The organism is Actinosynnema sp. NPDC050436, assembly GCF_040655415.1.
In the GTDB taxonomy this organism is placed as follows: domain Bacteria; phylum Actinomycetota; class Actinomycetes; order Mycobacteriales; family Pseudonocardiaceae; genus Actinosynnema.
Genome location: NZ_JBFAJV010000009.1, coordinates 1 through 113,523 on the forward strand (window position 1 = coordinate 1; position 113,523 = coordinate 113,523).

The 113,523-nt window shown below is 73.9% G+C and carries 101 protein-coding genes and 1 riboswitch (1 of these 102 only partly in view); of the genes, 51 read left to right on the forward strand and 50 right to left on the reverse strand.

All coding sequences use genetic code 11. The features are described from left to right. Positions 1–498: 498 nt before the first annotated feature. The 3 genes from AB0I60_RS21595 to AB0I60_RS21605 all read right to left on the reverse strand — a co-directional run bounded on the left by AB0I60_RS21595 (position 499) and on the right by AB0I60_RS21605 (position 2,741). Entirely contained in the window at positions 499–1,131 is a 633-nt protein-coding gene (locus AB0I60_RS21595) for a hypothetical protein (protein ID WP_360732334.1), read from the reverse strand. 434 nt (positions 1,132–1,565) lie between these two features. Next, a complete protein-coding gene (locus AB0I60_RS21600) occupies positions 1,566–1,988 on the reverse strand; it encodes a hypothetical protein (RefSeq protein WP_360732337.1) in 423 nt (140 codons plus the stop codon). Positions 1,989–2,183: 195 nt separating this feature from the next. Further along, positions 2,184–2,741 carry a hypothetical protein gene (locus tag AB0I60_RS21605; RefSeq protein ID WP_360732339.1) on the reverse strand — a complete coding sequence of 186 codons (558 nt, stop codon included), beginning with the start codon at positions 2,739–2,741 and terminating at the stop codon, positions 2,184–2,186. A 273-nt stretch (positions 2,742–3,014) separates the two neighbouring features. On the opposite strand from AB0I60_RS21605, the gene AB0I60_RS21610 reads away from it, so the two are divergent. The 3 genes from AB0I60_RS21610 (at position 3,015) to AB0I60_RS21620 (ending at position 7,329) form a co-directional block, all read left to right on the forward strand. Next, positions 3,015–4,223: an ATP-binding protein gene (locus AB0I60_RS21610; protein WP_360732340.1), complete on the forward strand. Its 1,209-nt coding sequence runs from the start codon at positions 3,015–3,017 to the stop codon at positions 4,221–4,223. Beyond that, on the forward strand, positions 4,187–6,916 hold the full coding sequence (locus AB0I60_RS21615) for a WD40 repeat domain-containing protein (RefSeq protein WP_360732847.1): 2,730 nt from the start codon (positions 4,187–4,189) through the stop codon (positions 6,914–6,916). Before AB0I60_RS21610 ends, AB0I60_RS21615 begins: the two co-directional genes overlap by 37 nt. 182 nt (positions 6,917–7,098) lie before the next feature. Beyond that, positions 7,099–7,329 (forward strand): hypothetical protein, encoded by a 231-nt coding sequence (locus AB0I60_RS21620; RefSeq protein WP_360732342.1) that lies wholly within the window; start codon positions 7,099–7,101, stop codon positions 7,327–7,329. Between the two features lie 22 nt (positions 7,330–7,351). On the opposite strand, the gene AB0I60_RS21625 is transcribed toward AB0I60_RS21620, so the two are convergent. From AB0I60_RS21625 to AB0I60_RS21635, 3 genes are all read right to left on the reverse strand, one after another. Further along, positions 7,352–7,501: a hypothetical protein gene (locus AB0I60_RS21625; protein WP_360732344.1), complete on the reverse strand. Its 150-nt coding sequence runs from the start codon at positions 7,499–7,501 to the stop codon at positions 7,352–7,354. Positions 7,502–7,793: 292 nt separating this feature from the next. Continuing rightward, positions 7,794–8,600 (reverse strand): hypothetical protein, encoded by an 807-nt coding sequence (locus tag AB0I60_RS21630; protein WP_360732346.1) that lies wholly within the window; start codon positions 8,598–8,600, stop codon positions 7,794–7,796. A gap of 326 nt (positions 8,601–8,926) precedes the next feature. Further along, positions 8,927–10,066, reverse strand: a complete 1,140-nt coding sequence (locus AB0I60_RS21635; protein WP_360732348.1) for a WD40 repeat domain-containing protein — start codon at positions 10,064–10,066, stop codon at positions 8,927–8,929. Positions 10,067–10,756: 690 nt separating this feature from the next. On the opposite strand from AB0I60_RS21635, the gene AB0I60_RS21640 reads away from it, so the two are divergent. Next, positions 10,757–11,335: a hypothetical protein gene (locus tag AB0I60_RS21640; protein WP_360732350.1), complete on the forward strand. Its 579-nt coding sequence runs from the start codon at positions 10,757–10,759 to the stop codon at positions 11,333–11,335. A gap of 552 nt (positions 11,336–11,887) precedes the next feature. On the opposite strand, the gene AB0I60_RS21645 is transcribed toward AB0I60_RS21640, so the two are convergent. The 5 genes from AB0I60_RS21645 to AB0I60_RS21665 form a co-directional block, all read right to left on the reverse strand. Further along, positions 11,888–12,445, reverse strand: coding sequence for a hypothetical protein (locus AB0I60_RS21645; RefSeq protein WP_360732352.1), 558 nt, complete (start codon positions 12,443–12,445; stop codon positions 11,888–11,890). An 809-nt stretch (positions 12,446–13,254) separates the two neighbouring features. Continuing rightward, a complete protein-coding gene (locus tag AB0I60_RS21650; protein ID WP_360732353.1) occupies positions 13,255–17,640 on the reverse strand; it encodes a hypothetical protein in 4,386 nt (1,461 codons plus the stop codon). Positions 17,641–17,647: 7 nt separating this feature from the next. Beyond that, positions 17,648–18,037 carry a hypothetical protein gene (locus AB0I60_RS21655; RefSeq protein WP_360732355.1) on the reverse strand — a complete coding sequence of 130 codons (390 nt, stop codon included), beginning with the start codon at positions 18,035–18,037 and terminating at the stop codon, positions 17,648–17,650. 415 nt (positions 18,038–18,452) lie between these two features. Continuing rightward, complete coding sequence (locus AB0I60_RS21660) at positions 18,453–19,091, reverse strand: hypothetical protein (protein ID WP_360732356.1); 639 nt, start codon at positions 19,089–19,091, stop codon at positions 18,453–18,455. 24 nt (positions 19,092–19,115) lie between these two features. Beyond that, positions 19,116–19,667: a hypothetical protein gene (locus tag AB0I60_RS21665; protein WP_360732357.1), complete on the reverse strand. Its 552-nt coding sequence runs from the start codon at positions 19,665–19,667 to the stop codon at positions 19,116–19,118. A gap of 139 nt (positions 19,668–19,806) precedes the next feature. On the opposite strand from AB0I60_RS21665, the gene AB0I60_RS21670 reads away from it, so the two are divergent. Together AB0I60_RS21670 and AB0I60_RS21675 are read left to right on the forward strand one after the other, a co-directional pair. Next, positions 19,807–21,036 (forward strand): hypothetical protein, encoded by a 1,230-nt coding sequence (locus tag AB0I60_RS21670; RefSeq protein ID WP_360732359.1) that lies wholly within the window; start codon positions 19,807–19,809, stop codon positions 21,034–21,036. Continuing rightward, positions 21,033–22,115 (forward strand): transporter substrate-binding domain-containing protein, encoded by a 1,083-nt coding sequence (locus tag AB0I60_RS21675; protein WP_360732361.1) that lies wholly within the window; start codon positions 21,033–21,035, stop codon positions 22,113–22,115. Before AB0I60_RS21670 ends, AB0I60_RS21675 begins: the two co-directional genes overlap by 4 nt. Positions 22,116–22,572: 457 nt before the next feature. Here the strand turns inward: AB0I60_RS21675 and AB0I60_RS21680 are convergent, their stop codons facing one another. Further along, the gene (locus tag AB0I60_RS21680) at positions 22,573–23,502 is read right to left on the reverse strand and encodes a LysR family transcriptional regulator (protein ID WP_360732363.1); all 930 of its coding nucleotides are present in this window, start codon (positions 23,500–23,502) and stop codon (positions 22,573–22,575) included. A 144-nt stretch (positions 23,503–23,646) separates the two neighbouring features. On the opposite strand from AB0I60_RS21680, the gene AB0I60_RS21685 reads away from it, so the two are divergent. The 4 genes from AB0I60_RS21685 (at position 23,647) to AB0I60_RS21700 (ending at position 26,975) form a co-directional block, all read left to right on the forward strand. Next, the gene (locus AB0I60_RS21685) at positions 23,647–25,065 is read left to right on the forward strand and encodes an MFS transporter (RefSeq protein WP_360732849.1); all 1,419 of its coding nucleotides are present in this window, start codon (positions 23,647–23,649) and stop codon (positions 25,063–25,065) included. A gap of 82 nt (positions 25,066–25,147) precedes the next feature. Then, positions 25,148–25,381 carry a hypothetical protein gene (locus AB0I60_RS21690; RefSeq protein WP_360732365.1) on the forward strand — a complete coding sequence of 78 codons (234 nt, stop codon included), beginning with the start codon at positions 25,148–25,150 and terminating at the stop codon, positions 25,379–25,381. Between the two features lie 75 nt (positions 25,382–25,456). Then, positions 25,457–26,437 (forward strand): pirin family protein, encoded by a 981-nt coding sequence (locus AB0I60_RS21695; RefSeq protein WP_360732367.1) that lies wholly within the window; start codon positions 25,457–25,459, stop codon positions 26,435–26,437. A gap of 40 nt (positions 26,438–26,477) precedes the next feature. Continuing rightward, complete coding sequence (locus AB0I60_RS21700; RefSeq protein WP_360732369.1) at positions 26,478–26,975, forward strand: hypothetical protein; 498 nt, start codon at positions 26,478–26,480, stop codon at positions 26,973–26,975. 20 nt (positions 26,976–26,995) lie between these two features. Here AB0I60_RS21700 and AB0I60_RS21705 read toward each other — a convergent pair whose 3' ends face one another. Further along, on the reverse strand, positions 26,996–28,579 hold the full coding sequence (locus tag AB0I60_RS21705; RefSeq protein WP_360732371.1) for a sulfatase-like hydrolase/transferase: 1,584 nt from the start codon (positions 28,577–28,579) through the stop codon (positions 26,996–26,998). A gap of 131 nt (positions 28,580–28,710) precedes the next feature. Between AB0I60_RS21705 and AB0I60_RS21710 the strand changes: the two genes are divergently transcribed. Further along, positions 28,711–29,391 (forward strand): dihydrofolate reductase family protein, encoded by a 681-nt coding sequence (locus tag AB0I60_RS21710; protein ID WP_360732372.1) that lies wholly within the window; start codon positions 28,711–28,713, stop codon positions 29,389–29,391. On the opposite strand, the gene AB0I60_RS21715 is transcribed toward AB0I60_RS21710, so the two are convergent. Next, positions 29,364–29,762 carry a DoxX family protein gene (locus AB0I60_RS21715; RefSeq protein WP_360732373.1) on the reverse strand — a complete coding sequence of 133 codons (399 nt, stop codon included), beginning with the start codon at positions 29,760–29,762 and terminating at the stop codon, positions 29,364–29,366. The two genes, AB0I60_RS21710 and AB0I60_RS21715, sit on opposite strands and share 28 nt — an antisense overlap. Continuing rightward, positions 29,755–30,504 carry a CDP-alcohol phosphatidyltransferase family protein gene (locus AB0I60_RS21720; protein WP_360732374.1) on the reverse strand — a complete coding sequence of 250 codons (750 nt, stop codon included), beginning with the start codon at positions 30,502–30,504 and terminating at the stop codon, positions 29,755–29,757. Before AB0I60_RS21720 ends, AB0I60_RS21715 begins: the two co-directional genes overlap by 8 nt. A 36-nt stretch (positions 30,505–30,540) precedes the next feature. On the opposite strand from AB0I60_RS21720, the gene AB0I60_RS21725 reads away from it, so the two are divergent. Both AB0I60_RS21725 and AB0I60_RS21730 read left to right on the forward strand, forming a co-directional pair. Beyond that, a complete protein-coding gene (locus AB0I60_RS21725) occupies positions 30,541–31,515 on the forward strand; it encodes a zinc-binding alcohol dehydrogenase (RefSeq protein ID WP_360732375.1) in 975 nt (324 codons plus the stop codon). After that, complete coding sequence (locus AB0I60_RS21730; protein ID WP_360732376.1) at positions 31,505–32,194, forward strand: creatininase family protein; 690 nt, start codon at positions 31,505–31,507, stop codon at positions 32,192–32,194. The genes AB0I60_RS21725 and AB0I60_RS21730 overlap by 11 nt, the downstream gene beginning before the upstream one ends. On the opposite strand, the gene AB0I60_RS21735 is transcribed toward AB0I60_RS21730, so the two are convergent. The 4 genes from AB0I60_RS21735 to AB0I60_RS21750 are packed head-to-tail and all read right to left on the reverse strand — an operon-like array spanning position 32,123 to position 35,227. Continuing rightward, positions 32,123–33,061 carry a lysylphosphatidylglycerol synthase transmembrane domain-containing protein gene (locus AB0I60_RS21735; RefSeq protein WP_360732377.1) on the reverse strand — a complete coding sequence of 313 codons (939 nt, stop codon included), beginning with the start codon at positions 33,059–33,061 and terminating at the stop codon, positions 32,123–32,125. The two genes, AB0I60_RS21730 and AB0I60_RS21735, sit on opposite strands and share 72 nt — an antisense overlap. Further along, a complete protein-coding gene (locus tag AB0I60_RS21740; protein WP_360732378.1) occupies positions 33,058–33,837 on the reverse strand; it encodes a class I SAM-dependent methyltransferase in 780 nt (259 codons plus the stop codon). Before AB0I60_RS21740 ends, AB0I60_RS21735 begins: the two co-directional genes overlap by 4 nt. Continuing rightward, positions 33,834–34,832: a glycosyltransferase family 4 protein gene (locus AB0I60_RS21745; protein WP_360732379.1), complete on the reverse strand. Its 999-nt coding sequence runs from the start codon at positions 34,830–34,832 to the stop codon at positions 33,834–33,836. Before AB0I60_RS21745 ends, AB0I60_RS21740 begins: the two co-directional genes overlap by 4 nt. Then, positions 34,829–35,227, reverse strand: coding sequence for a 6-carboxytetrahydropterin synthase (locus AB0I60_RS21750; RefSeq protein ID WP_360732851.1), 399 nt, complete (start codon positions 35,225–35,227; stop codon positions 34,829–34,831). Before AB0I60_RS21750 ends, AB0I60_RS21745 begins: the two co-directional genes overlap by 4 nt. Before the next feature lie 90 nt (positions 35,228–35,317). Here AB0I60_RS21750 and AB0I60_RS21755 point away from each other — a divergent pair, with 90 nt between their 5' ends. The 3 genes from AB0I60_RS21755 (at position 35,318) to AB0I60_RS21765 (ending at position 38,526) form a co-directional block, all read left to right on the forward strand. Next, positions 35,318–35,935 (forward strand): GTP cyclohydrolase II, encoded by a 618-nt coding sequence (locus tag AB0I60_RS21755; protein WP_360732380.1) that lies wholly within the window; start codon positions 35,318–35,320, stop codon positions 35,933–35,935. A 391-nt stretch (positions 35,936–36,326) separates the two neighbouring features. Continuing rightward, positions 36,327–37,520 carry a S1 family peptidase gene (locus AB0I60_RS21760; RefSeq protein ID WP_360732382.1) on the forward strand — a complete coding sequence of 398 codons (1,194 nt, stop codon included), beginning with the start codon at positions 36,327–36,329 and terminating at the stop codon, positions 37,518–37,520. Positions 37,521–37,599: 79 nt separating this feature from the next. Beyond that, positions 37,600–38,526 (forward strand): helix-turn-helix transcriptional regulator, encoded by a 927-nt coding sequence (locus tag AB0I60_RS21765; protein ID WP_360732384.1) that lies wholly within the window; start codon positions 37,600–37,602, stop codon positions 38,524–38,526. Between the two features lie 7 nt (positions 38,527–38,533). Here the strand turns inward: AB0I60_RS21765 and AB0I60_RS21770 are convergent, their stop codons facing one another. The 3 genes from AB0I60_RS21770 to atpB all read right to left on the reverse strand — a co-directional run bounded on the left by AB0I60_RS21770 (position 38,534) and on the right by atpB (position 39,951). Next, positions 38,534–38,911, reverse strand: coding sequence for a hypothetical protein (locus AB0I60_RS21770; protein ID WP_360732853.1), 378 nt, complete (start codon positions 38,909–38,911; stop codon positions 38,534–38,536). A gap of 44 nt (positions 38,912–38,955) precedes the next feature. Then, positions 38,956–39,114 (reverse strand): hypothetical protein, encoded by a 159-nt coding sequence (locus AB0I60_RS21775; RefSeq protein ID WP_360732385.1) that lies wholly within the window; start codon positions 39,112–39,114, stop codon positions 38,956–38,958. A gap of 69 nt (positions 39,115–39,183) precedes the next feature. Continuing rightward, positions 39,184–39,951 (reverse strand): F0F1 ATP synthase subunit A, encoded by a 768-nt coding sequence (gene atpB, locus AB0I60_RS21780; RefSeq protein WP_360732387.1) that lies wholly within the window; start codon positions 39,949–39,951, stop codon positions 39,184–39,186. A 164-nt stretch (positions 39,952–40,115) separates the two neighbouring features. Here atpB and AB0I60_RS21785 point away from each other — a divergent pair, with 164 nt between their 5' ends. Together AB0I60_RS21785 and AB0I60_RS21790 are read left to right on the forward strand one after the other, a co-directional pair. After that, positions 40,116–41,585, forward strand: a complete 1,470-nt coding sequence (locus tag AB0I60_RS21785) for a phenylacetate--CoA ligase family protein (protein ID WP_360732388.1) — start codon at positions 40,116–40,118, stop codon at positions 41,583–41,585. A gap of 25 nt (positions 41,586–41,610) precedes the next feature. Further along, a complete protein-coding gene (locus AB0I60_RS21790; RefSeq protein ID WP_360732390.1) occupies positions 41,611–42,159 on the forward strand; it encodes a GNAT family N-acetyltransferase in 549 nt (182 codons plus the stop codon). On the opposite strand, the gene AB0I60_RS21795 is transcribed toward AB0I60_RS21790, so the two are convergent. After that, positions 42,122–43,198, reverse strand: coding sequence for a peptidyl-alpha-hydroxyglycine alpha-amidating lyase family protein (locus tag AB0I60_RS21795; RefSeq protein ID WP_360732391.1), 1,077 nt, complete (start codon positions 43,196–43,198; stop codon positions 42,122–42,124). The genes AB0I60_RS21790 and AB0I60_RS21795 overlap by 38 nt on opposite strands. Positions 43,199–43,443: 245 nt before the next feature. On the opposite strand from AB0I60_RS21795, the gene AB0I60_RS21800 reads away from it, so the two are divergent. The 5 genes from AB0I60_RS21800 to AB0I60_RS21820 all read left to right on the forward strand — a co-directional run bounded on the left by AB0I60_RS21800 (position 43,444) and on the right by AB0I60_RS21820 (position 50,559). Further along, positions 43,444–44,193, forward strand: a complete 750-nt coding sequence (locus AB0I60_RS21800) for an AfsR/SARP family transcriptional regulator (protein ID WP_360732393.1) — start codon at positions 43,444–43,446, stop codon at positions 44,191–44,193. Positions 44,194–44,276: 83 nt separating this feature from the next. Beyond that, positions 44,277–44,468, forward strand: coding sequence for a DUF6229 family protein (locus AB0I60_RS21805; protein WP_360732395.1), 192 nt, complete (start codon positions 44,277–44,279; stop codon positions 44,466–44,468). A gap of 7 nt (positions 44,469–44,475) precedes the next feature. Next, positions 44,476–47,376, forward strand: a complete 2,901-nt coding sequence (locus AB0I60_RS21810) for a type 2 lanthipeptide synthetase LanM family protein (RefSeq protein WP_360732397.1) — start codon at positions 44,476–44,478, stop codon at positions 47,374–47,376. Further along, positions 47,373–49,238: an ABC transporter ATP-binding protein gene (locus tag AB0I60_RS21815; protein WP_360732399.1), complete on the forward strand. Its 1,866-nt coding sequence runs from the start codon at positions 47,373–47,375 to the stop codon at positions 49,236–49,238. The genes AB0I60_RS21810 and AB0I60_RS21815 overlap by 4 nt, the downstream gene beginning before the upstream one ends. Beyond that, on the forward strand, positions 49,231–50,559 hold the full coding sequence (locus tag AB0I60_RS21820; protein WP_360732400.1) for an FAD-binding oxidoreductase: 1,329 nt from the start codon (positions 49,231–49,233) through the stop codon (positions 50,557–50,559). The genes AB0I60_RS21815 and AB0I60_RS21820 overlap by 8 nt, the downstream gene beginning before the upstream one ends. Before the next feature lie 102 nt (positions 50,560–50,661). On the opposite strand, the gene AB0I60_RS21825 is transcribed toward AB0I60_RS21820, so the two are convergent. The 3 genes from AB0I60_RS21825 to AB0I60_RS21835 form a co-directional block, all read right to left on the reverse strand. Continuing rightward, entirely contained in the window at positions 50,662–51,525 is an 864-nt protein-coding gene (locus tag AB0I60_RS21825; RefSeq protein WP_360732402.1) for a geranyl diphosphate 2-C-methyltransferase, read from the reverse strand. A gap of 260 nt (positions 51,526–51,785) precedes the next feature. Next, the gene (locus AB0I60_RS21830; protein WP_360732404.1) at positions 51,786–54,203 is read right to left on the reverse strand and encodes an NACHT domain-containing protein; all 2,418 of its coding nucleotides are present in this window, start codon (positions 54,201–54,203) and stop codon (positions 51,786–51,788) included. A gap of 14 nt (positions 54,204–54,217) precedes the next feature. After that, the gene (locus tag AB0I60_RS21835) at positions 54,218–55,087 is read right to left on the reverse strand and encodes a class I SAM-dependent methyltransferase (protein WP_360732406.1); all 870 of its coding nucleotides are present in this window, start codon (positions 55,085–55,087) and stop codon (positions 54,218–54,220) included. A gap of 9 nt (positions 55,088–55,096) precedes the next feature. Here AB0I60_RS21835 and AB0I60_RS21840 point away from each other — a divergent pair, with 9 nt between their 5' ends. Further along, positions 55,097–55,267, forward strand: coding sequence for a hypothetical protein (locus AB0I60_RS21840; RefSeq protein WP_360732408.1), 171 nt, complete (start codon positions 55,097–55,099; stop codon positions 55,265–55,267). A 119-nt stretch (positions 55,268–55,386) separates the two neighbouring features. Here the strand turns inward: AB0I60_RS21840 and AB0I60_RS21845 are convergent, their stop codons facing one another. Further along, on the reverse strand, positions 55,387–55,842 hold the full coding sequence (locus tag AB0I60_RS21845; RefSeq protein WP_360732410.1) for an Hsp20/alpha crystallin family protein: 456 nt from the start codon (positions 55,840–55,842) through the stop codon (positions 55,387–55,389). A 94-nt stretch (positions 55,843–55,936) separates the two neighbouring features. Beyond that, positions 55,937–57,163 (reverse strand): MFS transporter, encoded by a 1,227-nt coding sequence (locus AB0I60_RS21850; protein WP_360732412.1) that lies wholly within the window; start codon positions 57,161–57,163, stop codon positions 55,937–55,939. 236 nt (positions 57,164–57,399) lie between these two features. Here AB0I60_RS21850 and AB0I60_RS21855 point away from each other — a divergent pair, with 236 nt between their 5' ends. After that, positions 57,400–58,761: a cytochrome P450 gene (locus tag AB0I60_RS21855; protein ID WP_360732414.1), complete on the forward strand. Its 1,362-nt coding sequence runs from the start codon at positions 57,400–57,402 to the stop codon at positions 58,759–58,761. 20 nt (positions 58,762–58,781) lie between these two features. Next, on the forward strand, positions 58,782–60,233 hold the full coding sequence (locus AB0I60_RS21860) for a hypothetical protein (protein ID WP_360732415.1): 1,452 nt from the start codon (positions 58,782–58,784) through the stop codon (positions 60,231–60,233). A gap of 44 nt (positions 60,234–60,277) precedes the next feature. On the opposite strand, the gene sigJ is transcribed toward AB0I60_RS21860, so the two are convergent. Then, positions 60,278–61,153, reverse strand: coding sequence for an RNA polymerase sigma factor SigJ (gene sigJ, locus AB0I60_RS21865; RefSeq protein WP_360732416.1), 876 nt, complete (start codon positions 61,151–61,153; stop codon positions 60,278–60,280). A 76-nt stretch (positions 61,154–61,229) separates the two neighbouring features. Next, the gene (locus AB0I60_RS21870; protein ID WP_360732418.1) at positions 61,230–63,137 is read right to left on the reverse strand and encodes a Crp/Fnr family transcriptional regulator; all 1,908 of its coding nucleotides are present in this window, start codon (positions 63,135–63,137) and stop codon (positions 61,230–61,232) included. Positions 63,138–63,659: 522 nt separating this feature from the next. Here AB0I60_RS21870 and AB0I60_RS21875 point away from each other — a divergent pair. After that, complete coding sequence (locus AB0I60_RS21875) at positions 63,660–66,737, forward strand: BTAD domain-containing putative transcriptional regulator (RefSeq protein ID WP_360732420.1); 3,078 nt, start codon at positions 63,660–63,662, stop codon at positions 66,735–66,737. 48 nt (positions 66,738–66,785) lie between these two features. Here AB0I60_RS21875 and AB0I60_RS21880 read toward each other — a convergent pair whose 3' ends face one another. Both AB0I60_RS21880 and AB0I60_RS21885 read right to left on the reverse strand, forming a co-directional pair. Beyond that, entirely contained in the window at positions 66,786–67,595 is an 810-nt protein-coding gene (locus AB0I60_RS21880) for an ABC transporter permease (RefSeq protein ID WP_360732422.1), read from the reverse strand. Next, the gene (locus tag AB0I60_RS21885; protein WP_360732424.1) at positions 67,592–68,545 is read right to left on the reverse strand and encodes an ATP-binding cassette domain-containing protein; all 954 of its coding nucleotides are present in this window, start codon (positions 68,543–68,545) and stop codon (positions 67,592–67,594) included. The genes AB0I60_RS21880 and AB0I60_RS21885 overlap by 4 nt, the downstream gene beginning before the upstream one ends. A 405-nt stretch (positions 68,546–68,950) precedes the next feature. On the opposite strand from AB0I60_RS21885, the gene AB0I60_RS21890 reads away from it, so the two are divergent. From AB0I60_RS21890 to AB0I60_RS21905, 4 genes are all read left to right on the forward strand, one after another. Then, positions 68,951–69,718 (forward strand): VOC family protein, encoded by a 768-nt coding sequence (locus tag AB0I60_RS21890; RefSeq protein ID WP_360732426.1) that lies wholly within the window; start codon positions 68,951–68,953, stop codon positions 69,716–69,718. Positions 69,719–70,029: 311 nt separating this feature from the next. Further along, positions 70,030–71,094: an acyl-CoA reductase gene (locus AB0I60_RS21895; RefSeq protein WP_360732427.1), complete on the forward strand. Its 1,065-nt coding sequence runs from the start codon at positions 70,030–70,032 to the stop codon at positions 71,092–71,094. 3 nt (positions 71,095–71,097) lie between these two features. Further along, positions 71,098–72,492, forward strand: a complete 1,395-nt coding sequence (locus AB0I60_RS21900) for an acyl-CoA reductase (protein ID WP_360732429.1) — start codon at positions 71,098–71,100, stop codon at positions 72,490–72,492. Between the two features lie 99 nt (positions 72,493–72,591). After that, positions 72,592–74,175: a methyltransferase gene (locus tag AB0I60_RS21905; RefSeq protein ID WP_360732431.1), complete on the forward strand. Its 1,584-nt coding sequence runs from the start codon at positions 72,592–72,594 to the stop codon at positions 74,173–74,175. Between the two features lie 115 nt (positions 74,176–74,290). Here AB0I60_RS21905 and AB0I60_RS21910 read toward each other — a convergent pair whose 3' ends face one another. Further along, positions 74,291–74,458: a hypothetical protein gene (locus AB0I60_RS21910; RefSeq protein ID WP_360732433.1), complete on the reverse strand. Its 168-nt coding sequence runs from the start codon at positions 74,456–74,458 to the stop codon at positions 74,291–74,293. 597 nt (positions 74,459–75,055) lie between these two features. After that, a complete protein-coding gene (locus AB0I60_RS21915) occupies positions 75,056–75,226 on the reverse strand; it encodes a hypothetical protein (protein ID WP_360732434.1) in 171 nt (56 codons plus the stop codon). A 179-nt stretch (positions 75,227–75,405) separates the two neighbouring features. Between AB0I60_RS21915 and AB0I60_RS21920 the strand changes: the two genes are divergently transcribed. The 6 genes from AB0I60_RS21920 (at position 75,406) to AB0I60_RS21945 (ending at position 80,674) form a co-directional block, all read left to right on the forward strand. Beyond that, on the forward strand, positions 75,406–76,572 hold the full coding sequence (locus tag AB0I60_RS21920; protein ID WP_360732436.1) for a sugar efflux transporter: 1,167 nt from the start codon (positions 75,406–75,408) through the stop codon (positions 76,570–76,572). A 310-nt stretch (positions 76,573–76,882) separates the two neighbouring features. After that, positions 76,883–77,119, forward strand: a complete 237-nt coding sequence (locus AB0I60_RS21925; RefSeq protein ID WP_360732438.1) for a hypothetical protein — start codon at positions 76,883–76,885, stop codon at positions 77,117–77,119. 66 nt (positions 77,120–77,185) lie between these two features. Next, complete coding sequence (locus AB0I60_RS21930) at positions 77,186–77,950, forward strand: M24 family metallopeptidase (protein WP_360732439.1); 765 nt, start codon at positions 77,186–77,188, stop codon at positions 77,948–77,950. An 86-nt stretch (positions 77,951–78,036) separates the two neighbouring features. Beyond that, on the forward strand, positions 78,037–79,086 hold the full coding sequence (locus AB0I60_RS21935) for an MFS transporter (RefSeq protein WP_360732440.1): 1,050 nt from the start codon (positions 78,037–78,039) through the stop codon (positions 79,084–79,086). A 127-nt stretch (positions 79,087–79,213) separates the two neighbouring features. After that, positions 79,214–79,909: a hypothetical protein gene (locus AB0I60_RS21940; RefSeq protein ID WP_360732442.1), complete on the forward strand. Its 696-nt coding sequence runs from the start codon at positions 79,214–79,216 to the stop codon at positions 79,907–79,909. Between the two features lie 111 nt (positions 79,910–80,020). Beyond that, positions 80,021–80,674: a maleylpyruvate isomerase N-terminal domain-containing protein gene (locus AB0I60_RS21945; RefSeq protein ID WP_360732443.1), complete on the forward strand. Its 654-nt coding sequence runs from the start codon at positions 80,021–80,023 to the stop codon at positions 80,672–80,674. 37 nt (positions 80,675–80,711) lie between these two features. On the opposite strand, the gene AB0I60_RS21950 is transcribed toward AB0I60_RS21945, so the two are convergent. Genes AB0I60_RS21950 through AB0I60_RS21970 form a run of 5 tightly spaced genes read right to left on the reverse strand, consistent with a single transcriptional unit; the run spans position 80,712 to position 86,254 of the window. After that, on the reverse strand, positions 80,712–81,500 hold the full coding sequence (locus AB0I60_RS21950) for an ECF transporter S component (protein ID WP_360732445.1): 789 nt from the start codon (positions 81,498–81,500) through the stop codon (positions 80,712–80,714). Then, positions 81,497–83,110: an ATP-binding cassette domain-containing protein gene (locus AB0I60_RS21955; protein WP_360732447.1), complete on the reverse strand. Its 1,614-nt coding sequence runs from the start codon at positions 83,108–83,110 to the stop codon at positions 81,497–81,499. The genes AB0I60_RS21950 and AB0I60_RS21955 overlap by 4 nt, the downstream gene beginning before the upstream one ends. Beyond that, on the reverse strand, positions 83,107–84,171 hold the full coding sequence (locus AB0I60_RS21960) for a CbiQ family ECF transporter T component (RefSeq protein WP_360732449.1): 1,065 nt from the start codon (positions 84,169–84,171) through the stop codon (positions 83,107–83,109). The genes AB0I60_RS21955 and AB0I60_RS21960 overlap by 4 nt, the downstream gene beginning before the upstream one ends. Before the next feature lie 8 nt (positions 84,172–84,179). Next, positions 84,180–84,980, reverse strand: a complete 801-nt coding sequence (locus tag AB0I60_RS21965; RefSeq protein ID WP_360732451.1) for a hypothetical protein — start codon at positions 84,978–84,980, stop codon at positions 84,180–84,182. Then, positions 84,977–86,254, reverse strand: a complete 1,278-nt coding sequence (locus AB0I60_RS21970; RefSeq protein ID WP_360732453.1) for a peptidase — start codon at positions 86,252–86,254, stop codon at positions 84,977–84,979. The genes AB0I60_RS21965 and AB0I60_RS21970 overlap by 4 nt, the downstream gene beginning before the upstream one ends. A gap of 111 nt (positions 86,255–86,365) precedes the next feature. Further along, a riboswitch (cobalamin riboswitch) is annotated at positions 86,366–86,434 on the reverse strand. Between the two features lie 128 nt (positions 86,435–86,562). Between AB0I60_RS21970 and AB0I60_RS21975 the strand changes: the two genes are divergently transcribed. Beyond that, positions 86,563–87,825, forward strand: coding sequence for a cytochrome P450 (locus AB0I60_RS21975; RefSeq protein ID WP_360732455.1), 1,263 nt, complete (start codon positions 86,563–86,565; stop codon positions 87,823–87,825). Between the two features lie 46 nt (positions 87,826–87,871). On the opposite strand, the gene AB0I60_RS21980 is transcribed toward AB0I60_RS21975, so the two are convergent. Further along, positions 87,872–88,786: an ABC transporter substrate-binding protein gene (locus AB0I60_RS21980; RefSeq protein ID WP_360732456.1), complete on the reverse strand. Its 915-nt coding sequence runs from the start codon at positions 88,784–88,786 to the stop codon at positions 87,872–87,874. Between the two features lie 94 nt (positions 88,787–88,880). Here AB0I60_RS21980 and AB0I60_RS21985 point away from each other — a divergent pair, with 94 nt between their 5' ends. The 3 genes from AB0I60_RS21985 (at position 88,881) to AB0I60_RS21995 (ending at position 91,997) form a co-directional block, all read left to right on the forward strand. Then, a complete protein-coding gene (locus AB0I60_RS21985; protein WP_360732854.1) occupies positions 88,881–89,807 on the forward strand; it encodes a DMT family transporter in 927 nt (308 codons plus the stop codon). A 111-nt stretch (positions 89,808–89,918) separates the two neighbouring features. After that, positions 89,919–91,097, forward strand: coding sequence for a S8 family peptidase (locus tag AB0I60_RS21990; protein WP_360732457.1), 1,179 nt, complete (start codon positions 89,919–89,921; stop codon positions 91,095–91,097). Positions 91,098–91,823: 726 nt separating this feature from the next. Beyond that, complete coding sequence (locus AB0I60_RS21995; protein ID WP_360732459.1) at positions 91,824–91,997, forward strand: PEP-utilizing enzyme; 174 nt, start codon at positions 91,824–91,826, stop codon at positions 91,995–91,997. Between the two features lie 21 nt (positions 91,998–92,018). Here the strand turns inward: AB0I60_RS21995 and AB0I60_RS22000 are convergent, their stop codons facing one another. Next, the gene (locus AB0I60_RS22000) at positions 92,019–93,191 is read right to left on the reverse strand and encodes a 4-hydroxybenzoate 3-monooxygenase (protein ID WP_360732461.1); all 1,173 of its coding nucleotides are present in this window, start codon (positions 93,189–93,191) and stop codon (positions 92,019–92,021) included. A 238-nt stretch (positions 93,192–93,429) separates the two neighbouring features. On the opposite strand from AB0I60_RS22000, the gene AB0I60_RS22005 reads away from it, so the two are divergent. Beyond that, complete coding sequence (locus tag AB0I60_RS22005) at positions 93,430–94,242, forward strand: hypothetical protein (RefSeq protein ID WP_360732462.1); 813 nt, start codon at positions 93,430–93,432, stop codon at positions 94,240–94,242. 47 nt (positions 94,243–94,289) lie between these two features. On the opposite strand, the gene AB0I60_RS22010 is transcribed toward AB0I60_RS22005, so the two are convergent. Both AB0I60_RS22010 and AB0I60_RS22015 read right to left on the reverse strand, forming a co-directional pair. Further along, positions 94,290–95,117 carry a siderophore-interacting protein gene (locus AB0I60_RS22010; RefSeq protein ID WP_360732464.1) on the reverse strand — a complete coding sequence of 276 codons (828 nt, stop codon included), beginning with the start codon at positions 95,115–95,117 and terminating at the stop codon, positions 94,290–94,292. A 24-nt stretch (positions 95,118–95,141) separates the two neighbouring features. Continuing rightward, positions 95,142–97,406, reverse strand: coding sequence for an excinuclease ABC subunit UvrA (locus AB0I60_RS22015; protein ID WP_360732465.1), 2,265 nt, complete (start codon positions 97,404–97,406; stop codon positions 95,142–95,144). Between the two features lie 71 nt (positions 97,407–97,477). On the opposite strand from AB0I60_RS22015, the gene AB0I60_RS22020 reads away from it, so the two are divergent. Beyond that, entirely contained in the window at positions 97,478–98,266 is a 789-nt protein-coding gene (locus tag AB0I60_RS22020) for a TetR/AcrR family transcriptional regulator (RefSeq protein WP_360732468.1), read from the forward strand. Positions 98,267–98,277: 11 nt separating this feature from the next. Further along, positions 98,278–99,090 (forward strand): putative protein N(5)-glutamine methyltransferase, encoded by an 813-nt coding sequence (locus tag AB0I60_RS22025; protein WP_360732470.1) that lies wholly within the window; start codon positions 98,278–98,280, stop codon positions 99,088–99,090. A gap of 21 nt (positions 99,091–99,111) precedes the next feature. Here AB0I60_RS22025 and AB0I60_RS22030 read toward each other — a convergent pair whose 3' ends face one another. Together AB0I60_RS22030 and AB0I60_RS22035 are read right to left on the reverse strand one after the other, a co-directional pair. After that, on the reverse strand, positions 99,112–100,035 hold the full coding sequence (locus AB0I60_RS22030) for a DinB family protein (protein ID WP_360732472.1): 924 nt from the start codon (positions 100,033–100,035) through the stop codon (positions 99,112–99,114). After that, the gene (locus AB0I60_RS22035; RefSeq protein WP_360732474.1) at positions 100,032–101,186 is read right to left on the reverse strand and encodes a winged helix DNA-binding domain-containing protein; all 1,155 of its coding nucleotides are present in this window, start codon (positions 101,184–101,186) and stop codon (positions 100,032–100,034) included. Before AB0I60_RS22035 ends, AB0I60_RS22030 begins: the two co-directional genes overlap by 4 nt. 62 nt (positions 101,187–101,248) lie before the next feature. Between AB0I60_RS22035 and AB0I60_RS22040 the strand changes: the two genes are divergently transcribed. Next, on the forward strand, positions 101,249–101,830 hold the full coding sequence (locus AB0I60_RS22040) for a PadR family transcriptional regulator (RefSeq protein WP_360732476.1): 582 nt from the start codon (positions 101,249–101,251) through the stop codon (positions 101,828–101,830). On the opposite strand, the gene AB0I60_RS22045 is transcribed toward AB0I60_RS22040, so the two are convergent. After that, entirely contained in the window at positions 101,817–102,122 is a 306-nt protein-coding gene (locus AB0I60_RS22045; protein WP_360732477.1) for a hypothetical protein, read from the reverse strand. The two genes, AB0I60_RS22040 and AB0I60_RS22045, sit on opposite strands and share 14 nt — an antisense overlap. On the opposite strand from AB0I60_RS22045, the gene AB0I60_RS22050 reads away from it, so the two are divergent. Further along, positions 102,108–104,531, forward strand: a complete 2,424-nt coding sequence (locus AB0I60_RS22050; protein WP_360732479.1) for a DEAD/DEAH box helicase — start codon at positions 102,108–102,110, stop codon at positions 104,529–104,531. The two genes, AB0I60_RS22045 and AB0I60_RS22050, sit on opposite strands and share 15 nt — an antisense overlap. Then, the gene (locus tag AB0I60_RS22055) at positions 104,528–105,625 is read left to right on the forward strand and encodes an SWIM zinc finger family protein (protein WP_360732481.1); all 1,098 of its coding nucleotides are present in this window, start codon (positions 104,528–104,530) and stop codon (positions 105,623–105,625) included. The genes AB0I60_RS22050 and AB0I60_RS22055 overlap by 4 nt, the downstream gene beginning before the upstream one ends. A 51-nt stretch (positions 105,626–105,676) precedes the next feature. On the opposite strand, the gene AB0I60_RS22060 is transcribed toward AB0I60_RS22055, so the two are convergent. Continuing rightward, a complete protein-coding gene (locus AB0I60_RS22060) occupies positions 105,677–105,889 on the reverse strand; it encodes a DUF5703 family protein (protein ID WP_360732483.1) in 213 nt (70 codons plus the stop codon). Further along, on the reverse strand, positions 105,886–106,878 hold the full coding sequence (locus AB0I60_RS22065; protein ID WP_360732485.1) for a hypothetical protein: 993 nt from the start codon (positions 106,876–106,878) through the stop codon (positions 105,886–105,888). Before AB0I60_RS22065 ends, AB0I60_RS22060 begins: the two co-directional genes overlap by 4 nt. 178 nt (positions 106,879–107,056) lie before the next feature. On the opposite strand from AB0I60_RS22065, the gene AB0I60_RS22070 reads away from it, so the two are divergent. Further along, complete coding sequence (locus AB0I60_RS22070; RefSeq protein WP_360732487.1) at positions 107,057–108,142, forward strand: hypothetical protein; 1,086 nt, start codon at positions 107,057–107,059, stop codon at positions 108,140–108,142. 163 nt (positions 108,143–108,305) lie between these two features. Here the strand turns inward: AB0I60_RS22070 and AB0I60_RS22075 are convergent, their stop codons facing one another. Beyond that, positions 108,306–109,271 carry an aldo/keto reductase gene (locus tag AB0I60_RS22075; protein WP_360732489.1) on the reverse strand — a complete coding sequence of 322 codons (966 nt, stop codon included), beginning with the start codon at positions 109,269–109,271 and terminating at the stop codon, positions 108,306–108,308. A gap of 215 nt (positions 109,272–109,486) precedes the next feature. On the opposite strand from AB0I60_RS22075, the gene AB0I60_RS22080 reads away from it, so the two are divergent. The 3 genes from AB0I60_RS22080 to AB0I60_RS22090 are packed head-to-tail and all read left to right on the forward strand — an operon-like array spanning position 109,487 to position 112,065. Beyond that, entirely contained in the window at positions 109,487–110,536 is a 1,050-nt protein-coding gene (locus AB0I60_RS22080; protein ID WP_360732490.1) for an LLM class F420-dependent oxidoreductase, read from the forward strand. Beyond that, positions 110,533–111,357 (forward strand): undecaprenyl-diphosphate phosphatase, encoded by an 825-nt coding sequence (locus AB0I60_RS22085; protein WP_360732492.1) that lies wholly within the window; start codon positions 110,533–110,535, stop codon positions 111,355–111,357. The genes AB0I60_RS22080 and AB0I60_RS22085 overlap by 4 nt, the downstream gene beginning before the upstream one ends. 9 nt (positions 111,358–111,366) lie before the next feature. Then, the gene (locus AB0I60_RS22090) at positions 111,367–112,065 is read left to right on the forward strand and encodes a histidine phosphatase family protein (protein ID WP_360732493.1); all 699 of its coding nucleotides are present in this window, start codon (positions 111,367–111,369) and stop codon (positions 112,063–112,065) included. 386 nt (positions 112,066–112,451) lie between these two features. Here AB0I60_RS22090 and AB0I60_RS22095 read toward each other — a convergent pair whose 3' ends face one another. Continuing rightward, positions 112,452–113,523, reverse strand: the 3' portion of a protein-coding gene (locus AB0I60_RS22095; protein ID WP_360732494.1) for a site-specific integrase. It continues 92 nt past the right edge of the window; 1,072 of the gene's 1,164 nt are visible here — the last part of the coding sequence; its start codon lies beyond the right edge, outside the window; its stop codon occupies positions 112,452–112,454.

A 113,523-nucleotide genomic window follows, 5' to 3' on the forward strand; every position in this document is an offset into this window, starting at 1 on the left:
GGACGCCCCGGCGGTGGGTCCAGGGCAGTTGGTCCATCTGACCAGCAACAACCCACTACCTTGCACTTCAGGTCAGCTTCGGGAGTCCTGGGCCGACCAGCAGCACCGCGCCGGCGACCACCAGCCACCGGCGCGACGGCCAGGGCGACGATCCCGGCCGCGACATCCCACGACCAGGCGGTGGGCGCGGCCACCAGCAGGTAGCCGATCACCAGCACGCCGATCGCCGGGCCGGACCATCGGCGCAGCTCGCGGGGGACCAGGCCCCCGGGGAACGCCGCCCTGCACCGCCCGCGCACCGAGGGGTGCGCGGGCGGTGCTGTCGGTCCCACGCGCCCGCCGGCCGACACCGCGCCCGTCCGACCCCGGTCGGACGACTCACCCTGTCGGGCGGCCTCCCGGTCACAGACCGTCCACACCGGACCCGGCCGACCGGGCGGGATGCCCCGCCCGACAGACGTTGTTTTCTGCACGCCTGCTGAAAGATTCAAGAGTCATCTAACCTCGGATTTCCTTGATGGCCTCGTAGAACTCAGGGTCGTTGGTGCGAGGTATCAAGCTGGCTCTGTTTCCGGACCACAGATCGGTTTGCAACTGGTAGGTACACGTAGTGCGCCACTGTCGCCGCCTCCAGCGCTGCGGCAAGACCAGCACTTCCACGGTGGCGGTGTAGGGACCGTCCTCCAGTTGGGTCTCAGGGTTGTCCCACTGGAACTCGATCACCCGTTCGACCGACTTGCGTCCTTCGACAGCGAACGGCATGGCGAACTGCCGATGCTCGTCCGGTTCGGGATAGACGGAGCCGTGGAAGGCGATCCAGAACATGCGTTTCGGTAGCGCCTTGTGGTCCGGAGAGTTCTCGTCGTCGCCACCACTCAGGTGCAGCTTGATGTCGGCGACCACCAGCGAGGCAGGGTCCAGGTTGTGGAAGACCAGAGGAACGTTCAACACGATCTTGTTGCTGGTGATGGCACCGCTGAACACTGGTCCCGTCTCTACACGCAAACGACCACGGCGGACCTGGATCCACCAAAACGATGCAAGCGTGAAGATCAGCGCGGCCACGGAGATGACCACCGACGGAGTGATCCAGGCACTGACGGCTCCGAGGAGAGGAAGCGCAACATCCATGCACACAGTATTCCGAGCAGGCAACTCAGCCGAGTCGCGCTACGGAACGTCACCGCGATCGGTGAACTCGCGACAGTTAAATACGCGGCCTCACCATTCTGAAAGGCCTACGCCGAAATCATGGCCGAGCTTCCGGCGCTCAACGGGCCTGCGGTCATCGACGGGCAGCAGACCACGGTGTAAGGCGCTGACTACTGGCGGGTCGGCTCCGTGGCCTCGGGGTTCAGCGGCGACGCCGGTCGCGGGCGGCTGGCGTCGCTCATCCAGACCCTGCTTCCCCGCCCATCGGACACCATCGACCTCTGGGCGGGCACCCGAACTCGCACGCCTGTCGCCACCACGGCGTCCGGCCGCGCCGGCTCGATCGCTACCAGGAGGAACGCCGGTGTCCCGGCCCCGCAAGGACCGGGACACCGGCGTTCCTCCTGGACGGGTCAGTCGCAGTGGCCGACGGCGGCTTGGGCCTCGACGAGCGAGGAGTGGACGTAGGCCTTGTAGACGCCGACGCTGGGGACGTCGACCTTGAACCAGCGGTTGGAGGAGTAGTCGGAGTTCGGCGGGTGGACCCACTGGGTGTCGATCCAGCAGACCATCGTCACGGAGGTGCCGTTGCCGACGTACTTGACCTTGTACTGGTCGCCGAGGTAGGCGGCGTTGCGCAGCCAGGCGCCGCCGGAGTTGGAGCCGATGTAGGGGCCGGCGGCGATGGCCGGCCCGGTGTCGGTGGACGGGGTTGTGGGCTCGGCGGCCAGGGCGGGCACGGTACCGAGGGCGCTCAACGCGATGGCGGCGGCGGTGGCTGCGCCGCGGCCCAGGCGCCGCAGCGCCCGACTGGGCTTGATGGTGTCGGTGGACATGGTGGGACCTTTCTTCTTGTGGTGGGAGCACCGGTGATCGTCGGCGGAGCCCGGGTGGGCGCACCGGTGTAACCGGACGTGTGAGCGCAGAGAGGCCTGCGCGGATGCCTGCCCGGGCTGCCGAGTGCGTGGTCGGGTGCCGGGGAACGGGCGAGTCGGTGAGGGGGCGGCCGGGACGCCGACCCCTCACCGCGGTCAGCCGATGTTGCTGTTCACGCCGTGCAGGTCAAGGGCTCCGGGAATCAGCTTGCCGGTGCCCTTCCAGTGGTTGGTCTGGGTGTTGAGGCACTTCGAGGTGCCGTAGTTGAGCCAGTTGGGGTCGGGCAGAGGGGCGTGCCAGCTCTCGAAGTCGAAGGTGGGACCGGTTAGGTCGTTGGCGCGGCCGTAGTAGACGTGGCACTCCAGCTGCTGCCACACGCTGTCGGCCAACTGGTGGTAGAGGCCGGGCACGCAGCCCTGCACGGCGTGCCACATCGACACGGTGGCGTCCCACGCCTTGCGGTTGAGCGTGGCGTTGCGCGCCGCCTCGGTGGGCTTGAGCTTGATGGTGAAGTCCGGCCCGGGCCCCTGGGTGACCGTGATGTTGTGGACGTAGGGGTTGGCGCCGCACCGTTGCTCGGCCTGCGCTGTCCCGGTGGACACCGCCGAGGTCATCGCGGCGGTGAACAACGCCCCTGCGGCGATCATCGCGACGCGGCGTCGTGGCCGGGTAGTGGCGGTGCCGCCGTGGTGCGCGGCGTGGTCGACGGACATGAACCGCTCCCTTCCTGCCCACCGCCGCAGATGTGCCGCGACGGCGGATCAGTGGTGGGTCGTGATGGTGACGCACTGTCTGCGCCTGCCGGTGAAGCTGTAGCTCGCCTCTCCGCCGGCAACACCAGAATGCCTGGTCAGACAGGGCGGGAAAGGGTCGATGCCGACTTTGGACGGGACTTGGACAGCCCTGCGCCGAGCCTTGGGCATCGAGCACTCTGTAGCGTGTCCGGCACCGCACGTGACCGGTCGCCGCCCGCCGCAGGAGTCGTCGTGGAGCCGCAGAACCCCGCTTTACCCTTTCCCGAGATCACCACCCGCGAGGCATTCGGCCAAGCCTTGCAAGCGCTGAACACGACCGGCTGGACCTACCGCGACTTGATGGACAAGTGCCGAGCCTCGGGAGCGGGACTCGATCACCGGACCATCGGCACCTGGTTCACCGGCAGCAACCTTCCCTCCCGCAAGCTGTGGGACGATTTCCGCGTCCTGCTCGGCCATCTGGGGGTCTATGACGAGCAGGCCGAGCGGTGGATCGCCACGGCACGAAAGGTGAGCAAGGCCCGCAACTCCGGTGACGTCGTGCCCTACCGGGGCCTGGACAGCTACGGGACCCAGGACGCGCCGTACTTCTTCGGCCGCGACACCCTGGTGCGCTCCGTGCTGTCCAACGTGCGGGAGCTGCACGAAACCGGCGGCGGTGCCCTGCTGGTCGTGGGATCCTCCGGGGCGGGCAAGACCTCCCTGCTACAAGCCGGGGTGCGTCCCGCTCTGGCCGCGGGGGACGTCGAGGGCAGCGCCGAGTGGTCGGTGTTGTCGTTCGCGGCCACACCGACTCCGCTGACCGGACTGGCCCGGACGCTCGCCGACCGGGCCGACCAGTCACCCGATGACGTCGCCGCCGACCTGCGTGCCGACCCGAACCGCGCCGCGTACCACCTCGACCGCATCCACCCGCCCACCCCCGCATCCGCACCGCGCGGACGCGGCGCGCTGGTGATCGTCGACCAGATCGAACAGGCGCTCATCGCAGACCGGGAGCAGCCCACCGGGGAACTGACCGGCTTCCTCACCGCGCTGCAGGCCGTCACCGCCGGGCCCGGCGGCGCGATCGTGGTGCTCGGACTGCGTGCCGACCAGTACGGGGCAGCCCAGGACAACCTTCAACTGCAGGCGTTGACCCGCGGGCGGCAGGTCTCGGTCACCCCGATGGACGACCACGAGCTGAGAGCGGTCATCGCGGAGCCCGCCCTCAAAAACGGCGTCGTCCCCGAAGCGGGGTTCGTGGAACTGGTGATGCGCGAGGTCACCGCCCGCACAGACCGCACCGGCCACCACACGGCGTTGCTGCCCCAGCTGTCGCACGCGCTGCGCACGACCTGGCTGGCCGGCGGCGGCCGCATGACCGGCAGGACTACCGCGATGCCGGCGGCCTGGACCGCGCGATCACCGATACAGCGGAATCGGTGTTCGCCGGATTGAACGAGGTGCAGCGCTCGATCGCGCGCAAGCTGTTCTGCCGACTGGTGCTGCTGCACCCCGCCACCGCCGACGCCCGAAGACAGGCGAGACTGGGCGAGCTGTCCGACGAGGGCCACGATGCCGACCTCTATGAGGTCCTCTACCGCTTCGCCAGCCCCGGCCTGCTCACCGTCGAGGCCGAGACCGTCGAGATCACCCACGAGTCGCTGATCTTCACCTGGAAGCGGCTGCGTCGCTGGCTCGACACCGACCGGGACGGACGCCTGCTGGCCCAGCGGCTGGCCGAGGACGCCGCAGAATGGGAAGACCACGGCCGCGATCCCGATCACCTCTACCAGGGCACCCGCCTGCACAGCGCACGCGAATGGGTGGACGAGCACCCCGACGAACCATCCAGAACTGTTCAGGCGTTCCTGCAGGCCAGCATGCACCGCTCCCGCAGACGCACCCGCCGCCTCCAACAGGTCATCGGCCTGCTCACCGTGCTGCTGCTCACCGTGGCCGGCCTGGCCGCCGTGGTCGTCGCCCAGGAACGCACCGCCACCCGCGAACGCGACGAAGCCGTCTCCCGGATGATCGCAAGTCGGACCGTCAACCTGCGCGACGTGGACGTCTCCCTGTCCAGGCAACTGGCCCTGGCCGCCTATCGGATCTCCCCCACCGTCGAGGCCCGCTCCGCGCTGATCGACGCCACCGCCCTGCGCCCGGCCATCCGGATGCGGGCCGACGGCGACACCAAGACCATGTACGCCGTCGCCCACCACCCCACGGCACCTGTCGTCGCAGCCGGCCTGAACGACAGCCTGCTGCTGTGGTCGGTCGAGGACCCCGGCCATCCCACACCACTGCCCCCACCCCCTTCCGCGACCTGCGCCCGCATCAACGCCCTGGCCTTCCACCCCGACGGCGATCTGCTCGTCGCCGGCTGCCGCGACCAGCGCCTGCTGATCTGGGACACCACCGCCACACCCCCCGTCGCCGCACCCGCACCCGACGAACTGGGCGGCAACGTCCGCAGCGTCGCGTTCAACACCGACGGCACACTGCTGGCCGCCGCGATCAGCGAAACCACCGCCGACCAGCGGAGTCGCGGCACGATACGACTGTGGCGCGTCACCGCCGGCACCCTCACCCCCCTCGGCGAGGCCCTCACCGTGGACCAGGCACCAGCCAAATCCGTGGCCTTCCACCCCGATGGACGCCACCTTGCCGTCGGCACCGCGAGCGGCGCCGTGCAGATCTGGGACATCCGTGACCCCGCCCGCCCGACCGACCCGGTGACAGCCACCGGCCCCACCAAGGAGATCGGCCAACTCGCCTTCAGCCCCGACGGCCACCACCTGGCCGCAAGCGGCGCCGACGCCCGCGTCCACCTCTGGGACAGCACCGATCCACGCAACCTCGTCCCCGTGGGCGACCCCATCGAGGGCGCCGAAGCATGGACCAACGCCGTGGCCCTCAGCCCCGACAGCACCAAGTTCGCCGTGGCCAGCTCCGACGCCAGCGTCGGCACCCGGGTCTTCGACACCGCCACACGCACACTGCTGGCGACCATGCCGCACCCCTCCGCGGTCACCTCGGTCAGGTTCACCCCCGACGGCCGCGACATCCTCACCGGCGCCAACGACGGCACCACCCGGCTGTGGCCCGTCGACGCGCCCGCTCTGCCCCCGACCTCCTACCTCGTCAGCTCCACCCGCTTCAGCCCCGACAGCCGCATCCTCGCCGTGGGCAGCGCCGACCTGCGCCTATACGACCTCGCAGATCCCCACCGGCCACGGCTGCTCGGGCCTGCGATCACCAACACCGACGGCTTCGCCGGCGCACTCGCCTTCAGCCCCGACAGCCACGTCCTGGCCGAAAGCCACGGCAGATCCGGCACCGTCCAACTCCACGACCTCACCGACCCCGCCCAACCCAAAACCCTGGGGCCTCCGCTGGTCGCACACCAAGGCCAAGTCGAACACCTGTCGTTCAACCCCGCCGGCACCGTCATGGCCACCGGAGGACGCGACGGCGCGGTGCACCTGTGGAACATCAGCCGACCCGAGGCCCCGACCCGCCTGTCCACCCCCGGCACCTTCGGCGGCTACGTCCACTGGACCGCCTTCCACCCCGACGGCACCCTCCTGGTCGCCGGCAGCGCGGACCGCACCCTGCGCATCTGGGACATCACCCGCCCCGACGCACCCCGGCAACTGGGCACACCGCTGCCCGTCAACCACTACGTCTACTCCACCGTCTTCAGCCCCGACGGCACGACCCTGGCCGTCAGCCTCGGCGACAGCACGGTGCACCTCTACGACATGACCGACCCCACCCACCCCGCCCGGATCGGGACACCGCTGACCGGCCCGATCGACTACGCCTACTCCGTGGCCTTCACCGACGACGGCACCACCCTCGCCGGCGCCTACAACGACGGCACCGTCTGGATCTGGGACGTCCGCGACCGCACCACGCCCCGACACCTGGCCACACTGACCCTGCCCGCCAAACAGGTCTTCACCGTCCAGTTCCGACCCGGCCACCCCTCACTGGCGGCAGGGGGCGGCGACAAGATCCCCCGGCTCTGGACCACCGACGTCGACCAGGCCGCGGCACAGGTCTGCCGGAGCACCGGCACCCCAATCACCGCTCAGGAGTGGGCACGCTACGTGCCAGACCACGACTACCGGCCATTATGCGACTGACCATGACCCCCAGCCCCCAGCCCCCAGCCCCCAGCCCCCAGCCCCCAGCCCCCAGCCCCCAGCCCCCCCCAGCCGCACCGACGCCGCAGAGCCGCCGACGCGGTCTCCGGAGCCGGTGGTCACAGGCCAGGCCCGTCCGGTGCAGGTGCGTCGGTGAGTCCGAGGGCGAACAGGACGTCGGGGTGGATCTCGACGTCCGGGTCGCCGGTGGGGTTAGCCGCGGCGACGGCGACGCGGCGGCCGACGAGGTCGGCGGCGTCGAAGGACCTAGTGCGGCCTTCCCCGCGTTCCTCCTCGTGGTCGGGAAGGGTTGCAGGATCTTCTCCCGCACCAGCCGCACCACCTCCACCGCGGTGTGGCGGTCCAGCGGGCGGGCGCGGGCGTCGTGGCGCTCGAAGCGGTCCAGCAGGTAGGCGGGCACGACGCTCGGGCGCATCAGAGCAGCAGCCTGTTGTCGGTGGCCACCACGCGCAGCGCGGTGGGCACCAGGTGCCCGTCGAGCACGGCCAGGGCGGCGTCCAAGCGTTCCTGGCTCCACCCAGCACGTGGAGCACCCGGTCGACGGACAGGCCGTTGAAGGTGCACACCAGTCCCAGCAGCAGGTGGTCGTCGTCCGGAAGCTCCGCCGCGTCGCGGCCGGCCCGATCGTGGCCGGGCGGGTGCGGGGCGTCCGGCGCGGATGCGGGTCGTGGGTGCGGGTCGAGGGTGGTGACCAGGTCGTCCAAGGGCAGTGTCGAACTGGTCGCGGTCGGTGTTCCGAGGCCGGTGACGAGGTGGATCTCAGGAGGTCCGAGTGGGCCCCACAGGGTGTCCTGGACGGCGGCGAGGGCATGACCGGCGGTGCTGGTGTGCCACTGCGGTCGTGTCGTGGCGAAGATCAGGCGGTCGGCGTCGAGCCAGGCGGCGGCCCTGCACTTCTTCGCGGCTCGTCCCTGGCCTGCTTTCCTGGAGCGAGGCGGTCCGTGCTTTTACATTCCGCGATGGTCAGCCGATCGTCGTGGTAGACGACCAGGTCGAGTTCGACCTCGGACCGGCCGCCGGCCAGCAGTTCGAGTCCCTCGACGTGGTGGAAGCCGCGTCCGTCGTCGTATTGCGGGGCGGCGAGGAAGGCGACGAGTTGGGCCGGGACCTCGCCGTTGTCGCGCAGTAGTTGGCGGGCGATGGGGTGCAGGTCGTAGAACCAGGTCGGTTCGGCGGCGGGTTGGTGCCAGGCGGCGGAGTCGAGGGCGTTGGCTGCGGCGCACCGGTGGCAGCTCCAGGATTGGACTATCTGCCCGAGGGGTTGGAACTGCACCTCCGCGCACGTGGCGCACCTCAGCACCAGCCCTCGCCGCAGCGCCCCGGCACGGAGGACTGGGTCGAGCAGGTCCCGCAGGACCCGGGCAGTGGCACCCGGCAGGTAGGCGTCGAGGGCGGCGTGCTTGAGGACTCCGTGGAAGGACAGCACTCCGTCACGTCCCGGCAGGACGACCCCCTCCCGCTTCGGATAAGTGGTGCTGGTCTTCGTGCTGGTCGGAATCATGGCCCGGAACGCGGGCAGCAGCGGACCGGAGAACAGATCGACGAAGGGCGGGCGGCCGCTCAACACGCAGGCGAGCTGCGCGGTCCGTTGCCCGGTAGTGCTGACCCGGACGGCCAGGCCGTGCTCGACGGCCTTGGCCGCTACCCAGTCGGACAGAACCAAGAGCCGGTCTCACGTGGTGATCGTGGTGCTGTCAATCAACATCTACGCCGAAACCGGAGTGCTCCGCTTGCGTGGGGAAGACGCGGCGGCGCGGCCGCCGCCGGGTACGCAGGCAGCCTGGCCACCAGGCACCGCCCGCCTGGTCCGCCTCGACGTCCGCGCGCTCCAGAATCAAGGCGTCCGCCGCAGCCGCGTCCACCAACGTTACATGGCCGGCACCCTCGCGAACCACACCGCCACGTTCGGCACCCCGAGCCACGACCACCGTGCTGGCCCACCCGACCTGGTTGGACCTCAACTGCCCGCTGTTCGTCACCACTGGGCAGCTACAGGCGGACGACCTGGAACGCACCCTTCACCCGGTCGCCGGCCCCGCGCACGGTGGCCGCGTACAACTCGGTGCCGCTCGGGTTGGTGGTCAACGCGGTGATCCGGTCGCCGCTGAACCCGGTCAGGGTCGTGCGTAGAGAGATGCCTCCCTCGACCACCGCGACGGTCGGCCCCGCCGCGTGGGCGGCCCGGTCGATGCCGACGTAGAGGTACTTCTCGTCCGGCCGCAGCGCCAGCGTGTTCACCCGCTTCTCGGTTGCGAGCGCCATGTAGAACCAGTTCGTGAACTCCTCGAGTTCCCACCCCTCGATGTGCGTGCGGTCTTTCAAGGCCCAGAACGTGCGGCGGTCCTTGCTGATCCTGATGTTCCGCAGCGTCTCGTTTTCTGCGACACCCCACAACACGCCGTTGTTGCCGATCTGGGTTCCCGTCGCGGCGTCGTAGGTCTCGATCGCGCTAGCGGCGTTCTGGTCGTCGCCGTACCCGGCGGTGGCCGCGTAGACCCGACGGTTGTCCGGATCGGCGACGAGTTCGCCGAGCCAGGGGCGCTGGAGTTCGGCGCCGGCTACCACGGACCTGCTCGCCACATCGACGGTGTACAGCCGGACCTCCACCTCGTCGTCGATGCTGCCCTGCTCGCCGATGACGAGGGCGTGGCCGTCCGGCGTGAGGGCCAGCGACCACAGGTCGCGGGTCGCGGGCGGGGTCACGGAGGCCGTGGTCCGGCCGGTCCGGGCGTCGAGCACGGCAAGCCGCTGCGTGGTCAACGCGTACAGCTCGCTGCCGTCGGGGCTGACCGCCAAGTCCTTGATCGTGACGTCGTCGCTGTCCTCTTCGAGCGCGTAGGTCGCGGAAACGGCGCGGGCGGCGTTGTCCACCACCTTGATCAGCTGCACCTCCCGCTCCCGCCCACCGGCGGACAGGTAGGTGTAGCGGCCGTCGGGGCTGACCACCGCCTCGGTCGGCAGGAAATTGCCCAGCTGTACCAGGTCGATCTGCGGTGTGTCCGCTGAGGCGGGTGCCACCCCGGCGGCGGATGCGCCCACCGCCAGTGCAACGGCGGCCAATGCCCGGCTTGCCTTGACGGTTGAGGATAAACGGCTCACATCGGTCTCCTCAGGGCACGGCAACGGCATCGGTCATCTAGTCCACCGTTCGTGGACGTGTCCGGTGTCGGGATCATCCAACCAGGACCGGAGCATACTGGAGAACCGACGAAAACCGCACCGAAAAGCATCTTGATTCGCGGCGACATCGACTCGTTCCGCCGTTTCGACCGGCGAATTATGGGTGTGCCGGGCGAACACTCCGGTGCACTCGGAGCAATTCGGAACAGCCTCGTGTTGCGAGGCGTCCGAAGGCTGCCTTGTGACTGATCTTCAGGTTGTTCGGATAGGGTGTTCCCAACCGGGCGGGGTCTGGGGTGACGGGGGCCGGGCGCTTCCGCTGTTCTGGAATCGTTGAGCACTCCCGAAGCCGCGTCCCCGAGCCCACGTGCAACGGACGCGACAGCCGGTCCGGCTCGCACGCCGACAGGCGGCAGTGCGGGTCCCTCAGCCGCGATCTCAGCTCTCAAGCGGCAGTCAGCGGTGTAGTGCTCGGGGGAGTTGCCAGTAGCCGCCTCGGTCTTCTTTCGACCAGCGGGCGACGAGGCCGGGGATGTGCAGGAAGCAAGCGAGCGCGGTGGCCGCCTAGAAGGCGTTGACAGCCTGTGAGAACCGACTCTGATGACGTTCGAACAAGATCATCGCACGTCAGGTGCGCCGTAGATTCTGCTGGGCGTCCATGACGCTTCGTTCGAGACGACGATCCGTTGCCGGTCGGCGATGGGGATCGTTGCGACCGGTGACGAGGGCCTCTACTGTTCGGTGATCATCTACGACGTCACGGGGGTGCGGCGCGCGATGGCCTGCGCAAACCAGAGTGTTGACGACCTGGCCCGGCTGCTGGAGTGGCAGCCGTTGGACCTGGTGCCGGAGGTGTCCTGGGAGCAGGTCGAACAGGAGTTCGGCGTGACCTTCCCCGAGGACTACCGGCGGTTGGTCGAGGTGTTCGGCTCCGGGGTGTTCGACAGCTACCTCGGCATCACCTCGCCCGTGCACAGCGCGGGAACGCTGGGGCGGTTCCGCCACGAGACTCGGGAGACGCTGGAATTGGCTGCGGCGAATGGCGTGTCGGAGCCGGTCGACCAGTGGATCTCATGGGGTTCCACGGGTGAGGCGTACAGCCTCTTCCTGCTGCCGGAAGGGGAGATCGCGGTCTGCGACGACGGGTTCGCCGAGTGGGAACGGCACCCCGGCCCCGTCGCCGCGTTCCTGATCGAGTTGCTCACCGGCCGGCTGGACAGCGCCCTGCTGGAGTTCGAGGTGTTCGACCCACCCCGGTTCGGGCCGAGCGCGATGTAGACACCGTCCGCTGTGGACTGAACGGAGGGGACGGGTGGGTGCGACGGTGGCAGCTGCGCTGCGTGCCCCATGTGGGTTCCTGGTGATGACGAGAACTGTTCCGGCGTAGGCTGTGCAGCCCCCCGTTGGTCACGTGAAGGTCCTGGGTCGGTGACAAGCGCTCGGTTGTGTGGCGGTTGGCGGCGGTGGAAACCGTTGATCGTGCTCGAGTTCCGGGTGGGTCGCGGTGGCGGGTGTCCGCAGATGTGCGTTGTGGAATGGGTCGAGTGCGAGTTCTCGGTGCAGGTGAGAGCTGGTCCCGGACAGCACGGCTCCGTGGGGCAAGTGCGGCAGTTGCGGCAGACAACAACGACCGCGCGTTCGCCGGCGGGCATAGCTGGGGAATGCATCGGCCGGCGCGCTGGCGGCGGGGCGCGAACGCGAACTGGTGGTCGGTCGGCGACGCGTTCATCCTTCGTCTTCCTCGGCGGCCGTGATCGCCACAGGCCCGCGCCAACTGTCCGTCCGGCCCGCCCAACGCGGTCACCATCGCCCACGCGGTAGGAGCGACACTCACCGGAGTGCTGCGGGCGGTACTGACGGCGGTACTCGGCGACGCGCTGCGCTCGGGGACGTGTGACGGAGCGCTGCCTGCCCGCTGCGGGCAGATACACGCGAGGCTCCCGCCACACCGGCGGGAGGCTCGCGTCCTTCAAAAGGGTTGTGGGTGCCAAGGTCAGCGCACCGCGTCGACCGACACTGTGCACGCGCTGGTGGAGCCGGGGGGGTGACGGTCATCTTGGACCGGTTGATGGGGGTTTCCACGGGCTTGCCGGCGTCCTTCTTGCCCAGGTCGCAGTAAAAGTTGCTCTTGGTCTGGTAGCGGCGGCCGTTGGCGTCGAACGAGCCGAACCAGTAGTCGTGGTACCAGGCGTCGCTCCACGTCTTGCAGGTGAAGTAGTACTTGCGCTGGCTGGCAGTCAGATCGTTCTTGCCGGAGCAGGTGTGGTTACGGTGCTTGAACTGGAGGTAGACGTTGTGCAGCGTGATGTCGTCGGTGTTGGTCACGTCGACGGAAAACGTGTAGCCGTCCCGCGCCTCGGGCACGTCGGCGGTGCGGCCGACCTGCACCCTGCCGTGGTGGGAAACCACCGGGTACGGAGCTGCGCCGGTAGCTCCCGGTAGTGACGATCACGGCATTGATACCGGGTGTGACCACGGCAGAGTCAGCCGAGCTGAGGCGGTTCTGACCTGCTCGGCGAGATTCTGCGCGACGACTTGCTCATGCCCACCTGATTCGACCGAGCACTGGGTCCCACCGCCCAGGGCGCACCCCCACGCCAGTACGACGAACTGCGCAGACGCTGCCGGGGCGATGACTGCTGAAAAGCAGTCGGCCGGGCGGTGCCGCGCGGGCGACGTCCCGGCACCGACAACGGACTGTTCGGGACGGCTATGCCGCTGACGGGTCGGGGTTCGGGCCGGAGTGGTGCGCGCCACGAAGCCGCAGACCCCCGACCCGTCGGCTTGCTTCCGGCCGGTGCGACCGTCCCGCTTCCGGCCTCGGGCTGTCGGCGATGATCAGCCCGTGCGGCTGGATGACGGCGGCGCTGGTCGGGGTGCTGTGGCCGATCGTGTCCCGCTCGGCGACGGCACGGTTGAGTCGGTCGGTCCCGAACCATGTCGGCGCATCCGCGTCCAGTGCGGCGTGAGTTGCGCCCGCGTCGTGGTCGAACAGTCGGCCGAACACCAGGTCCGTCGTCCCGGGCGAGAGTACTCCGCCAGCTCTCGGGCGTACGAGGCCAGTAGGTCGTGAAGTCCGAAGTGCCCGTCGGCCCCTGCCTCCAGCAGACGGACGCAATCCAGCGCGTCGAGCAGGCGGCTCGTGGAGGTCACCCGTGCTCGCGGACCTGCACCCGTGACACTGCGCGTGGTCGCGGTCAGGGGCAGGTTTCCCGGTACTCCTGGTTGGGCAGGAATCGTGCCCACTCGGTCGGCGGCAGGCTTCTCCCGCCCAGGCGTTCGCAGGCCACCCGGACGCCGTCCCGGTGCAGTTGCGGGAGCATGGACAGGTCCCAGAGGTCCACGTTGCCCCTGCCCTGGCCGACCAGCATGTCGTGGTCGGGCGCGAACGCGAGGGAGTACGTCGCGCGGTCGGTCGCCGACAGCGGTACGCCGATCTGGCGGGCGGCGCTTCGGTTCGAGATGTCCCAGAGTTCGACCGTGACCGCGGTACTGGCTGCGATCAAGGTCCCGTCGGAGGAGAAGGCGATCGACGGGATGAGGCCGAGGCTTTCCACGTTCCAGGAGGTGTACTGCACGGGTGCGCGCGGGTTGTCCAGGCTCAGGAGCCGCACGCTGCCGGAGAGCTGGCCGATCGCCAGCAGCTTCCCGTCCCTGGACAGGGCCGAGGAGCCTCTGCTGTTGCCGGACAGACCTGTGTACACACTGCCCAACTGCACGGGGTCGGCCGGGTTGCGCAGGTCCCGAAGGTCGATGGTGCCGTTCGAGGTGGACACGGCGAGCAGCGCGCGGTCGTCGGACAGGTGCACGTCGTTCACGTCGCTGTCCACCTTGAACCGGGTGACCTCCCGGGGCGCGGCGCGATCGACGGTGTCGTGGACGACCACGGTGCCATCGAGCGTGCCGGTGACCAGCGTGCGGCCCTCCCCGTCCCAGGCGAAGGCCAGCGGTATGCCCGACGCGGGCAGCGCGTCGCCGAGGTGAACCGGCGGCCCTTCGGCAGGGATGTCCCACAGCTGGACACCGAATTTCTCGCCCGCCGAACCGTAGGTGGCCACGGTGCGTCCGTCGGGGGACAACGCCGACCTGTTGATCAGGCCGAGGACGGTTTCGTCGGTGTACCGGACCGCCGGCCGTGGGGTGAAGCCGCGGTGGTCGTCGATGTCCCACACCAGCAGGATGCCGTCCGTCCCGGTGCTGGTGGCGACATCCCCCTTGACGTCGATCCGTCCGTAGCGGCTGTCGGCTCTGTGCCCTGGCAGGGGGGTGTCGGATCTGGTCGGCCTCAAGCCGGTGTCGTCCAGTTGCCACAGGCGCGTGGCCCCGTCGTCCCCGCCGGAGACGATGAGTCCGTGACTGTCGTCCACGAGGAGATCGCTGATTTCGCCGGTGTGCGCGGTGAAGTTCGGTTCGACGATGGGGAGCAACGCCAGTGTTAGGGGGTCGACACCTCGGGTGAAGCGCATGATCGTCATCGATCCGAGGACGTCGGCGATCACGAGGGCGCCGTCGGTGCGGTCGAACGCCAGCCGGGTGATGTTGAGGCCCAGCCCGGTCTTCCGGGGTTCCGCCTTCCGACGAGGGGCGGACGGCGCGCTGATGTCCCACAGCAGGATGGTCGTGGCCTCCGTCCCCACGGCGAGCATCCGGTCGTCCGAGGACAGCGCCACCGCTGTGGCGGTGAAATCTCCGCCGCCTGTCAACGGGACACCCCGGGGCCGGGGTGATCGGGGGTCGGTCAGGTCCCACAGCTGCACAGCCGCCGCGTCCGTCCCGGTCACCAACGTGGTGCCGTCACGGGACAGCACCGGCTGCGGGTGGATGAACTCCCGAAGTCGTCCGATCGTGGACGCCTTCTCGTAGCCGCCGCCCGTGGAGGTGAGGATGAAGGTCGTTTTCCTGGTGTCGACCACCAACACCTTTGCGTCCGCCGACCAGGAGATGCTGCTTGTCCCGAGGTCGACGTCCAGCGGTGAGCCGACGTGGGTGAACCGCCCGTTCGGGTCGGTGTCGAGCACATGCAACTTCGATTCGTCGGTGGCCACCAGCCGCGCGGCCGAGGAGGGGTGCCAGGCGACGGCGGTGATGGGCTTGTCGAACCCGCCGAGTGGTTCGCCGATGCGCACGGGCCGGCGAGGATCGCGGAAGTCCCACAGTTGCAGTCCTTCGCGCGTGCCGACCGCCAGCCTCGTCCCGTCGAGCGAGAGGGCCAGCGCGGACACCGGCGACGACGCCTCCGGCAACGCGCCCGCGTACCGGGACCTGGTCAGGGTCTCCACGAGGGCGGTGCTCGACACGGCGGTGGGATCCAGCCCGTGCGCCGCCACACCCAGTTGCAGTGCCAGGCGGGGATCGGTGGAGCGCAACGCGTCGACGGTCGAGACCAGGTTGCGCGCGTCGGCGGCGCGCGCTTGGCGCGAGTTCTCCCGAGCCTGGAGCACGGCGACGAAACCGCCCAGCAAAGAGGCGACCAACAACGTCACCAGACCTGCCAGGGCGCCCCTGCGGAGTCGGGAACTCCGGCGTTCCTGCCGCTGGGAGGCCCGCAGGAACGCGGCGGAGCGCTCGTCCACCTCGTCGGTGATCCGCGCCTGGTCCAGGACGTTCGTCAGGCGTGATCCCCGGTAGAGCAACGCGGGGTCGGTCCGGTCCGCCGTGGACCAGGCGCGGGCGTCGGAGGCCAACCGCTGGACGATGCTCGTGCGGTGCCGGTCGGCCTCGATCCAGTCCCGCAGCGTCGGCCACGAGACCAGCAGGGTCTCGTGGCTGATGCGCGTGACGTCCTGGTCGGTCGTGATCAGCCGGGCGTCGGCCAGCGCGCGCAGGGCGGTCGCCGCCGCCTCGACGGGCAGGCCCCGGACCAGGTCGGCGCGGTCGAGGCGCAGCGCCGTGTCGGCGGTGTCCTCTCCCACGCGCACCAGGCGGGGCAGCATCCGCCGGACAGCCTCCCGGGCCGGCTCGTCCAAGGCGTCGAGCACGTCGTCGGCGCTCTTGGCGATGGCACCGCCGATACCGCCGATCTCCCGGTAGTCCCGCACCGTCAACCGGTCGCCCCGGCGCCGCTGCCACGTGGCCCACAACGCGTGCGACATCAGGGGCAGCGCGCCCGGTTCGGCGCCCTGCCGGCGCGTCGCGCCCAACTCGGTCAGGATCAGGTCGGGCAGCGCATCGTCCAGGCGCAGGCCGCCGACGCGCGCGGGTTGCTCGATCGCGGCCCGCAACTGCTCCTGGTCCATCGGCTCGACCAGGAACTGGCGTTCCCGCAGCGCCTCGGCGAACTCCGGGTATCCGGTGGCGTGGGCGTAGAAGTCCGCCCGCAACACACCCACGACCACCGCGCGCTCGGTGTCGCCCAGAGCCGCCAGCGCACCGGCGAAGGCCGCTCGTTCCTCCTCTGCCGGGCACAGGGTGAGCATCTCCTCCAACTGGTCGACCACGACGAGCGTCGGCCGGTCGTCGTCCGGCAACCAGTCCGCCGCACCCGACGGGTCGAGGAGCGCGGCGGTCGTGGCCGAACCGTTCTCGACACCCAGGGCGGCGGCCAGCCGTTCGACCGGGCGTTCGCCGGGCGTGATGGTCGTGCACCGCCATCCCGACAGCTGCCGGACCCGTGGCAGGAGTCCGGCCTGCACCAGGGAGCTCTTGCCGCTGCCGGAAGCGCCGACCACCAGCAGCAGGCCGGGTCCGGCCTGCCGGCGGCGTACCGCGTCGAACAGCTCGTCCGCCGTCCGATCGCGGCCGTGGAACAGCCGGGCGTCGGCCTCGCCGAACGGTGCCAACCCCAGGTACGGGCTCCGCCCTGGCGACTGGGGCCCGGTGTCCTCGTCCGGACTGCGAACGGTCGGGGCGAACGCCGGGTTCGGGGCGAGGACCAGCCGGCCCGTCCGCCCACCCTCCTGGCGGCGGGGGAGTGGTGCGCCACGGGCGCGCATCGCCTGGAAGAGGTGGTCGTAGGTGTCGTCCAGCGTCAACAACGCCCCGCTGCGCGGGTCGCCCCGGTCGAGCAGCCCGATCAGCTCACCGGTGAAGGCGGTGTAGGTCGCCTCGGCAGGTGCCAGCGCCAACTGCTCCGCCGACCCGAGCAGGTAGAACCCGTGCACCGGAGGGCTGTCGAAAATCCCGTCCAGCACCGGGAGACCCGCCTGCGCCCGTCCGGAGAAACAACAATCCAGCACCACGACCAGCGCCGAAGCACGCGCCGACCCCAACGCCTGGCGCAGTTCCAGGTAGGGGTACGCCTGATGACCCGCCAAGCCGGGGGTCAACTCGTCGGTGTTCGTCGCGGCGAGGTACAGCTCACCGCCCGGACCTCGCAACCCGTGGCCGACGTAGTGGACGAACAGGGTCGTCGTCACCTCGGCTGCCGCCTCGGTCACCGCGTGCGCGATTTCCAAGGAGGACGCGGGATCCACGATCAGCCGGACCCGTTCGGCGGGCATCCCGCACACCCGGACGAGGCGATCGGCCAGCGCGCGGGCCGACCTCTCCGCAGAGGGCACCGGGGGCAGGCGCGAGCCACTGTGCGTCGCCGTGGCGATGATCAGCGCACGCGCACCGTTCGCCGCCAGATCGGATCCGCGCACCACACCGTCACCGCCGTTGCCGGTCACCGGGGACCTCGTCCGGTGGTTCGATCGCCTTCAACAACCCCTCGACCTCGGCGCGGACGTCGTCCGGCCGCAGCCCGCGCACCCGCACCGCGTCGACCGACACCTTGGTCCCGTCCGGTCGCTCCAACGTCACCGTGATCCGGCCGGCACGACTGCGCAACCAGGCGATCACCGAGGCCGCCACGGCAGCCGCCGCCCCGCCCGGCCCGAGCGCCACCTCCAGCGCGTCGAGCAGCGGTCCGAGCGTCCCGGTGGGTGGTGCCGACTCGACCGCTTGCACCTTCCCCCTCAACTCGTCGACGTCGGCCAGCCACTCTGCCAACGATTCGAGTTCAGCGAGCCGGTCCTCGGCCTCGACGTCGATCCGCACCAGAAGTCCCCCTGTCGGCCTCCGTGACACGGCGAGGATCCTGCACCACCCGCACCGGGGACGAAACGGATCCTCGTGAAATCAGGCCGTTCAGCCCAATGTATGCGAGTGGAGCGAGAATAGGACGAGCCGGGACGGCGAATCCGATGCAGGAACAGGACCTCTGCGTCGCCAGTGTCCGAAAGCGAACTCAGCAGAAGCCGTTGATTGGACGACTACTTCTGGTCAAACCTACTCGTAGCGTCGCCTCGGACGGTCGAGCCCGCCATCGCGATCGCCGCCTGGGTGGTCGTGACCGGCGGACGAGCCTGCGCCGCTGAGGTGCTCGCGGACGCGCCTTGCCCGCACCGTGGGATGCGGTGCGGGCAAGGCGCATGTCCCGGCCGTGCCGGATGTTTGGCGGACGGTGGGTGGGTCAGGAGTTGGGTCCGGTCACGACGAGCAGGTTGGGGAACCTGCGGCTGCCGTAGCCGGGTCCGCCGTACTGCCGGGAGATCCGGTCGGCGGCCTTGATGTCGTTGGGCGAGAGCTTGATGCAGCCGTTGGAGGCGTAGTCCTGGGCGCCTTCCCAGCAGGTCGGGTCATCGGGCCTGGAGGTGCACTGCTGGCCGCCGTTGCGGGTCATCTCGCTGTGGATGAACAACTCGGTGCGCAGGGTGCCGTTGTGGCACTTCTTGTCGCTGAGGTACCACGCCACACCCTTGATCGCGCTGCCGTTGTAGTCGGCGGCGTGCAGCCTGCCGTCGTAGTTGCCGTTGGGCAGCCAGCCTCGGTTCTTCGCGCAGGAGTTCTTGATCTGCGCTCCGTTGCCCGACCCGGCCCGCCACTGCCCCCGGACGGTGGTGCCCTGCTTCCAGGTCAGCTTGGAGTTCAGCGGTTGCGCGCTGTTCTTCTGGTAGCGGAACTGTCCGCCGGCGGCCGGGGACGCGTCGGCACCCTGCTCGGTCGGTGCGGCGGCCTGGGCGGTGGCGGGGCTCGTGGTTGTGACGGCGAGCAGCGCCGTGGCGGCGAAGGCCAGGCCGAGGGCTCGGGCCAGTCGGGAGGTGTTGGTCACGGTCGTTCTCCTTCGTGTTGTGGGTCAACGCGCCAGCGGCCTGCTGGGGTTGCTGATGGGGTGGACGGAGCGCTGCGGGTGTGGTCGGCCGGCGGCGCAGTGGCCGTCGAGGGTGCAGCGCAGGGCCACGGTGGGCGCGGTTTCGTCGGAGTCGGGATCGCCCAGTGGCGCCCAGCCGACGACCTCGCCCTGGTCGGCGGTGGTGAAGCGGGGTTCGAGGACGCCTTGCCGGTAGCGGTCCGGGTCGACGGCGATGACGTGGGCCAGCCGCAGGGTGCCGCCGGTGAACCGGAACAACGCCAGTCCGGGGCCGGCGCTGGCCACGATCGAGTCGCCCTGCCAGTCCCCGGCGTACAGCAGCCAGTCCACCTGCGTGCCGGTCGCGTCCAGGTCCAGCCGCGCGACCTCGACGCCGGTAGCCAGGTCGAGCACGCGCACCTGCGGGCGGGTGGCGGTGTCGTCGACGAACGCCTTCGTACCGTCCGGGCTGACCGCGATCAGCGATCCGGGACCCAGTTCGCGCACCCGGCCGGGCCCGTCCAGGACGAGCAGGTCCAGGCGCTCGTTGCCGCCCACGCGGCAGGCCAGCAGTGGGGGCCGGCCCAGGGCTGTTGTCCGGGGTCGGGCTGATCGTCCGCCGTGCGGGCGGTTTTCGCGGTGCTGTGGAATACCGTGTATCCCGCTTGTGCATGTGCCGGCTCTGCGACACTGGATCGTGCTTTGGAATGCGGTCACCGCAAAAGTGCGGGAATCGGCGCAGGTCGCGCGTCGCACCGAAGGGCGGCTGTGGTCGTTGCTGGCGGTGGTGGTGCTCCTTTCAGTGGTCACCGGGATTGTGGGCTGGGTGGAGTTCGAGGCACGTAGCGACGGGATCGAGGGGGCCGAGCAGCGGATCGAGGTGGCGGACGCGGCATTGAAAGTGGAGCGTGCACTGGCCACCACCGATGCACTCTCGTTCGACGTGGTGCTGGCGACGGGCGAACGCGTTCCGCACTTGCGCCGCGAGTGGAAGAAGCAGTTGGACGAGGTGTCCAGGGCGCTCGCGCCGCTGATGAAGCGTGGCGTCGGAGAAGGCGTTGAGCTGAACCGCATCTCGGGGATACTCGCGCTTCTCCCCGAGTACGCCGGGACGGTCGAGGCCGGGTGGCGCGAGTTGGAAGCGAAGCACGTCGTGGGCACGGCCTACCTGTCGACCGCCTCCAACCTGGTGCGCGGGAGCTTGCTGGAGATGGCCCAAGCACTGAGGCAAGACCAGGCGACGGCGATCAGGGAGGCGCACGCAGTGGCCTCCGCGCCGCCGTGGGGAACCGCGATCGCGGGAACGGCGTTGCTGGTAACGCTGATCGTGGCGCAGGTATTCGTGACCCGCAGGACACGGCGTCGGGTCAACCTCGGCTTGGTGTCGGCGACCGTGCTGACGTTGTTCATCCTGGCAGGCAGCGGAATTGTGACGGCCTTACTGGCCGTCAAGTCCGACGTGAACGCCGATGCGTCGGCGCACGTCGACAAACTGGCTGAGGCCCTTCGCCAAGTCTGGGCGGTGGACGGAACGCAGGCGCGTACGTTGATCTTTCCCCGCGTTACCGACAGCGGCGAGATGGAGGGGGCACTCCGAGACATCGACAGGGTGGCTGCAGACGAGGGAGACGCCGAGAAGGTTCATCAGGCCACCGATATGTGGCGAAAGGAGCTTGCTCGACCGGACAGTCCGGCGGACGAATTCCAGTCGCTCGCAGAGGGGGCATCCGGCGGTAAGCAGGCCGGGGAGGCGGACGGAGGTCTGAGAGACTTGATTGAGCCCCGGAAGGATGCCGCCAACGATGCCACTCGCTCTGCCCTGGCCCTCTTGGTGCCCTGTGCAGCGGTGGTGGCGTTGGCGATGGCCGGTGCCATCGGGGGTGCCGTGCACGGATTGGGTATGAGGATCAGGGAGTACTACCGATGATCAGGACAGCCGTCCCGTTGTGCGCCTTGATGGTCTTGACCGGCTGCGCGGTCTCCGCGCCGACCCCGGACAAGGTGGCCGGGGCCACCTGGAACTCCGAGGCGGTTGCCCACCCTCCTGGCTTCTCCCCACTTTCGTCGTCGAAGCCCGGTGATCCGAAGTCGCCGTGCGCGACCATTTCTGCCGCCGCCACGCCGCCCCCGACCGCAACGAGCACCTCCGGAGAACCTTGGGAAGCACGCGGCTCGGATAAGGTACTGACGATCGGCGTCGGTCAGTCCACGCAATTGCTCAGTGAGCGAAACCTGGAGGACGGCAGCAGGTCTGGTTTCGAGGTCGGTATCGCCAATCGTGTCGGTGAGCAGTTGATGAGAGACCTCGGTCCGAAGGTCACGGATTATAGACTGGTCAGCCTCCCGACCAGTGATCGTCTGATTGCTCTGGACACCGTCAAGAACGCTGAGAGACGGGCCGAGTGCCCAGGCATCCCCACGGTCGACGTGGTCATCGCCTCCCTCACTGTCAGCAAGGGGCGGGAAGCGGAGTTCGGCATCGCGTTCTCCTCCAGTTACGCGACGACACGCAGTGGTCTGCTCATACCCAAATACCTGGCCCACGACCAGAAGCCCGGCGACAAGATCGTGGACGACTCTGGGGGAGAGCGCACCATGCGGGTGTGCACCGGCAACAACACCACAAACGCCGAGGACCTTCTCGGCAAGACTCCCGACGTCGATCCCGAGGCACTTTACGGCGTCGACGACACCAGCAGTTGCCTGGCCCTGCTCCAACAACGCCGGGTCGATGCGGTGTACTCCGACGTGCTGGTGCTGAAAGGGTTCATGAACCAGCTACCCGGTACGAAGCTGTCCAGCTACAATACCCATGTTGGAGCGACCATTGACGAATACGCCATGGCCACCAGCAATCAGGACTGCGGGCTGTTGAGGGCAGTCAACCGAGCTTTGGAGGCCACCCGCGACCACACTGCGGCCGATTTCGAGAAGTTAATACGCGAATTGCCTTCAGAACATCAACCGCCGGATAAGTCGCCGGCGTCCAGGACGGGTTGTCCCTGAGCGGTCGCAGGACGGCGGTGGGCGGGGCATCGAGGTCGGTTTCGCCGGCGAGCAGCACGTGCTCGCCCGCGCCGTGGTCGAGGTCCTGTCGTGACAGCTCAGGTACACCGGCGACCACGTCCCGCGGCCCGGCTGCCCGCGAGCGCGCGAGCCGGCGCAACCACGGCCCCGTCCACCACGCGGCCGGCAGTTCTGTTCCGACCCCCCGCTACATCGGCGGCGGTACAGGGCGAGTTGCCGGCCGCCGACCGCGCGCCTGCCACCGGGAAGAGGCCAATCCCTCGCCGAGGGGCGGGAGGGCCTCGCCGGTGTCGTGTCGGCCTCGGTGTCACGCCGCCGGTCGTGGACTGGCCGGCCATCGACAGCGACATCACGGTCTCGCTGAACGACCTGTCGCTGCACGCTCAAGTCCTCGCCGGCCAACCTCTGGTGTGCCGTCACGGTGCGGGCCGCGCGGCTATCCCGAGGGTGTCCCGCCTCCGTCGTGGGAGTGTTGCAGCGCTTCGCGGATCGTCTCGCGGAGCCAGCGTTGGGCCGGGTCGGCGTCCAGTCGCGCGTGCCAGAACAGGTGCACGTCCAGTTCCGGCAGGGGCACGGGCAGGGGGAAGTGGCGCAGTCCGAGTGCCGGGGCGAGGTGCTCGGCCAGCCTGCCCGGCACGAGGCCCACGTACCCGCTGGTGGCGACCAGCAGGGCGGCCACCGCGAAGGTGGGCACCACGGCGGCGACGCGGCGGTGCAGGCCCAGCGCCTCCAAGGCGTCGTCCAGCGGACCCCGGGCGCGGCCCCGGCGGGACGCGGAGACGTGTGGGTGGCGGCAGAGCTGCGTGGCCGTGGGGCGGCGGTGGCGGCCCAGGGGGCTGTCGGCGCGGACGATCCCGGCCATCCGCTCGCGGTAGAGCAGGGCCGAGCGGATGTCGGGTGCGGGGGCCTCGCCTACGCCGATGTCCAGGTCCACCGAACCGTCGCGCAGGGCCTCGGCGCTCTCGCTGCCCTCGGCGACGAAGCGCAGGACGACGTTCGGCGCGACGGCGGCGGTGGCCCCGACCGCCGTGGTGACCAGGGTGGCCGCCACGCCGTCGTTGATCCGGATGGTGAAGGTGCGCGACAGTTCCGCGACGGGGATCTCGCGGTCGGCGCTGACCAGTGCGGACGCCTCGTCCAGCAGGGAGCGCACGCGGGGTGCGACGCGCAGCGCGAACGGCGTCGGGGTCATGCCTCGCCCGGAGCGGACCAGGATTGGGTCGTTCATCGCCCGGCGCAGCCGGCCCAGCGCACGGCTGGTCGCCGGGATGGACAGGTGCAGGCGTTCGGACGCGGCCGTGACACCGCCGTCCCGGAGCAGTGCGTCGAACACGCGCAGAAGGTTCAGGTCGAGCTGATCGGGCATTGTTGCATTGTACGCAAGTATGATTGACCAAACTTGCGTGGCACGGGATGTGTCGCGGTTCGTAGCGTCGCGGACATGCAACTCAACGTCCTGAAATCCCCGGCGGCAGCCCGCCCGGTGTCCCAGCGCGGCCTGCTCGCCGTGATGTGCGCCTGCGTGGCGCTCGTGGTCGGGATGGTGGCCGCGATCAACCTCGCCGTGCCGATGCTCGCCTCCAGCGCGCTGCGCCCGTCCGCCTCGGCACTGGTCTGGATCGTCGACGTCTACGTCATCTTCTTCGCCTGCCTGGTGATCCCGGGCGGGGCGGCGGGCGACCGGTTCGGGCGCAAGGGTGTCGTGCTCGCCGGGCTCGGGCTGTTCGCGGTGGGATCGGCGCTGTCGGCGGCGGCACCCGACGTGGCCGTGCTGCTGGTCGGCCGGGCCGTCACGGGGGTCGGCGCAGCGGCCGTCCTGCCCAACACGCTCGCCGTGCTGCTGCACGCCGTCCCGGTCGAGCGCACGGGCACGACCATCGCCGCTTGGGCGTCCATGACGGGGATCGGCGGCGTGCTGGGCAACGTGGGCGGCGGGGCCGTGCTGTCGGGAGGGTCGTGGCGGTGGCTGTTCGTCGCGGCCGTGCCGATCGCGCTGGTGCTGGTCGTGCTGGTGGCCCGGGTCGCGCCGGTGTCCGCCCGGCACGACCGCCGCCTGGACCCGCTGGGCGCGGTGCTGCTGGTCGGCGCGTCGGTGGCGTCGCTGCTGGGCATCGTCCAGGGGCCGGAAGCCGGGTGGGGCAGTCCGGTCGTGATCGGCGGGTTCGTCTTCGCCGCGGTGCTGTTCACCGCGTGGACGCTGGTCGGGTTGAAGCACGAGCACCCGCTGTTCGACCCGCGCCTGTTGCGCCTGCCGGCGCTGCGCAGCGCGTGCCTGGGCATGACGACCGTGTTCTTCGGGATGTTCGCCCTGTTCTACGTCAACGCCTCGTTCCTCCAGTACGGCAAGGGGTTCGGCGTCCTGGGGACCGGGCTGGGGATCATCCCGCTGACGCTCCCGATCATCCTCGGCGGTCGCCACGTCGGGCGGCTGTCGCGGCGCATCGGGGTCGAAGCCACGACGGCGCTCGCGTTCGCGTTCGTCGGCGGGGGACTGCTGGGACTGTCCACCTGCGACGACCGGACCTCGTACGTCGTCTACGCGGCGTGGCTGGTAGCGACGGGCATCGGCGTGACGCTGGCCCTGCCGACGCTGTCCGGTGTCATCGCCGAGTCGCTGCCGCCGGACCAGGCCGGGGTCGGCACCGGGTTGCAGGCCACCACCCGGGAGTTCGGCAGCGCGCTGGGCGTGGCGGTGATTGGCACGATCTTCACCGCGGGGTTCGCCTCGGCGTTGCCGGCGGACCTGCGCGGCGACCACCTGACCGTGGCGCAGGTGCTCGCCGCGAGCCCGGCCGACCGCGCGCACGAGGTGATCGCCGCGTTCGTGTCCGGCACGAGCACGGGGCTGAGGGTGATCGGTCTTGTTGTACTCGGCGTGGGCGCGCTGGTCGTCCTCCAGTCGTGGTGGTCGCACGCCCGGCGCAAGTAGCCGGACGGACTGCCGGTGCGCGTCGGCGGAGGAGGCGGCCGGGTGCCGGCTCGGCCGGTCCGGTCTCTGCTACACCGGGGGTGTGGATCGACGGGTGTGGCAGGCGGTGGCCGGCGGGTGCACGGTGGCGGCGTTCGCGGTGCCGTGGGCGGTGGCGGGGTCGGTGTGGTTCTGGGTGTTCGACCTGCCGGGGTGGCCGGTGTTCGCGGGGCTCGCGGTGCTGATGCACGTGATCGCGCTGCGGTGGCCGGGGGCGGTGGTGCTCGTGGCCTGGGCGTCGGCACGGGGCCCGCGCCGGCGGGACGCCGTCGGCTGAGCCGTGCCGGCCGCAGCTCCGGCCACGGGCCGCAACTACAGTGGGCCGGGTGACGTCGCGTGCGGGGACGACCCGATGAGCAACACCGAGACCGGCCCGGCCGAGGTGCGGTGCGCCGCCGGGCCCGGTGCGGGGGTCGTGGTCGAGGTGCTCGTGCCCCGGGCCGTGCCGCTGGGCGGACCGCGCGCGATGACCGTCCGCCGAACCCTGCCGCAGCGCGGCCGGTCGATGGTCGGCGCGTGGTGCTTCGCCGACCACTACGGCCCCGACGACGTCTCGGCGACCGGCGGCATGGACGTCGCGCCGCACCCGCACACCGGCCTGCAAACGGCGAGCTGGCTGTTCAGCGGCGAGATCGAGCACCGCGACAGCCTCGGCGTGCACGCGGTGGTGCGGCCGGGCGAGCTGAACCTGATGACCGGCGGGCGGGGGATCTGCCACTCCGAGGTGTCCCTGCCGGGGACGACCGTGCTGCACGGCGTGCAGCTGTGGATCGCGCTGCCCGACGCCCACCGCGACGCGCCGCGCGACTTCCAGCACCACCGGCCGGAGCCGGTCGAGCTGCCCGGCGCGACCGCGCGGGTGTTCCTCGGCTCGTTGGCCGGCCGCACGTCCCCGGTGCGGACCTTCACGCCGCTGCTCGGCGCGGAGCTGGTGCTGGCTCCCGGCGCGGTGCTGGCGCCGGCCGTCGACCCGGCGCACGAGCACGCGGTGCTCGTGGACCAGGGCGAGGTGGAGCTGTCCGGTGTGCGCGTGGCGCGCGCCGAACTCGGCTACGCCGCCCCGGGCCGGGAGGTGCTGCACCTGGCGAACCCCGGCCGGTCGGCGGCGCGGGTGGTGCTGCTGGGCGGCGAGCCGTTCGGCGAGGAGATCGTGATGTGGTGGAACTTCGTGGCCCGGGACCACGACGAGGTGGTCCGCTTCCGCGACGAGTGGCAGGCCGCCGCGGACCGCTTCGGCCAGGTGACCGGATACCCGGGCGACCGCCTCCCGGCACCGCCCCTGCCGATGGGCCGCCTCCGCCCCAGGGGGAACCCGCCGCTGCCCGCCGACTGACCCGGCAACCGGGTGGAGCTTCGCCGAAACGGTCCGCGCGGTGATCTCCGACCGGCACCATGTGTCCCCCGGCACGGCGTGGATCGGAGTGGACGTGGCGTTCGAACTCGGCAAGACTCAGGGATTCGTGTTCGAGCACGTGCTGGAGGTCGTCTCCACACCCGGTGTCGTGGGCTCCAAGAGCCTCGTGCACTCGTTCGAGCTCGACCGCCCCGACGAGGGCATCCGCACCGCGCGGATGGTGTGCCCGACGTGCGACCAGCACTTCCTGCTCGACATCCGCAGCACCGAGGCGGCCAAGCGCCGCCGGCGCAACCTGCTGCTGGGCGGGCTCGTGGTGGTGCTGCTGATCGTCGGCGCGACCCAGGCGAGCTTCCTGTCCTCGTTCGCCAAGGCGCTGATCGTCGCGCTGGGCGGCGCGTTCGTCGCGTTGCCGCTGTTGCTCAGCTCGTTCAGCGCCAAGGGGCACAGCGGGTTCCGCCGACTGGGCCCGGACGGCAAGGTGCTCCCCGACTTGGGCGGCCACCGCGTGCAGTGACGCCCCGCCCAGCCGACCGGTCAGCCGAACGCGGTCAGGAAGCGGTCGCGGAACGACTCCATCGGCCACGTGGGGGAGTGCGGTTCCGGTACGGGGCCGGGGGTCCAGCCCCAGCCGGCGAGCCGGTCCACCACCGCCGGGTCGCGCGCCACGACGCCGACCGGCACGTCCCGGCCGGCCCCGCCGCCGGTGACCACCTGCGCCGGCTGGTGGTCGCCCAGGAGCACCAGCACCAGGTCGTCGTCGCGGTGGTCCTCCACGTACGAGACCAGCGTGCCGAGCGAGTACTCCAGCGATCGCCGGTAGTCGGCCCGCACCTGCGCCGGGTCGCGGGTCAGGATCGACCCGGGCTCGTCGGCACCGGAGGCCATCGACCGGTACACCGAGCCGTCGCCGAGGTCGGCGGCGGCGACCGGCGCGGGCACGGGCGTCCACGGCGCGTGGCTGCCGACCAGCGCGACGGTGGCCATCACCGGCTCCGGCGAACCGCCTTCCGCCCGGTCGAGCGCGGCCAGGGTGAACTGGTCGGGTGTGGTGGCGTAGCCGAACCTCGGCCCCCGGTAGCCCAGGTCGGCGGCGGCCATGATCCGCCGGTAGCCGAAGAACGCGCCCTCCGGCCACGCCTGGGTGATGCCGGGCATGACGCCGACGGTGCGCCAGCCCGCCCGGCGGAACGCGCCGCCCAGCGTCAGCCGGTCGCCGCCCACCAGGTTCCGGTACCGCTGCTGGTTGTCCACGCGCAGGCCGGACAGCAGCGTCGCCTGCGCCAGCCAGCTGCCGCCGCCCGCCGTGGGCGAGGTGAGGAAACCGCTGCGCGCGGAGAACCCGGCCGCCGCCACCCGCCGGCCGGCCCCGTCGAGCACGTCCGGCCGCAGTCCGGGGTCCTCCACGGCGGAACGCCCGTAGCTCTCCACGAACACCAGCAGGACCCGCTTGCCCCGCAACGCGGTCAGCAGCCGGTCGCCGGGTACGTCCCGGAACGCGTCCACCGCCGCCTCCGCCGCGAACGCGTCCCGGTCGCCGAGGCCGGCGCGCACGTCGCGGGCGTGGTCGTAGACGAACCGGGCCGCGCTGGTGGAGGCGATCGGGAGGCCGGTGCCGGCGAACGTGATCCACGCCGCCGCCAGCACGAGCACGAGCCGCGTGGACAGCAGCCGCCGCCGGTCCGCCAGCCGGGCCAAGCGCGCCACCGACCACGCCACCAGCGCGACGAGCGCGACCGCGACCAGGACCGCCCCGGCCACCGCGCCGACCGCGCCGGCGGTACCGGCGGTCACCGCCACGTAGTCCACCGCCGGACCCAGCAGCGGCCAGTCCAGCACCAGGTCGAACGGCCGGTACAGCACCACGTCGAACCCGATGTCGAGCACCTTCACCACGGCCAGCAGCCCGGTGCACACCCCGCCGGCCCACGCCGCGCCCCGGCGCCACCGCGCGGGCAGCACCAGCACGAGCACCACGCCGAGCAGCGCCTCCACCGGGACGCGCAGGAACGCCGACCACGAGAACCGCTCCAGGTCACCGGGCGCGAGCAGCACGACCACCACGACCAGCACGGCGAACCCGGTGCCCACCCACCGCCCGCCCCGCCGCCACCCGCCCATTCCCGCCACCCCCCTCGCCCTGGAACCCGCACCGGCAACCCGTCCGACCCACGTCCGCCCCGAAGCGCCACCGCCCACAGGGGAAACGCGCGACCCGCCCGTGCGGTTCAGGTGATCGGTACGGTGGCCCGGTGACCCGACCCCACGTGCTGCTCAGCGTCGCCGTGAGCGTCGACGGCTACATCGACGACGGCGGCGCGGCCCGCTTCCCGCTGTCCAACGCCGAGGACTTCGACCACGTGGACCGCCTGCGCGCGGAGTCCGACGCGATCCTGGTCGGCGCGGGAACGGTCCGCCGGGACAACCCGCGCCTGCTGGTCAACGACCCGGGCCGGCGGGCCGCGCGGGTCGGTGCCGGCCGGCCCGAGCACCCGCTGAAGGTGACCGTCACCGGGTCCGGCGATCTCCCGCCGGACGCGGCTTTCTGGCACCACGGCGGGGAGAAGCGGGTCTACACCACCGAGTCCGGTGCGCCGAAGGTGTCGGCGGCGCTGGCCGGGCTGGCGTCGGTCGCCTGCCTCGGCCCGGAGGTCGACTTCGCCGCGCTCCTGGACGACCTCGGCGCGCTCGGCGTGGGCAGGCTGATGGTGGAGGGCGGCGGCCGGGTGCACACCGCTTTCCTGGCCTCGGGCCTGGCCGACGAGATCCGGATGGCCGTGGCACCGATGCTGATCGGCCGGGCCGCCGCGCCGAGGTTCGTGCACCCGGCGGCGTTCCCGGGCGGTCCGGCCCGGCGCTTCCACCTGGACGGCGTCGAGGTCCTGGGCGACGTCGCCGTGCTGCGCTACTTCCCGAAGCGCGCGGCGACCTGAGCGGTCAGGGCGCGGATCGTGAAACGGCGGAACCAGGCGACGACGGCCGCCACCACCAGCAGGAGTGCCGGCAGCGTCGCATCGCCGTCCAGCAGGAGGAGTTCGGTGCCGACCGCGCCCGCCATCACCCCGGCCAGCCCGAGCGCGGCGAGCCCGCACAGCCGGGGCACCAGCAGCCCCAGCGCGCCCGCGACCTCCAGGGTCCCGGTCAGGTAGCGCAGCCACTGCCCGAACCCGATCTCGTCGAACTTGCGCACGAAACCGTCACCGAACAGCAGAAGCCCGCTGTAGGCGAAGTACGCGGCCAGCGCGACCTGCACACCCCACAGCACCACGGTCCCGGCGCGCACCGGGACGGTCCGGTCAGACACGTGAACACTCCTTCACGACTACGGCCTCGACGGCCACCCGTCCTCTGTTCCGCCACAGCCCCACCACGTCCCGGCCGAACGACCACACCAGCGCGGCCAGCGCCGACCCGACCAGGACCCCCGCGAACGGCACGAGCCCGGAGGCCGCCACCACCAGCAGCACCCCCTGCCCGGCCGCGACGGCCTTGCGCGCGAAGCTCGGCGGCAGCTCCCCGCGCAACCACGGCGCCACCCACGACACCGCGACGAACGCATAACGCATCACCCCGATCGCCAGCACCCACGGCCCCAGGTCCAGCGCCACGTGCGCGCTGAGCACCAGGATCAGGAACGCGTCGACCTCCATGTCGAACCGCGCACCCAGCGGTGACGCGGTGCCGGTGCGGCGGGCGACCAGGCCGTCCACGAAGTCCAGCGCGAGCGCGGCGGACGCCAGCGCCACCAGCAGCGCCACCGGCACGTCCTCGCCCGCCCGGTCGGCGACGAGCGCGGCCACCCCGCCGACCAGGACGCCCCGGGCGAGCGTGACCCGGTCGGCCGGGCCCGGTGACCGGACGCCGGCCCTCAGCATCGCGGCGGCCAGCAGGAACCAGGTGGTCAGGCCGTGGCAGACGCCGACCAGCCAGCCCGCCGGGGCGAGCCCGACCGTGCCGCCGAGCACGCCCAGCAGCAGGACCTGGGCGGCGACCCAGCCGGCCTGGTCCGGGACGGCCGGCGCGGTGGTGTGCTGGAGTGTGATCATCGTGCCCTTCAGGATCGGTCTTCGAGAGGTTTCCGGATGACACGCACCGCACGGGCCCTGTGGTTCACCTCGGCCGGCACCTGCGCGATCCGGTCCGCGCCGCTGCCCGACCCGGGGCCGGGGGAGGTGCTGGTCCGCACCCTGCACACGGCGGTCAGCCGGGGCACCGAGAGCCTGGTGCTGCGCGGCGAGGTGCCGGCCAACCAGCGCTCCGCGATGCGCGCGCCGTTCCAGGAGGGCGACTTCCCGTTCCCGGTCAAGTACGGGTACCTCAACGTCGGGGTGGTCGAGCACGGCCCACCCGCGCTGGTCGGCCGCGCGGTGTTCTGCCTGTACCCGCACCAGACCCGGTACGTGGTGCCCGAGCACGCCGTCACGCCCGTCCCGGACGCGGTGCCGCCGGCGCGCGCGGTGCTCGCCGGCACGGTGGAGACGGCGGTGAACGCCCTGTGGGACGCCCGGCCGAGGGTCGGCGACCGGATCGCGGTGGTCGGCGGCGGGATGGTCGGCTGTTCGGTGGCGGCCCTGCTGGCGCGGTTCCCCGGCGCGCGGGTGCAGCTGGTGGACGTCGACCCGGCGCGGCGGGCCGTCGCCGACGCGCTCGGCGTCGCCTTCGCCACCCCCGGGGAGGCCGAAGGCGGACTGGACCTGGTGGTGCACGCCAGCGCGTCGGAGGCCGGCCTGGAGACGTCGTTGGGCCTGCTCGCGCCGGAAGGCACGGTGCTGGAGCTGAGCTGGTACGGCGACCGGCGGGTCGGCGTGCCGCTGGGGGAGCACTTCCACGCGCGGCGGCTCACCGTCCGGGCGAGCCAGGTGGGCGTGGTCGGCCGCCCGGACCGCAGCAACGCGCAGCGGCTGGCGCTCGCGCTCGACCTGCTCGCCGACCCGGTGTTCGACGCCCTGGTCACCGGCGCGAGCCCGTTCGACGACCTGCCCGGCGTGCTGACGGGGCCGGGCGGGCTGCCCGCCCTGTGCCACCGGGTCGACTACGGTGCCGCGCATGACCGGTGACCCGCTGCCGCGCGCCACGACCACCGACGTCCGGGACCTGGGCGCGGAGGTCGCGGTGCTGCCGGTGGGCAGCTTCGAGCAGCACGGCCCGCACCTGCCGCTGGTGACCGACACCGTCGTGGCGTGCGCGATCGCCGAGGGGGTCGCCGCCGCGCACCCGGTGCTGGCGCTGCCGCCGATCACGATCTCCTGCTCGCACGAGCACGCCGCGTGGCCCGGCACGGTCAGCATCTCGGCGCGGACCCTGCACGCGGTGGTCACCGACGTGGCCGAGTCGCTGCGCCGGTCCGGCGTGCCGAAGCTGGTGCTGGTAAACGGGCACGGCGGCAACCACGTGCTGTCCAACGTCGTGCAGGAGGGGACCGGCCTCGGCCTGTTCCCCGGCCGGTCGGACTGGCACGCCGCGCGCGCGGCGGCGGGGCTGGAGACCTCCGGCCAGAGCGACATGCACGCCGGCGAGCTGGAGACCTCGGTCCTGCTGCACGTGCGCCCGGACCTGGTCGGCCCCGACCGGGTGGACCACCTGGCCGACGAGCGCCCGCACCTGCTGACCCGGGGCCTGCACCACTACACCTCCTCCGGCGTGGTCGGCCGGCCGTCCCTGGCGTCAGCCCGCAAGGGCCGGGACCTGCTGGCGAGCCTGGTCGCCTCGTTCGCCGACCACCTCGCCGCGCTCTGAGCGCGGCACCCGGACGAGCACCCCGGGCAGGGCGGCGAGCAGGGTCAGCGCCCCGTAGCCGACGGCGGTGGCGACGCCCTGCGCCGCGCCCAGCCCGGCCGACCCGAACGCCACCGCCAGGAACGCCTCCCTCGGCCCGAACCCGCCGACGTTCACCGGTACCGCCATCGCCAGCAGCGCGAGCACGAGCAGCGGCACCACCTGCCCGAGTGGCGCCGTGCAGCCCGCAGCGCGGGCGGCGACCACGAACAGCGCGACGTGGCCCGCGACCGCCACCACCGACGAGAGCGCGACCCTGGGCAGGGCGTACCGGGTGAGCAGCGCGCTGCGGGCGTCGCGGAGCGCCCGGCGCAGGGCGGCGCGGACCCGGGGCACCCGGCTCGCCACCACGGCGCCGACCACCAGCGCCGCTGCCGCGCCGATCACCGAGCCGGGCCGCAGGTCGACCGCGACCGGCCGCGCGACCAGCACCACGACCGCGACCAGCACCAATACCACCTGGCCGGCGAACCGCTCGAACACCACCGCCCGCACGCCGCCCCCGACGTCCCCGGAACGCCGGCCGTGGCGCACCGCGCGGTGCACGTCGCCGAGCACCCCGGCGGGCAGCACGGCGTTGAGCAGCAACGCCCGGTAGTAGGCCGGCACGGCCGCGCCGAGCGCGAGCGGCAGCCCGAGCCCGCGCGCCACCACGCACCACCGCCACGCGCTGAGCACCGTGGTGACCAGCCCGATCGCCAGCGCGGCGGCCACCGACCACGGGTCGACCACGCGCAGCCCGTCCAGGAACGCCTCCGACCCCCACCGCCAGGCGAGCGCGGCGAGCACACCGACCGCTGCGACCAGGCGCAGCCACGGCCAGATCATGACGGGAATGCCAGCAGGTCGGTGTGGTGCACGACGACCCGCAGCCCTCCGGTCGACCTGCGCCGCAGGTAGCCGGGAGCGTCGGCGGCCAGTGCCGGGTCCTGTTCCACGGCCGCGCCGACCCAGCCGCGCAGCCACTCGGCGGTCAGCGCGGCGTGCGCCGGGCCCAGTCGCCACGGGCTCGGCCGGGTCTCGACGTGCGCGCCGAGGTCCGCGAACGCCTCCTCGGCGGCCCGCGCCGCGTCCGGCCCGAGCAGACCGGACCGGCGCTGGTGGTCGTTGAACGCGTCCTGGAAGCGCGCGTCGAGCGGGTCGGCGGGGTCCAGTTCGACCCGACCGGCCACGGACAGCGTCAGCAGTGCGGGCACACCCGCTCCTACGCACGCCGCCGCCAAGCCGTTCACCTGCTCGCGGGTCAGCACGTCGAGCAACGCCGACGCGGTGACCAGTGACGTGCCCGCCAGGTCGGCGGCGCGCAGTGCCGACAGGTCGCCCTCGGCGGTCCGCGTCGTCACGCCCGGCCCGGTCACCGCCGCACCCGCCACGGCCAGCAGCCGGGGGTCCCGGTCGTGCAGCACCCAGTGCTGCGCGCCGCCCAGCCGCGCGGAGAGCCACCGCCCCATCGATCCCGTGCCACACCCCAGGTCACGGACGACCACCGGGTCCCGGTTCAGCACGCGGTCGCGGGCCAGGTCCGCCAGCCCGACCGAGCGGGCGGCGGCGTCGGCCGGTTCGCGCAGGGCCAGCCACTCCGGGGCGAAGCCGGGGGAGGTCATGCCCGCAGGTTGGCCAGCACCCGCGCCAGCCCGGCGGTGGTGTCGGCCCACGGGGACAGCTCGGCCCGGCGTCGGAGCGCGGCTTCCCGCAACCCGGCCCGGTCGTCGGCGGAGTGGAACCAGCGGCGCAGCGCCGCCGCCAGCGCGACCGCGTCGCCGGGCGGCACCGACCAGCCGCCGTCGCCCAGCGCGTCGGGCACGGCGGCGGCCACCACGGGCAGCCCCCGGGCCAGCGCCTCGGTCACCACCATCCCGTAGGTCTCGGCGCGGGAGGCCAGCACGACCAGGTCGGCGGCGGCGTAGGCCGCGTCCAGCCGGGTGCCGACCAGCGGCCCGACCAGCTCCACCCGGCCGTCGAGGCCGTGCCGGGTGATCGCGGCGCGGACGGACGCGGCGTGCCGGGGCTCCTGCGGTCCGACGCACGCGCAGCGCCACGGCGCGTCGGCGACCCGGGCCAGCGCCTCGACCAGCACGTCGTGGCCTTTGCGCGGGGTCACCGACGCGACGCAGAGCAGGGCCGACACCCCGTCGGTGCCGGGTGCCCGGGGCGCGGGGTCGACACCCGGCGCGACCACGTGCACCCGGGCCAGCCCGTGGTGGGCGGCCAGCCGTTCGGCGGCGGTCGGCCCGGTGGCCACGACGGCGTCCACCGCGTGCAGGCAGGCCCGCTCCGCCGCGTCGAGCGCCGCCGCCACCGCCGGGTCGAGCCCGGTCTCCTCGGCGAGCGGCAGGTGCACCAGCACGGCGGTGCGCAGCCTGCGGGCGTGCGGTGCCACGACCTCCGGGACGCCGCACGCGACCAGCCCGTCGAGCAGCACCGCCGCGCCGTCGGGCAGCCCGGCCAGCGCGCGGGCGAGGCCGGCGCGCGCGGCGTCGTCGGGCCGGGGCCAGTCCCCGGCGACCACGACGGGCCGCAGCCGGCCGCCGGCCCGGCGGTTGTAGGTGGTGCCGCCGCTGGGCACCCGGCTGTCGGGGACGACGAAGTACCCGGTCACAAGGTCCGCTCGTAGCTCGCCCAGGCGACGTGTGACTCTTGCAGCGACACCTCCACGCCGGACAGGCCGCGCGCGCCCTCGCCGAGGGCGCCCTCGTGCACGCGGGCCACCAGGCAATCGGCGATGTGCTTGGCCAGGAATTCGGTGGTGGTGTTGATCCCGGCGAACTCGGGGACCTCGTCCAGGTTGCGGTAGTTCAGCCCGGCCAGCACGGCGCCCAGCTCCCGGGTGGCCAGGCCGATGTCGACGACGACGTTGTCCTGGTCCAACTCCGGCCGTGTGAACCGCGCGTCCACGACGAACGTTGCACCGTGCAGGCGCTGCGCCGGTCCGAAGACCTCGCCTCGGAAGCTGTGCGCGACCATCACGTGGTCGCGGACGGTGATGCTGAACAGGGTGACCTCCACGGGGGGCGCGAGATGGGCACGACCTGCGGTCGAGCGTAGTGAACGAACCGGCCGGAGCCGGGGGACGAGGGGGACCGCGTGCGGGAGGAAGTGTTCGGCGACGACGAGGTGGCCGAGTCCGGCCTGGTGACCCGGCGGGGCGCGTTCCGGGCGGTGGCCTTCCGGGCGGACGGCCACGAGCACCTGGCCCTGGTGCTCGGGCAGGTGCGGTCGGGGGAGGACGTGCTGGTGCGCGTGCACTCGGAGTGCCTGACGGGCGACATCTTCGGCGCGGTGCGCTGCGAGTGCGGGGAGCAGCTCACCGCCGCGCTGGACGCGGTGGTGGGCGAGGGCCGGGGCGTCCTGGTGTACCTGCGCGGGCACGAGGGCCGGGGCATCGGCCTGGTGGAGAAGGTCCGCACGCACGTCCTGCAGGACGAGCACGGCCTCGACACGGTCGACTCGGCCACCGAGCTGGGCCTGCCGGTCGACGTCCGCGACTACCGCCCGGCCGCGCTGGTGCTGCGGCACCTGGGGGTGCGCTCGGTGCGCCTGCTGTCGAACAACCCGGACAAGGTCCGCGCGCTGGAGGAGCACGGCGTCCCGGTCACCGCGCGGGTGCCGCTGCTGGTGCCGCCCACCGACCACAACATCGGCTACCTGACCGCCAAGCGCGACCGACTCGGCCACGACCTGCCCCAGGTCGCCGACCGCTGAACGCGGCGGCCCCGGTTCCGAACACGCTCGGTGAATGTCGACGGGTCGTCTTGCGGTTTCACGGCGGACGTCGTCGCGCACTTCTCCGGTCCATTGGAGAATGAAATAGCCGATTCTTCGGCCAAGGCATTGCAGAACGGCCCCTGAGCCTTCCAGCGGGCGCTGGACCGGCCTTCTACCTGCAGTATCGTGGCGGAGCGTGTTTTTCAACGTCGGCTCAGGCCGCCTGTGAAAGGCACTCCATTGCCCGGATCGGCCGGTGCGGGGCACAGTTGGCGGCACGGCGGGAGGAATCCCGCCGGTCGGGGACGGGCCATTGATCGAGCGCAAGTCGTTTCTCCGCGCGCTTTCTCCCTGTGGTGGCCCGCCCCGGTTGCGAAAGGTTGACACCGTGTCCCGAAACCGCGTGCTCGGCGCAGCGGCCCTTTCCTGCCTGATCCCGGCGACCCTGCTGGCGGGCGGCACGACCGCGTCCGCCGCCGGGTCCGACTACCAGCCCGAGATGGTCGCGGCCCTCGCCCGCACCCTCGGCGTCAGCGACACCGAGGCCGTGCAGCGGCTCGACCGCGAGGCCGCCCAGCAGCGCGGGCTCGCCGACCTGGTCGCCGGCGGCGTGCGCGTCGACGGCGCGTACTTCGACGGCTCCGGCACCCTGACGGTGAACGTCGACCGGGCCGGCGCGGACCGCGCCCGCGCGGCCGGGCTGGCGGCGCGCACGCCGGCTCGGGGCGAGCGGGCCCTCGACGCCGTGCAGGCCGACCTCGACCGGCTCGCCGAGGGCAAGGTGCCCGCCGGCATCGCCTCGTGGGGCGTCGACGTGGCGTCGGACGTCGTCACCATCCAGGTGGTCGACCCCTCCCGGCCACTGGCGAAGGACTTCCTGGCCTCGGCCGCGCGGCACGGCTCGGCGGTGCGCGTGGAGCGGGTCGCGCAGACCCTGAGCACGCAGGTCGCCGTCTACCCGGGCAGCAAGATGACGATCAACGGCGGCTCGGGCTACTGCTCGGTCGGCTTCGGCGCGCGCACCAGCTCCGGCGCCCAGTACCTGGTGACCGCCGGGCACTGCGTCGCGGGCCTGCCGACGCTGCACCTCGACGGCACCCGGTTCGCCAAGGGCGCCGGCACCCGCTACGCGCTGGGCCGGGACAGCGTCGACATGGGCGTGGCGAAGGTCGACTCCGGCAGCTCGATCACCACCCAGGTCGGCACCTGGGGCGCGGCGGGCCTGGTGAGCGTCAAGGGCGGCAGCCGGGGTGCGGTCGGGGCGTCGATCTGCAAGTCCGGCGCGACCACCGGGTGGACCTGCGGTTCGATCACCGGCTACAACCAGACCGTCACCTACACCGACCCGAACGGCGGTCCCTCGACCGTGGTTCGCGGGCTGGGCAAGTCGACCGTCTGCACCATGGGCGGCGACAGCGGCGGGGCCTACATCTCCGGCACCCAGGCCCAGGGCATGACCTCCGGCGGGCCCACCGGCCAGCAGTGCACCTTCAACGGCGGGGTGCAGAGCGGCAAGTCCTCGTACTTCCAGCCGCTCGGCGACGCCCTGTCCTACTACGGGCTGACGCTCAACGTGAGGTAAGCCCAGCGTGACGACGTGAATACCGATACCCCCAAAAGGGGGTATCGGTATTCACCAATTTGGGTGATAATCGTTAGTCGTGGCAGCTCCTCAGGAACGTCCCGGCCCCGAGCAGGTCCTCAGCCAGGAGAAGTTCGCCGACGCCCTGCGGGCCGCGATCGCCCGGCGCGACCTCACCCTGGACCGCATCCGCGCGCGGCTCGCCGAACGCGGCGTCGAGATCAGCCTCGCCACCCTCAGCTACTGGCAGCAGGGCCGCAGCCGCCCCGAGCGGCCGAAGTCGCTGCGCGCGCTGCGCGAGCTGGAGGCGATCCTCGACCTGCCCCCCAACACCCTGTTCGACTTCCTCGAACCCCGCAGGCCCCGGGGCCGGTGGCTGGCCGAACCCGGCCTGAGCTTCGCCGCGCTCTACGGCGAGGACTCGCCGGCGCGGGCCGTGCTCGGCGACGGGTTCGCCAACCCCAACCCCGACGTGGCCGTGCTGTCGACAACCGAGCAGTGCTTCGTCGACGCCCGCCGGTCGCTGCGCGGGATCGCCACCCGGCAGGTGCTGCGGGGCGTCAACAACGGCTGCGACCGGCTGCTCGTCGTGCACGGCGTGACCGAGGGCGACGTGATGCCGCACGACCTCGTCGTGCGCGGCGGCGCGCTGGCCGACCTGCGGGTGGACGACGAGGCCGGCTACGTCGCCGCCGAGATCCACCTCGGCCGCGCGCTGGCCAAGAACGAGACGGCCGTGGTCGAGTACGACTGGCGGATGGGCGGGTGCGACGTGCCGTCCCGCCACCACGAGCGGCTCATGCGCACCGCCACCAGCAGCTACCTGCTCCAGGTGTTCTTCGACGGGGCCACCCTGCCCGCGCGCTGCTACGAGTACCGGCGGGCGAAGGTCGACGCGCCGACCGAGGGCCGACGCCGCCTGCCGATCGACCCGGCCCGGTCCGTCCACTCGTTCCAGGCGAAGTCGCAGCCGGGCATCTACGGCATCTCCTGGGAGTGGGCCTGACCCGGGGTCACGCCCGGGCGAGCGCGGCGACGCCCAGCACCACCAGCGCCACCACCTTGACCACCTCCAGCGCCACGTAGACCAGGTGCGCGCGGGAGCGCGGCGGGTCCTCGCCCGCCAGCACCCGGTCCGACCGCCGGCTCAGCACCGGGCGCACCGCCGCGAGCTGCACCGCCAGCACGACCACGGCCGCGCCGGCCGCACCCCACACCCAGGCGGGCGGCGAACCCGCCACCGCCGCGACCAGCACCACGGCGGACAGCACGACCTCGGCGGCGTTGAGCGCCCGGAACACGATCCGCCCGATGCCCAGGCCGACCACCACGGTCACGCCCGGGGCCCGGAACTTGAGCGGCGCCTCCAGGAACGAGATCGCCAGCACCATCCCCAGCCACAGCCAGGCCGCGCCCGCGACCACGGGCGCGGCGCTCACCGGGACCCTCCGTCCGCGCCGCACCGGGGGCACACGGCCGCCGGCTCGCCGTCGTCCAGGAACCCGCACTCCGGGCACACCTCCGACAGCCGGCACGCCGGGTCGCCGCCCTCCTGCCGGGGCACCTGCACGCGCTCCTCGCCGGGCTCCGCCACCGTTGCGCCTCCGCCCACCCGCCGGTTCCGTCCGAGGAGGCCATTGTGCCCGCCCGGGACCGCCGCCGGTCAGTGGTTCGCGGCGAGCGCCCGGCCGATGTAGTGCGCGCTGAGCGTGGCGAAGATGTACGCCTGGAGGACCTGGATCAGCGCCTCCAGCAGGGTGATCCCGATGGCCAGCGCGAAGCTGATCAGCGACACCGGTTTCACCAGCGGTCCGGCGTGCAGCAGCAGGAACTCGCCGCCGAGCACGAACACCACCACCAGCAGGTGGCCCGCGAACATCGCCGCGAACACCCGGATGGCCAGGTTCACCGGGTCGAAGAAGAACTTCAGGATGATCTCGGTCGGGATCAGCAGGAACCACAGCACCGGCTTCGGCACGCCCGGGTAGACGAACTGGTTGCGCAGGTAGCCGCGCAGCCCGTGCCGCCGGATGCCGACCACGTGGTAGGTCGGGAACACCAGCAGCAGGGCCAGCGCCATCGGGAACCCGACGTGCGCCATGGTCGGGAACTGGATCAGCGGGATGATCCCGAAGATGTTGTTCACCAGCACGAACGTGAACAGCGACAGGATGAACGGCACGTACGGCGCGAAGTCCTTGCCGCCGATCTGCTCCCGCGCGATGGTGTTGCGGCCGAAGTCGTAGACCGACTCGGCGGCGAACTGGACGCGCGTCGGCACGATCTTCAGCCGGCGCGTGGTGATCAGGAAGAACCCCGCGATGATCACGGTCGACAGCACGACCAGGACCATCGGTTTCGTGACCCCGCCGAAGATCTCCGGCGGGAACAGGTCCCCCGCGCCGGGTGGGGTGAAGGTGGTGTCGGCCATGGGCGCCCCCCGTCCAAGGTCTTGACGCCGATTTTACCGGGTGCGGCGGTGCGGGCGGGCGATTTCGCGCTCGGCGATCAGGCCGTGGCGCCATGCGCCGGACCCGGCCGCAGCGCGGGTTCGCGGGTGGTCCGCACGACCCGCCGGCGCTCTAGGGTGGCGCCATGGATGTCGATCGCCCCGCCCGCGTCGCAGAGGGCCTCCGGTCGTTCTTCGCCGACGACCTGGTGGAGGGGTCCGTCCTCGACCTGTTCCACCGGGTCGCCACGACCGTGCCCGCCTACCGGCGGTTCCTCGCCGCGCACGGGGTCGACCCGGCCGGCGTGGTCACCGTGGACGACTTCCGCCGGCTCCCGTTGACCGACAAGGACAACTACCACCGCCGCCACCCGCTGCCCGACCTGTGCCGCGACGGCCGGCTCGACGGGTGCGACCTGGTGGCCGTGTCGTCCGGGTCCAGCGGGCGGCCGACGGTGTGGCCGCGCTCCCTGGTCGACGAACTGGCCGTCGCCCGCCGGTTCGAGCAGGTGTTCCGCGACGGGTTCCGCGCCCACGAGCGCAGCACGCTCGCCGTGGTGTGCTTCCCGCTCGGCACCTGGGTCGGCGGGTTGTTCACCACCGCGTGCGTGCGGCACCTGGCGGCCAAGGGCTACCCGGTCACCACCGTCGCGCCCGGCAACAACAAGGCCGAGGTCCTGCGCGTGCTGCCGGAGCTGGCCGGGCACTTCGACCAGGTCGTGCTGCTGGGCTACCCGCCGTTCGTCAAGGACGTGGTCGACTCCGCCGGGTTCGACTGGGCGCCGCTCCACGTGAAGCTGGTGCTGGCGGGCGAGGTGTTCAGCGAGGAGTGGCGCACGCTGGTGGCCGGCCGGCTGGGCATCGCCGACCCGGTGCGCGACACCGCGTCGCTCTACGGCACGGCGGACGCGGGCGTGCTGGGCAACGAGACGCCGCTGTCGGTGTCGGTGCGCCGCTTCCTCGCCGGGCGGCCGGACCTGGCGCGCGAGCTGTTCGGCGGCTCGCGGCTGCCCACGCTCGTCCAGTACGACCCGGCGAGCCGGTACTTCGAGGTGTCCGAGGGCACCCTGCTGTTCTCCGGCGACAACGGGATACCGCTGATCCGCTACCACATCGCCGACGAGGGCGGCGTCCTGTCCTCTGTGGACATGCAGGAGTTCCTCCGCCGCAACGGGTGCGACATACCGTTCTACAACGACATGCCGTTCGTGTTCGTCTTCGGGCGGTCGATGTTCACGGTGTCGTACTTCGGGGCGAACGTGTACCCGGAGAACGTCTCGGTCGGCTTGGAGCAGCCCGGCGTCAGCGACCTGGTGACCGGGAAGTTCGTGCTGGAGACGGTGTCGGACGCCGACGAGGACACCGTGCTGCGGGTGACCGTCGAGCTGGCACCCGGCCGCACCGCCGACCCGGGCGAGGTCGCCGAGTCGATCCGCGCGCACCTGGTGCGGCTCAACAGCGAGTTCGCGCACTACGTCCCGGCCGGGCGGCAGCGGCCCGAGGTGGTGCTGCGGCCGGCCGGCGACCCCGAGCACTTCCCGGTCGGCGTCAAGCACCGCTACACCCGGCCCCGCGCAGCCGCGCCGTCCACAGTGGCCGACCGCGCGCCCGGCTGACTTAAGGTCGGGAAAGGTCATCCGGGTGAAGGGGGACGTGGTGGAGATCCGTCGAGGTGGGCCGGCCGACCTGGGCGCGCTGCTGGGGATGCTGGACGGCGCGGTGGCGTGGCTGTCCGCGTCGGGCCGCACCGGCCAGTGGGGCAGCGAACCGTGGTCGGCGGACGAGCAGCGGTCCGCGCGGATGGCCGACCGGGTGCGCGAGGACGTGGTGTGGGTGGCCGAGGTCGACGGTGCGCCGGCCGGCGTGCTCACCCACTCCCACCAGGCGCCGGAGTACGTGCCCGAGGCCGACGAGCCCGAGCTGTACGTGCGCGTCCTGGTGACCTCGCGCGCGTTCACCGGGCGCGGCGTCGGGACCGCGCTGCTCGACCACGCCCGTGGTCAGGCCCGCGCGCAGGGCGTCGGGCTGGTGCGGGTGGACTGCTACGCGGGTGGCGACGGCCGGCTGGTGCGGTACTACGAGCGCAACGGTTTCGAGCGGGTGCGCGAGTTCTCGGTGCGGGACTGGCCGGGGCAGCTCCTGGCCGACCGGGTCACGCCGGGGCCCAGCGCCACAGCGGCGGACCGGTGAGCGCGGCGGCGTACAGCTCGCCGCCCGGCCCGACCGCGAGCTGGTGCGGGTCGGCGGACTGGTCGGCCAACGCCCACCGGCCGGTGACGGAACCGTTGTCCGCCAGGGACACCACGTACCCGCGCCGCTGCCCGCCGGCCACGTCGAGCGCGTCGCCGCCGTCGAGCACGTAGAGGGTGTCGGCGGGCCCGACGGCCACGTCGTAGGGTCGGCCGATCTCCGGCGACGCGTGCGTCACGAGGTGCCGGCCGTCCCGGTCGAACACCTGCACGCGCGCGTTGCGGCGGTCGGCCACCACCACGTCCCCGTTGCGGCGCAAGGCGATGCCGTGCGGGATGGCGAACTCGCCCGCCCCGTCGCCCAGCGCGCCCCACTCGGCGGTGAACCGGTCGCCGTCGAACCGGGCCACCCGGGAGTTGCGGTAGCCGTCCGCGACGTAGGCGAGGTCGTCGGGCGCGACGGCCACGTCGGTCGGGCGGGCGAAGATGTAGGGGTCGCCGGTGCACGGGAGGTTGGTCAGCTCGTTGCGCACCGCCAGGCAGGTGTCCAGGCCGAACCCGTAGTCGTGCCCGATGGTCCGGTCGGGGGTGCCGTCCGGCCGGCACACGGTGACCTCGTTCGTCGTCACGTCGGTGATCCACAGCCGGCCCCGGCGGTCCGAGGAGATCGCGTGCGGCGCGGTGAACCTGCCCGCGCCCCAGGTGCCGCGCACCTCGCCGGTCGCCGCGTCGAGCACCACGACCGGGTCGACCGCCAGCGGCGAGGTCGCCGCGAACCCGGCTCCGCCCCGGTGCAGCAGCAGGACCTCGCCCCGGTCGGTCACCGTCACGCCGGTCCCACCGCGCGCCTCGGCCGGCAGCGCGCCCCACGGGCGCAGCACGCGGTCCGAGGCGCGGTCCGCGTCGGCCACCACCGCCGCGCCGGGCGGGTTGCCGCGCAGGGCGAATCCCGTTGCGGCCAGGGGCAGACCGACCAGCAGTGAACGCCGCGTGATGGTCCGGACCCGGTGCGTGGTCGGGTCGGCTTCCTTGGGGTGCATCGGTTTGCTCTTCCGCCGGAGGTCCGCCCAGTGTGGAGCGCCGACCGCCGCGCGCCATCGGGGATCCCCCCGATCCGCCGCACGGGGGCACCCGGACCGGGGTCGGGGTTGCGCCGGTTGGGCCGGCCCGCGCGCGGAGCCCTTCGTCAGACCGCAGCGACCTGGGCCGGCCCCGTTCCGGATCGGACCCCCGGCGCGCATCGTCGCAGGCCGGAAGTTCCTCGCGGGCAGGGGAGTGGGTCGTCATGTCGGTGCTGGTGCTGGGACGGCCGGCGGTCCGGGCGGGCGGTGTGGTCCGCCACCCCGCGCGGCGGATGGTGCGCGTCCTGCTGGGCGTGCTGGCGGTGCGGGCCAACCGGGCGCTGCCGCTGGAGTGGATCATCGACGCGCTGTGGCCGGTGCGCCCGCCCGCGTCGGCCGCCGCGAACGTGCGCAGCCACCTCGCCGAGCTGCGCCGGCTGCTGGACGCGGTCGACCCGGACGGGGCGGGCATCGTCACCTCGCGCGCCGGCTACGTGCTCGCGGCCGACCCGGACGTGGTGGACGTGACGCAGTTCCAGCACCTGCTGGCCGAGGGCCGCGAGCTGCGCGCGTGCGGCGCGGACGCGGACGCGGCCCGCTGCCTGGCCCGCGCGGTGGGCCTGTGGCGCGGCCCGGTGATGTCCGGCGCACCCGTCCCGGACGTGGTGCGGCCGGACGTGACCGTGCTGGACGAGCAGCGGCTGTGCGCGATCGAGGACCTGGCCGAGGTGCGGCTCGCACTGGGGTGCGCCCACGACCTGGTGCCCGCGCTCGCGGGCCTGGTGGTCGAGCACCCGCTGCGGGAGCGGTTGTGGCACAACCTGGTCGGCGCGCTCGCGGCGGCCGGGCGGCGCACCGAGGCGCTCGCGGTATACCAGCGGCTGGTGCGGGTGCTGGACTCGGAGCTGGGCGTTGAGCCGAGCGCGTCGACCGCCGCGCTGTACGAGGCCGTTCGGCGCGACCGGCGCGGCTGAACGCCGGAAGGCCACTTCGCCGTGTGCGCTCCCGTGTGCACCGCATTTCTACACTCGCCGCTCCTGCTGAGGAAGGAGTACGGATGACTGCCGCACTGCTGCTCGACGCCGACGAGGTGGTGGCCCGCTGGCGGGCCGGCCTCGACGAGCCGGACAACCCGGCCGGCCCGCTGTTCGCCAACGGCGAGTTCGCCGAGGGCGACATCGTGGCGTGCAACCCGCCGGGCAGCCGCTGCTCGTCGTGCACCGCGTCCCGCCCGGTGTACTGCTGCTGACCCCGGCATGACCCGCGACGAGGTCGGCGAACTCGACCGAACCCTGGAATGGCTGCTCGGCCCGGCGACGGACCGGCTGTCCCGCTGCCTGGCCGAGGTCGCCGGCCTCGGCGCGGCCGAGGCGCGCGCCGTGCTCGACGCCGCCCGTGCCGTCCTGCTGGACGTGGTGCGGCGCAAGGTGGTCCGCGTCCTGGTCCTGGAGCTGAACGCGGCCCGCGTGACGGGTGCGCTGACCGCCGACGACCCGGCCGGCCGCTGGGCGGAGTTCCTGGCGGTGGCCGCGCGGGAGTCGTACTGGCACGACCTGACCCGCCACTACCCGCACCTGGTCACCCGGCTGCGGACGACCGTGGACCACCGGGTGGCCGCGATCGCGGTGCTGGCCCGGCGCTTCGCCGAGGACCGGCCCCGGCTGGCCGCGCTGCTGGGCGCCGAGGCGGGCGAGCTGCGCAAGGTGGAGTTCGGCGCGGGCGACAGCCACCGGGGCGGTCACTCGGTGACGCTGGTGCACTGCACGGGCGGCACCGTGGTCTACAAGCCGCGCCCGATGGAGGTGGACGACCGGTTGGCCGGCCTGCTCGCCGTGCTGACCGGCGGCGACCGGCACCCGATCCGGGTGCCGGCGGCGGTGGTCCGGGACGGCTACGGCTGGGCCGAGCACGTCGACCACCGGTACTGCGCGAGCGAGGACGAGCTGGCCGTGTTCTACACCAACCTGGGGCACTGGCTGGCCGTCATGCGGCTGGTGTCCGGGACCGACCTGCACGCCGAGAACATCATCGCGTGCGGCCCGGTGCCGGTCGTGGTGGACTGCGAGAGCGTGTTCACGCCCCGCCCGCCGCACCCGCCGACGGGCGCGGGCGAGGCCACCGACCGGGTGGCCGAGCAGCTCACCCGGACCGTGCTGCGCACCGGCCTGCTGCCCGGCCGGGGAGCGGGGCTGGGGTGGCGCGGCGTGGACGGGTCGGCGATGGGCGGCCTGCCCGGCGAGCAGCCCGCGATCGGCCTGCCGGACCTGGTGGGCGCGGGCACCGACACCGCGCGGGTGGCGATCGTGCCGCAGCAGCTCCCGCCGACCCGCAACCTGCCGGGCCCGCGCCCCCGGCTTGCCCGGTACTGGCCGGCGGTGGTCGCCGGGTTCGACGCGATGGCCGGGCGGATCACCCGGCTGGACCGGGACGGGGAGCTGGCCCCGCTGCTGGCCGGGTTCGCCGACTGCGTGGTGCGGGTCATCGTCCGGGACACCGAGTCCTACACCGAGCTGGCCCGGATGCTGTGGCACCCGGCCGGCCTGCACGACCAGGACGCCGCCGAGCGCAGGGCGCGCGCCCTGCTGGCCCGGCACTCGATGAACACGCGGGGCCCCGGCGACCCGGGCGTGCACGCCGCCGAGGTCGCGGAGCTGCTGGTCGGCGACATCCCGGTGTTCACCACGACCCCGGCCGAGGGGTGGCTGCACACCCCCGGCGGGTTGGTCTGCGGCCCGAGGGTGGACCAGGTGGCGCTCGCGCTGCAGGACTGGCGCACCGCCGACCTGGCCCTGGAACGCCGGGTCACGCACGCCGCCCTGGTCAGCGCCTACCTCAACCAGGGCGCGGAACCCGAGCTGGGCCGGCTGCCCGCCCCGCCGCCGGACCCCGCCCGGCTCGACGCGCGCCGCCGGGCGCTGGCCGCGCGCCTGATGTGCGAGCTGGCCGGCGAGGCGGTCCGGGGAGCGGACGGCACGGCCACCTGGTTCGCCCCGGTCCTGGACCGCTCCGGCTGGCAGACCACCCCGCTCACCCCCGACCTCTACGGCGGCACGCTCGGCGTGGCGGTGCTGCTGGCCGGCTACCGGCACGAGGTCGCGGCGGGCCGCGCGGACCCCGTCGCCGACGTGGACGACCTGCTGGCCGAGACCGTGCGCACCGCGCGGCTGACCCAGCGCTGGTGGGCCGGGCAGGCCGAGCACACCCGCCGCCGCCCCGACCCGACCGGCGGCTACATCGGCCTCGGCTCGCAGATCTGGTGCTGGCTCGCGCTCGACCGCCTCGGGCTCGACACCGCGCACCGCGCCGGCCCCGCGCGGCACCGGACCGCCGCCGCGCACCCGGCCGACCTCGGCACCGGCGGCAACGCGGTGGAGGACGCGGTGTTCCTGGCCCACCAGATGCCCGCCGCGATCGCCGCGAGCGAGGGCCCCGACCTGGTCGTCGGCACGGCCGGCGCGATCGTCCCGCTGCTCCTGCTCGCCGAGCGGACCGGCGACGACCGGTGGGCCGACCTGGCCGTGCGCGCCGGGGACGTGCTCGCCGCCGACGCGGTGGTGACCGGCGGCCGGGCGCGGTGGGCCGCGCCGAACTGGCCGGACGGCATCGGCGGCTTCGCGCACGGCGCCACCGGCATCGGGTGGGCGCTCGGGCGGCTCGCCGGCGCGACCGGCGAACGCCGCTTCGCCGACCTCGCGCGGGCTGCCGCCGCCTACGAGGAGACCTGGTACGACGCCGGGCGCGGGGCGTGGCTGGACCCGCGCGAGCCCGACACCGTCGCCGCCGCCTGGTGCCACGGCGCGGTCGGCGTCGGCCTGGCCACCGACGACCCCGACGTGCTGCGGCGCGCGGCGGCGTCCGCGCTGCGCGACGGCATCGGCTGGACGCACACCCTGTGCCACGGCGACCTGGGCACCTGGGAGCTGCTGACCACGGCGCTGGCGGCGGGCGCGGCACCGGACGGCCTGGACCGGGCCGGGCTGGACGCGATGGTGCTGGGCAGCCTGGAGGCCAACGGGCCCACCACCGGCCTGGCCCGCGAGGTGTACTCGCCCAGCGTCATGTCCGGCTCCGGCGGCATCGCCTACCAGCTGCTGCGGATGCACCCCGGCTGCGACCTGCCGTCCGTGCTGCTGCCGGACGGCGGTCCGGCCCGGTGACCGGGGAAGCCGACCCGCGCGACGGCGCGCTGGTCACCCCGCACTGGCAGCTCGACGACACCGACCGCGCGCCGCGCCGCACGCTGCGCGGCCTGCCCTCGGCCACCTGGCCGGTGCTGGCCCTGGTCCGCCGCGCCGCGCCCGGCCCGGCGCTCGCCGTCGTGGTCATGCAACTGGTGGCCGGGGCGTCGGCCGCGTTCGGCCTGTTCGCCACGACCGGTGTGCTGACCGAGCTGCTCGCCGGCGGGCCGACCGCCGACCGGGTCGTCGCCGCGCTGCCGCAGCTGCTGGTGGTGGGCGCGGCGTTCGGGCTGCGCGGCGCGATGGACGTCGGCGTGGCGCTGGCGCACGCCCGGATCACGCCCGCCGTGCGGCGGCTGGCCGAGGAGCGCCTGTACGCGGCCAGCCTGGGCGCGGACCTGGCGTCCTTCGACGACGCCCGGTTCTACGACCGGATGCACCGGGCCCGTGACCGGGGCCTGTTCTTCCTGGAGCGCGCCGCCGACAACCTGGTCGAGCTGATCGGCTCGCTGCTGGGCATCGCGGCGGCGGCGAGCAGCCTCGCCGCGCTGCACCCCGTGCTGCTGCCGGTGCTGCTGCTGGCGGTGGTCCCCGACGGGTGGGCGGTGCAGCGCGCCGCGCGGCTGGCGTACGCGAGCGTCGGCAGGACCGTCGCGCTGGACCGGCGCGTGCAGATGGTGTCGGACCTGGCGACGGAGCGCGACCCGGCCGCCGAGGTCCGGGCGTACCGGGCGGAGCCGTTCGTGCTGCACGAGTACCGCGTCGCGGCGGACCCGCTGCGCGACGAGGAGGTCCGGCTGGCCACCGCGCAGGCTAGGGTGCGCGGGATCGGCCGCGCGCTGGCGGGCATCGGCCTGGCGGTGACCTACGCGGTGCTGGGCCTGCTGGTCTCCCGGGGCTGGGTGCCGCTCGCGGTCGCGGGCACCGCCGTGATCGCCGTGCGGGTCGCCACGACCGCCCTCAACCGGCTGGTGCTGGCCGCGAACCAGTTGGTGGAGCAGGGCCTGTACGTCGCGGACTACCAGGACTTCCTGGCCGCCGCGCAGACCCCGCCCGGCGGGTCGGCCGACCCGGTGGACCCCGGCCGGGTCGTGCTCGACCGGGTCACGTTCGGCTACCCGGGCAGCGACCGGGCGGCGGTCCGCGACGTCACGCTGACCATCGAACCGGGGGAGACCGTCGCGCTGGTGGGGGAGAACGGCTCCGGCAAGACCACGCTGGCCAAGCTGATCGCGGGCCTCTACCCGCCGACGGCCGGCCGGGTCCGGTGGGGCGACCGCGACCTGGCCGACGTGGACCGGGGGCAGGCCGCCGACCGGGTGATGATGGTGCTCCAGGACCCGATCCGCTGGCCGCACACCGCGCGGGTGAACGTCCGCGTCGGCCGGCACGAGCGCCCAGACCCGTCCGGTGCGGCGGTGCGCCGCGCGGCCGGCCAGGCGGGTGCCGACGAGGTCGTCGCCGGCCTGCCCGACGCGTGGGAGACGTTGCTGTCCAAGCAGTTCCGGGGCGGTGTGGAGCTGTCCGGCGGGCAGTGGCAGCGGCTCGCCGTGGCCCGGGGGCTCTACCGCGACGCGCCGCTGCTGATCTGGGACGAGCCGACCGCGCCGCTGGACGCCAAGGCCGAGTTCGCGGTGTACGAGTCGCTGCGGGCGCTGGCCGCCGACCGGACCGTCGTGCTGATCACGCACCGGCTCGCCAGCGTGCGGCACGCGGACCGCATCCTGCTGCTGCACGACGGGCGGCTGGTCGAGCAGGGCACGCACGCCGAACTGCTGGCCGCCGGTGGCCGGTACGCCGAGCTGTACGAGCTGCAGAGCCGGATGTACGCCGATGCTTGACCTCGTGGGACCGGGGGACCAGCGCTACGACCTGTCCCGCAGCCAGTTCATCGGCCGCCCGGTCGAGGTGCTGCCCCGCGCGGTCGCCCGCTGCGCCTCGGCCGAGGACGTCGCCGAGGCGCTGGCCCACGCCCGCTCGCGCGGGCTGCCGTTCGCCGTCCGCGCCGGCGGGCACAGCAACGCCGGCCACTCCAGCACGTCCGGGCTGCTGGTCGACGTGACCCCGGCCGACCGGGTCGACGTGGTCGACGGCCTGGTCACGGTCGGCGGCGGCGTGCGGATCGGCCGGCTGGCCGCCGTGCTGGCCCCGCTGCGCCGACTGGTCCCGGCCGGGTCGTGCCCCTCGGTGGGGGTGGTCGGCGCGGCGCTGGGCGGCGGGTTCGGCAGCCACGGCCGCTTGCACGGCCTGACGTGCGACGCGCTGGTGTCGGCGGAGGTCGTGCTGGGCGACGGCCGGGTGGTGCGCGCGGAGGACGAGCCCGACCTGCTGTGGGCGCTGCGCGGGGCCGGGGGTGCCCGGTTCGGCGTGGTGATCTCGGCGACGTTCCGGACCGCGACCGCGGTGCCGCGCACGCACTTCCGCCTCGAATGGTCGTTCGAGCACGCCGCCGGCCTGGTGGCGTGGTGGCAGCGGTGGGCACCGGACGCCGACGACGGGCTGGCGGCGGAACTGGTCCTGTTCGGCCCGCAGTTCCCCGAGGAGCCGCCGGTGGCGGTGCTGATCGGCGCGGCACCGGACCGTGCGGCGGTGGAGGCGTTCACCGCCGACCTCGTCCCGCCGGGCGTGGCCGAGGTGGTCGACCTGTCGGCCGAGGACGCGGCGCTGCTGCACGCGACCCCGTACTCCGCCGTCGCGCACGACCCGGCGGAGAACCCGCTGGCACACGACCGCCCGGGGATGTCGACGGCGACCACCGAGTTCTTCGACCGGCCGCTGCCGGACCGGGCGGTGGCCGCGCTGCTGGCCCACTTCACCGCCGACCGGGTGGTGGGGGAGTTGAGGGAGGTCGCGTTCACGCCGTGGCGCGGTGCCTACGCCCGCACCCCGGGGGACGCGACGGCGTTCGCGCACCGGGACGCGCGTTTCCTGGTCAAGCACACGGTCCTGGTGGGTCCGGGCGGCGCGGCCCGCCGGGGCGACGCCGTGCTGGCCCGCGTTCGGCACAGCCGGGACCTGCTCGGCCCGTGGGGGACGGGCGGGGCGTACGTGAACTTCGCCGACCCGGACCTGCCGGACACGGCCTACCACGGCGCGAACGCCGCACGGATCCGCGCGGTGAAAGCCCACTACGACCCGCAGGACTTCTTCCGCACCGGCTGACCGCACCCCTGCCCACACCCGTTCCGCCGGCCGGGGCACACCCACCGGACGAAGCCGAGCCGGGTGGCCGGGACCCCACGGGGCCACGGCCACCCGGCGGGCTCACCTCCGGCCGGGGACCCGGTCCGCGACGATCATCAGGTAGTGGAAGCTGCCCTCCCGGTACGCGGTCAGGAACGACGACTCCACGCCCGTCGCCACCGACGACCGCTCCCGCAGCTCCCAGTACGGGATGGTGTGCGGGGTCAGGTCGACCACCTCGATCGGCACCAGGTTGTTCGCCGCCAGCGCCTTGAAGTACGCGCTGCGCGGGTGGACGCTGCACGTGTAGCGCTCGTCGATCTGGCTGACGGCTTTGGAGCGCCCGCCGGTCAGGTCGTTGTAGCACCCCGTGATGCAGACGTACCGCCCGCCCGGCGCGACCAGTCGGGAGAATTCGCCGAACAGGTCGAACAGGTCGACGTACATCGTCGTCTCATTGGTCCACACGCCCCGGAAAGCGCCGGTCTCGAAGCCGGTGTCGAGCATGTTCCGGAAGTGGAACCGGACCTTGTCCTCGACCCCCCAGCGGACCGCCTGGTTGTTGGCGAATTCGACCTGCTTCTCCGAGATCGACACCCCGTCCACCCGGCAGCCGTAGCGCCGGTTGGTCATGATGCTGGTGCCGCCGCGACCCGATCCCCCGTCCAGCAGCCGGTCGTCCGGGCCGACGCCCGCGAACCGGTCGATGAGGAAGTCGGCCTGCGCGGTCTCCAGCCGGTGCAGCTCGGCGATGACCCGTGCGTCACGGGTCTCCTCGGGCCCTGCCAGCACGGACTCGTCGTAGGGACCGATCCCGTAGTGGTGGTGGTAGATCCCGTCGACCTCGCCGAGCCGGATGTTCACCGGGTCTCGTTCGGCGTTCCAGTACGCCGCGACGGACCGCTGGTAGTCGGTGCGCAGCACACCGGGAGCGACAGTGGTCATGGGCGGGTGTTCTCCTTCTTCGTCCGCGCGGATGCGCAACACGATTGCCGGCGAATGCGAATGCACCGAATTGCTCTCGAACGTTTATTCCTGGTCGTGACCGTGGTCGACGCTAGCATCGGCTATTTGACCGTGTACAGTCGCCCGAATGGGTAAGCCGGTGGGCCGAACAGGGCGCTGGTCCGGTTGGTGCGCGGACCCGACCCGAATCGGGCAACTCCCCGATTTTCGCGGAACGCAGCGTATTCGGCCGGGCCGGTTCACAGGCTCGGGAAGACCGCGACCACGAACCACTGGACCAGCGCGGCCCAGAAGGCGGTGCCGGCGGTCACCACGAGTACCCGGCTGCGCCACGGCAGGACCCGGAACGGGAGGACCACCGGCCACACCCACTTGCCGTACCGGCGCACGGCCTGGGCGGCGGTCCGGGTGAGCGGCTCGCCGCCGGCGCGGCGGGCGAGCCACTCGCCGACCAGGCCGTAGGAACCGAACACCAGGGGGAACAGCCAGAGCGGGATCACCCGGAGCAGCAGCGTCTCGGAGAACCGGTCGAACGCGACGAAGTAGAGGTAACCGACCGCGACCAGCCCGGTGAGCAGCGCGGCCCCGTAGACCACGCGCATCCCGTCGCCGCGCTCCTGCGGAACCCCGACGTGGTCGCGCCGGTACGGGTGGGTGCGGGCCAGGTGCTCCTGGAGCCGCAGGTGCCGGAACTGGTAGGTCGCCCCGGCCTGGCGCAGCACGCCGCGCCGGTGCGCCTCGGCCAGGAACTCCACCAGCCGCACCGGCAACCGGCTGGGTGGGCGCAGCGGGGACAGCACCCGCAGCACGCCGAGCGCGCCCCACGCGGAGGTCACCCACAGCACGACCGCGACCGCCGGCCCGATGAACACGCTGATCCACGACGTGCTCTGCAACCACAGCAGCGGGAAGGTCGTGAGCAGCGCGGTCGCCGCCACGACGAGCGCGCGGGTGCGGTCGGCGCGCAGCGTGGCACGGGGTGTGGTCGCGCGGGCGATGTCGACCGGCGCGGTCATCAGCATCACCAGCGTCAGCGGCACGGACAGCGCCGTGGTGACCGCCAGGCCGGTTTCGAGCCCGATCCGCAGGTGGTCCGTGTCGTCGAACACGACCTGCGTCACGTACCCGTACGCGACGCCGAACCCGAGCCCCACGGCGACACTGGCGGACAGGCCGGTGAGGGCGGCCCGGAACGCGGTGGTGAACTGGTCGAGCGTGGTCGGCGGGCGCAGCACCGTGCGCACCGGCAGGCTCGCGTGCCGGTCCGCGAGCACCGCGCCGACCCCGACCGCGAGCCCGGCGGCCAGGGCGGTGAGCGGACGCACCGGGTCGGCGACGACCAGGCCGTCGAGCAGGCCCACCAGCAGGAACAGCAACCCCACGACGGCGACGAAGGCCGTGCGCGGCACCAGGCGCGGCAGCTCCCACCACGCGATGTCCTGCGTGCCGCGCCGGTCGAGCTGCCAGGCCAGGAAGCGCAGCCACCGCAGCGCGCGCCGGTCGCCGGGGTAGAGCGCGGGGACGAACCGCGCCAGCAGGTGGTCCTCGACGGCGGCCCGGCCGTCGAGGTGCGCGCCGAGCAGCTCGGCCGGGTCGGCGTCGGCGCGGCTGTAGGTGGTGCGGGCGAGGGCGGCCATCAGCGGCGTGGACAGCGCGGAGGCCAGCGGCCCGTCCGGTGCTCCGGCGAGGTGCGCGGCGACCGGGTCCCACCGGGCGGCGAGGCGTGGCGGGGTGGCGTCGCGCAGGTAGGTGACGGCCTCCTCGACGCCCAGCGGCTCCAGCACTACGACGGCCGCGCCGGCGAGCGGTTCGCCGGGCGGGTCGCCCGGTGCGGCGAGCAGGTCGCGGTAGGCGGCGGTGCGGCAGGTCAGCACCACCGGCTCGTCCCGGGGCACCCAGCGGTTGACGGCGCGCACGGCGGCGGCGCGCGACGGCGCGGCCATCTCGTCCAGGCCGTCCAGCACGGGCACGACCCGGTGGGTCCGGACGAGCGTCTCGGCCAGGGTCGTGCCGCCCCGGGTCGCGCCCAGCGCCGGGTAGGCGTCGGCGATCCGCCGCGCGATCCAGGCGGCCGGCTCGTCGGCCGCCGGGTCCCAGCCGGCGACGGGCAGGACGACCGGCACCGGCCCGCCGGGCGCGCGGGCCGCGAGCAGGCCGAGCGCGAGCTCCAGCGCCACCACGGACTTGCCCGCGCCGGGGTCGCCGAGCACCACCAGCCGCCGCCGGGGCAGCCGCCCGAACGTGGCCACCACGTCGTCCACCGACCCCGCCGCCACGTCCGGGGACGCGCCCGCGAACACCCGTTCGGCGCGGTCCGCCAGGTCCGCCGGCGCGACCGACCACCGGACCGGGAGCAGGTCGTTCAGGTCGCGGACGCCCCGCTCCCGCCGCAGCTCCGCGTCGAGCGCGGCGGCCAGCTCGTCCAGCAGCCGGTCGGGGGCGGGCTGCCGGGCCTGGCCGCGCGCCACCCGCAGTGCCGCGACCGACACGACCAGTCCCGGCACGCCGACCGCGACGCCCAGCACCAGCCCGCCGACGCTCGCCAGGTTGTCCGCCTCGGGCAGCGACCGCGAGCCGAGGAACCACACCACCCCGCCGACCAGCGCCCCCACCGACGCGACGAGCCACACCCACCCCGGTAAGCCGGACCTCCGCATGGGGACAGGATGACCTACCGCACGGCCGTCCGGCCGGAAGATCGCGCACCCGGTGCCGCGCCGGAGGCGGTGAGCAGGAAGGCGGGCGAGGACCAGTAGTCGAACAGCGGCGTCACGCGGACGTCGGAGAACCCGGCCCGGGTCGCCTGCGCGGCCCACGCGGCGGCGGGCTGCTCCCAGGTGGAGCGCACCGCGCCCGGCAGCAACTGCCCGGTCAGCACCGGCATCAGGAAGCCCCGCGCGACGAGGTCCCGGTCCCCGTCGTACTCGGCGAGCCCGCGCTCGTAGGTCTCGGCCAGGAACGCGAGCCGCTGCGCGGGCGACAGGTCCGGCACGTCGAACTCGACCACGGCGAGCGTCCCGACGCGCGGCGCGAGCGCGGCCAGCACCCCGTCGCGCACGACGTGCGGCAGGGCGTGCAGGGCGAACGTCGACTGGGCCACGTCGTACCGGTCGAGGTCGCCCACCACCTCCTGGACCTCCGCGTCGCGCACGTCCACGTCGAGCCCGGCGGGCAGCCGCCCGAGAGCCGTGCCCAGCAGCGCGGACGACGGCTCGACCAGCGTGAGCCGGGGTCGGTGCCCGGCCAGTGCGGGCACCAGCGCGCGCCCGTCACCGCACCCGACGTCCAGCAGGCTGCCGGGCCGCACCCGGTCGTAGACGGCGGTCAACGCCCGGGTGACGGCGTCGTACAGCCCGACGTTCCCGCCGCCGTCGATGAACGCCCGGAACGCCTCGGGCCGGTCGTAGACCGTGCCGTCCGCGCCGCTGCCCAGGTACTCGGCCAGGGCACGCCCCAGCAACGAGTCGACCCCGCCCGCCACCGTCCGCGCCCGCTCCGGCTCCCCGGCCGCCAACGCCTCCAACGCCGCAATGATCGTCACCCGCCCAGCTTGGCAAACTCGTCAGCCGCCCGCCGCCGAGGTGGCGAGCAGGCGCCGGGCCTCGTCGTGGCGTGCCGCGCGCTCGGGGCCGTGCCCGCTCCGGTCACGGTGAACGTGATGGCGGGCAACGCGCAGGACGTCGTCCAGGTGGGAGAGGTGGGGCGCCGGTCACCCGACTGACGTCACCACGCGTTCCGGGAGCCGGTCCGGCAGGAGGGGGGAGTGTTCGGCCGGGGATGCGCGCGGTCCCGGAGGGCGAGCGCCCTCCGGGACCGCCGGTACGGGTCGAACTGCGCGGGTCAGGCGTCGATCTGCCTCGCGTCGCCGCCGACCGTCCCGACCGCCTGCTCCGAGCTGTCGGCGGTGACGGCGATCTTGCGCGGCTTGGCGCGCTCGGCGACCGGGATGCGCAGGGTCAGCACGCCGGTCTCGTAGTTGGCCCGGATCTTCTCCGCGTCCAGGGCCTCGCCGAGGAACAGCTGCCGGCTGAACAGCCCGCGCGGTCGCTCGGCCACTTGGTACTCGCGCTCGCCGGTGCTGGCGCGCTCGGCGCGCACGGTCAGCACGTTGCGCTCGACGTCGAGGTCGATCGACTCGGCCCGGACCCCGGGCAGGTCGAACTGGACCACGAACTCCTCACCGTCGCGGTAGGCGTCCATCGGCATCGCGGCGGGACGGGTCGTGGTCCCGTTGGCACCGAAGAACTGCTGGGTGAGCCGGTCGAGCTCGCGGAACGGGTCGGTGCGCATCAACATCGTCACAGGTTCCTTCCACACCAATCGGTCAGTGGTGGCGGCGTGGTGGGCCGCTCGTAGTTGACAACGAGCGACTCAACTTTCCTGTTCCCGGTCAGCCAAGATTTTTTCCACGGCCTCGCGCCGGCCCGCTCTGACGGCGCTCGACCAGCACGGACGCACCGGCCACCGCCAGCCCGGCCAGGCTCAGCGCGACCCCGACCCACGCGGTGGAGGCGTAACCCCACCCGGCGGCGATCGCCAGGCCGCCCAGCCACGCGCCCGCGCCGTTGGCGATGTTGAGCGCGGAGTGGTTGGACGAGGAGGCCAGCGACGGCGCGTCCGGCGAGGCGTCCATCAGCCGCACCTGCAACGCCGAGGCCAGCACCTGCGACCCGAACCCCAGCAGGAACAGCAGGCCGAACACCGCCACCGCGTTCCCGGCCGTCCAGCCGAGCAGGGCGAGCACCACCGTGACCGAGGCCAGCGCGCCGAACACCGTGCCCGTCACCGACCGGTCCACGAACCGGCCGCCCACCGCCGCCCCGGCCGTCATGCCCAGGCCGAACACGGCCAGCACCCACGGCACCGCGCCGCCGGGCAGCCCGGTGACCTCCGTCGCCAGCGGCGCGACGTAGGAGTAGACGGCGAACATCCCGCCGAACCCGACCATGCCCGTGACCAGCGCGAACCACACGCGGGGGCGGCGGAACGCGCGCAGCTCCGCGCCCACGCCCGCGTTCCGCGCGGCCGGCACCACGGGCAGCCACCGGGCCAGCGCCACCGTCGTGACGCCCGCGACCACGGCCACCGCCACGTACGCCGCGCGCCACCCGATCCCGTGCCCGGCCGCCGTCGCCACCGGCACGCCGACCAGGTTCGCCAGGGTCAACCCGACCATCACCCTGGCCACGGCGGTGCCGCGCCGTTCCGGCGACACCAGGGTGGTGGCCACCACGGCGGCGATGCCGAAGTACGCGCCGTGCGGCAGGCCCGCGACGAACCGGGCCGCCAGCAGCAGGCCCGCGTTCGGGGCGAGGGCGGAGAGCGCGTTGCCCGCCGCGAGCGCGACGGTCAGCGCGATCAGCAGGCCCTTGCGCGGCAGGCGCGCTCCCAGGCACGCGATCAGCGGTGCGCCGACCACCACCCCCAGCGCGTAGAGGCTGATCGCGTGCCCGGCGGTCGGGATGGAGATGTCGAACGTGTCGGCCACCTGTGGCAGCAGGCCCATCGTGGCGAACTCGGTGGTGCCGATGGCGAACCCGCCCAGTGCGAGGGCGGTCATCGCGGGCAGCCCGCTTCCGGTGGCGGGCGCGGTGGGACGGACCTGGGTGACGGTCATCGTGCTCCCGTGGACGTGTCGCGTGTCTGCGGTGACCGTGACCGGATGTCGTGAACTGAACCGATTCTACCGGCCGTTTCCCGTCGATCGGGGGTGCCGGTGCCCACAGGTCCGGCGTTCGGGTGACAGGGCCTCTGCCGCACCCGAACGGGTGTCGCCACGCCGGCGCGCCGGTGTCACCGTGGTGTCCCGGGGCCGGTCACGCCGGGCCGTCCCGGAGCTGCCGAGGAGGACCCGTGAGCCGTGCCGCCGCGTCGTCGATCCCCGTCGCCCGGGGAGCCGTGCCGTTCCTCGGTCACTCGCCGGCCGTGCTGCGCGGCCCGGTCGACTTCCTCACCTCGCTGATCGGCCAGGGCGACCTGGTGCGCATCTCCTTCGGACCGGTCAAGGCCGTGGTGGTGTGCGATCCCGACCTCGCGCAGCGGGTCTTCGTGGACGACCGGACCTACGACAAGGGCGGCCCGTTCAGCGACCGCGCCCGCGAGATGGTCGGCAACAACGTCGCGTTCTGCCCGCACGCCGAGCACCGCCGACAGCGGCGGCTGCTCCAGCCCGCCTTCCACCCCGACCGGCTGCCCGGCTACGGGCGGACCATGTCGGCGTGCGTGGCCGAGGCGGTCGGCGGCTGGCGCGACGGCGAGGTGCTCGACGTCCCGGCGCAGATGACCGTGCTCACCACCCGGATCCTCACCGCGACCATGTTCTCCGACGCCCTGACACCCGCCGAGCTGCACCGGTCCCAGCTCGACGCCGACGTGCTCACCACCGGCTTCATCTTCCGGGTCGTCATGCCGGACTCCGTGCTGCGGCTGCCGCTCCCGGTGAACCGGCGCTACATGCGCGCGAACGAGCGGATCCACCGGGCGGTGGGCAAGGTCGTCGCCGCACGGCGGGCGGACCCGGCGGACCGGGGCGACCTGCTGTCGGCGCTGCTCGACGCCTACGACAGCGAGTCCATCGGCACCGACCGCACGCTGTCCGACGAGGAGGTCGTGAACCAGGTGATGACCTTCCACCTGGCGGGCAGCGAGACCACCGCGACCGCGCTCGCGTGGGCGTTGCACCTGCTCGCCACCCACCCGGACGTCGAACGCCGGCTGCACGCCGAGGTCGACGCCGCTTTGGGCGGGCGCGTCGCCGAGTTCGCGGACCTGCCCGCGCTGCCGCTGACCGGGCGGGTCCTCACCGAGGCGCTGCGGCTCTACGCGCCGGTCTGGCTGCTGACCCGCAAGGTGACCGAGGACACCGAGCTGGGCGGGTACCACCTGCCCGCCGGCACGGTGGTCGCGGTCTGCCCGCACCTGGTGCACCACCGGTCCGACCTCCACCCCGAGCCGGAGCGGTTCGACCCCGACCGCTGGGACCCGGCGCGGGGGACGCCGCCGCCGCGCACCGCGTTCGTGCCGTTCGCGCACGGGGCGCGCAAGTGCATCGGGGACCGCTTCGCGCTCGTGGAGGGCACGTTGGCGCTCGCGTCGATCGCGGCGCGGTGGCGGTTCGCCCACGAGTCGGCCGGGCCGGTCGTGCGGCCTGCCGTGTCCGCTGTGATTCGCCCGCGCCGGCTGCGGATGCGGGTCACCGCCCGCGCGGTCGGCTGACCACCAATAGGGTTGGCGGTGTGCCTATCGCTTTCGACACAACCGGTCTCCACCCGCAGGACTCCGCCACCTGGGTGAACCCCGCCACCGGCGACCGGGTGAGTCTCCAGTACTTCGACCTGGTTCCGGACCTGCCCGCGCCGTTGGAGGACCTGGCGGGGCTGCGGCACGCCCTGGCGGTGGTCTACGCCGAGTCCGGCTGCCTGATCGAGGCGCACGCGGTCCTGCTCGGCGGCGTGCCGGCGCTGTTCCAGGTGCTCAAGCTGCCCATCCCGGACCAGCCGAGCGGGCAGGTGTTCGTCGCTTCGTTCACGGTGCCGCGCGCCGGTTCCAGCGCGGTGCTGATGGTGCAGGCGGCCGAGCGGGGGACGACCGGCGTGCGGGAGGCCGTGCTGGCGGCCCGGGTCGGCTTCGACCGGTGGGTGCTGCCGCACCCGTACGCGCCGGAGGTGAGGGGCCGGCTGCCGTTCCACGCGGGCGACGACCCGAGGTTCGACCAGGAGTTCGCCGACCACCCGCTGACCCGGGTCCGGGCGTGGGCGCACCACGTGATCCGGACCGGTGCCGTCGACCCGAGGTTCGCCGCCCTGCCGCCGTTCCCCGGCCCGCGGCGCCCCGCACCCCGGCAGGCCCCGCCCGCGCCGCACCCCGCCGCGCCGCACCCCGTGCCGCCGCCCGCGCAGCAACCGGCCGAGCCGCAGCCCTCCGCATCCGCCGCACCGGCCGCACCACCCGAACCCGAGCCCGCATCGCCCGCACCCGCACCGCCCGCACCGCCGGCACCGGCCGCACCCGGGCCGGCGGTCGGGTCGACGCTCACCACGGTGGTCCCGGGCATCCCGATCGGCGGTTACCTGCCGCTGTGGGTGGGGTCGGAGTGCACGTTCTGGCGGATGGAGGAGCCCGCCGAGGTGCTCGACCTCCTCGGGCGGGGCCTGCTGGCCCGCACGCCGCTCGCCGAGGGCCGGTTCCGCGACCTGGTCGCGCTCGACCCCGACTCGTCCACCGCCGTGCTGCTCAACCGGTACCGCTCCGACGACGGCGGCGTCGCGGCGGGTGTCGCCCGGCTGACCCGGGTCAGCGGCCAGGAGGCCGACCGGGGGATGGACCGGACGACCCTGGTCGACGCCTTCCAGTGGGTCGGCCGGGTCAGCGCGGCGGCGGCCGGGCGCGGCGAGTGCGTCGCCGTCGAGCCCGGCCGGCACGAGGGCGGGTTGCAGGAGCCGTACGTGCTGATGGTCGTGCAGGAGTACGGCGGTCAAGCGCTGTCCGTGGTGCAGACCGCGCCCACGCCGCCGGCGGAGGTGCCGATGTGGGAGGGCAGGGCCTCCCTGAACGGCCCGGCCACGCCGGAGTCGATCGCCTCCGGCGGCCTGCTCGCCATGTACGCGATGGACACCTGGGGCATCCACCCGCTGCACCTGTGCCTGACCTTCGCCCCGCTGCCCGACCTGGTGCCCGCCGGGAGCTGACCGGACCGCCCGACCCGGTGCCCGCCCGACCCGGGCCGCAGGGGTCAGCCGGTCAGCACGGTCAGGTTGAGGTGCCCGAGGCGGGACGGGTCGGCCAGGATGTCCATGGCCACGATCCGGCCGCCCGCGATGGTCAGGGCCATCACCGAGTGGGGCGTGCCGCCGGGCGCGGTGACCAGCCCCAGCGCGCCGTTGACCAGCGCGGGCCGGGCGTGCTGGGAGAGCTCGGCGAACATCAGCGCCCGGCCGGCGACCTCCGGCGCACCGCGCACGACGGACGCCATGTCGGGCTTGAGCGCGCCGAAGTCGACCCGCAGCACCACGTCCGGGTCCAGCACGGCCAGCAGCGCGTCGAAGTCGCCGGCCCGCGACGCGGCGAGGAACGCGTCCACCACCTCGCGCTGCCGGCTCAGGTCGTCGGGCACCCGCGCCCCGGCGCGCACCCGCCGCCGCGCCCGGCTGGCGAGCTGGCGCGCGGCGGCGGGGGTGCGGCCGACGATCGGCGCGATCTCGTCGAACGGCACGCCGAACAGGTCGTGCAGCACGAACGCCAGCCGCTCGGCCGGTTGCAGCGCCTCCAGCACGACCAGCAGCGCGAGGCCGACCGAGTCCGCGACGACGGCCTCCTGCTCGGGGTCGTCGGCGGCGGCGACGACCGGGTCGGGCAGGCGCACGTCGAGCGGGTCCTCGCGGCGCGACGCGCGCGAGCGCAGCATGTCCAGGCACACCCGGCCGACGACGGTGGTCAGCCAGCCGCCCAGGTTGGCGATCTCCCCGGCGTCGGAGTGCTGCAGCCGCAGCCACGCCTCCTGGACGGCGTCCTCGGCCTCGCTGACCGAACCCAGCATCCGGTGGGCCACGGTCCGCAGGTGGGCGCGGTTGGCCTCGAAGCGGTCCGCCAGGAAAGTGCTTTCGTCCACGGTCGTCGTCCTCCGATCGCAGTGCCGTCACCCCTTCGACGGACGGCACCGCCGCGATGTGACCGGAGGCATCGGATCACGTGAGCCGGGCGAACCTCCTCAGGTGGTCGAGGTCGGGCACCAGCACGTCGCGGCGGTAGTGGCTGACCACGACACCGGCCTTGCGCAGGTCGCTGAACGCCTTCTCGGCGGTGCGCGGCTTCATGCCCGCCATCGACGCCAGTTCCACCTTGGTCAGCGGGATGCCGAGGGTCCACCCGCCGCGCTCCTCGCGCCCGTACGAGCCGACCAGCTCCGCCAGCACCCGCGCCACGCGCTCGGCGGCGGTGTGCGACAGGAAGTCCCGGCGGCGCTTGTTGGCCCACCGGAGCTGGTCGTCGATCACGCTGATCAGCTCGACGAACATGTCGTTGCGGCGGTGCAGGAACGCCATCAGCTCGGCGCTGGTGATGAGCTTGGCCACGACGTCGCCGCAGGTCACCACGGTGGCCGAGCGCGGCTTGTGGTCCAGCGCGGCCATCTCGCCGACGAGGTCGCCCGCCACCCGGATGGCCAGCACGGCGGTGTCGCCCGCCTCGTCGGTGACCTGCACCTTGACCACGCCGTCGAGCAGCAGGAACGCGTGCGTGTCGTGCGCGTCCTGCTCGATCAGCTCGCGGTCGGCGGCGTAGCGCACCACGGTGCCGACGGTCAGCAGCTCCTGCCGGGTGTGGTCGCGCAGCCGCCCGAGCAGGCTGTGCTCGGGCCACTGCGGGTCGGTGGCCAGGCCCGCGTGGGGCGCGACCGCCCGCGCGGGGTGCTGGCGGGGCACCGCGCCCCGGGTCAGCGGGATCGGGGGCTTGGACCGGGCCAGCAGCCGCGCGGCCTCCTCGACCGGCACGTGCACGTCCTCCAGCGCGCGCCGCGCGCCGAACTCGCCCGCCTGCGCCTCGCACGCGCGCAACTGGCGGGCGAGCAGCCGGGCCGCCGGGTGCGCGGTGCCGTGGAGGGAGCACGCCCGGCTCGCCGCCGTGCGCACGGTGTCCAGCGCCCGCCGGGCCTGGGCCGGGGCGCCCTCGACGCGGGCGACCTCCAGTTCGGCCGCCGCCAGGTTCGACTGGGCGACCAGGGCGTTCGGGTGGTCCGGGCCGAGCTTGGCGACCGCGAGGTCGGCCGCGCCGCGCAGGCTGGGCAGCACGAGCTGGGCCTGCGCGGCGGAGCGCCGGACGCGGGCCAGCTCGAACTCGGCGGAGGCCAGGTTGGCGCGGGCGACGAGGGCCTGCGGGTGGTGCGGGCCCAGCGCGGAGGCTGTGCGGTCGGTGGCTTCGCGCAGGTCGGCCAGCGCTTCCGCGACGTGGTCGGCGCCGCCCTGGTCGCGGGCGACCTGGAACCGCGCGGAGCGGAGGTTGATCAGCACGGTCAGGGTCTGCGGGTGGTCCGCGCCGAGGGTGGCGGTGGTGCGGCGGAGGTCGTCCTCGAGGGTGTCGGGGTCGTCGCCGAGATCGGCGAGCAGGTCCGGCGAGGCCGGGACGTGCTCGCCCACGGCGGTGGGCATCCGCCCCGCGTGGGCGCGGGCGACGCCGACGCCGATCGCCGCCGCCAGCGGGGCGGCGGCGGGTTCGCCGGACCACTTGCCGCCCTCGGCGAGGACGTGCTTGGCGGCCATGGTGGCGGCGCCGCCGGTCCACGGCCCGGCGATGTGCCGGCCGACCAGGTCGGACCGGCCGCGCGCGACCGCGACCAGGGCCCGCTGGTCGCGCACCTTGGCGGCCTCGTCGCTGCCCGGGTCGACCAGGTCGAGCATCGCGTCGAGCAGCTCCTCGCCGGCGTCGGCGGAGCCGATCCGGGTCAGTGCGGCCACGCAGCGCAACAGCCGGTCGACGTGGCGGCGGGCGGTGATGGCGTCGAGCGTGTCCGCGAGCTCGACCGCCAGGTGGCGCGCCTCCCGCCGATCCGGTGCGGACCGCGACAGGACGGTTTCGAGTTCGACCACTCGGCTGTTCATTCCGGCACTCCAGGTGGGGGTGGTTTGCGTCCGGGGGCATGAGGGCCGACTCGTACTGCCGGCGTGGAATCGGTCCCCACAGCGCGGATATCGCGGTGTATGACGCTTCGTTAGCCCGACCGGTGACATCGTTACGGCCAGAATGGTCGGACGTTCGCCCGGAGGCCGCAATAATGCGGACGCAACCTCCGCTTATTCGTAGTCGCGTTCGGGCGGCCCAGACTGGGACTGTTTTCACGGTCCGCAGTGGTAGCGCTCCCACGTGCTCTGTGCTGCGGTGCTCCGGTCGGGCTGAGTTGTGGGCCTCCGCGAGGTTTCGTCAATGCGGAATGGTTTCGACGACGTTGTCACACTCCGTGAACCGAGTCGGTCGGAGTTCGCGGGATCGACGTCGTACCGATAGGTCCTCATGAAATTCTCACGTGTTCAGCATGTGGGCATCATGGTTCGGTCACCGCTGATCGTGAACGCCGCCGGACCACCCGGAAGGAGCAACGCACCCGGCCGTGACAGAGTTGCCCCATGCGGGTGGGGGTGTTGGGGCCGTTGGCGGTCACCGTCGGCGGCACACCGGTCGAGGTCGGCGGGTCGCGGGTGCGCGCGCTGCTCGTCCGGCTGGCGCTCGCCCCGGGCCGCACGGTCACCGTCGAGGAACTGGCCGACGCGCTGTGGCCCGACGACAAGCCCGCCGACGAGGTGGGCGCGGTGCGCTCGCTGGTGTCCCGGCTGCGCCGCGCGCTGCCCGACCCGACCTCCCTGCGCTCCGCGCACGGCGGCTACCGGCTCGACCTCCCGCCGGACGCCGTCGACGCCCTGCGGTTCGACCGGCTGGCCCGCGAGGCCCGCCGCGCGCTGGCCGCCGGCGACCACCAGGCCGCCCGGCGGCTCGGCCGCGAGGCCCTGGAGCTGTGGCGCGGGCCCGCGCTGGCCGACGTGGCGGGCCTGCCGTTCGCGGTCGGGCACGTGGCCGGCCTGGACGAGGCGCGGCTCGCCGCGGTCGAGGACGTCGCCGCCGCCGAGCTGGCGGCGGGCGAGGGCCGGCACCTGGTCGCCGAGCTGACCGAACTCGCCGCCGGCCACCCGCTGCGCGAGCGGCTCCAGGCCCTGCTGCTGCGCGCCCTGTTCGCGGCCGGTCGCCCGGCCGAGGCGCTGGCCGGCTACGAGGAGGTCCGCCGCCGGCTGGCCGACGAGCTGGGCGCGGACCCCGGCCCGGAGCTGCGCGAGACCCACCGGGAGATCCTGCGCGCCGAACCGCCCGACCAGCCGCGCGCCGGCAACCTGCGGCTGCCGCTGACCAGCTTCGTCGGCCGCGCCGAGGACGTGGAGCGGGTCGGCGAGCTGCTGGGCAGGCACCGGCTGGTCACCCTGGTCGGACCCGGCGGCGCGGGCAAGACCCGGCTGGCCACCACCACGGCGGGCCGCCTGCCCCGGCCCGCGTGGCTGGTCGAACTGGCCCCGGTGACCGACCAGGCCGACGTGGCGATGGCCGTGCTCGGCGCGCTGGGCCAGCGCGAGCAGCGCACCGTGGAGCGGCCGGTCGGCCGGGTGGACACCATGGGGCGGCTGGTCGAGGCGCTGGCCCGCACCGACGCCCTGATCGTGCTGGACAACTGCGAGCACCTGGTGGACGCCGCCGCCCGGTTCGCCGACGAGCTGCTGGGTCGCTGCCCCCGGCTGCGGGTGCTCGCCACCAGCCGCGAACCGCTGGGCGTGTTCGGCGAGGCGATCGTGCCGGTGCCGCCGCTGGACGGCTCCACCGCCGTGCGGCTGCTCGCCGAGCGCGCCTCGGCCGTGCGCCCCGGGTTCGAGGTCACCGAGGCCAACGGGCCCGTGCTCGCCGACGTGTGCCGCCGGCTGGACGGCCTGCCGCTGGCCATCGAGCTGGCCGCCGCGCGGCTGCGCTCGCTCTCGCCCGAGCAGCTCGCCGCCCGCCTGGACGACCGGTTCCGCCTGCTGACCGGCGGCAGCCGGACCGCCATGCCGCGCCACCAGACGCTGCGCGCGGTCGTGGCGTGGAGCTGGGACCTGCTCGACGACGCGGAGCGCGACTTCGCCGAGCGCCTCGCCGTGTTCCCCGCCGGCACCGACCTGGAGGCGGCCGAGGCGCTGGTGGGCGACGGCGCGTTCGACCTGCTCACCGCCCTGGTCGACAAGTCGCTGCTGCACCCGGTCGACGGCGGCCGGTACCGGATGCTGGAGACCATCCGCGAGTACGGCCTCGAACGGCTCGCCGAGCGCGGCGTGATCGGCGCGGCCCGGACCGCGCACGCCGCCCACTACCGCGACCTCGCCGAGCGCGCCGAGCCGCACGTGCGCGGCAAGGACCAGCTGGCCTGGATCGCCCGGCTCGACGCCGACCGGGACAACGTGCTGGCCGCCCTGCACTTCGCGGCCGACAGCGGCGACGCGGACACCGCCGTGCGGATCGCGGCGGCGATGAGCCTGTTCTGGACCGTGCGCGGCAACCGCGCGGACTCGGTCGGCTGGTTCCGGCTCGCACTGGACGTGCCGGGGCCGTCCCAGCCGGTCGCCCGCCAGGTCGTGGCGGCGTTCCTGCTGCTCAACAACGCGATCTCGGGCGGCTTCGCGCACCTGGACGAGTTCGTGCCGCCGATGCAGGAGCTGGCCGAGGCCGCCGACCCCTCCCACCCGGTGCTGGTGCTGCTGGAACCGGTGATCGGGACGTTCCTCGACCGGACCGAGGAGACCCTCGCGGCCATCGACGCCCGCCTGGACCACCCGGACCCGTGGACCAGGGCGATGCTGTGGGCGGTGCGCGGCGCGGCGCGGGAGAACTCCGGCGACATGGCGGGCGCGCGCGAGGACATCGAGGTCGCCATCGCGGGCTTCCGCGAGGTGGGTGACCGCTTCGGGCTGTCCCAGTCGCTGACCGGCGTGGCCGACGCGCGGCTGGCGTTCGGCGACGCGGAGGGCGCGGAAGCGGCGCTGGAGGAGTCCGTGCGGCTGCTGCGCGAACTCGACCCGGACGACGACGCCGGCCAGGAACGGGTGCAACTGGCCTGGGCGCGTGCGCTGCGCGGCGACGTCGAGCGGGCGAAGCAGGAGGCGGGGGCGCTGATCCGGCCGTCGCGGGAACCGTGGTCCTGGCGCGGCGCGGCGTTCGCCCGCATCCTGCTGGGCGACCTGGCGCGCTGCGCGGGGGACGTGCCCGAGGCCGCCCGGCAGTACGGGACGGCGTCCGCGCTGCTGGCCGAGGCCCCGGTGGTCGTGCCGCAGTTCGCGGCGCTCATGCGGGTCGCGCAGGCGCAGTTGGCGGTCGAGCGCGGTGAGCCGGCGGTCGACCTGGTCCGGGCGGGCGCGGAGCAGGCCCTGGTGGCCCAGGACATGCCCGTGCTGGCGCGGATCGCGGTCGCCGGGGCGGCGGTGCGGCTGGCCGGGGGCGACCCGTCGGCGGCGGCCAAGCTGCTCGGCGTGGCCGAACAGCTGCGCGGCGCGCCCGACCCGCTGCACCTGGACGTCGTGCGGCTGTCCGGACGGCTTCGTGACTCCCTCGGCGACGCCGCCTTCGACCTGGCCTACGCGTCCGGCCGCGCGCTGAGCCGCGCGGAAGCGGTGGCGCTCACCCGGCTCCCGGACTGACCACCGGGTTCCTCGGCCGGCCTCCCGGGGGAGGCCGGCCGAGGACGGTCAGGCGCGGCGGCGGTACGCGCCGACCGCGAGCGGGGCGAAGACCGCCACGAACACCGCCGACCACAGCAGCGTCCAGAACACCGGGCCGGCCACCGGGCCGCCGACCATCAGGCCGCGTGCCGCGTCCATCACGTGCGTGACCGGGTTGACCTCGACCCACGCCCGCAGCCACGACGGCAGCGTGCTCGCCGGCGCGATCATGCTGGTGCCGAAGGTCAGCGGGAACAGCACCAGGAACGCGATGCCCTGCACCGAACCCGGCTCCCGGACCAGCATCCCCACCAGCACGAACGCCCAACTCGTGCAGAACGCGAACAGGATCACCAACAGGCACGCGGCCAGCGCCGGCAGGAACCCGGTCTCCACCCGGAACCCCATCACCGCGCCGAACACCAGCAGCGACACCACCGCCACCACGTACCGGATCAGGTCGCCCAGCACCGAGCCGACCAGCGGCGCGGACCGCCCGATCGGCAGGCTCCGGAACCGGTCGAACACGCCCTTGCCGATGTCGGTGTTCAGGTTCACCCCGGTCGCCATGCCGGCGAACAGCGTCGTCTGCACCATGATCGCGGGCAGCAGCACCTGGAGGTAGTCGTGCGTCGAGCCGGCGACCGCGCCGCCCAGCAGGTACACGAACATCACCACGAAGATGACCGGCTGGAGCGTGACGTCCAGCAGTTGCTCGGGGGTGCGCATGGTCTTGATCAGGCTGCGCCTGGCCAGCGCGAGGCTGTGCCGGGCCAACCCGAACGGCCGCTGCGCGACCCGCACCGGCACGGCCTGTCGTTGCGCCGTCAGCGTCATGCCACGGCCTCCTCTTCTTCGGTGTGGCGCCCGGTGAGGGTGAAGAACACCTCGTCCAGGCTCGGCAGCCGCAGCGACAGCTCGGTCACCGAGATCCCCAGCGCGTCCAGCCGCCGGACCACCTCGGTGAACGCGGCGTCGCCGTCCACCGGCACCGTCACCACGCCCCGGCTGGGCGACTCGGGCTGGTGCCCGGACACCGAGGCGAGCACGGCGGCGGCGTCGGCCAGCCGGTCCGGGTCGGCGGGGCGGACCAGCGCGGTCTGACCGCCGACCACGCCCTTGAGCTGCGCGGGCGTGCCGTGCGCGATCACCTTGCCGTGGTCGATGACCGAGATCTCGTCGGCGAGCGCGTCGGCCTCCTCCAGGTACTGGGTGGTGAGCAGCACGGTCGCGCCGTCGGCGACCAGCGTGCGCACCACGGTCCAGATGTCGTCGCGCTTGGCCGGGTCCAGGCCCGTGGTGGGCTCGTCCAGGAAGATCACGTCCGGCCGGCCCACCAGGCTCGCGGCCAGGTCCAGCCGCCGCCGCATCCCGCCGGAGTAGGTCTTGGCGGGCCGCCCGGCGGCCTCGGTCAGGTCGAAGTCGGCGAGCAGCTCGGCCGCCCGCGCCTTCGCCTCGGCCGTGCGCAGGTTCAGCAGCTGCCCGATCAGCACCAGGTTCTGGGTGCCGGTGAGGTCCTCGTCCACCGACGCGTACTGGCCGGTGAGGCCGATCATCCGGCGGACCCGGGCGGCGTCGCGCACCACGTCCAGGCCACCGACGGTGGCCCGCCCCGCGTCGGGGCGCAGCAGCGTCGCCAGGATGCGCACGGCGGTGGTCTTGCCCGCGCCGTTGGGCCCCAGCACGCCCAGCACCGTGCCGGGCCTGGCGGCCAGGTCGATCCCGGCCAGCGCGGTGGTCTTGCCGTACCGCTTGACCAGGTTCTCCGCCTCGAAGGCGTAGTTCATCGTTCCTCCACGTCGTTCATCGCCGGGTCAGCGTGCGCGCCGGGCATGTCATCGACCGGTCAGGCGCATGTCACCCGGCGCCACTCCCGCACCAGCGAGGTGACACGGACCCGCACCTGCCCGGCGCGTCGCGCCACGGGTCGTCGTCGCAGGCCGTCGGCGGAGCCGTCGAGCGCGTCCGCACCCGTCCGCACCCGTCCGCGTCGGTCGCCCGCTCGCAGCCTGTTGTTCACACCCGCCGTTCACACCCCCGGCCCGCCACCTGCCGGCCGGCGGCCCGTCGTGCCGGTCCGGCGGCGGGACGCGGGGTCCGGGGTGTGCGGAGCGGCCGGTTGCCGGGTGTTCGCGGGGCCGTGCGGCACTACGGTGGTGGCCGCCCGGAATCTCACGCAGAGAAGGTGAATCGTGCTCACCACCAACTACACCCCCGGTGTGCCCAACTGGATCGACCTCGGCAGCCCCGACACCGACGGGGCGGTCGCGTTCTACACCGGGGTGTTCGGCTGGGAGTTCCAGTCCCTGGGCCCGGACGCCGGCGGCTACGGCTTCTTCCGGCAGGGCGGCGCGACCGTCGCCGCGCTCGGCCCGATCGACGACGGCGACGCGCGCTCCGCGTGGACCGTCTACTTCCAGACCCGCGACGCCGACGCCACCGCGAAGGCCGTGGCCGAGGCGGGCGGCAAGGTGCGGGTGGACCCGTTCGACGTGTTCACCAACGGCCGGATGGCGCAGCTGACCGACCCCGGCGAGGCCGAGTTCGCCATCTGGCAGCCCGGTGACACCGCCGGCCTGGACCTGGTCGGCGAGCTGGGCTCGCTGAGCTGGGTCGAGCTGCAGAGCCCGGACGTCGAGGCGGCGCGGGCGTTCTACCGCGACGTGTTCGGCTGGACCTCGGCCGAGACCCCGGTTGCGGGCGGCCAGTACACCGTGTTCACCCCGGCCGCCGGCGAGACCGGCGAGATCGCGGGCGTGGCCGAGGTGCCGGAGGGCCACCCGCCGCACTGGCTGCCCTACTTCGAGGTCGCCGACGTCGACGCGGCGGCGGCGAAGACCGCCGAGCTCGGCGGCACGGTCGTGATGCCGGCGCTCGACCTCGACGGGGTGGGCCGGCTGGCGTGGCTGGCCGACCGGCACAGCGCCAAGTTCGCGGTGATCACGAGCTCGCCGGCCTGACCGGACGTCCGGGGACCCGCCGCCGGGGTCCCCGGCGGCAGTCGCAGCGCCGGACCCGGCGTTCGGCTCAGGGCCTTGCTCTGCGTGACGAACCGAGACGCCCCCACTACCGTGCGTGCCCGCAAATCCAGGGGTAGTGCGTTCAGGGGAAGTTCCTTGTTGGTCGTGACCACCCGTTGCTAGCGTGCCGACGTCGCTGCCCGGCCGGGACGGACACCAGGGGCGCCGTAGCGCCCCACTGGGGATGTGCCAGCACATCTCCCCGACGTGTCACGTCGGGGATGTTCTCGACCACCGCATGGAGGCAGTCGATGACCGTCGCGCACGACGACCCGCACGTGGGCCGGCTGTTCGAGCAGATGGCCGCCCTGATCGCGGACCGGGCCGGCGACCCCGCCGCGATCCACGAGCAGCTCACCGAACTGGCCGTGGCGAACGCCCCGGACGTGGCGCGGTACTGGAAGCAGGTCGGCACCGGGGTGGGCGTCCCGGACACCGCCTACAAGGACGGCGGACCGCACCTGTTCCCGGACGAGCCGCCGGTGCGGGTGTTCCGCACCAGCGGGACCACCGGGTCGGTGCGGGGCAGCGTCCGGTACTCCAAGCTGGGCTTGGCGCTCAAGGAGTTGGCGGTCCGCGCCGGTGCCCGCCGGGCGCTGCTCGGGGACGGGGTGCGACCGGTCGTCGTCCGGTTCGCGCCGACCGAGCAGGTCGCGCCCGACATGGCCATCGCGTTCGACATGGCCCGTTTGCAGGAGGAGTGCGGCGACCCGGCGCTGAGCACGGCTGTGGTCGGCGCGTCCGGGGTGGACTACCCGCTGCTCGCCACGACCCTGGACGCGGCGGTCGCCGAGGGGCTGCCGGTGGTGCTGGTCGGCGCGACCTTCGCGTTCGTCAACGTCCTGGACCGGCTGGAGGCCGAGGGGCGGCGCTGGGAGCTGCCCGCCGGCTCGCGGCTCTACGACGGCGGCGGGTTCAAGGGCCGTTCCCGCGTGGTGTCGGTGGACGAGCTGCGCGCCGCCGCGCGCCGGGTGTTCGGCGTGGAGTCCTTCGGCAACATCTTCGGCATGACCGAGCTGGCCAACCAGCACTACGACGCGGTGGACGTCCCGGTCGGACCGCTGGGGGAGCGGCCCAAGCCGTGGCTGCCGGTCGGCGGGCCGAGGGTGCGCGACCCGCGCACCCGCGAGTACGTGGCGCAGGGCCCGGGGCTGGTGGAGATCACCGACCTGTCCCTGTTGGACCGCCCGCACGTCCTGCTGACCGGTGACCTCGGCATCGCCACGGAGGACGGCGTCGCCGTCGCCGGGCGGGTCGCGGGCAGCACCAGCCGGGGCTGCTCGCTGTCGCTGGACGAGATGACCGGGGGCCGCTGACCGATGAGCGCGTCCTGGATCCCCGACCACGTGACGGGTGCGACCGTGCCCTTCACGCTCACCTCCGGCCCGCACGCGTGGCACGGTCTGCGCCCCGCCGACTGGACCTCCGTCGGCGCCGACCTGCGCCGGGCGCACGAGCGGCTGCGCGAGCTGCCGGTGCGCCGGGTCGTCGAGGTGGTCGACGCGGCGGCGCGGCGCTGGGCCGACCGCGACTTCCCGGAGCGCCGCGCGGCCGTCGCCTCGGCCGCCCTGGTGACCGGGATGTCCACCGAGACCGTCGACCGCGCGCTGGACGCCGAGCTGGGCACCCTCCGCGCGCCGTCGCTGCTCGCCGCACTGGCGCGGGAGCTGGGCGACCCCGAGGTGCTCGACGGCTTCCGGGGCGGCACCACCGCCGTGGGGCCCCGGGTGGTGCTCGCGGTGTTCTCCGGCAACGTGCCCGGCCTGCCCGCGCGGTCGCTGGTGCGGGCGCTGCTGGTGAAGGCGGCGGTGATCGCCAAGGTCCCGGCGAAGGAGCCGAACTTCACCGCCGCGTTCCTGCGCACCCTGCACGACGTGGAGCCGGTCGTGGCCGACGCGGTGGTGGCGACCTACTGGGCCCGTGACGACGCCGCCGTGATGACCGCCGCCCTGGAGCAGGCCGACGCCGTGATCGCCTACGGCAGCGACCCGGCGTGCGCGGCGATCCGCGCCAAGGTCGCGCCGCACCAGCTCTACGAGGAGCACGGCCACAAGCTGTCGTTCGGCGTGATCGGCGACGAGTACTTCCGGCTGCACGGCCCGGTGGAGGTGGCCCGGCGGATCGCGGCGGACTGCAGCGACTTCGACCAGCACGCCTGCCTGTCCCCGCAGGTGTACCTGGTGGCGCGGCAGCACGCCCGCGCGGTCGCCGAGCACGTCGCGCACGCGATGCGGCACGCGGCGGCGGACTGCCCGCCGGGCGTGGTGGGCGACCACGACGCGACCGTGCTCCAGCACCGCAGGCTCGTCGCCGAGTGGCGCGCGGCGAGTTCGGCCTCCGGCGAGGTGTGGGCCTCGGACGGTCTGGAGTGGACGGTCGTGCTGGACGACGCGCTGCTGCCGCTCAGCGGCGCGGGCAACCGGGTGGCGCGGATCGTCGCGGTGCCGGACGTGGACGCGGCGGTGGACCTGATGCGCCCGTACGCCCGGCACTTCCAGACCGTCGGGCTGGGCGCGGTGGGCGACGAGTTCCACCGGGCCGCCGGTGAGCTGGCCCGCCTCGGCGCGAGCCGGCTGACCGAGCCGGGCGCCATGGGCCGGGCCGGCATGGAGTGGCGGCACGACGGCCAACCGCGCATCGCCGGGCTGCTGCGCTGGTGCGACGTGGAGCGCGGGGATCGGGCCCCCGCCACGTCCGGCGGCCTCGTACGCTGACCCCGACCCGGCGCGGGTCCGGGGTCGGATCCACCGAACGCACCGAGGTCCCCGTCCGCTCCGGGCGGGGACCCGACCACGGCTGGGGGAAGGACGAACATGTCCACTTCGGACATCGGAACACGGTTCACGTTGGGGGAGCGCGACCTCCGGCGGATCGCGGACGCCGCGCAGTTCGTGCGGGGCACGACCACCGGCGACGCGCTGGACGCCGTGCTGCCCGGCACGGACCTGGCCCGGCACCTCGACTTCACGCACGCCGCGTTACGCGTGTCCGCGCCGACGCCGGAGGACGTCGTGGCGGACCTGGTGGCACTGGGCGTGACGCCGTGCGAGCAACCGCCCGGTGCCGTGCGCGACCGGCCGGGACGCGACGACGTGGACGTGCGGGTGGTGCGCGGCGAGGTCGGCTGCGGTGGGCGCGGGCTGGAGATCTCCGTGCTGTGCGGCGGTGTGCCGGGGGAGGGGGATGAACCGTCCCTGGTGTTCCGCCCGGTCGGCGACGACGAGGTGCTGCTGCGCGGCGTGTACGAGTCGCTGCTCGACGCGGGCCTGCTCGCCGACGGCGGCGGGTACGACAAGCACGAGGACGTGACGGTCCTGCACTTCCGGGGTGAGCGCCGGATGGAGCTGACCGTGCCGGGGCAGTGCGATCCGTTGCTGCTGCGCCACTCCGGCCGTCCCGACCAGGCCCGGCGCGACATGCTGCACCTGATGAGCGGCGCGTGGCGGACCCGGGCGCTCGCGGTCGCGGCGGAGCTGGGTGTGGCGGACCTGCTGGCGGACGGGCCGCGCACCACGGCCGACCTGGCGGCCCGGACCGGTTCGGTGCCCGACAACCTGCGGCGGGTGCTGCGGTTCCTGGCCTCGCTCGGGGTGTTCGACGTGGACGGTGACTCGTGGTCCCTGACGCCGCTGGGCGCGTTGCTGCGCAGTGACGTGGAGGGGTCGCAGCGCGACCTGGCCCGGCTGTACGGCGGGCTGTTCTACCGGTCGTTCGGCGCGCTGGAGCACACCGTGCGGACGGGGGAGTCCGCGTTCACGCACGTGTTCGGCGCGGACCCGTTCGACCACTTCGCCGTGCACCCGGCGGACGCCCGGCTGTTCGAGAGCGCGATGGCGGCGGCGACCAGCTTCCTCAAGATCGTGCCCGCCGCCCTGGAGCTGCCCGCCGAGGGGACCGTGGTGGACGTGGCGGGCGGTGACGGGCACCTGCTCGGGTTCGTGCTGCAAGCGGTGCCGGGGCTGCGCGGCGTGCTGTTCGACCGCCCGCACGTGATGGGCGCCGCCCGCGAGGTGCTCGCCGGCTACGGCTGCGGGGAGCGCGTCGAGCTGGCGGCGGGTGACTTCTTCGCCGACCCGGTGCCGGCGGGCGGTGCGGTGTACCTGCTGTCGCGGATCCTGCACGACTGGGACGACGAGCGGTGCGCGGTGATCCTGGACAACATCCGCCGGGCCGCGCAGCCCGGGGCGCAGTTGGTGGTGGTGGAACGACCGATCCCCGAAGCACACCTCGAACCGCTGCCGCTGGCGTGGGACGTGCACATGATGGTGAACAACGTGCACGGGCGCGAGCGGACGCTCGGGGAGTACCGGGAGCTGTTGCGGGGCTGCGGTTTCGAACTGGTGGAGAGCCGACCGCTGCCCCTGGACATGGCGGTGCTGGTCGCCCGCGCCCGTTAATTTTATTCCCTTAATGATTTCAGTGTGGAATAAAAGTCACTCTCGTGCGCGGTCGGCGTCCTCCGCTGCGGGCGATCGAATGCGCGTCCGCCCCGCCCGCAGCAGAGCCTGAGAATCAACAGCCGATGGTGGTGCAGGTGTCGGTGCCAAGGCTGCCCGACAGGGTGGTCGACACCGGCACCCCGGTGGCGCAGCCGGGACCGAGGTTGGCCACGGCCACGGTGTAGGTGGGGGCGGCCCCGCCCAGCGGAACGGGATCGGCGGAGTCGGTCACCGACAGCATCAGGTCCGCCTCCGGGACCGGGGCCTAGTCGGTGGGGACTCCGATGGTGCGGATGACGGTCCTGCCCGTGCCGTCGGGGTTCATGAGCACCAGGCCCGTGCCCTGGGAGCTGAAGGCGATCCTGTGCCGTCCGGGGACCACGAGGCGTTCACCCCGGACATGCCCGGGGAGACCGGGTTGGTGCCGTTGGTGTGGTGTAGATCTGGGTGTCGCCGGCCACGTCCTGCATGAACGCCACGGTCCGGCCGTCCGGGCTGATGCGGGGATTGGCCGGTGTTGCCGCTGGTGAGCAGGACGGCGTCGGAGCCGTCCGGGTCGGAGGCCCGGATCTGGCCGGACTCGGTGAAGTGGATCCTGCCGTTGCCGCCGGCGAAGGCGGCGTGTGCCGGGTCTCGTGTCGACGCGGCGGCGGGGCAGTGCCATCACCGTCAGGGGCCGGCGCCTTCCGCCGAGGTCTCGGGCCGGTGTTGCTCCGGCCGAAGGGACGCCTGCTGCACTCCACCGCGCGGACCCTCCGTGACGGTACCGACCGGCCCAGTGACGAACGTCGGCCCGTACTGCACGCCAAGCACTCGCCCGTCCGGCGGTGCGGCCGGCTCACTGGTCGTCGTGCCCCGCCGGTCGACGTCGAGGGCCGTCGAGGCGAGGGCCTTCGAGGCGGGTGCCGCGCGTTCTGCGCAGGATCTCGAAGTGGCCGTGGTTGCGCGCGGCGGTGAGGCGCTCGCGCAGGCGGGCAACGGCCAGGCGGAGCTTGGATTCGACCTCCACTGGGTCCACTCGGTCGTCGGGATCGGGGCTTCGGTGGTTCACGCGTGTGCTTTACCCGACACCGCGTGCGCCCAAACGGACGCACCGTCCGGCCGGGGTGACGGCGCTCACGGTCCATTGGGCGGGAATGCATTTCGTCGCGGTGGGGCCGGCTGGGGAGGATCAGCGGTGTGGTCCCTGTGACGGAAACCCTTGTCCCGCCCCGCTCCGGCTCGTTGCTGCCCTTGCTGTCGGTGAGCCTGCTGACCGGTGTCGGCTACGCGCTGGCCGGTCCGTTCATGTCGTTGTTCCTCATCAAGGAGTTGGCGGCGGGCCCGTTCGCGGTGGGCGCTTTCCTGCTGGCGATGTCGTTGGCGGCGCTGGCGGTGAGCACGGTGCTCGGCCGCTGGTCGGACGGCAGGGCGGTGCGGCGCAACCTGATGGTGTGGGCGTCGGTAGCGGGCGGGGTGTCGTTCGGGCTGTTCGCGGTGCTGCGGAACTACTGGCTGCTGCTGGTGGTGGCGATGTCGTTGTCGGCGGTGGCGTCCTGCCTGATGCCGCAGATGTTCGCCTACGCCAGGCAGTCGTTGGAGCGGTCGGGTTCGGCGCGTGCGCCGTTGGCGATCAGCGCGGTGCGGACGATGGTGTCGGTGTCGTGGGTGGCGGGTCCGCCGGTGGCGGCGCTGCTGATCGACGCGAGCGGGTTCATCGGGCTGTTCGCCGTGTCGGCGGTGGTGTACCTGGTGGCGGCGGTGGTGACGGGGTTGGCACTGCCGGAGTTGGGCAGTGGCGCGGAGGGGCCGCCGGTGCCGGGTTCGGAGCTGCGGCGGGAGGTCGTGCTGGCGACTGCGGCGTTCACGCTGTTGCAGGGTGCGACGGCGGTGGGGGTGTACGCGTTGCCCTTGTACCTCACCGATGTGCTGCACGGGACGACGGCGGACGCCGGTCTGGTGCTGGGGCTGTGCGCGGCGCTGGAGATCCCGTTGATGCTGGGGTTCGGGGCGTTGGCGATGCGGATCGACTACCGGCGGCTGGTGCTGGTCGGGGGCGTGGTGGCGTTGGCGTACTACGGGGTGATGCTGGCGACGACCGCGACCTGGCAGGTGGCGGCGGCGCAGGCGTTGCACGCGGTGGTGATCGCGGCGGTGATGGGCGTGGGGATCTCGTACTTCCAGGACCTGGTCCCGGATCGGCCGGGCTACGCGACGACGTTGTTCACCGGCACGGCGAAGGTAAGCGCGATGATGGCGGGTCCGCTGCTCGCGTTGGCCCAGGTGTTCGGGTACCGCAGCGCGTACGCGATCGGGCTGGCGATGTCGGTGCTGGGCCTGGCGTTGCTGGTGCCCGCTCGGCGGCGTGCGGTGTGACGCACCGTCATCACGGCGGAGCGGCCGGGGCCGCTCCGCCTGTCCGGTACCGGAGCGGTGCGGTGAACCCCTTGGGCTGCGGTTGTGCTTGATACCTCCGGCCGCTCGGTGTTTTGTGGGGCAATTGCCGGGGCGCGGTCGGACGGGGATTTGAGGGGTGCTCCTCACCTCGTTCGGCCCAATCGGCGCGAAACAACGGCTTTCACAGTTGTGCCGGGGGTATTCCCGCAGGTACCCGGGTTCGCCGAGGGTTCGCTCGACACGCTGGGCTTCACCCACGCCATCCACCTGGTGTGGGGCGTGATCCCGCGTGCTCACCCCGGACTCCAAGCCGGCCATCGCCCGTGAGCTGTGCGCGCGGCACGGGCTGGACTTCCGCGACACGGTCGCGTTCGGCGACTCGGGCAGCGACGTCCCGCTGTTCCGCGAGCTGACCCACACGGTGAACGGCATCCCGTCGATCGCCGGCCTGAGCGCCGTCGAATACCGGGGCAACTCGCTGCTCGCCGCTTACCGGCTCGCGCTCGACCTGGTCGCCGTTCCCTGACGGCGGCCGTCCCTGCACCGGTAGTCGAATCAGGGGGAAAACCTTGTCCACCGCCCATGGTGAGGCTTGTTCAACGCGCCCTGCGAACGGGGGCGCGGCCGGATGGTCGTGGCGGAGGCGTTCATTCGCACGCTGCGCGAACTGCGGGAGCGCGGGAACGTCACCGAGGTCGGGTTCCGGGACCACTGGCACCGGGTGGTCGTCGAATCCGGCGAGATGACCTGGGACGGCTGGTACCCGCCGCCGCTGATGGGGATGGCGGTGCTGTTCGCCACCGCCGCCGACCCGTCGCGGGTCAACTTCCGCACGTTCCGCGACGGGGAGAGCTTCGTGTCGCGGGCCACGCTCGACCCGGTCGACGGGATCGTGCTCGGGTACGCCTCCAACGTGCACCGCAGGACGGGGCTGCCGGGTGATTTCGCCACCACGGTCTACCTGGGCCGGGAGCAGCGGCTGCTCGACCACTTCCGGCAGGCGGCCGACGTGTGCCGGGAGATCGCCTCGGTGGTCCGGCCGGACCTGACGGCGGGCGAGCTGCCCGCCGAGGCGCTGACCGCGCTGGCCCGGCGCGGCCTGGGCGGCACCACGCACAGCGACACCGATCCGGACGGCCACAACGTCGGCCACTCGCTGCCGAGGCGGCTGTTCGTGCGGCGGGGCGGCGACTCGCGGCTGGACTCGGTCGACCAGTTCACCATCGAGCCGCAGGTCGGGTCGCCGGACGACCCGACGTTGCCCAAGATCATGCTGCACTACGTGGTGAGCGCCCAGGAGCAGGTGGCGGTGTGCGACGCCTGCGAAGATCCGTTGAGGGACCCGGCGATCATCTGACGGCCGGGAACGCGCGGCGAGGGGGACGAGTGGGCGGGACCGACGGCGACGGCGTGTAGGGCGGTGCGCGGACCAGCACGGCGTGGGTGACGATCACCGGGTTGTTCGTGGCGGGCATCGCCTCGGCGATGCACTTCGCCAAGATCGCGCCCGCGCTGCCGGAGATCTCCGCGCGGTTCGGCCTGTCCCCAGTCGCGGGCGGCCTGGCGGTGTCGCTGGTGGCGGTGATCGGCATCGTGCTCGGCGTCGCCGCCGGAACCCTGGTGGACAACTGGGGCCGGCGCGGGCTGCTGGTCTTCGCGCTCGTGGTGGGCGCGGTGACCTCGGCGCTGATCCCGCTGCTGCCCGGCACCGGGGTGTTCCTCGGGCTGCGCTTCGTGGAGGGCGTGTCCCACCTGGTGATCGTGGTGGCCGCGCCGAGCCTGATGGGCGTGCTGGCGCGACCGGCCGACCGCACGGCGGTGATGACGCTGTGGGGCAGCTTCTTCGCGGTCGGGTTCGCCCTCACCGACGCGGTCGCCCCGGCGCTGCTGTCCGCGTGGGGCAGGCAGTCGCTGTTCTGGGGCCACGCTGCCCTGCTGCTGGGGACCGCGCTGGTGACCGCGCCCCGGCTGAACCGGTTGGCGCGCGGCCAGACCCTGGAGCCGCCGCCCACCCGGGCACCGCTGCTGCGCAGCCTGGTCCGGGACCACGGCGCGCTCTACCGCAACGCCCCGATCATCCTGGCGGCGTCCGGGTTCGGCCTGCACTGCCTGCTGTTCAACGCCTACCTGACCTACACGCGCGAGGTGCTCGGCGACGCCGGCGTGGTGCTGTTCACCGGGGTGCTGGGCGCGGGCAGCCTGCTCGCGGCGAGCATCGCGCTGTTCCTGTTCGACGGCTGCGTGCAGGACGCGACGTTCGCCACGATCCCGTTGGTGGCCAACGACCGGATGGCCGCGCTCGCCCACGGCGCGTTCGCGCAGACCGGTAACGTCTGCAGCTTCCTCGGCCCGCCGGTGTTCGCGGCCGTGGCGGGTGGGTGGCGGCTGGGCGCGGTTCCCACCGTGCTCGCGTGCGCAGCCGGTATTGCCTGCACCTTGCTGGCGGCCCGGTCGGTCCGCCGGGTGGCCGGCAGCGCTGTTTCGCCTCGGTGAGGTAGGCGTCGTACCGCCTCGCGCACACAGGTCGACTGTGTCTGGTCGTACCCGCCGAATCCGCCATTCGACGGAGAAGTCGGCTGCTCCGGTTGCTACACCTGACCCATCCAGGGGAGGAGTGGAGATGCCGGGTTCGGACGGTCGGCGCATCGGCGGCGCGGGCGGTGGCAGCAGCAAGGGCCGGGGTGGCGGGGGAGCGGTGGTGCTGGCGGGTGTGCTCGCGCTGGGCGCGGTCGGTGCCGGTGGCGCGGGCGGGCTGGGCGCGGGGGAGGTGGCCGCCGGCGGGGCGGGCTCACCCGGCGTCGGCAGCAGCCCCGGCGCGCGCTCGGTGTCCGCGCGCAAGGCCGAGAGCAAGCAGGTCGCGCGCAAGGGCGACGCGGAGGGCGCGTGGCAGCGGTTGGGCATGAAGGGCCTCCGGCAGACCGCCAAGCAGCAGGGGGAGTGCGTGGCGTCGTCGTTCGGGCGCGTCCGCGAGTACTTCCAGAGGGCACGCTGCACGTCGTTGGACCGGATGCTGTTCGCCGTGGGGGACGGCGCGGGCAACACGGCCGTGGTGTCGGTGGCGTGGGTCGGTCTCGCCACGCGGGGTGACGCGGTGGGGTTCAAGGCGGTGATCGACGACCACGGCAGCGGGGACGTGCGACCGCTGGGCGGCGCGCTGCTGGGCCTGGCCGACGTGGCGTTCTCCGGCCACAACTACGGGTCGGACCGGGACGGCTCCACGGTGGTGGTCGCGGAGGCCGAGCAGGTCGACGGCGTGGTCGCGGCGGAGGTGCTCGACGCGCTGGCGGAGGTGGCCGCCCTGCTGCCCCGCCCGTAAGCCCGGCAGCACCAGCAGCACCGCGGCACCAGCAGCGCCGCGACACCAGGACGCCACGACGCCGGGCGAATCCGGTTGTCGGCGCTCCCGGTCCGCCAATACCGTGCCGGGGTGGATCTCTTCTCGCGCTCGTGGACGGCGTTGCTGGCGGCGGTGGCCGCCACCCCGGACGAGGACTTCGCGGTGGCGTCCGGGTGCGCCGGGTGGCTGGTCCGCGACCTGGTGTGCCACCTCGTGATCGACGCCCAGGACGTGCTGATCACGCTCGCCACCCCCGCCGAAGGCGACCCGACCGCGCACGCGGGCACCTACTGGAAGCTGGTCGACCCGCCGACCGGCGACGACCCGCTGGACGCGCTGATCCCCCGGCTCGCGGCGGCCTACGGGGAGCCGGGGTTGCTGAAGTTCCACCTGGACGACGTGGGCTCGGCCGCCGGGCGCGCGGCGCGGCTGGCGGACCCGGTCACCCTGGTCGCCACCCAGGACATGGTGCTGACCGTCGGCGACTACCTGTCCGCCTACGTCCTGGAGTGGGTGTTGCACCACCTCGACCTGGTCGCGCACCGCCCGTCCGCCGCCGGGCCGTCCGCCGAGGTGCTCGCCGCCGCCCGGACCGCCCTGGAACGGGTCGCGGGGGTCGTGTTCCCGCCGGCGCTGTCCGACGCGGACGCGCTGCTGGTCGGCACCGGTCGCCGCGCGCCGACCGACGCGGAGGTGGGCGCGCTCGGCGGGATTGCCGGGCAGCTCCCGTTCGTCCTCGGCTGACCGGCGGAGCGCACCGGCACCGACGTCGGGACCCCCGTCAGCGGTGGGGTTCCCCGGTGGCGAAGGCCGCTCTGCGGGCGGCCCGGCGCAGGGTGCGCAGCAGGACCGGGCCGGTCACCACGACCAGCACCGTGGTGGTGACCGCCCGGCCGATGTCCCAGCCCAGCGAGGTGGCGAGGCTGAACGCGACCAGCCGCACCAGGTTGTCCACGACCGGGCCGCCGGGCTGGAACGACAGGCCGGTGCTGCCCGCCGACAGCGCGAACGGCCAGAACGACAGGTTCAGCAGCAGGCCGTAGACCAGCGACGCGACCGCCGCGTACCCGGCCAGCAGGGCCAGTTCCGCGCGGCCGGTGAGGCGGGGGAGCAGGCCCGCGCCCAGCGCCACCCAGGCGGCGGCGAGCATCTGGTAGGGCAGCCACGGGCCGATGCCGCCGGTGAGCAGCGCCGACGCGAACAGCATCGTGTTGCCCAGCACGAAACCGAACCCCGGCCCGAACACCCGGCCGCCGAGCACGAGCAGGAAGAACACCGTCTCGACGCCCGCCGTGCCCGCGCCCAGCGGGCGGATGGCCGCGCCGAGGGCGGACAGCACGCCGAGCACGGCGATCGCCTTGGCGTCCAGGCCGCCCTCGCCGATCTCGGCCAGCACCACGGCGAGCACGAGCGGCAGCAGCAGCGCGAACGTCCACGGCGCGTCGGTGCCGTGCGCGACGCCGGCGTCCGGGTCCACGATCAGCGGCCAGCCGAACGCCGCGACGCCGACCACGCCCGAGGCGGCCAGGGCCAGGGTGGCGCGGGGGCGGAGGCGGACGGCCGTCGTCATCGGCGGGCCAGCGCGGTGGCGACGTCGGCGACCGTGAGCCACGGGCCGAGCACCTTGGCCACCTGCGGGGAGAACGTGGGGGAGGCGGTGACCACCTCGCGGGTGGGCCCGTCCGCGACGACCTCGCCGTCGGCCAGCACGACCACGCGGGTGGCGTACTCGGCGACGAACTCGACGTCGTGGGTGGCCAGCACGACGGCGTGGCCGTCGTCGGCCAGCGCGCGCAGCGCCTCGGCCAGCCGCGTCTTCGCGGGGTAGTCGAGGCCGCGCGTGGGCTCGTCCAGCAGGACCGCGCGCGGCCTCGGGGTGAGCGCGACGGCGAGCACCAGCGCCAGGCGCTGGCCCTCGGACAGGTCGCGGGGGTGCCGGCTGCCGGGGATGCCGGGTGCGAACCGGTCGAGCAGGGCCCGGCAGGTGCCGGCGGGGCGGTCGGACTCGCGGTCGGCCTGCTCGCACTCGGCCGTGACGGTGTGCAGGTAGAGCAGGTCGGCGGGCTGCTGGGGGACGAGGCCGACGACCCGGCGGCGCGGCGCGGGCTTGAGGGCGGCCGGGTCGACGCCCTCGACGGCGACGGTGCCGCCGGCGCGCTTGCCGGTGCCCTGCACCGCCCACAGCAGGCTGGACTTGCCGCTGCCGTTGCGGCCCATCACGGCGACGCGCTCGCCGGCGTGCACGCGCAGGCCGACGCCGCGCACCGCCTCGACGCCGCCGTAGCGCACCCGCACGTCCCGGGCGTCGAGCAGCTCGGGGCCGGACGCGGCGGCGGGCGCGGCGGCGGGCGCGGGGTCGGGGTCGGGGTTGCCGAGCCGGTCGCGCAGGGGCGCGGCGAGCCGGCGGGCGTCGCGGATGGACACCGGCACCGGCCGCCAGCCCGCGAGCTGCGCGAGCCGGACCACCGGCGGTGCGACGGGCGCGTCGGCCAGCACCGTGCCGGGGTCGCCCGCGACCGGCGGCCCGTCGCCGGGCAGCCACACGACCCGGTCGGCGTACTGGGCGACGCGCTCCAGCCGGTGTTCGGCGATCAGCACGGTCATGCCGAGGTCGTGCACGAGCCGGTGCAGGGCGGCGAGCACGTCCTCGGCCGCGCCGGGGTCCAGCGCGGAGGTCGGCTCGTCCAGCACCAGCACGCGCGGGTGGGCGGTGAGGGCCGCGCCGACGGCGACCCGCTGCTGCTGGCCGCCGGAGAGCGTGGCCAGCGGGCGGTCGCGCAGGTCGGCGAGGCCGAGCAGGTCGAGGGTCTCCTCGACGCGCTTGCGCATCACGGCGTTGGGCAGGCCGAGGGACTCCATCGAGTAGGCGAGCTCGTCCTCGACGGAGTCGGTGACGAACCCGGCCTGCGGGTCCTGGGTGACCAGGCCGACGACGTCGGCCAGCTCGCGCGGCGGGTGCGTGCGGGTGTCCCGGCCGTCGACCAGCACGCGGCCGGTCAGGGTGCCGCCGGTGAAGTGCGGGACCAGGCCGTTGACCGCGCGCAGGAGCGTGGACTTGCCCGCCCCGGTGCGGCCGACGACCAGGCACAGCTCCCCTTCCGGGACGTGCAGGTCCACCCCGGACAGGGTGGGCGCGGGCGCGTCCGGGTAGGTGGCGGTGACGTTCTCGAACCGGATCATGGTGTCTTCCGTCGGACGGTGAGCACGGGCGCGAGCGCGCACAGCAGGCCCAGGGCGGGCAGCAGGGGCAGGGTCGGGACCTCCAGCGGGACCGTGCTCGGGACCAGCGCGGCGCCGCCGAGGTGGGCGGGGGCGACCAGGGTGGCCAGGGCGGCGACCGCGCCGGAGGCGATGATGAGCAGCTCGCGCGGCCCCCACGTGTCGGGCCGGTAGCGGCTGCGCCGGACCCGGCGGGAGCCGGTCCACAGCCCGGCGACGGCGAGGGCCGCGCCGAGCACCAGCACCGGCACGCCGACCAGCGCCGGCGCGGTGCTGTCGAGCAGGCCGTACGCGCCCACGCACAACCCGGCCAGGCCGCCGAGGACGAGCGCGCCGGTCAGCGCGCGGGCGGGCGCGGGCAGGCCGGCGTTGCGCCCGTAGCCGCGCGAGTCCATCGCGGCGGCCAGCACCAGCGACCGGTCGAACGCGTCCTCCAGCACCGGGGCCATCAGCACCTTCACCGCCCGCACGCCGCGCGGGGCGTCACCGCGCAGAGCACGCGCCCGGCGCACGGACCGGGCCGACGCGACGAGTTGCGGCGCGACGGTCATGGCGACCACGACCGCCACGCTGACCTCGTAGAGGGCGGCGGGCAGGGTGCGCAGCAGGCGCTTGGCGTTGGCCAGGGCGTTGGCCGCGCCGACGCAGCACAGCAGGGTGGCGAGCTGGAGCCCCTGGCACAGCGCGAACACCAGGCCCTCGGCCGACACCGGCCCGCCGAGCCGGATGCCGCGCGCCCAGTCGGGCAGCGGCACCTCGGGCAGCGCGACCAGCGTGGTGGGCCCGCCGACGCCGCCGAGCACGACGTGGAACAGCACCCGGACGCCGAGCACGACGAGCCCGAACTTGAGGAACACGCCGTAGGAGTCCGCCCACGGGGTGTCGTCCCGGCAGGTGACCGCGACCAGCCCGGCCACGGCGATCACCAGGCCGAGCAGCACGGGGTTGGTGGTGCGCCCCGCGACGGTGGCCAGCGCCACCGCCCACAGCCACCACGCCCCGGGGTGCGGGGCCCGGCTCACCGCCGCGCTCACCCGGCCCGGCGGCGGCGGGCCGTCCACAGGCCGAGGCCCGCGAGCACGGCGATCACCGCGACGCCGACCACGAGCCCGGTGGTGCCGCCCGAGGTCGGGGTCCGCTCGGCCACCGGGGTGGGGTCGGTCGAGGTCGGCCCGGCCGACGACGGCGGGGCGGACGGTGACCCGGACGACGGGGCCGTCGTGCCGGTCGCGGCCGGCGTGGTGGTGCCGGTGGCCGGCGCGGGCTCGCCGGTCGTGGTCGGGTCGGGCTGCGCCGTGCCGGGCCGGCCCGGCTGCGCGGGCGGGGGCTGCACGGGGGTCACGGGGCCGCCCGGTGGCGGTTCCGGTCGGGGAGCGGGCGGTTCGGGCCGGGCCGGTGCGGGCGGGGCGATGCCCGGACGGGTGCCCGCGCCGAACGCCCAGCCCTCCACGTCGCCGGGCGCGGGGTCGTGGCCCGCCGCGCCGGTGTCGCGGTAGGTCCACGACCCGCCGGGCGTGCCGCCCCAGTACGACCAGTAGGCGTCGGTGGGGGCGGCGTTCACGCACGGGTCGGACGCGGGCAGGTCGTCGATCCGGCACACGAACCCGGCCGAGCGGCTCGCGGAGCGGAAGCCGAACCCGGCCGCACCGAGCGCGGCCAGCCCGCTCGCGGGGTCGCCGGGCGCGCACCCGGTGCGCACCCCGCCGCCCAGCGCGCGGAAGTCCACGACCACCGTCACGCCGGAGCAGTCGGCGGCCCGCGCGGGCGCGGCGGCGAGCAGGCCGAGCGGGCCGAGGACGACGGCGGCGGCGAGCAGCGCGGCGACCCTCACGACGTGGACCGGCCGGCCGGTGCCGGGTCCCTCCGCCGTGCCGCCACGAGCACCAGCGCGCCGGCCAGGACGAGCAGCGCGCCCAGCCCCAGCGCCGGGGCGGGCTCCACGCCGGTGCGGGCCAGCGGGCCCGCGCCGGTCACGGTGACACCGGCGGCCGGGGTCGTGGGCGGCTCCTCGACCGGCGCGGGCTGGGCGGGGGGTTCCTCGGCGGGCGGCGCGGGCGTGGTCGTGGTCGGCTCGGGGCAGTCCAGCACGGGCGCGGCGGGCCGGTCGCCGGTCGAGGAGATCTCGGCGAGCCCGGTCCCGGCCAGGCCGAGCACGGCCTGCGCGGTGGCGCGCACCGCGTTGCCGGCCTGGAAACCCTTGGCGTCCTTGGCGATCGCGCCCGCCGTGGCGTCCCCGCAGCCGACCTGGAGGGTCTGGAGGAAGGCGACTGCCTTGTCGGCCTCGACGGTGCGGCCCCCGGCGCGCAGCCCCTGCGCGGCCAGGCCGGTGCTGTTGGCGTTGGCGACGTCGAGCTGGTCGGGCTGGGTGTGGTCGGGGAAGCCGCCGTTGGCGAACTGCTTGTCGCGCAACCACTTCAGCCCGGCGTCGGCCTGCGCGGTCTGCCCGGCGGCGATCAGCGCCTGCACGGCCAGCCCGGTGGCGTCGGCCTGGGAGGTGCAGGTGGGCTTGCCGATGTCGAGCGGGAACCCGCCGTCCGGGCACGCGGTGCCGAGCAGGAACTCGACGGCCTTCGCGGGTGCCTCGCCGTGCCGGGCCAGCGTGATCACCGCCAGCGACTGGCTGAAGGTGTTGCTGTAGTCGCCCCACTTGGACTTGTCGGAGAACCGCCCCGACTCGGCCTGGAGGGCGGTCAGCCCGGCGATCAGGTCGACGCCGCCGACACCGGTCGGGTCGCCGCCCTGGGCGAGGACCGCGAGCGCCAGCTTGGCGTGCGCGCCTGCGTACCGCGCGCCCTCGGCGTCGGAGGTGTAGGACGCCACCGTGGCCGGCGCGGTCAACCAGGCGTAAGCCTTGCCGGCGCTGTCCTGCGCCACGCCGGCCGCGTCGAACGCGAGCAGGGCGTCGATGGTCAGGCCCTGGTCGGGGAAGACGTCGGCGCCCACTGCGGTCTCGAACCGCTCACCGTCCACGAGCTGGCGCGACAGCCAGCCCGCCGCGGCTTCGGCCGGGGACTTCGCGGTCACCGGGGCGGCGTGGGCGGCGGGTGCCAGCAGCAGCGCGGACAGCGCGGCGGCGGCGACGACGGCGGTCCGTCTCGACGGCATGGCGGGCCTCTCGGGTCGCGGGCCGCGAGGCGGACCCGGGACGGCCGGCACCGACGTCCCCCGGGCTCCGGCCCGTTGACCTTGACGGGTGTGGGGAGCGTGCCGCGCGTCGGGTGGTCGGGCTCGCCCCGGGAGGGGCCTACCGTTGCGGGTCAGCGCCGGATTCCGACCGGCTTCCCCCGATTCGGGCGCGGCTGCCGATCGTCGCCTCACCCGGCCCGGCGTGTCAATCCGCCTGTGGCGCGATGCTGCTCACTCGTACGTACGGTTACCGTCGGTCGAATCAACCTGGGGAAGAGGGGTGTGGAATGGCGACTCTGGCGTCGGTGCGCGACGGCTTGGTGGCGTGGGTCGCACGGCGTTCGGTCACGCGGTGGCTCATGGGAAGGATCGGTTCGCGCGCGTTGTCGCTGCTCCCGGACCGTGCGCTGGTCCCGCTGAAGCGGGACGGGGTGGAGCCGGGCGTCGAGCTGGAGCGGATGAGGGAGACCGGACCGATCCACCGGCTGCCGGTGCCGTTCGGCGTGCGAGTGTGGTTGGTCACGGGTCAGCCCGAGGCGAAGAAAGTGCTTTCCGACACAGATGCGTTCAGCAATGACTACGCGCGGCTCGGCGCGGCGGTCGGCATCGAGCAGACCCCCGGCGGGCTCGGCTTCGCCGACCCGCCCGACCACACCCGCCTGCGCAAGCTGCTCACGCCCGAGTTCACCATGCGCCGGCTGTCCCGGCTGGTGCCGAGGATCGACGAGATCGTCACCGAGCGGCTGGACGCGATGGCCGCCGTGGACGGGCCGGTCGACCTGGTGCAGGAGTTCGCGCTGCCGATCCCGTCGCTGACGATCTGCGAGCTGCTCGGCGTGCCCTACGACGACCGCGACCGCTTCCAGGAGCTGGCCGCCGCGCGGTTCGACCTGTTCGGCGGCGCGAACTCGGCGCTGGGCGCGATCTCCGAGTCGCTCAAGTACATGGAGAAGATCGTCCGCCGGGAGCGCCGCGACCCCGGCGACGGCCTGATCGGCATGATCATCCGCGAGCACGGCGACGCCGTCACCGACGCCGAGCTGGCCGGCCTCGCCGACGGCGTGCTGACCGGCGGGTTCGACACCACCGCGAGCATGTTGGCGCTGGGCGCGATCGTGCTGATGAGCGACCCCGCCGCGCGGGCCGCGATGCGCGACGACGACCAGGCGGTCGGGCCGCTGGTGGAGGAGCTGCTGCGGCACCTGAGCGTGGTGCAGGTGGCGTTCCCCCGGTTCGCCAAGCGCGACCTGGTGATCGCCGACACCGAGATCAAGGAGGGCGACGTGCTGGCGGTCTCGCTCAGCGCCGCCAACCGCGAGGGCCTGGACCGGATGGACTTCGACGCCGCCCGCAAGGTGTCCACGCACCTGGCGTTCGGCTACGGGGCGCACCGCTGCGTCGGGGCGGAGCTGGCCCGGATGGAGCTGCGCGCCGCCTACCCCGCGCTGCTGCGCCGGTTCCCGGACCTGCGCTTCGCCGACGAGCGGCCGTCGTTCCGCACGGCGTCCATCGTGCACGGCGTGGAAGCGCTGATGGTCCACACCCGCTGACCCGGTACCCCGGGGGCCGCCACCACGGTCCCCGGGGCGTCGCCGCTCAGGCGACCCGGCGGGCCTCGGAGCGGCCCACCGGCCGGCCGACCCGCACCCCGTGCAGCACGTGCGCCAGCACCTCCGCGCCGCGCACCACCCGGGGGCCGGGCCGGTTGAAGTACGACGGCCCGTCGAGCACCCACGTCCGCGCGCCCAGCCCGGCCCAGCCGGGCCGGGAGGTCAGCACGGGCAGCTCCGCCTCGGTGCGGTCCGGCGGGAAACCGCACGGCAGCACCAGCACCACGTCCGGCCGCGCGTCGACCACCGCCCGCCAGTCCACCGCCGAGGTGTGCTCGCCGGGCGCGGCGAGCAGCGGCTCCCCGCCGGCGCACGCGACCTGCTCGGGGACCCAGTGCCCGGCCGGCCACACCGGGTCCAGCCACTCGACCGCCACCACGCGCGGCCGGGGCCGCCCGGCGACCGCCCGGGCCACCGCCGCCCACCTCCGGCGCAGCGCGGCCTCGCGGCGGGCCGCGACTTCCGGCACGCCCAGCACGTCGCCCAGCCGCCGCAGGCAGTCCAGCACCTCGTCCACGGTGGACGGTTCCAGGCTCAGCACGCGCGGCCCGGCGTCGAGCACGCGGACCGCCTCCGACACCCGGCGGTAGGACACCGCGCACACCTCGCACAGGTCCTGGGTGAGCACCAGGTCCGGCGCGAGCCGCGCGAGCAGCACCTCGTCCAGGCCGTAGAGCGAGGACCCCCGGTGCGCCGACGCGCCGCGCACCACGTCGGAGATCTCCCGGCTGCCCAACCGATCCTGGTCGATCCCGGTCGAGGTGACCACCGGCACCGACGCCACCGACGACGGCCAGTCGCACTCGTGGGTGCGCCCGACCAGCGAGCCCGCGAACCCCAGTTCCGCCACCAGGTCCGTGGCGGCGGGCAGCAACGACACGATCCGCACGTCCTCGACCATGAAGACGAGCTTAACCCACCGGAAAAAGCCTTCACTTTTCATAACAGGACCCGTGCGGCACGGTGAGGTGGTGCTGAACCGCTCCGTGCTGCGGATGGGAACCCTGGCCCTGCTGTGGGGCTCGGTCTTCCTGTGGATCGAGCTGGCCCTCACCGGCCTGACACCCGTCCAGATCACCGTGATCCGCTGCGCGCTCGGCACCGCCGTGCTGCTCGTGCTCGCCGGCCTCGGCCGGCAGAAGCTGCCGCGCGACCGGGTGACCTGGGGACACCTGGTCGTCGCGGCCTTCTTCTGCAACGCCCTGCCGTTCGTGCTGTTCGGCATCGGCCAGCAGAGCGTGGACTCCGGCACCGCCGGGGTGCTCAACGCCACCACCCCGCTGTGGGCGCTGCTCATCGGCGTCGCCCTGGGCACCGAGCGCCGGCTCACCCCGGCCCGCGTCGGCGGGCTCGTCCTCGGCTTCGCCGGCGTCGCGGTGATCTTCGCGCCCTGGGAGCACGACGGCCTGGCGAGCTGGGGCGCGCTCGCCCTGCTCGGCGCGGCGGCCAGCTACGCGGTCGCGTTCGCCTACATGGGCCGCACGCTGGTCGGCCGGGCCGGGCCGATGGCGATCTCCGCCGCCCAGCTCGCCGCCGCCACCGGACTCGGCGCGCTCGGCCTGCCGCTGTCCGGACCCGCCCACCCGAACACCACGGCGGTGGTCGCGGTCGTCGTCCTCGGCATCTTCGGCACCGGGTTCACCTTCGTCCTCAACTACCGGATCATCGAGGACGAGGGCGCCACCAGCGCCGCCACCGTCGGCTACTTGCTGCCCGTGGTGTCGGTCGGGCTGGGCGCGCTCGTGCTCGGCGAACCCCTCACGCCCCGGGTCGTCGCCGGGATGGCGGTAGTCCTGGTCGGCGTGGCCATGACCCGGACGGCCGCCGCCGCGCCGCCACAAGACGGGTCCGGCCCTTGCCCGTTGCCGGTTTTGTCCACTGAGCGTGACGAACCGGGCGGCCGATCGGCCGACCCCCGTTGACCGTGACATAGCCGCTGGTCAGGCTGCTGGGTGAACCCGATCGAGTGACTGTCGGCCCCGTCAACCCTGCGTCGGGGCGCACTCGGTCGGAGTTCGCCGAAGGAGCCGACCGTGCGTCCTTTCACCTCGACCCTCGCCGTGCTCGCCGCCGTCACCACGACGGCCGGGCTCGCGGCGGGCGTCGCCTCCGCCGCGCCGCACCAGGCGCTGATCGTCACCCCGGCGGCCACCGCGACCGCCACCCCCGTCCCGGGCAGCTACATCGTCACCCTCGACCGGCACGCCCGCAGCGCCGGCACCGCCGCTGCCGCCGCCGGCGTCACCCCCACCCGGGTCTACGAGTCCGCCTTCACCGGGTTCTCCGCCACGCTGACCCCGGCCCAGCTCCGCGCGCTCAGCCGCGACCCGTCCGTGCGGGTCATCGAGCAGGACATGCTCGTCACCGACGCCCTCGACACCACCCAGGCCAACCCGCCGTCGTGGGGCACCGACCGCGTCGACCAGAAGAACCTGCCGCTGTCCAAGAGCTTCACCTACACCGCCACCGGCGCGGGCGTGCACGCCTACATCATCGACACCGGCATAACCCCCGGCCACGCCGACTTCGGCGGCCGGGCCACCTTCGACCACAACGCCATCGACACGAACAACACCGACTGCCAGGGCCACGGCACGCACGTCGCCGGCACCATCGGCTCCGCCACCTACGGCGTCGCCAAGGGCGTGCGGCTGCACGGCGTGAAGATGATGAACTGCGCCGGCAGCACCACCACGAGCGCCGCGATCGGCGCGGTCGAGTGGGTCACCCGCAACGCCCAGAAGCCCGCCGTGGCCAACACCTCCTGGAACTACCCGGCCACCGCCAGCCTGGAGACCGCGATCCGGAACATGATCTCCTCCGGCGTCTTCCTGGCCACCTCGGCGGGCAACACCGGCGGCAACTCCTGCGACCGGCTGCCGCGCAAGGTGGAGACCGCCAGCGTCGTCGCCTCCTCGGAGCGCACCGACGCCCGCTCGTCGTTCTCCAGCACCGGTTCCTGCGTCGACCTCTACGCACCCGGCGGCGCGATCGTCTCCACCCTCCGGACCGGCGGCAGCGGCTCGATGAGCGGCACCTCGATGGCCACCCCGCACGTCGCGGGCGTCGCCGCGCTCTACAAGTCCCGCCACGGCGACCAGCCGGCGGCGACCGTGCACAACTGGCTCAACGCCAACGCCACGCCGAACGTGGTCAGCGGCGGCGCGACCGGCGGCACGGTCAACCGCCTGCTGTTCACCGCCGGCCTGTGACCACCCCCGGCGCGCGGGACCACCCCCGCGCGCCGGGCACCCCTCCGGTGCGTCCGCCACGGGACCTCCGCGAACCGGGCCGCGCTGCCGGACGTGCCCGACGCGGTGCGGCGCTGCGGGCGTCGCGGTGGACCGACCGCGCCCACAACGGCGTCGCCGACCCGGCGTTGGCGACCCGTCCGTGGTGAACGCCACCCCCGGCCTGGGGAGAGGCGCTGGTCGGCGGCGAGGTCGCACTCGACTCGTACGTCGTGCCCAACGGCGCGGTCCAGCGGCGCGGAGACCTGTTCGCCGCCGCGCCGGGCCGTGCCGAGGACCTGCAGACCCGGATGGCCGAGGTCGAACGCCTCCTGCACGACGAGATCCGGGTGTACGACGCCGGCGCGCGCATCGGCATGGGCGTGAACGCCGCGCTGCGCCGCACCCTCGACCGCCTGATGGGGGAGGAGGACGCCACCGCCCTGCTCACCGGAACGCACGGCGCGACTGGGGCCACCGGTTCGGCGACGAGTTCGGGGTGTCGGTGCCCCGGCCCGCCGAGGACCCGACCTGGCTGGACAGCAGGCTCGCCGAACCCGGCACCAACCCGGAGGTGCTGCCGGCGGGCCGGGCGGACGCGCGGGAACGGGCGTGACGCCGGCTGGTCGCCGCCGCACCGCCCCCCGACGGGGTCACCGGCTTCCCCGGCTCGGCCGGCGTGGTCGACGGCGTCGGCGCGCGGCGGCCGTGGTCACCGACACCGGCGCACCGCTCTCGCACGCCGCGATCGCGGCCCGCGAACTGGGCATCCCGGCCGTCGTCGGCTGCGGCAACGCCACCACCCGCCTGCGCACCGGCGACCGCGTCCGGGTGGACGGCACGCGCGGCACGGTGACCCCGCTGGACCGACCCGGGGGATGACCGGCCGGGCCGGCGGTGGGGTCAGCGCGCGGGGGAGCGGCCGGTGTCGTGGGGCAGGCCCACGTAGTTCTCCGCGAGGCTGGTCGCGGCGGCCTCCGAGGAGCAGACGTAGCTCAGCTGGGCGAGCTGCAACTGGTGGTCCAGGTCGTCGCCCGAGGTGTGCAGCATCGAGGTCATCCACCACGAGAAGTGCGTGCACCGCCAGACCCGGCGCAGCGCCCGCTCCTCGTAGCCGTCCAGCAGGTCCGTGCGCCCCTCCGCGAAGAACGCGCCCAGCGCCTCGGTGAGCACCGCGACGTCCGCCACCGCCAGGTTGAGTCCCTTCGCGCCGGTCGGCGGCACGATGTGCGCCGCGTCGCCGACCAGGAACAGCCGCCCGTGCCGCATCGGCGTGCTGACGAAGCTGCGCATCGGCGTGATGCCCTTGTCCACCACCGGTCCGGTGGCGAGCGCCCACCCGTCCAGGCCCAGCCGGACGCCCAGCTCGTCCCAGACCCGGTCGTCCGACCAGTCCTCGACGCGCTCGCCCGGGTCCACCTGGAGGTAGAGCCGGCTCAGCGCCGGCGACCTCATGCTGTGCATGGCGAACCCGCGCGGGTGCCACGCGTAGATCAGCTCGTCGGTCGACGGCGGCACCTCGGCGAGGATGCCCAGCCACGCGTACGGGTAGTCGCGCTCCCACGTCCGCCCCGCCGGGACGGTCGGGCGGCTGACCCCGTGGAAGCCGTCCGCGCCCACCACGACGTCGGCCTCCACCACCCGCGCGGCCCCGGTGCCGTCCACGAAGGACACCTTCGGCCGGTCGGTGCCCACGTCGTGCAGCGCGGTGTCGGAGACCTCGAACCACACGTCGTCGCCGCGCGCCCCGAGCAGGTCCTTCACCACCTCGGTCTGCCCGTAGACCCACACCGACCGCCCGGTCAGCGCGTGGAAGTCGATCCGGTGCCGCTCGCCCGGCCACTGGAGGTGGATGCCGTCGTGGCGCAGCCCGTGCTCCTTCAGCCGGTCGCCGAGGCCGGCGGCGACGAGCAGGTCCACCGTGCCCTGCTCCAGCACGCCGGCCCGGATGCGGGCCTCGACGTAGGCCCGCGAGCGGTTCTCCACGACCACGGAGTCCACCCCCCGCTCCGCGAGCAGGTGGGACAACAACAACCCGGCCGGCCCGGCACCGACGATGGCGACCTGTGTGCGCATGGGGAGCATCGTGGGGGACGGGACGCCTCGCGCACAGCCCCGGTTGCCACTGAGCGGCAACCGGGCCGGACCGCGACCACCCGCGCCGTCCGATCAATGATTCTCCCTATAACTTCAGTGTGGAATAAAATCAATCATTCCTCCTGGTGATCGGCTGCCGGGGCACCGAAGAGCAGCCGGGGCCGAACCACTCGAATATCGGTTGTGCCAAGTGGCACAACCGGTTACTTTCAGCGGCGTGGACGACGGCAAAGGCCGAGGTAGGCCGCGCAAGGACCCGGAACGCCTGGCCCGCTGGACACCGCCCGACGGGTGGTCCCGGCTGGTCGCCTGGATCTCCCCGGAGGAGAAGCGGGCGCTCAAGCACGCCGCCGTGGACGCGGGTGTGCCGGTCGCCGACCTGGTCAGGTCGCTGGCCGGGGGGCTCGCTGCGGGTGCCGTCACCCACGCGGACCTGGTACGCGGAGTGTCGAGAGGAAGACCTGTCATGGAGAAGATCCCCACGCTGTTCGAGCGGGACGACCGCTTCCGGGTCGTGGACCGGCCCCGGGCCGAGTGCGCGTGGGTCTTCGCGGGCGAGGGCGTGGGCACCGAGAAGCTGGACGGGACCAACGTGCGGCTGACCGTGCGGGCCGGGCACCTCGTGCGGGTGGAGAAGCGGCGCAACCCCAGCCGGGAGCAGAAGCAGCTCGGGATCGTGGACGGCTGGTACGTCGACACCTCCGCCGACGCGGCCGAGGACAAGTGGGTCCTCGCGGCGGCGGCCGGCACCGACGTGAGCGGGTGGCCGGACGGCGAGCACTCGTGCGAGGCGCTCGGGCCGCGCATCCAGGGCAACCCCCTGGGGCTGGCCGAGCACCTGTGCGTGCCGTTCGACGTGGCCGCCCCGGTGTACGAGGGAGCGCCGCGCGGCTACCACGAGCTGGCCGGGTACCTGGCGGAGCTGGAGAGCCGGTACTCGCCGGGCAGCCTGGCCGAGGGAATCGTGTTCCACCACCCGGACGGGCGGCGGGCGAAGATCAAGCGCAAGGACTTCCCGAAGGCGGCCTGACGGTTCTCCGGTCCGGTCGCGGGCACGACCGGACCGGAGATCCCGGGTCAGTCGGTGGCGACGCGTTCCCGGGCCTCGGCCAGGTCGTCGTCCGTCGGCGGGTCGTCCTGGGTGAGGGCGTGCCGCCAGTAGCCGGTGAAGTCGATCCGGCGTTCCTCGACGCCGCGCTCGTCGATCAGGTGGCGGCGCACGGCGCGGACCGCGCCCGCCTCGCCGGCCAGCCAGGCGTACGGGCTGCCGGTGGGCGGGGTGGCGGCGCGGACGGCGTCGAGCAGCGCGGTGCCCAGGCCGGGTGGCGAGTGCCGGTGCACCCAGTGCAGGTCGAGGTCGGCGGCGGTGTCGAGGGGTTGTTCCTCGGCGGGGCCGTCGACCTCGACGTACGCGGTGACGCGGGTGCCGGCGGGGAGCGCGGCGAGGTGGCCCGCGATGGCCGGGATCGCGGTCTCGTCGCCGGCCAGGAGCAGCCAGTCGGACCGGCCGAGGGTCTTGCGGTAGACGGCCGACGGCCCGTAGCGGCCGAGGGTGTCGCCGGGTGCGGCGGTCCGGGCCCACCGGGTGGCGGGTCCGGGGTGGTCGTGCAGCACGAAGTCCACGTCGACCTCGTGCGTGCCGGGGTGGTGGTCGCGGACGGTGTAGCTGCGCAGCCAGGGGCGTTCGGCCTCGGGGATGGCCCGGTACGCCTGGTACCAGGCCATGCCGTACCTGTCGGACTGGTCGGCGGGCAGGTCGGGCACGGGGTGGCCGGGTCGGGGGAACAGCAGCTTGAGCTGCTGGTCGGGCCAGGTGGTGAAGTCGTCCAGGCCGTCCCCGGTGAACCGGACGCGCACGACGCGCGGGGTCACCGGGTGGACGGCGGTGACGTGCAGGAGTGGCACGGGCTGGTGTTCCTCACGGTCCGGTCAGGTGCGGGTCACGTAGGCGCGCAGGTGTCGGGCGGTGAGGGTATCGGCGTGGGCGACGAGGTCGGCGGGGGAGCCGGTGAACACGACCCGGCCGCCGTCGTGGCCCGCGCCGGGGCCGAGGTCCACGATCCAGTCGGCGTGGGCCATGACGGCCTGGTGGTGCTCGATGACGATGACGGTGTTGCCGTCGTCGACGAGCCGGTCGAGCAGGGCGAGCAGCTTGTCGACGTCGGCGAGGTGCAGGCCGGTGGTGGGTTCGTCCAGGACGTAGGTGGATGCCTTCTCGCCCATGTGGATGGCGAGCTTGAGGCGCTGCCGCTCGCCGCCGGAGAGGGTGGTGAGGGGCTGGCCGAGGGAGAGGTAGCCGAGGCCGACGTCCGCGAGCCGGTCGAGGACGGCGCGGGCCTGCTTCTCGGTGAAGAAGTCGCGGGCCTCGGCGACGGGCATGGCGAGGACCTCGCTGATGTCGCGCCCGCGCAGCTCGTGGCCGAGGACCTCGGCGGTGAACCGCTTGCCGCCGCAGTCCTCGCAGGGGGTGGCGACGCCGGCCATCATGGCGAGGTCGGTGTAGATCACGCCGAGGCCCTTGCACTTGGGGCACGCGCCTTCGGAGTTGGCGCTGAACAGGGCGGGTTTGACGCCGTTGGCGCGGGCGAAGGCGGTGCGGACGTGGTCGAGCAGGCCGGTGTAGGTGGCGGGGTTGCTGCGGCGGGAGCCCCGGATGGGGGACTGGTCGACGGTGACCACGTCGTCGCGGGTGGCCAGGGAGCCGTGGATGAGGGAGCTCTTGCCGGAGCCGGCGACGCCGGTGACGACGGTGAGGACGCCGAGCGGGATGTCCACCGAGACGTTCTGGAGGTTGTGCAGGGTCGCGCCGGTGATGGCGAGCTGCCCGGTGGGGGTGCGGGGCCGGTCGCGCAGCCGGACGCGGTGGTCGAGGTGGCGGCCGGTGAGGGTGTCGGAGGCGCGCAGGGCGGCGACGTCGCCGGTGAAGCAGAGGTCGCCGCCGTGCCGGCCGGCGCCGGGGCCGAGGTCGACGACGTGGTCGGCGATCTCGATGGTCTCGGGCTTGTGCTCGACCACCAGGACGGTGTTGCCCTTGTCGCGCAGGCGGATCAGCAGGTCGTTCATCCGCTGGATGTCGTGGGGGTGCAGGCCGACGGTGGGTTCGTCGAAGACGTAGGTGACGTCGGTGAGGGCGCTGCCGAGGTGGCGGACCATCTTGACGCGCTGGGCCTCGCCGCCGGACAGGGTGCCGGACTGGCGGTCGAGGCTGAGGTAGCCCAGGCCGATCTCGACCAGGGAGTCGAGGGTCTCGCGCAGGCCGGCGATCATCGGGGCGACGGAGTCGTCCTCGATCTTGGCGACCCAGTCGGCGAGGTCGCTGATCTGCATGGCGGAGCAGTCGGCGATGTTGACGTCGCCGATGCGGGAGGCCAGGGCGGCCTGGTTGAGGCGTGCGCCGCCGCAGGAGGGGCAGGCGGTGAAGGTGACGGCGCGGTCCACGAAGGTGCGGATGTGGGGTTGCAGCGACTCGCGGTCCTTGCCGAGGTAGAGGCGCTGGACCTTGACCACGAGCCCTTCGTAGCTGAGGTTGTTCTTGCCGACCTTGACCTTGGTGTTCTCCCGGTGCAGGAAGTCGGCCCACTGCTGCTCGGTGTAGTCGCGGAGCTTGGCGTCGGGGTCGACGAAGCCGGAGGCGGCGTAGACCTGCACGTACCAGTTGTCGGGGGTGAAGCCGGGTACCTTGATCGCGCCTTCGTTGAGGGACTTGTCCCGGTCGACCAGTTCGTCGACGTCGATGGTGGAGACGCGGCCGAGGCCCTCGCACTCGGGGCACATGCCCTCGGGGAGGTTGAAGCTGAACGCGCCGGAGGTGCCGACGTGCGGGGTGCCGAGGCGGCTGAACAGGATGCGCAGCATGGTGTGGGCGTCGGTGGCGGTGCCGACGGTGCTGCGCGAGTTGGCGCCCATGCGCTCCTGGTCCACGACGATGGCGGCGCTGAGGTTGCGCAGGGCGTCGACGTCGGGGCGGCCGAGGCTGGGCATGAAGGACTGGACGAACGCGGTGTAGGTCTCGTTGATCAGGCGCTGGGACTCGGCGGCGATGGTGCCGAACACGAGTGACGACTTGCCGGAGCCGGAGACGCCGGTGAAGACGGTGAGCCGGCGCTTGGGGATGTCGACGCTGATGTCCTTGAGGTTGTTCTCGCGTGCGCCCCGGACTTCGATGACGTCGTGGCTGTCGGCGGCGGTGGCCATGTCCTGCTTCCCCCATGTTTGTTTATGCCGTAAAGTCCGGACAGGTTAGTTTATGGTGTAAGGAGTCGCAAGTGGTCTTGTACGCCGGGCAGGGGGACGCACGCCGGTCGATGTCGCTGCTGTGGCGGCCGGCCGGGGGCGGACCGGACCGGCCGGGGCCGAAACCGGGCCTGACCGTCGACGCGATCGTGGACGCGGCGATCGCGGTCGCCGACGAGCACGGCATGGCGGCGCTGTCGATGCGCGCGGTGGGGGAGCGGCTGGGCCGCACGGCGATGGCGCTCTACACCTACGTGCCGAACAAGGCCGAGCTGGTCGATCTGATGTACGACAAGGCGCTGGGGCGGCTGCCCGTCGACTACCCGCTGGAGCGGGGGTGGCGGCCGGCGCTGGAGGCGTGGGCGGCCGACGTGCGCGCGTTCTACCTGCGCCACCCGTGGGTGTTGCAGGTGTCGCAGGCGCGGCCGGTGCTCGGGCCCCACGAGTTCGCCGCGCTGGAGGTGCTGCTGCGGGTCCTGCGCGGCACGGGTCTGGAGCGGTCGGTGCTGCGCGGCGTGGCGGGCGCGGTCACCCAGTTCGTGCGCGGCGCGGCCGGCGTGGTCGCGGACGTCCGGCAGGCCGCGCGGGCGACCGGCGTGTCCGACGAGGAGTGGTGGTTCGCCCGCTCGCCGCTGCTGGAGGAGTTCGGCGGCGGGTTCGGCGAGCGGTTCCCGCTGTCGACGTGGATCGGCGAGGTCGACCCGCCGGCGGCCGACGACTGCACGCCCTACCTGGAGCGGGACGCCGACTGGAACTTCGAGGTCGGCCTGCGGGTGCTGCTCGACGGCATCGAGGCCGCCGTGGCGCGGTCGGTGGGTTAGGGTTCGCAGGTTTGCGGAAGGCGTTTCTGGTGCTGGTTGACGATTTTTCCTCCGTGGTCGCGCGGCTGAGGGCCGCCGGGTGCGTGTTCGCCGAGGACGAGGCCCGGTTGCTGCTGGAGTCGGCGGCCACGCCCGCCGCGCTGGCCGAGCTGGTGGGACGGCGGGTCGCGGGCCTGCCGCTGGAGCAGGTGCTGGGCTGGGCGGAGTTCCGGGGGCTGCGGGTCGCGGTCGAGCCCGGGGTGTTCGTGCCGCGCCGGCGGACCGGGTTCCTGGTGGCGTGCGCGGTGCCGGTGGTGCGGCCGGGCTCGGTGGTGGTGGACCTGTGCTGCGGGTCGGGCGCGGTGGGCGCGGCGCTGGCGGCCGAGGCGTCGGTGCAGGTGTACGCGGCGGACGTGGACCCGGTGGCGGTGCGGTGCGCGCGGCGCAACCTCGATCCGGCGCGGGTGTTCGAGGGCGACCTGTTCGCGGCGCTGCCCGGGGGGCTGCGCGGCCGGGTGGACGTGGTGGTGGCCAACGCGCCGTACGTGCCGACCGCCGTGATCGGCACGATGCCGCCGGAGGCGCGCGACCACGAACCGCTGGTGGCGCTGGACGGCGGGCACGACGGCCTGGCCGTGCAGCGGCGGGTGGTCGAGGACGCCCCGCAGTGGCTCGCCCCCGGCGGCGCGCTGCTGGTGGAGACCGGGGAACGGCTGGCGGCGCACACGGCGACCGCGTTCCGCGCCGCCGGGTTCGCGGTCGAGGTGCGGCGGTCGGCCGAGGTCGACGCCACCGTCGTGATCGGCCGGTCGGGCGCACCCGTGGCGCCCGCGCGCCCGTCGTGACCCACCTCGCCGGGGCGGGGGTTACGCGCCGACCACCCCGTCGGTGAGTTCGCGCACCACGTCGAGCTGGCCGACGTGCCGGGCGTACTCCTGGACCAGGTGGAACAGGATCCACGCCAGGGTCGGGCGGGGGTACGCGTCGAGGTCCCAGCGCCGGGCCACGTCGGCCAGGTCGGCACCGGCCACGATCTCCCGCGACCGGGCGCACTGCTCCAGGTAGAAGGCCCGGACGTCCTCGGCGGTCTCGCCCTCCTCCAGGGTCCACTCCGCGACGCGGCCCTCCGGGGTGGCGCGCGCGTTGACGATGTCCTCGCCGGCGAAGCACCAGCGCAGCCAGCCCTGCTCGACGTGGCCCAGGTGCTTGACCAGGGTGATCGGGGCCCAGCCGGAGGGCACCAGGCTGGTGCGCGCCTGCTCGTCGGACAGGCCGTCGACCTTGCGCAGCAGGGTGTCGCGGTAGAAGTCGAGGTAGGCGACGACGAGCCGGGCGGGGTCGGCCAGGTCGAGGGCGGGTTCGACCGGCACCCGGATCGCGGCGTGCACGCGGTCGCCGTCCACGGTCAGCGCCGCGCCGACCCGCCGGAGCACGGCGAGGGCGGCGGTGTTGGCGGTGGTGGTCTCGGCGCGCACGGTCGACAGGTTGCGGGCCGTCGCCCGCTGCACGACCTTGCACAGCGCGGTCACGCCGACGCCCCGGCCCCGGGCGGAGCGGGCCACCCACAGGCCGGTCTCGCCGCTGCCGGTCAGCCTGACCATGCCGAGGGTGCGGTCGCCGTCGGTGATCTCGAACGCGTCCCGCCGCAGGTCGCGGTAGAACGCGCGGAACGCGTCGGCCTGCTCGGGCCGCCAGCCGGGCGGCATCACGTCGGCGGGGTCGGCGTCGACCGCGGCGACCGCGAGCAGTCGCTCGACGCCGTCGTCGTCCAGGGGGCGCAGGTCGATCACCGGACCAGCTCCTTCTCCAGCGGTGCGGGGAACCGCGACACCACGCGGGTCCCGTCCATCCAGCCGGTCAGCCGGGCGGCCTCCCGGTCGAGCGCGGCGCTGGCCTCGCGGCCCACGTCGACCAGCGGTCGCCAGACGACCTCGCCGTCCTTGCGCTGCGCCCAGCCGCCGACCACGGCGCCGTCCACCCACGCGGTGGGGCCGACGTTGCCGGAGTAGTCGAACAGCGCCGGCCGCAGGTCCTGCGGCAGGTACCAGTCGCGAGCCTGCCAGCCCATGGCGGTCGGGTCGAGCGCCGGCAGCAGGGCCACCCACGGCGCGGCACCCGGCGCGTCCACGTCGCCGGGCAGCACGTGCCCGGTGCCGCCGGACAGCGCGACCTGCTCCGCGCCGACCTCGGCGAGGGCCTTGCGGACCGCGCCGAGCGACCAGCCGGTCCACCACTTGAGGTCGGCCTCGGTGCCGGGGCCGTAGGCGGCCAGCCACCGGCGGACCAGCTCCGCGCGGGCGGCCGACTCGTCCAGCGCGGGCCACGGGGTGCCGGGTTCCCAGCGGAACTGGCTGCTGATCCACGACCCGCGCGGCCGGCCGCGGCGGATGCGGCCGTCGGCGGCGAGCACGCGCAGGACGCGGCTCGACACGTTCTGCCGCACCTCGTAGGGCTTGCCGGGGGAGGCCACGACCTGTTCGAGCAGCGCGGGCACGTCCCGGCCGAGTTCGACGGCGGTGGCCTCGCCGCGCGCGGCCACCGCCGCGAGCACGTCCCGTTCGACCTCGGCGAGCCGCGCGGCGTCCCAGCCGACGCCGTCGGCCAGGTGCTTGAGCAGCTTGGCGCGCTCCTGGGCGGCGATCTGCCGGGCGGCGGCGGCGTCGACCACGGGCGCGGACCGCGCCGTCACGACGAACATGGTGCGCCTCATGCACAGCAGGCGGACCAGGCTGCGGTCCCGGTAGAGGGCGTCCTCGACGGCGCGCACGGACGGGTCGGCCAGGCGGGCGCGGGCGGAGAGGAACACCGAGGCGGGGTCCGAGGCGTGCAGCCCGACCAGGGCGTCGGCGACCTGCTCGACGGTCGTCGCGGGCGTGGCGAGAAGATGGCGCGTGCCCAGTCGGGCACGCCGCTGGTCGTCGGTGATCACGGCGGGGGTCACCCGGACATCCTCGCCCGCCCACCGTGATCGCGGGAACCGGTTAACGGCAGGACGGGAACGCGATGTCGGCGACGAGGCTGCTGGTCCTCGGGGTGGTGCGCGGGTACGGCCGCGCGCACGGCTACCTGATCGGCAACGACCTGATGTCGTGGCGCGCGGGGGAGTGGGCCAACGTCAAGTGGGGCTCGCTCTACCACGCGCTCAAGCAGTTGACCAAGGACGGCTGCCTGGTGGACGAGACGGTGCCGCCGTCGCGCACCGATTACACCCTCACCGCGAAGGGCGAGCAGGAGTTCCAGCGGCTGCTGCGCGACGCGCTGCGCCGCCCGGAGACCCGCCCGGACACGCTCGCGGCCGGTCTGGCGCTGCTGCCGTCGCTGACCCGGCAGGAGGCGGTGGCGCTGCTGCGGGAGCGGCTGGCCGCGCTGGAGGAGCGCGCCGCACAGGCCCGCGCGGAGGTCCGGGGGTGGACCGAGCCGCCGCACGTGCGGGAGCTGTTCGGGCTGTGGGAGCACACCGCCGACAGCGGCGCGGCGTGGACGCGGGGGCTGCTGGAGCGGTTGGCGGCGGGCGCGTACCCCATGGCGGGGGAGCGCGACTCGCCCGGACGGCCCGGGAGCTGGGCTACACTCAAACTTGAGTAGCTGAGGGGGAGCTCTGAACACCGGTCTCGAACGCTGCGCGGTCGTCTTCGAACCAGCCGACCCGCCCCGCACGTCGACCGTCGCCTTCTACGGCGACGACCTGCCCGAACCCGGCCCCGGGCAGCACCCCGGCGACCTCGACGTCGCCCGCCCGGACGGCACCCGCGCCCGCGTCGCCGCGCTGCGGCTGCCGGTCGCCGACGCCCTGCCGCTGCTGTCCCGGGCCCGCCGCGACCCGCGCGCCCACCCGGCCGCCGCGTTCTGGGGCGCGGCCGTCGTGCTGGCCCTGCACCTGGTCGCCCGGGGCCGGGTGCGGCCCGCCGTCACCGAGGGCGACTTCGACGCCTGGCGGCTGGGCCCCTTCGACACCGCCGACACCCGCCGCGTGCACGACCTCGCCGCCGCCATGCCCGCGCACGCCCGCGCCGTGCCGCTGCCCGGCCGCGACCCGCTGGAACTGGCCGAGGCCGAACCGCTGCTGCGCGCCTTCCTCGACGCCGTCGCCGACACCGCCCCGCGCGGCGCGGCGGCCGTGCACGCCGCCGGCGGCCCGGCGTTCGCCGCCGTCGCACCGCAGCGGGTGCCGCACCTGCGCGACTGGGCCGACCAGGGCGTCCGCGTCTCGCTGCGGCTGGAGGGCCTGGAGTCCCTGCGGGCGGTCGTCCAGGTGCACAGCCTCGCCGACCCCGCCGGCGTGCTCGACGCGGCGCTGCTGTGGGCCGGGTCCGACCGCCGGGCGCAGGCCGACGCCATGGTCGCCGTCCGGCGGGCCGCCCGCGCGTGGTCGCCGCTGGAGCGCCTGCTCGACCTGCCGGTGCCCGACGAGGTGGCGCTGCTGGACTCCGACGTGGAGCACCTGCTGCGCGACGGCGCGGTGCGGTTGGCCGCCGTCGGCGTCGAGGTGCACTGGCCCAAGGACCTCGTGCGCGACCTGTCCGCCCGGGTCGTCCTCGGCGGCGACCGGGGCGACCGGCCCTCGTTCTTCGGCCCCGACCAGCTCACCTCCGTGGACTGGCAGCTCGCGCTCGGCGACGACCCGCTGACCCCCGAGGAGCTCGACCGGCTCGCCGAGGCCCACCGGCCCGTCGTGCGGCTGCGCGACCGGTGGACCCTGGTCGACCCCGAACTGGCCCGCCGCGCCCGCGAGCGCGCGCTCAAGCCGGTGACCGCCATCGACGCGCTGGGCGCGGCGCTGACCGGCGTCGCCGAGGTCGACGGCGAGCAGGTCCCCGTCGCCGCCACCGGGTGGCCCGACGAGCTGCGCGCCAAGCTGTCCCTGCTCGACGCCGAACCGGTCGAGCCGCCCGCCGCTCTGCGGGCCACGCTGCGCGACTACCAGCTGCGCGGCCTGCGCTGGCTGGACCGGATGACCTCGCTGGGCCTGGGCGGGTGCCTGGCCGACGACATGGGCCTGGGCAAGACGGTCACGCTGATCGCCCTGCACCTGCTGCGCGCCGCCGGCCCCACCCTCGTGGTCTGCCCGGCGTCGCTGCTGGGCAACTGGCAGCGCGAGATCGAGCGCTTCGCCCCCGGCACGCCCGTGCGCCGCTACCACGGCGCGCGCCGCGAGGTCGCGCGCGAGGGCTTCGTGCTCACCACCTACGGCACCATGCGGGTCGACGCCGCGCGGCTGGCCGAGGTGGAGTGGGGCATGGTCGTCGCCGACGAGGCCCAGCACGTCAAGAACCCCGCGTCGGAGACCGCCAAGGCGCTGCGCCGCATCCCCTCGCCCGCCCGCGTCGCGCTCACCGGCACCCCGGTCGAGAACAGCCTCACCGAGCTGTGGGCCGTGCTCGACTGGACCACGCCCGGCCTGCTGGGCACGCTGCCCGCGTTCAAGGCGCGCTGGGCCAAACCGGTCGAGGCCGACCGCGACCCCGTCGCCGCCGCCCGGTTCGCCGCCCTGATCAGGCCGTTCCTGCTGCGCCGGCGCAAGTCCGACCCCGGCATCGCGCCCGAGCTGCCGCCCAAGACCGAGACCGACCAGCCGGTCGCCCTCACCCGCGAGCAGGCCGCGCTGTACGAGGCGGTGGTGCGCGAGCTGATGGCCGAGGTCGCCGAGGCCGACGGCCTGGCCCGGCGCGGCCGGATCGTCAAGCTGCTCACCGCCCTCAAGCAGGTGTGCAACCACCCCGCCCAGTACCTCAAGGAGGCCGAGCCGGTGCTCGCCGGCCGCTCCGGCAAGCTGGAGCTGCTCGACGAGCTGGTGGACGCGATCCTCGCCGAGGACGGCGCGGTGCTGGTGTTCACCCAGTACGTGGCGATGGCCCGGCTCATCGGCAGGCACCTCGCCGCGCGCGGCGTGAGCAGCCAACTCCTGCACGGCGGCACCCCGGTGCCCGCCCGCGAGGAGATGGTGCGCCGCTTCCAGGCGGGCGAGGACCCGGTGTTTCTGCTCTCCCTCAAGGCCGCCGGCACCGGCCTCAACCTCACCCGCGCCGACCACGTCGTGCACTACGACCGCTGGTGGAACCCGGCCGTGGAGGACCAGGCCACCGACCGCGCGTACCGCATCGGCCAGACCCGGCCGGTGCAGGTGCACCGGCTCATCGCCGAGGGGACCGTCGAGGACCGGATCGCCGGGATGCTGCGCGCCAAGCGCGCCCTCGCCGACGCCGTGCTGACCCGGGGCGAGGCCGCGTTCACCGAGCTGACCGACGACGAACTGGCCGACCTGGTCGAGCTGAGGGGTGGGGCGTGACGGAGCGCGTGAAGGGGTTCCCGGCGTTCGGCAAGGGCGTGCGGCACGCCCGCTCGTGGTGGGGCCGCGCCTGGTCGCAGGCCGTCGAGGACACCTCGCTGGACCAGGCCCCGCTGCGGCAGGGCCGCAAGTACGCCCACGCCGGGCTGGTCGGCACCATCACGGTCAGCCCCGGCCTGCTCTCCGCGACCGTCTACGACACCGAGGACACCTACCACACCACCGTGCGGCTGACCCCGTTCACCGACGCCGAGTGGCGGCGCTTCCTCGGCCAGGTCGCGGCCAAGGCGGGCCACCTGGCCGCGCTGCTGGACCGGGAGATGCCCCGCGAGCTGGCCGAGGCCGCCGACGACGCGGGCGTGCGGCTGCTGCCCGGGATCGGCGACCTCGACCCGGAGTGCACCTGCCCCGGCTGGGAGCTGCCCTGCCGGCACGCCGCCGCGCTGTGCCACCAGGCGTCGTGGCTGCTCGACGCCGACCCGTGGGTGCTGCTCCTGCTGCGCGGTCGCGCCCAGGACGAGGTGGTCGCCGGGGCCCGGCCGGCCGCCGGCGTCCGCGCGGTCGACGCCTTCGCCGCGCCGCCCGCCGACCTGCCCGACGACCCGCCGCCGGCCGAGCCGGGCCCGCTGCCCGAGTTCGAGCCCGTCGACGGGCTCGACGTCGAGGCGCTGGCCCTGCTCGTCGCCGACGCCGCCGCCAAGGCCCGCGACCTGCTGCTCACCGGCCGGCTGCCGGTGCTCGACGAGCGCCGGGACGCCATCCGGATGGCGGCCGGCCACCCCGGCCTGGCCGCCCGGCTGCCCGCTTCGGCGCGCGAGGTTGCCGCGTGGCGGCAGGGCGGACCGGTGGGGCTGGAGGTGCTGGAGGAGCCGTGGACGCCGGCGAAGGCCGACGCGCACCGCGCGCACGCCGCGTGGCGGGAGGCGGACTTGCCCGAGGCGGCGGTCTGGCGCAACCGGTGGACCGTGCGCGACCGGCAGGTGCGCTACGGCCGGGACGGCCGCTGGTACCCGTACCGCGCGCGGTCGGGCGGGTGGGAGCCCGCCGGCAGCGCGGGACGCGACCCCGCTGCGGCGCTCACCGACACCGACTGACCACCACAGGTGTGGTACCACACCTGTGGTACGTGCTCTGACCTGCGCGAACTAGGTGATCACGTCCGGCAGGGCGGCGGCCGTGCGCTTGCGGCGCAGCCACACCTTCCGGGAGCCGTCGCCGAACAGCAGCGTCCGGGACAGCTCCCAGCCCGAGAACTCCGCGTGGATCGCGAGCTGCGTCGTCGCCGTGCGACGGGAGACACCGGCCGGCAGCCGCAACGGCCGGTACTCCCAGTCCCCGTCGACCACCCCGTCGGTCATGTCCCGATCACCTGCATCCCTTGGCCGTCCCCGGACGCGACGAACACGCGCCCGCTGCCTGGATCAACCGCCACCGAATCCGGCTGGCGGACCGTGGCGTACCGGTGCTTCTCCACCGGCTCCCCGCCCGCGACGTCGAAGGCCACCACCTGGTTGAGCCCGGTCAGCGTGACCCACACCAGGTCCCGCTGCCGGTCGTAGGCGATGCCGTAGGGCGCACCCGGCACCGGGTAGCGCTGCCGCATGATCAGCGGGTCCACCGAGAACGCCATCAGCTCGCCGCCGCGCGTGTCCACCACGAACACCCGGCCGAACCGGTCGGCCACCATCGACGTCGCGCCGTCGCCCGCGCGCAGCCCCGCCCCCAGGCGCGGACCGCTGCGGTCCGGGTCGGGGTCGGCGGACAGGCGCAGGTCGAACACGGCGCTGCGCGGCCGGTCCAGCACCACGGCCTCGTCGCCCACGCCGACCACCTGGTCCGGGCTGGACACCCCGGTCACCGCCCGGTCGTCCACGTCGACCAGCCGGGCGTCCCGGCGGGCCACGACCGTCCGGCCGCCCACCACGGCCACGTCCACCGGGCCGCCGGCCACCTCGCGCCGGGTGGCGGTGCCGTCCGCCCGGACGGTCACCACGACCCCGCTGCCGGGCACCGGTGCCTCCACCGCACCGTCCAGCGCGGTCAGCCGCTCGGCCGGGCCGGGCAGCGGCACCACGACCGGGTCGGCCAGGGTGTCCAGCGGGTACAGCAGCACCGAAGGCGGCTCGGCCACGGCCACCGCGACCCGCCCGCCGGCCACCGCGACGGCCGTCGCGCGGCCCAGCGGGAGCACCGCCCCGTCCGGCGTGCCGGGCTGCGCGGGGGACACCGCGGGCCGGGCCGGTTCCAGCGAGTTGGCCACCTGCAACGGGTCGCCGGAGTCCCCCTCGGTGGAGCAGCCGGAGAGCAGCGCGGTTCCGGTGAGCACTACCGCGGCCAGTCGGCGCAACGTCGAACCTCCAGCTAACCCGAACGCGAATCGTCCTCCCAGCATCCATCACGAATCCACCATCGTCACGCAGGGGGGAGGGTGTTGTCGTTGGTCTGGGAGGGTGGTAGTCGGCGTCCACCCGTACCCCGGCGGGCCTTTCGGCGACTATCCCAGGTGGAACCGGGAGGCGTCGCGGATGACGGTCGAGGAGTTGCGGGCCAGGCACGGGGAACTGCTGCGGGACCGGCGGGTGGTGGACCACCTGGACCCGGCGCGCGCGCCGGCGGGCCGCGCCGCCGGCGGCCACCCGGCGGGCCGGTACCACACGTGGACCCAGGTGGCGTGCGAGCCGGTCCGGACCAGGCTGGTGCGCCTCGCCGACGTGCGCGACCGGCCCGCCGCGTACCGGCGCGACCACCTGCACGACCTCCAGCGCACGCTGGACGCCCTCCAGCCGGAGGTGCTGCACCTGGCCCGCGCGGCGGGCTGGGCGGTCGCCACGCCCGTGCTGGCCGGCGTGTTCCCGACCGGCACCCTGGACGGCCTGTCCGTGCCGGTGCCCGGCCGGGGCGTGCTCGTGCTGGTCAACAGCGGGCTCCTCGACCTGGTCGCCGCCGTGCTCAAGATCATGACCTGCGCGCTGCCCAACTACGGCACGCCGCCGCTGCTGACCTCCGAGCAGGCGTCCTACGCGCTCGCCGAGGCGGTCAACGCCTACCTGTACGGCAACGGCGCGGTCGAGGCCCGGCCGCTGCCCGAGCTGTCCGGCCAGCGGCCCGCCCTGGTCGGCCTGATGCTGCGCCGGGCCACCCAGTTCGTCATCGCCCACGAGGTCGGCCACGTGCTGGCCGGGCACCTGGTCGGCGCGCGCCGCTGGACCGACCCCCACACCCCGGTCGGCGCGCTGGACGCGCAGTCGGTGGGCTGGTCGCGCGAGCACGAGGCGGACCGGATCGCCGCGATGATCATGCTGCGCTCCCTGGACGGCCTGGCCCCGCGCGAGCTGGACGTCCACGAGCCGTGCCTGGTGGGCGCGGTGCTGCTGGTGCTGTTCCTGCACGAGGTGGTCGACCGGCTGGCCGAGGAGCGCGGCCTGGTCGTGCCGTTCGCGGGCAGCCACCCGCCGCCGGTCCGCCGGATCCAGTCGCTCGTGGAGCACCTGGCCGACCAGGCCCGCACGCCGCGCGCACTCGACCTCGCAGCCGACGTCGCCACGTGGCTGGAGGACCAGCTCGGCGGCGTCCGCGAGTGGTTCCGGCTGGCCGACGAGGTGCGGATCTGACCTCGGTGGAGTCGGCCTCCGCCCCACCCCGCCGAAGGTGCCGCACCACGGGGGCGTCGACGTCCGACCGCAGTGGCACTCCGCTCCACGTCCCGGCCGACCTCCCGACCGGGCACGCGGCCCGTCGCACCGGGAACGCCGGGCTCCCGGCGCCGCCCGGCGGTCAGCCCATCGGGCGCTCGGGGTAGCCGAACTCCACCGCGCTCACGTCGTCCAGCGCCGCCCGGATCGCCGGCGGCAGGGTCAGCTCCTCGGCCGCCAGCGAGCCCAGCAGCTGGTTGGTGTCCCGCGCGCCCACCACGGGCGACACCACGCCCGGCCGGTCGCGCACCCACGCCAGCGCCACGCACAGCGGCGAGGTGCCCAGGCCGTCCGCCGCCGTCGCCACCGCCTGCACGATCCGCGCCGCGCGTTCCGTGCGGTGCTGCTCCACGTACCCGGCCAGGTGCGCCGACGCGCCCCGCGAGTCGGCCGGGGTGCCGTTGCGGTACTTGCCGGTCAGCACGCCCCGGCCCAGCGGGGCCCACGGCAGCAGGCCGATGCCGTGGTGCTCGGCGGCCGGCACGACCTCGCGCTCCACGCCGCGTTCCAGCAGCGAGTACTCGACCTGGGTGGAGACGATCCGGGTGTGGCCGGGCAGCGCGGCGGCCGTGCCGAGCTGCCAGCCCGAGTAGTTCGAGACCCCGGCGTAGCGGACCTTGCCCGAGGCGACGGCCGCGTCCAGCGCGGACAGCGTCTCCTCCAGCGGCACCGCCGCGTCCCACGCGTGCAGCTGCCACAGGTCGACGTGGTCGACGCCGAGCCGGCGCAGCGAGCCGTCCAGCGCGCCCAGCAGCGCGCCGCGCGACGCGCCGCCGCCGAACGGGCCGTCGTTGCGCCGGGCCACGGCCTTGGTGGCGATGACCAGCTCCTCGCGCGGCACGACCTCGCCGAGCAGGCTGCCCAGGACGCGCTCGCCCTCGCCCTCGGCGTAGACGTCGGCGGTGTCCACCAGCGTGCCGCCGGCCTCGGTGAAGGCCAGGAGCTGGGTGGCGGCCTCGTCCGCGTCGGTGTCGCGGCCCCAGCTCATCGTCCCCAGGGCGGTCCGGGACACCCGCAGTCCGCTGCGGCCGAGGTATCGCTGTTCCACACGACGAAGCCTAAAGGGTGATCGTCGGGCGGGTGGCGCGCGGTGCCTTCCCGCCCGCGCGTGTTCACCCGCACGGGTAGGGCCGGGAAATCGCTGTCCGCCATTCCCGGAAAACGCCGGTCGGACCGGTCTCGGACCGTTCTCGGAATGGGTCGGCGGGGTCCTGGGGGAGGCCCTCTGGCGCATTCGGTTACCCGCCGGTAGGGTCCGGTCCCGTGCGACTGGGACTGAACCTCGGGTACTGGGGCGCGGGCAACGACGCCGCGAACCTCGAACTGGCCAAGGAAGCCGACCGGCTGGGCTACGCGGTGGTGTGGGCCGCCGAGGCGTACGGCTCCGACGCCCCGACCGTGCTGGCCTGGGTGGCCGCGCAGACCGAGCGGGTGGACGTCGGCAGCGCGATCCTGCAGATCCCCGCCCGGACGCCGGCCACCGCCGCGATGACCGCCGCCACCCTCGACACCCTGTCCGGCGGCCGGTTCCGGCTCGGGCTGGGCGTGTCCGGGCCGCAGGTCTCCGAGGGCTGGCACGGCGTCCGCTTCGACAAGCCGCTGGGCCGCACCCGCGAGTACGTCGACATCGTGCGCGCCGCGCTGCGCCGGGAGCGGCTGCGCTACGACGGGCGGCACTACACCCTGCCGCTGCCCGACGGGCCCGGCAAGGCGCTCGCCCTCACCGTGCACCCGGTGCGCGAGGACATCCCCGTCTACCTCGCCTCGATCGGCCCGAAGAACGTCGAGCTGACCGGCGAGATCGCGGACGGCTGGCTGGGCATCTTCTTCTCCCCGGAGCACTCCGGCGCGTCGATCGAGGCGTTGCGGACGGGCCGGGCCAAGGTCGGCCGGACGCTCGACGGGTTCGACGTCGTGCCCACCGTGCCGCTGTCCACCGGCGACGACTGGCGGGCCTGCGCCGACCGGGTGCGCCCGTACGCGGCGCTGTACGTGGGCGGCATGGGCAGCCGGGAGAAGAACTTCTACAACGACCTGGCCGTCCGGATGGGCTTCCCCGCCGAGGCCGCCGAGGTCCAGGACCGGTACCTGGCCAGGGACTACGACGGCGCGATGGCCGCGCTGCCGGTGGAGTTCCTGGACGCGACCTCGCTGCTCGGACCGCGCGAGCGGATCGCCGAGCGGATGCGGGCCTACGCCGAAGCGGGGGTCACCACGCTGACGGTTTCGCCCATGCTGCAAGATCTCGATCAGGGGATCGCGGCACTGCGTACCGCGTCCGAGGCATTGGATCTGGCAGGAGTGGGTAGTTGAGCTGGTTGCAGGCTCTGGTTCTCGGACTCGTCCAAGGACTGACGGAATTCCTGCCTATTTCGTCGTCGGCGCACGTGCGGATCGTGTCGACGTTGTTCTTCGGCAACGACGCCGGCGCGTCGTTCACCGCCGTCATCCAGCTGGGCACCGAGCTGGCGGTGCTCATCTACTTCGCCAAGGACATCGGCAACTTCATCGCCGCGTGGTTCAAGGGGCTGTTCAGCAAGGCCGCGCGGCAGACCGAGGACTACCGGATGGCCTGGTACGTGATCATCGGGTCCATCCCGATCAGCGTGCTGGGCTACATCTTCAAGGACGAGATCCGCAGCCAGCTGCGCAACCTGTGGATCACCGCGACCGTGCTGGTGGTGTTCGGCCTGCTGCTGGGCCTGGCCGACCACGTCGCCAAGCACGCGCGCACCAAGCTGGAGCTCAAGGACGCGGTCGGCATGGGCCTGGCGCAGGCGCTGGCGCTGATCCCGGGCGTGTCCCGTTCCGGCGGCACGCTCACCGCCGGCCTGTTCCTCGGCCTGGACCGGGCCGCCGCCGCGCGCTACTCGTTCCTGCTGGCGCTGCCGGCGGTGTTCGGCGCGGGCATCTTCTCCATCCCGGACGTGCTGGACCGCTCCGAGCCCAACGCCGCGTCGGTGCCGCAGATGGTCGTGGCGACGGTCGTGGCGTTCGCGGTCGGCTACGCCACCATCGCGTGGCTGCTGCGCTACGTCTCCAAGCACAGCTACTCGGCGTTCGTCTGGTACCGGCTGCTGCTGGGCATCGTGCTCATGGGCCTGCTGTCGATGGGTCTGCTCAACCCGACATAGGGTGGTGCGGTGGCTACCGTGATCCTGCTCCGACACGCCCGCTCCACCGCCAACGGGTCGGGCGTGCTCGCCGGCCGGCAACCGGGCGTCCGGCTCGCCGGTCGGGGCGAGGAGCAGGCGGCGGCGCTGGTCGGGCGGCTGGCCGGGGTGCCGGTCGACGCCGTGGTCACCTCGCCGCTGGAGCGCTGCCGGCAGACCGTCGCGCCGCTGCTGGCCGACCGGGGCCTGACCGCCGGGGTGGAGCCGGAGCTGGCCGAGGTCGAGTACGGCGACTGGACCGGCCGCGCGCTCAAGGAGCTGCTCGCCGAGCCGCTGTGGCAGGTCGTGCAGCAGCACCCCTCGGCCGCCGTGTTCCCGGGCGGGGAGGGCCTGGCGGCCGTGCAGGCGCGCGCGGTGGCCGCGATCCGCGCCCACGACGCGCGGGTGACCGCCGAGTTCGGGCCGCGCGCGGTGTGGGTGGCGTGCAGCCACGGCGACGTGATCAAGGCGGTGCTCGCGGACGCGCTGGGCGTGCACCTGGACGGCTTCCAGCGGATCGTGGTCGACCCGGCGTCGGTGTCGGTGGTCCAGTACACCGAGACCCGGCCGTTCGTGCTGCGGGTCAACGACAACGGCGGCGACCTGTCCGGCCTCGTGCCGCCCGCCCCGCACGACGGGCAGGCCCCGCCCTCGTCGGACGCCGTCGTCGGCGGGACCACCGGGGCGTAGCGCTCGCGGGTCCGGGCGGGGCGCGAGGAACGACTTGCGAAGCTCACGTGTGGCCCCCGGACAGTGCAGGGTAGTCCGGGGGCCACCGGTCGGGCGGCGGAACGCCATCGGCCGGGGCGGTCGACCAAGTGAACTGATCGTATGGGCGTTAAAGCGGTGGTGAATGCTCCCTTTAGACGCGAGCGATTCTCACATTTAGCCCGGCAACGCAGGTCAGACATGTGCCGAACGCTCGCAAATCTAGCAAAACCGCAGCTCAAACTATGTGGAAACGCTCTGTGAACAAATCCTGGCAAGCGGTCTTGCGGAGCATTTCGCTGCGCCGTTCGGCCGCGTCCGAAAGCAGGGAGCTTGTTTACAGTTAACAACCGGTCGTGCGCTGTGCGTCACAGTCCGAGGCGGGTGACAGCGTTGTCCTCCAACGGGTTCGCCGTCCGGATGTAGCGGTGCACGGTGCGCGGGTTGGTCCAGCGGCCCTGCCGCATGATCTCCCGGTCGCTCGCCCCGCCCAGCGCGGCCTGCGTGGCGAACCCGGCGCGCAGCGAGTGGCCGCCGAACAGCGCCGGGTCCAGGCCCGCCTTCGACGCGTACCGCTTCACCACGTCCGACACCGCCTTGTCCGACATCGGCCGCGCGCCCAGCCGGCCGTGCCGGCTCACCGACGGGAACAGCGGCCCGGACAGCGGTCGGGGCCGGTAGGAGTGGCAGCGGTGGGTGTGCGGGGTCTCCGGCTCGTCCTCCAGCAGCGCCCTCGGGTCCGCCGCGGTCAGCACGTCCGCCCAGTCCGCGAACGCGCACACCGGGCAGGTCGGCCGCCGCGCGCCCCGGGGCAGCACGACGGTCTGGCGGTGCGCGCCGGTCCGGTCGGTCTTGGTGACACCGAGCTGCACCAGCAGCAGCGGCTCGTGGGTGCGCGGGTCGACGTCGACCACCACGTCGGCCAGGTCCAGCGCCGCCAGCTCGCTGCGCCGCAGCGCGCCCGCGAACCCGACCAGCAGCAGCAGGGCGTCCCGCCGGCGGGCGGCCCCGGACGGCCAGCCGGGCGCGGGTCGCTCGGCGAGCAGCGCCTCCAGGGTGTCCAGCAGCACCGGCCGCTTGCGGCGGGGCTGGTCGCGGTGGGTTCGCCGGATGCCGCGCAGGGTCAGCCGGACGACGTCCGAGCGGGTGGGGGAGGGCAGGCCGCCGGCGGCGTGCACGGCGGCGATCGCCGCCGCCTTGCGCTCCAGCGTGGACGGGCTGAACGCGGGGGAGCCGTCCGGCTTCGCGCCGCGCGCGGCCACCGCGAGGTACACCGCGACGTCCACCGGGTCGGCGGGCAGCGCCTGGCGGCCCTCGCGCTCGCACCACGCGGCCCAGGCCACCCAGTCCGACCGGTAGGCGCGCAGCGTGTTGGGGGACTGGGCGGCGTGCAGGTAGCCGGCCAGGGCGGCGGCCTGCTCGTCGTCGAAGCGGCGGCGC

What these genes read in the sequence shown, in the direction of transcription:
- AB0I60_RS21900 (WP_360732429.1), top strand. Translation starts at nt 71,098, where the DNA reads ATGAGCGCGTCCTGGATCCCCGACCACGTGACGGGTGCGACCGTGCCC.
- AB0I60_RS21820 (WP_360732400.1), top strand. Translation starts at nt 49,231, where the DNA reads ATGCTTGACCTCGTGGGACCGGGGGACCAGCGCTACGACCTGTCCCGC.
- AB0I60_RS22000 (WP_360732461.1), bottom strand. Translation starts at nt 93,191, where the DNA reads ATGCGCACACAGGTCGCCATCGTCGGTGCCGGGCCGGCCGGGTTGTTG.
- AB0I60_RS21845 (WP_360732410.1), bottom strand. Translation starts at nt 55,842, where the DNA reads ATGTTGATGCGCACCGACCCGTTCCGCGAGCTCGACCGGCTCACCCAG.
- AB0I60_RS21705 (WP_360732371.1), bottom strand. Translation starts at nt 28,579, where the DNA reads ATGGGCGGGTGGCGGCGGGGCGGGCGGTGGGTGGGCACCGGGTTCGCC.
- AB0I60_RS21950 (WP_360732445.1), bottom strand. Translation starts at nt 81,500, where the DNA reads ATGACGACGGCCGTCCGCCTCCGCCCCCGCGCCACCCTGGCCCTGGCC.
- AB0I60_RS22070 (WP_360732487.1), top strand. Translation starts at nt 107,057, where the DNA reads ATGACGGTCGAGGAGTTGCGGGCCAGGCACGGGGAACTGCTGCGGGAC.
- AB0I60_RS21605 (WP_360732339.1), bottom strand. Translation starts at nt 2,741, where the DNA reads ATGTCCGTCGACCACGCCGCGCACCACGGCGGCACCGCCACTACCCGG.
- AB0I60_RS21635 (WP_360732348.1), bottom strand. Translation starts at nt 10,066, where the DNA reads ATGCCGTTGCCGTGCCCTGAGGAGACCGATGTGAGCCGTTTATCCTCA.
- AB0I60_RS21955 (WP_360732447.1), bottom strand. Translation starts at nt 83,110, where the DNA reads ATGATCCGGTTCGAGAACGTCACCGCCACCTACCCGGACGCGCCCGCG.
- AB0I60_RS21800 (WP_360732393.1), top strand. Translation starts at nt 43,444, where the DNA reads ATGTCGGTGCTGGTGCTGGGACGGCCGGCGGTCCGGGCGGGCGGTGTG.
- AB0I60_RS21805 (WP_360732395.1), top strand. Translation starts at nt 44,277, where the DNA reads ATGACTGCCGCACTGCTGCTCGACGCCGACGAGGTGGTGGCCCGCTGG.
- AB0I60_RS21785 (WP_360732388.1), top strand. Translation starts at nt 40,116, where the DNA reads ATGGATGTCGATCGCCCCGCCCGCGTCGCAGAGGGCCTCCGGTCGTTC.
- AB0I60_RS21895 (WP_360732427.1), top strand. Translation starts at nt 70,030, where the DNA reads ATGACCGTCGCGCACGACGACCCGCACGTGGGCCGGCTGTTCGAGCAG.
- AB0I60_RS21910 (WP_360732433.1), bottom strand. Translation starts at nt 74,458, where the DNA reads ATGCTGTCGGTGACCGACTCCGCCGATCCCGTTCCGCTGGGCGGGGCC.
- AB0I60_RS21810 (WP_360732397.1), top strand. Translation starts at nt 44,476, where the DNA reads ATGACCCGCGACGAGGTCGGCGAACTCGACCGAACCCTGGAATGGCTG.
- AB0I60_RS21980 (WP_360732456.1), bottom strand. Translation starts at nt 88,786, where the DNA reads ATGGTCGAGGACGTGCGGATCGTGTCGTTGCTGCCCGCCGCCACGGAC.
- AB0I60_RS21825 (WP_360732402.1), bottom strand. Translation starts at nt 51,525, where the DNA reads ATGACCACTGTCGCTCCCGGTGTGCTGCGCACCGACTACCAGCGGTCC.
- AB0I60_RS21725 (WP_360732375.1), top strand. Translation starts at nt 30,541, where the DNA reads ATGACACGCACCGCACGGGCCCTGTGGTTCACCTCGGCCGGCACCTGC.
- AB0I60_RS21675 (WP_360732361.1), top strand. Translation starts at nt 21,033, where the DNA reads ATGATCAGGACAGCCGTCCCGTTGTGCGCCTTGATGGTCTTGACCGGC.
- AB0I60_RS21720 (WP_360732374.1), bottom strand. Translation starts at nt 30,504, where the DNA reads ATGATCACACTCCAGCACACCACCGCGCCGGCCGTCCCGGACCAGGCC.
- AB0I60_RS22040 (WP_360732476.1), top strand. Translation starts at nt 101,249, where the DNA reads ATGTCGGCGACGAGGCTGCTGGTCCTCGGGGTGGTGCGCGGGTACGGC.
- AB0I60_RS21970 (WP_360732453.1), bottom strand. Translation starts at nt 86,254, where the DNA reads ATGCCGTCGAGACGGACCGCCGTCGTCGCCGCCGCCGCGCTGTCCGCG.
- AB0I60_RS22060 (WP_360732483.1), bottom strand. Translation starts at nt 105,889, where the DNA reads ATGACCGACGGGGTGGTCGACGGGGACTGGGAGTACCGGCCGTTGCGG.
- AB0I60_RS21695 (WP_360732367.1), top strand. Translation starts at nt 25,457, where the DNA reads ATGAGCAACACCGAGACCGGCCCGGCCGAGGTGCGGTGCGCCGCCGGG.
- AB0I60_RS21975 (WP_360732455.1), top strand. Translation starts at nt 86,563, where the DNA reads ATGGCGACTCTGGCGTCGGTGCGCGACGGCTTGGTGGCGTGGGTCGCA.
- AB0I60_RS21730 (WP_360732376.1), top strand. Translation starts at nt 31,505, where the DNA reads ATGACCGGTGACCCGCTGCCGCGCGCCACGACCACCGACGTCCGGGAC.
- AB0I60_RS21940 (WP_360732442.1), top strand. Translation starts at nt 79,214, where the DNA reads ATGCCGGGTTCGGACGGTCGGCGCATCGGCGGCGCGGGCGGTGGCAGC.
- AB0I60_RS21830 (WP_360732404.1), bottom strand. Translation starts at nt 54,203, where the DNA reads ATGCGGAGGTCCGGCTTACCGGGGTGGGTGTGGCTCGTCGCGTCGGTG.
- AB0I60_RS21740 (WP_360732378.1), bottom strand. Translation starts at nt 33,837, where the DNA reads ATGACCTCCCCCGGCTTCGCCCCGGAGTGGCTGGCCCTGCGCGAACCG.
- AB0I60_RS21880 (WP_360732422.1), bottom strand. Translation starts at nt 67,595, where the DNA reads ATGACGCTGACGGCGCAACGACAGGCCGTGCCGGTGCGGGTCGCGCAG.
- AB0I60_RS21595 (WP_360732334.1), bottom strand. Translation starts at nt 1,131, where the DNA reads ATGGATGTTGCGCTTCCTCTCCTCGGAGCCGTCAGTGCCTGGATCACT.
- AB0I60_RS22015 (WP_360732465.1), bottom strand. Translation starts at nt 97,406, where the DNA reads ATGGCCACCGCCGCCGACAGCCACGACGTCATCGAAGTCCGGGGCGCA.
- AB0I60_RS21600 (WP_360732337.1), bottom strand. Translation starts at nt 1,988, where the DNA reads ATGTCCACCGACACCATCAAGCCCAGTCGGGCGCTGCGGCGCCTGGGC.
- AB0I60_RS21850 (WP_360732412.1), bottom strand. Translation starts at nt 57,163, where the DNA reads ATGACCGTCACCCAGGTCCGTCCCACCGCGCCCGCCACCGGAAGCGGG.
- AB0I60_RS21905 (WP_360732431.1), top strand. Translation starts at nt 72,592, where the DNA reads ATGTCCACTTCGGACATCGGAACACGGTTCACGTTGGGGGAGCGCGAC.
- AB0I60_RS21770 (WP_360732853.1), bottom strand. Translation starts at nt 38,911, where the DNA reads ATGGTGCTGGCGATCTCGTTCCTGGAGGCGCCGCTCAAGTTCCGGGCC.
- atpB (WP_360732387.1), bottom strand. Translation starts at nt 39,951, where the DNA reads ATGGCCGACACCACCTTCACCCCACCCGGCGCGGGGGACCTGTTCCCG.
- AB0I60_RS21875 (WP_360732420.1), top strand. Translation starts at nt 63,660, where the DNA reads ATGCGGGTGGGGGTGTTGGGGCCGTTGGCGGTCACCGTCGGCGGCACA.
- AB0I60_RS21795 (WP_360732391.1), bottom strand. Translation starts at nt 43,198, where the DNA reads ATGCACCCCAAGGAAGCCGACCCGACCACGCACCGGGTCCGGACCATC.
- AB0I60_RS21640 (WP_360732350.1), top strand. Translation starts at nt 10,757, where the DNA reads ATGGGGATCGTTGCGACCGGTGACGAGGGCCTCTACTGTTCGGTGATC.
- AB0I60_RS21735 (WP_360732377.1), bottom strand. Translation starts at nt 33,061, where the DNA reads ATGATCTGGCCGTGGCTGCGCCTGGTCGCAGCGGTCGGTGTGCTCGCC.
- AB0I60_RS21870 (WP_360732418.1), bottom strand. Translation starts at nt 63,137, where the DNA reads ATGAACAGCCGAGTGGTCGAACTCGAAACCGTCCTGTCGCGGTCCGCA.
- AB0I60_RS21985 (WP_360732854.1), top strand. Translation starts at nt 88,881, where the DNA reads ATGGGAACCCTGGCCCTGCTGTGGGGCTCGGTCTTCCTGTGGATCGAG.
- AB0I60_RS21680 (WP_360732363.1), bottom strand. Translation starts at nt 23,502, where the DNA reads ATGCCCGATCAGCTCGACCTGAACCTTCTGCGCGTGTTCGACGCACTG.
- AB0I60_RS21885 (WP_360732424.1), bottom strand. Translation starts at nt 68,545, where the DNA reads ATGAACTACGCCTTCGAGGCGGAGAACCTGGTCAAGCGGTACGGCAAG.
- AB0I60_RS21685 (WP_360732849.1), top strand. Translation starts at nt 23,647, where the DNA reads ATGTGCGCCTGCGTGGCGCTCGTGGTCGGGATGGTGGCCGCGATCAAC.